The organism is Pseudoalteromonas sp. J2K-J599 (assembly GCF_059295115.2).
Genome location: NZ_CM200271.1, coordinates 3,633,306 through 3,731,384, shown reverse-complemented (window position 1 = coordinate 3,731,384; position 98,079 = coordinate 3,633,306). Strand labels below are relative to the sequence as shown.

Sequence of the window (98,079 nt, the reverse complement as noted above, 5' to 3'; positions counted from 1 at the left end):
TGGCAGGATTAAGTATAATTTCGCCAGTTTTCACACCCTAACAATTAGAACGCAATAAAGGTTAACTAAACGTGACTGATAAGTTAGCGAGTCCATATCGACTTGCCGTATTAAAGTTAATTTGCCTTCAGGGTGTTGTAGCATTAGTTGCTGCTGTAATTATTTGTTTTAGTTCGGGAGTCAATGCCGCGCTTTCATCACTCGCTGGTGGAGTTGTCGCAGTACTTCCGCACTTTGTATTTGGTCTTTATGCATTCCGATATATGGGTGCAAGTCGAGCAAATCAAGCGTATGCCTCGTTGAAACGCGGCAACGGATTAAAATTTATGCTAACAATTGTATTGTTTGCGCTAGTACTGAAGCATTTTCCGGTAATTTTATTACCCTTTTTTAGTACTTATATACTGGCGCTCTTTACTGGATTGTTCGCACCCGTTTTTTTTAAACATTAACTTTGGGATATAACATGGCAGCAGAAGAAGTTACTCTATCTGGCCATATCCAGCACCATTTGACCAATGCTAAGATGTGTTCGACCGATACAGGTCTCGCCTTCAATAAAGCATGTACGGATAGTGGTTTCTGGACATGGCATATAGATACCCTCGCATGGTCTATCGGTTTAGGTCTTATATTTTTATGGATCTTTCGTAGTGCCGCTAAAAAATCAACACTAGGTGTACCTGGAAAATTTCAATGTTTCATTGAAATGGTAGTAGAGTTTGTTGGTGACAACGTACGTGATACTTTCCACGGTAAAAGTAAGCTTATTGCACCATTAGCATTAACAATATTCGTTTGGATATTTTTAATGAACTTAATGGATTTAATACCGGTTGACTTTTTACCTGCATTGGCTGGTTTTGTTGGTGAAACTGCGTTTGGTATGGATTCACACGATGTGTACATGAAAATTGTACCAACGACTGACATTAATATGACTGCAGCGCTAGCGCTGGGTGTATTTATTTTAATGATAGGCTACTCAATTAAAATAAAAGGAATCGGTGGTTTTATTAAAGAACTAACACTTCACCCGTTTAGTTCAAATAATACTGCACTACAAATCCTTTTAATCCCGTTTAACTTATTACTTGAACTGATTGCGCTGGTTTCTAAACCGTTTTCATTAGCGCTACGTCTGTTTGGTAACTTATATGCAGGTGAATTGATTTTCATCTTGATCGGCGCTATCGGATTTATGCAATTACCATTGCATTTTGTTTGGGCTGTATTCCACATCTTAGTAATTGTATTGCAAGCATTCGTATTTATGATGCTAACAATCGTATACCTAAGCATGGCTAGCTCAGATAATCACTAATTTTATATTTACAATTTTACTTTTACTTTTAACTTTACAATTGAAACTTTGGAGAAATAAATGGAAGCTTTAGAATTATTAAACGGCTTAAAATACATCGCAGTAGCTTTACTAATCGGTTTTGGTGCAATCGGCACTGCAATCGGTTTTGGTAACATGGGCGGTAAATTCCTTGAAGCATGTGCGCGTCAACCTGAGCTTGCACCTTCGCTACAAGTTAAGATGTTTATTCTTGCTGGTCTAATCGATGCTGTAGCAATGATTGGTGTTGGTATCGCTATGGTATTGTTGTTCGTACTTTAATTTTATTTTTTGAACAGCTTACTATTTAAGGAGGAGCGGTTGTGAATTTAAACGCCACTCTTATCGGTGAATTGATTGCGTTTACGGTGTTCGTATTATTTTGTATGAAATACGTATGGCCACCACTAAACGGTGCAATTGAAGCTCGCCAGAAAAAAATCGAAGATGGTTTAGCTGCCTCTGATAGAGCCGAAAAAGACTTAGAACTTGCGCAAAAGAAAGCTGCTGAACAGCTTAAAGATGCAAAAGCTCAAGCGGCTGATATCATTGATCAAGCTAAAAAGCGTGCAGTGCTAATTGTTGACGAAGAAACACTTCGTGGTCAGCAAGAGCGTGAAAGTATCATTGCTCAAGGGCACTCTGAAGTTGAGTCTGAACGTAATCGCATAACAGAAGAGCTACGTAAGCAAGTAGCAACTCTGGCAGTGATTGGTGCAGAACGTATTTTAGAGCGTGAAATTAATCAAGCCGCACATAGTGACATCGTTGAAAAACTTGTCGCTGAGCTGTAATTAGGAGGGTATGAGCATGTCTAATTTGACTACTATCGCTCGCCCATACGCTAAAGCGGCTTTTGAACTTGCCGTTGAGAAAGGCACTCTAGAAAGCTGGAATGATATGTTGTTCTTTGCAGGCCACGTAGCCAGCAATGAACAAGCATCATCTGCTTTAGCAGGTATGCCTACAGCTACTGCACAAGCTGAATTATTTATTCAACTTTGTGCTGAGCAGCTCAACGAACAAGGTCAGAACCTAGTTAAGGTGATGGCTGAAAATGGACGTTTGACAGCTCTACCTGACGTTGCTGAGTTATTTGCTGAATTTAAAGCAGAATACGATAAAGAAATCGAAGTAGATGTGATTTCTGCAACTCCTCTTGTTGCTGCGCAACAAGAGTCATTGGTAGCGGCACTTGAAAAACGTTTCGCACGCAAAGTTAAGCTGAATTGTAGTGAAGACGCGTCAGTGGTTGGTGGACTTATTATTAGGTCTGGCGACACTGTAATCGACGGTACTATTCGCGGTAAATTAAGCCGCTTAGCTACAACACTACAATCGTAATTGGGAAAAAGAGCATGCAACTTAATTCCACTGAAATTTCAGATCTGATCAAACAACGTATTGAGAAGTTCGAAGTTGTAAGTGAAGCTCGTAACGAAGGTACTATTGTATCTGTTACTGACGGTATCATCCGCATCCACGGTCTTGCTGACTGTATGCAAGGTGAAATGATTGAGCTTCCTGGCAGCCGTTATGCTATCGCACTAAACCTTGAGCGCGACTCAATTGGTGCAGTAGTAATGGGTCCGTACGCTGACCTTACTGAAGGCGTAAAAGTATATACAACTGGTCGTATTTTAGAAGTTCCTGTTGGTCCTGGTCTACTTGGTCGTGTTGTAAACACACTAGGTGCTCCAATCGATGGTAAAGGCGCTTTAGATAACGACGGGTTTGAACCTGTAGAAAAAATTGCACCAGGTGTAATCGAGCGTAAATCAGTAGATGAGCCAGTTCAAACTGGTTATAAATCTATCGATGCGATGATTCCAGTTGGTCGTGGTCAACGTGAACTTATCATCGGTGACCGTCAAACAGGTAAAACTGCACTAGCAATCGATGCAATCATCAATCAAAAAGACACAGGCGTTAAGTGTGTGTACGTTGCGATTGGTCAAAAAGCATCTACTATTGCAAACGTAGTTCGTAAATTAGAAGAGCATGGTGCACTAGCAAATACTATCGTAGTTGTTGCATCTGCTTCTGAATCTGCGGCACTTCAGTACTTAGCACCGTTCGCGGGCTGTACTATGGGTGAATACTTCCGTGACCGTGGTGAAAACGCATTAATCGTATATGATGATTTGTCTAAGCAAGCAGTTGCTTACCGTCAAATTTCATTACTACTTAAGCGTCCACCAGGCCGTGAAGCATACCCAGGTGACGTATTCTACCTTCACTCTCGTCTTTTAGAGCGTGCATCGCGTGTAAACGCAGATTACGTTGAAAAGTTCACTAATGGTGAAGTGAAAGGTAAAACTGGTTCATTGACGGCATTGCCAATCATTGAAACTCAAGGCGGCGACGTTTCTGCGTTCGTACCGACTAACGTTATCTCTATCACCGATGGTCAGATCTTCTTAGAAACTGACTTATTCAACTCAGGTATCCGTCCGGCAGTAAATGCTGGTATCTCGGTATCGCGTGTTGGTGGTGCTGCACAAACTAAAATCGTTAAGAAACTAGGTGGCGGTATTCGTCTAGCCCTAGCTCAGTACCGTGAATTAGCTGCGTTCTCGCAGTTCGCGTCTGACCTTGATGATGCTACTCGTGCTCAACTTGAGCATGGTGAGCGTGTAACAGAGCTAATGAAGCAGAAACAGTACGCGCCAATGTCTGTTGCTGAAATGTCTTTGTCGTTATTTGCTGCTGAAAAAGGCTTCCTTCAAGACATCGAAATTTCTAAAATCGGTGACTTTGAAGCAGCTTTACTTTCTTATGCAACTAGCACATACGCAGAGCTTGTGGCTCAAATCAATGAAACTGGTAACTTGAATGCCGAGATCGAAGCGCAGCTTAAAGAACTTCTTACGAAGTTCAAGTCTACGCAAACTTGGTAATTTAGTTATTAATGGTGCGCTTTAGGAAACTAAAGCACACCTTGATTCGGAGAGAGAGTCATGGCCAGCGGAAAAGAGATTAAAAGCAAGATCGGGAGTATTAAAAATACTCAAAAGATCACTAGCGCAATGGAAATGGTTGCTGCGTCTAAAATGAAAAGGGCGCAAGAACGCGTTGCTTCAAGCCGTCCATACGCTAATAAATTACGTGAAGTAATTGGTCGTGTTGCTCAAGCAAATCTTGATTTTACTCACCCGTTCTTAAAAGAACGTGAAGTGAAACGAGTTGGTTATATTGTTATCTCTACAGACCGTGGTCTGTGTGGCGGTCTAAACTCAAACGAGTTTAAGAAAGTTGCACTTGATGTTAAAGCGTGGAAAGAGAAAGGTGTTGATGCTGAATTTGCTACTTTAGGTAGTAAGGCAGCAGGCTTCTTTCAACGTTTTGGTGGTCAACTACTCGCTAAAAAAGCGGGCCTAGGAGATAAACCTTCAGTACAAGACGTTATTGGTCCTGTAAAAATTATGCTTGATGCATTTTCTGAAGGCAAAATAGACCGTTTATTCTTGGTATATAACAAATTCGTTAATACCATGAAGCAAGAGCCAATTATAGATCAGTTACTCCCTTTGCCAAAAGCTGAAGAAGAAGTATCTGCTCACACATGGGATTACTTATACGAGCCAAACCCAGAGGCTATTTTAGAGTCTTTGTTAGTACGCTTTATTGAGTCTCAAGCATACCAAGGTGTGGTAGAAAATGCTGCCTCAGAACAGGCTGCTCGTATGGTTGCAATGAAAGCTGCAACTGATAACGCAGGTGACCTTATGGACGAGCTACAGCTTGTTTATAACAAGGCTCGCCAAGCAGCAATCACACAAGAAATTAGTGAGATTTGTTCTGGCTCAGCAGCAGTTTAATGCTTCGGGTAAAGATTAACGAGAGGAATAGACATGAGTTTAGGTAAGGTCGTCCAAATTATCGGCGCCGTTGTGGATATTGAATTTCCACAAGATAGCGTGCCAGCGGTATACCACGCACTAAGAGTAACAGATGGCGATTTAGCTGGTTTGACTTTAGAAGTTCAACAACAGCTAGGTGGCGGTGTAGTGCGTACTATCGCTATGGGTACTACTGATGGTTTACGTCGTAGTGCTTTAGTTATGAATACAGGTGAATCGATTCAAGTTCCAGTTGGTAAAGCAACACTTGGTCGTATCATGAACGTACTTGGTGAGCCAATCGATGAAGCGGGTCCAATCGGCGAAGAAGACCGTATGTCTATTCACCGTGCAGCGCCTTCATACGAAGAGCAATCAAGTTCAGTTGAGCTTTTAGAAACTGGTATCAAGGTTATCGACCTTGTATGTCCATTTGCTAAAGGTGGTAAAGTTGGTTTATTCGGTGGTGCCGGTGTTGGTAAAACTGTAAACATGATGGAACTTATCCGTAACATCGCAATCGAGCACAGCGGCTACTCAGTATTCGCAGGTGTTGGTGAGCGTACACGTGAGGGTAACGATTTCTACCATGAGATGAACGATTCAAACGTACTTGATAAAGTATCGCTTGTATACGGTCAGATGAACGAGCCTCCAGGTAACCGTTTACGCGTAGCGTTAACAGGCCTTACTATGGCTGAAAAGTTCCGTGATGAAGGTCGCGATGTACTTTTCTTTGTAGATAACATCTACCGTTATACACTTGCTGGTACAGAAGTATCTGCACTTCTTGGTCGTATGCCATCAGCGGTAGGTTACCAGCCTACACTTGCTGAAGAAATGGGTGTGCTTCAAGAGCGTATCGCTTCAACTAAGACTGGTTCAATTACATCAATCCAAGCGGTATACGTACCTGCGGATGATTTAACAGATCCATCTCCAGCAACTACCTTTGCTCACTTAGACGCAACAGTAGTACTTTCACGTGATATCGCATCACTTGGTATCTACCCAGCGGTAGATCCACTTGATTCATCTTCACGTCAACTTGACCCACAAGTAATTGGTCAAGAGCACTACGATACAGCACGTGGCGTTCAAACAGTTCTTCAGCGTTACAAAGAACTTAAAGACATCATTGCAATCCTAGGTATGGACGAGCTTTCTGACGAAGATAAGCAACTTGTATCTCGTGCACGTAAAATCCAACGTTTCCTATCTCAGCCATTCTTCGTGGCAGAGGTGTTTACAGGCGCGTCAGGTAAATACGTATCACTGAAAGATACAATTGCTGGCTTCAAAGGCATTTTAAACGGCGAGTTTGATGAGCTTCCAGAGCAAGCGTTTTACATGGTTGGCTCTATCGAAGAAGCTCAAGAAAAAGCCAAAGGCATGTAACTAGGAGGGTAGTATGACAGCTATGACTGTACATCTTGACGTAGTAAGCGCAGAGCAGAGCTTGTTCTCTGGTCTTGTTGAATCGATTCAAGTATCTGGTAGTGAAGGCGAGCTGGGTGTAAACCTAGGTCATGCTCCACTACTAACTGCCCTTAAACCTGGTATGGTACGTTTAGTTAAGCAATATGGTCACGAAGATGTGTTATATGTTGCTGGCGGTACATTAGAAGTTCAACCAAATCACATCACGATTCTTGCAGATACTGCGGTTCGTGGTGAAGATTTAGATGAAGATTCTGTACAAAAAGCTAAACGTGAAGCTGAAGAACATATGGCGAATTCGTCAGCTGTTGAGTTTGATTATCAACAAGCGGCTACGCGACTAGCAGAAGCAGTTGCTCAGTTACGCGTAATTCAGCAATTACGTCACAAGTAAGCCTATCCGGTTTTGAAAAGCCCACTTTATGTGGGCTTTTTTGTGTCTGTAATTTAAACATGGTGTATCGCTTATTTATAATTGTTAAATAACAGGTCTATCAGACTATTATCTGTGCTTTATCACTTATATCCTTCACCAATCCTCGCTACAATAACGTCATCCAATTAAGTGTGTTTTTCAGTCAAGATTCAGTACGAATAAACTAACCTACTGAGTATCTGCACAAGAAGTGATTTACGTAATCTTCTGATCATACATAATACTTATTTAGCTAAAACAACGGAAAAAGGAAATTGTTTTAATGGCTCTAACAACTGTTATTCTTGCTGCGGGTAAAGGTACTCGTATGCGCTCTGCTCTACCTAAAGTTTTGCACAATGTTGCAGGTAAACCAATGGTACAGCACGTTATTGATAATGCGATGGCATTAGGTGCAACGACTACAAACTTAGTTTACGGACACGGCGGCGAACTATTACAACAGCAACTTGCCGATAACGATGTAAATTGGGTACTTCAAGCAGAGCAACTTGGTACTGGCCACGCAGTCGCGCAAGCCAACTCTCATATTAACGATGAAGACACAGTATTGATTTTATACGGCGATGTACCGCTAACAAAACAATCAACTCTAGAGCGTTTATTAGCTGCAACACCTAAAAATGGTTTAGCGGTATTAACGGTAAATTTGGTAAACCCAAATGGCTATGGTCGCATGCTTCGTGTCGGTGGTAAGTTAGTCGGTATTGTTGAGCAAAAAGATGCAAGCTCAGAGCAGTTACTTATTAACGAAGTAAATACAGGCATTATGGCTGTTAACGGTAAGCTATTAAAAACATGGTTAGGTAACTTATCTAACAATAATGCACAAGGCGAGTACTACTTAACAGATATCGTTGCAATGGCTCACAGTGAAGGCGTAGAGATCACTTCAGCGCAACCAGATCATGCAATGGAAGTTGAAGGCGCAAATAACCGCGTACAACTTGCAGGCTTAGAGCGTGCTTACCAAGCATGGCAAGCAGAAGAGTTAATGTTAAATGGCGCAACACTTGCCGACCCTGCCCGTATAGATGTGCGTGGAAATGTTAAAACAGGCGAAGACGTATTAGTTGATATAAACGTTATCTTTGAAGGTGATGTAACCCTTGGGAACAATGTACAAATTGGCCCTAACTGTGTACTTAAAAACTGTACCATAGGCGATAACGTGGTAATAAAGGCTAATACCTTAATTGAAGATGCAAGCGTAGCTGCTAAATGTACGCTAGGCCCTTATGCTCGCCTTCGCCCTGGCGCTGTTATGGAAGAAGACTCACACATTGGTAACTTTGTTGAGATGAAAAAAACCCGTTTAGGCAAAGGCTCAAAAGCCAACCACTTAAGTTATTTAGGTGATGCTGAAATTGGCGAAAAAGTGAATATTGGCGCTGGTACTATTACCTGCAACTACGATGGTGTTAATAAATCAAAAACTATTATTGGCGATAATGCTTTTATTGGCTCTAATTCATCACTCGTTGCCCCAGTAAATATAGGCGCAACTGCAACAATTGGTGCAGGCTCTGTGATCACCAGTACCGTTGAAGATGACCAATTAGCAATAGCACGCTCTAAACAGCGTAATTTAACGGGTTGGAAACGCCCAGTAAAAAAATAATAAGCAAACACCTTTTTAAAGCGAGTTATATACTCGCTTTTTTATTGTTTATATTTTGGCTGTTATTTAAACTAATGGTTAACGGATTAAAAAATACACTCAAGGAACTCTTATATCAGCATATGCTCGCTGTGCTATTGCCGAAAGGCAACGTCAAAATCAAATTAAAAGTCTTCTATCAGGTAAATGGAAACGAATTAACGATCTATTAAAGACAGGAGGTGGGTTATACCCTTTATTTGATGATATGAAGGCATTAGCCATTATAGCGGCTGCAATGCAGCGCCAAGGTAATGTTTTCGGTAAGTTTAAAATTAAAGTTTATAATGGTTCCCCCGCTATTATAATGTCTTCTTACCCTGGTATCAGAGCTCATTTAACGGGTACTCGTTATTTAGCAAGTAACCCCAAACTTTTTACTATCGGTGTCGGTAAATTAGAAGCTGTAAAAGCCATAAAGGGTGAGTTTGTACTCACTCTAGTAATTTCAGTGACATTTCATGCTACAGACTATCTTTTAAACGATCAAAAAACATGGCATGACTTAGTGGCAGGTGTAGCCGTAGATATGGCTGTAGTTGGAGCTGCTATTGTGACTACTAGTACAATATTAGGTGTCGCATCGGCAGCTGGTTTAGCAACAATAATTGCTGCTACAGTATTAATGCCCTTGTTGGTTGTTGTAATCGTTGGGGTGGCTTTTTCAATTGCATTTTCGGATACCAGTGATTATGTAAAAGTACTTTCTGATGAGTTAAGAAATATTGAAAATAAGATACAGAGTGGTGTAATTAAAATTAAGGCTGGAGCGCAAAAAATTAATAGCGAATATAAAGAAAATCCAAATGAATTTTTACATGAAATCTTTGGAGTTCCTATGTTTAAAAAAACTAGGTCTTATAACTTGTGAAGTTTTTAGAATGGAAAAAAGCAGATAAAAAGTTATCTCCTGTAAATATTAAAGAATTAGCATCTGTTTTTTTCTTGTTAATTGTTAGTGGAGGGCTGTGCTACAAAATAGCCTTAAACTTTTTTTCCGAAGTGGAAACTATATTTTTAGTTAGTCAGCCTCAATTTTTTATCAAAGAGCAAGCCAGCATACTATTATCTTTTTTATTATTACCTTGCCTATTTCTAACGTTTTTATCGACTTTACAGCGTTTTTTGGGGTTTGATATAAAGTTAACTTTAATTAATGCATTTAAAAGTGCAGTTGTAGGTTTAATTGTTTTATTAATTCTATCAATCCCGACGAATCTTGTCATAGAGTCTAATTTAAAAAGCAAAGGTTACACTTTTTGTAGTTGGTATACAGGATCCTCACTTCGAGCGCCTGATGTTTGGCTAAAAAACGATGAGTTATGCTTACAAGATGGCTCTGTCATAATCAATGATATAGCCGATTGGTTCGAGCAAAAAAACCAACAAGGTATTGAGCCTTCTGTTGATGAGCTAAAAGAGTTTATAAAAGAAGCTCGAAAAAAGCGTAATTAGTATATTAATAGGTTTTAGCTACAAGCCTGCTTTCATGGGCAATAAGTACTCCTTAGCTGCAAGCAAGTTTAACACTCGCTTTTTTATTGCCGAAAGCTAATCAAAATAAAATTGCCATAATCTTGTCATGCCTGTGTGTTGATATTTAGCAAATACAATACTAAGGAAAATCACATGTTTAAAAAATCAATTATTACGCTGTTACTTATATCTGTTCTTACTGGTTGCTCACTTGATGGTGACGATGGCCAAAACGGCTCTCAAGGATTACAGGGAGAACAAGGCGCAAATAGCATTAATGGGATAAATGGTGTAAATGCTAATTCAGTATTAAATATCAGCCTCGTAGGAAGAGGAGTATTAAATGCACAAAGTCCAGAAGGTGCCGCTGAAATAGTTGCTTACCAAGCATCTAAAAAATGGATTTACGCTATTAACAGTTCAGGCGATGACGCTGTTATTAATATTTTACCCGCCGACACCTTTGATACTGCCGCACTCGTTAAAGATAACGAAGGGGTTATCAGCGCCACAAATTTAACGTCCGTTATTACGTTGTCTTTAAACGAGCATACCCAAGGCGATGCAAACAGCATTGCTATTGATGAAAATAATAATTTACTAGCGGTCGCAATGGCTGCTAAAAGCACGGGTGATGCAGGTCAAATTGCTTTTTACGATATAAGCGCCGACTCACCTGTATTTATTAAAAACGTAACGGTCGGATTTTTACCAGACATGGTGACGTTCACCCATGATGGCGCAAAGGCAGTGGTTGCTAACGAAGGTGAACCAAGTGGCGACTACAGCGTAGATCCTGAAGGTTCTATTAGTATTATCGATATAACAAATAATGTAATAGCCGATACGGCAATAAATATTGATTTTAAAGCCTATAACAACAAACAAACCGAACTAGAAGCGCAAGGGGTAGTTTTTGCAAACCCAAATGGTCGTACTATTAACGGTAATCTGATAAATACCACAGTAGCTATGGATTTAGAGCCCGAGTACGTGAGCATTTCTAAAGATAACAAATATGCTTATGTATCTATTCAAGAAAACAATGCACTTGCAATAGTTAACCTACAAAATAACAATCTTGAGCTAAAGGGCTTAGGCTTTAAAGATTGGTCAAGCTTACAACTTGATGCCTCAGATAAAGACGGCGGCGTGAATTTTAAATCATACCCAGGGCTCTATGGTATGTACCAGCCCGATACTATCTCAAGCTTTAGTTGGAAAGGCGCTAACTTTATAGTCACTGCCAACGAAGGTGACGCAAGAGAATACTTTTTTGATACAGCGGATGAAGCAGACTGTATAGCAAAGGGCGGACTTGATTACGATAAAGACGATGGCTGCTTAGCTTATATAGATGAAAGCCGCGTTGAAGACTTAACGCTCGCTGCTAATTTTGATTACTTAAATAATGACGATGATGATATTGGTCGCTTAAAAGTAACAACAATAAAAGGCGATACCAATAATGACGGACAATACGAATCGCTTTATGGTTATGGCGCACGTTCTTTTACTATTTGGGATAGCAATGGGCTGGTGGTTTTTGATTCAGGCGATGATGTAGGTCGTATTACTGCATCGGTTCATGGTGAAGCATTTAACAACAATGAAGATGAAAATAAAGGAGACTCGCGCTCAGATGATAAAGGCGCAGAGCCAGAAGCGCTGACTATTGGTAAAATTGACGATCGTACATTTGCTTTTATAGGGCTTGAGCGTATGGGTGGGATTATGGTTTATGATATTACCAATCCATATAATGTGCAGTTTGAAGACTACTTCTATAATAGAGGCTTAATTAAAGACGCTAATATTACAGGCGATTTAGCACCTGAAGGAATGGTATTCGTTCCAGCAGAGCAAAGTGCTACAGGAAACCCACTCTTAATCGTTGGAAATGAAATATCAGGTTCCATTGCCGTATGGGAAATAGCATCTAAATAAACCTTTAATTTAAAATAAAGCTGTGTGTTGTTTGTTTAACATACAGCTTAGTTTAAACCTTACTAATACCTCATCAATAGATACATATGTTGTGCGTGTTTTTTAAACTAAAAGTATCCTGTAGCCCTTTATTTGTATAGCTTTCATACTAAATTCATTTAATTGTCAAAAAGCTGAAATAAAACATTGACCCCCGCTCGAATCTCCCTATAATGCGACCCCACTGAGACGGGAAACGGCAACGCATAGCGAGGCACGAACTACTCAGAGAGTTAAATAAAACTTCGGTTTTAAATCTTCTAAAAGAAAGTTTAAAACAAAGTGTTGACTCGAAAAATAAAGGGTGTATTATTCGCATCCCTTGAGACGCTAAAGCGAATCAAAACGTTCTTTAACAATATAAAGCAATCATCTGTGTGGGCACTCGTACAGATTGAGTTCTAACAGCCAAACTACTTAGGTAGCGAGGCAAACAAATTAGAGTCTCAATTGAAACTGAGTGACCATATGTTATTAAAAGATTCAGCCTTGAGTTGTTTTGATTTCACTTTTTTAAAAGTGAAAATAATAACGCACAGTCAATTCGTTTTTGGCAACAAAAACAAAAATTCAGAATTCATTGAGCTGTCGAAAGACATAAAACTTTTTAATTGAAGAGTTTGATCATGGCTCAGATTGAACGCTGGCGGCAGGCCTAACACATGCAAGTCGAGCGGTAACAGAAAGTAGCTTGCTACTTTGCTGACGAGCGGCGGACGGGTGAGTAATGCTTGGGAACATGCCTTGAGGTGGGGGACAACAGTTGGAAACGACTGCTAATACCGCATAATGTCTACGGACCAAAGGGGGCTTCGGCTCTCGCCTTTAGATTGGCCCAAGTGGGATTAGCTAGTTGGTGAGGTAATGGCTCACCAAGGCGACGATCCCTAGCTGGTTTGAGAGGATGATCAGCCACACTGGGACTGAGACACGGCCCAGACTCCTACGGGAGGCAGCAGTGGGGAATATTGCACAATGGGCGCAAGCCTGATGCAGCCATGCCGCGTGTGTGAAGAAGGCCTTCGGGTTGTAAAGCACTTTCAGTCAGGAGGAAAGGTTAGTAGTTAATACCTGCTAGCTGTGACGTTACTGACAGAAGAAGCACCGGCTAACTCCGTGCCAGCAGCCGCGGTAATACGGAGGGTGCGAGCGTTAATCGGAATTACTGGGCGTAAAGCGTACGCAGGCGGTTTGTTAAGCGAGATGTGAAAGCCCCGGGCTCAACCTGGGAACTGCATTTCGAACTGGCAAACTAGAGTGTGATAGAGGGTGGTAGAATTTCAGGTGTAGCGGTGAAATGCGTAGAGATCTGAAGGAATACCGATGGCGAAGGCAGCCACCTGGGTCAACACTGACGCTCATGTACGAAAGCGTGGGGAGCAAACGGGATTAGATACCCCGGTAGTCCACGCCGTAAACGATGTCTACTAGAAGCTCGGAGCCTCGGTTCTGTTTTTCAAAGCTAACGCATTAAGTAGACCGCCTGGGGAGTACGGCCGCAAGGTTAAAACTCAAATGAATTGACGGGGGCCCGCACAAGCGGTGGAGCATGTGGTTTAATTCGATGCAACGCGAAGAACCTTACCTACACTTGACATACAGAGAACTTACCAGAGATGGTTTGGTGCCTTCGGGAACTCTGATACAGGTGCTGCATGGCTGTCGTCAGCTCGTGTTGTGAGATGTTGGGTTAAGTCCCGCAACGAGCGCAACCCCTATCCTTAGTTGCTAGCAGGTAATGCTGAGAACTCTAAGGAGACTGCCGGTGATAAACCGGAGGAAGGTGGGGACGACGTCAAGTCATCATGGCCCTTACGTGTAGGGCTACACACGTGCTACAATGGCGCATACAGAGTGCTGCGAACTCGCGAGAGTAAGCGAATCACTTAAAGTGCGTCGTAGTCCGGATTGGAGTCTGCAACTCGACTCCATGAAGTCGGAATCGCTAGTAATCGCGTATCAGAATGACGCGGTGAATACGTTCCCGGGCCTTGTACACACCGCCCGTCACACCATGGGAGTGGGTTGCTCCAGAAGTAGATAGTCTAACCCTCGGGAGGACGTTTACCACGGAGTGATTCATGACTGGGGTGAAGTCGTAACAAGGTAGCCCTAGGGGAACCTGGGGCTGGATCACCTCCTTATACGATTTAGAACTTATTTGTTCGTAGTGTCCACACAGATGATTGTTAATTAGTGCTTGTCCCTTTGGGATAACTAATTAATATGCTCTTTAAAAATTTGGAAAAGCTGATAATAAAATTCTGATAGATACATTGTATTTATCAAGAGTTTTCAAAAGTAAAAAAGAATGGTAGCAGTACCATTCAGTGCCATTTGATTAACGTTTTACGTTGATTGATTGGTATCTACTTTAGTATTCAATATTAACTTCTGGCGAAGTTAAACTGTCACAAAACAAAGACCCGTTTGGGTTGTATGGTTAAGTGACTAAGCGTACACGGTGGATGCCTTGGCAGTTGGAGGCGATGAAGGACGTATTAACTTGCGATAAGCCTAGTCAAGCTAGTAAAAAGCGCTTGAGACTAGGATTTCCGAATGGGGAAACCCACCTGCTTGCAGGTATCGTTAACTGAATACATAGGTTAACGAGGCGAACGCGGAGAACTGAAACATCTAAGTACCCGTAGGAAAAGAAATCAACCGAGATTCCGAAAGTAGCGGCGAGCGAAATCGGAACAGCCCTTAAGCTTATTATGTGTTAATGGAAGGCTCTGGAAAGTGCCACGATACAGGGTGATAGTCCCGTACATGAAAAGACATTTTAAGTGAAATCGAGTAGGTCGGAGCACGTGAAACTTTGACTGAATATAGGTGGACCATCATCTAAGGCTAAATACTCCCAACTGACCGATAGTGAACCAGTACCGTGAGGGAAAGGCGAAAAGAACCCCTGTGAGGGGAGTGAAATAGAACCTGAAACCGTGTACGTACAAGCAGTAGGAGCCCACTTGTTGGGTGACTGCGTACCTTTTGTATAATGGGTCAGCGACTTATATTTTGTAGCGAGGTTAACCGAATAGGGTAGCCGTAGGGAAACCGAGTCTTAACTGGGCGAATAGTTGCAAGGTATAGACCCGAAACCCGGTGATCTAGCCATGGGCAGGTTGAAGGTTGAGTAACATCAACTGGAGGACCGAACCCACTAACGTTGAAAAGTTAGGGGATGACCTGTGGCTAGGAGTGAAAGGCTAATCAAACCGGGAGATAGCTGGTTCTCCCCGAAATCTATTTAGGTAGAGCCTCGGACGAATACTTACGGGGGTAGAGCACTGTTAAGGCTAGGGGGTCATCCCGACTTACCAACCCTTTGCAAACTCCGAATACCGTAAAGTAATATCCGGGAGACACACGGCGGGTGCTAACGTCCGTCGTGAAGAGGGAAACAACCCAGACCGCCAGCTAAGGTCCCAAAGTCATAGTTAAGTGGGAAACGATGTGGAAAGGCCCAGACAGCCAGGAGGTTGGCTTAGAAGCAGCCATCCTTTAAAGAAAGCGTAATAGCTCACTGGTCGAGTCGGTCTGCGCGGAAGATGTAACGGGGCTAAACTATGCACCGAAGCTGCGGATTCAGAATTTATTCTGAGTGGTAGGGGAGCGTTCTGTAAGCGGTTGAAGGTGTACCGGGAGGTATGCTGGACGTATCAGAAGTGCGAATGCTGACATGAGTAACGATAATGGGAGTGAAAAACTCCCACGCCGGAAGACCAAGGGTTCCTATCCCATGTTAATCAGGGTAGGGTAAGTCGACCCCTAAGGCGAGGCCGAAAGGCGTAGTCGATGGGAAACAGATTAATATTTCTGTACTCGATATAATTGCGATGGGGGGACGGAGCAGGCTAAACAAGCATGGCGTTGGTAGTCCATGTGAAAGTGAGTAGGTTGGCGACTTAGGTAAATCCGGGTTGCTATTAAGACTGAGACACGAGACGAGTCACTACGGTGATGAAGTTGTTGATGCCATACTTCCAGGAAAAGCCTCTAAGCTTCAGATTATATGGAATCGTACCCCAAACCGACACAGGTGGTCAGGTAGAGAATACTAAGGCGCTTGAGAGAACTCGGGTGAAGGAACTAGGCAAAATCGTACCGTAACTTCGGGAGAAGGTACGCTCCTATCTGTGATGAGACTTGCTCTCTAAGCGGACGGGAGCCGCAGTGACCAGGTGGCTGGGACTGTTTATTAAAAACACAGCACTGTGCAAAATCGCAAGATGACGTATACGGTGTGACACCTGCCCGGTGCCGGAAGGTTAATTGATGGGGTTATCCTTAGGGAGAAGCTCTTGATCGAAGCCCCGGTAAACGGCGGCCGTAACTATAACGGTCCTAAGGTAGCGAAATTCCTTGTCGGGTAAGTTCCGACCTGCACGAATGGTGTAACCATGGCCACGCTGTCTCCACCCGAGACTCAGTGAAATTGAAATCGCAGTGAAGATGCTGTGTACCCGCGGCTAGACGGAAAGACCCCGTGAACCTTTACTACAGCTTGGCACTGAACATTGAACCTACATGTGTAGGATAGGTGGGAGACTTTGAAGCAGCGACGCTAGTTGTTGTGGAGTCGTCCTTGAAATACCACCCTTGTAGTTTTGATGTTCTAACGTTGGCCCCTGAATCGGGGTTACGGACAGTGCCTGGTGGGTAGTTTGACTGGGGCGGTCTCCTCCTAAAGAGTAACGGAGGAGCACGAAGGTTGGCTAAGTACGGTCGGACATCGTACGGTTAGTGTAATGGTAGAAGCCAGCTTAACTGCGAGACAGACACGTCGAGCAGGTACGAAAGTAGGTCATAGTGATCCGGTGGTTCTGAATGGAAGGGCCATCGCTCAACGGATAAAAGGTACTCCGGGGATAACAGGCTGATACCGCCCAAGAGTTCATATCGACGGCGGTGTTTGGCACCTCGATGTCGGCTCATCACATCCTGGGGCTGAAGTCGGTCCCAAGGGTATGGCTGTTCGCCATTTAAAGTGGTACGCGAGCTGGGTTTAGAACGTCGTGAGACAGTTCGGTCCCTATCTGCCGTGGGCGTTTGAGAATTGAGAGGGGTTGCTCCTAGTACGAGAGGACCGGAGTGAACGAACCGCTGGTGTTCGGGTTGTCATGCCAATGGCATTGCCCGGTAGCTACGTTCGGAACTGATAAGCGCTGAAAGCATCTAAGCGCGAAGCAGGCCTCGAGATGAGTTCTCACTAGACTTTTAAAGTCTCTGAAGGGCCGTTGAAGACTACAACGTTGATAGGCAAGATGTGGAAGTGGTGTGAGCCATTAAGCTAACTTGTACTAATTACCCGTGAGGCTTAACCATACAACGCCAAACGCGTTTTATGCGACAGTTTAGACAGAAGTTAATATAACTAAAGTAGATATTACTTAAGAAAGACTTAAAAAATATTATCAGATATTTTCCAAATTCAGTTAGTGCGTAGCGATACGAATTAACGCCCTAATTTGCTTGGTGACAATAGCGTTTTGGACCCACCTGACTCCATGCCGAACTCAGTAGTGAAACGAAACAGCGCCGATGATAGTGTAGCATTTGCTATGTGAAAGTAGGACATTACCAGGCTTCAAATTGTAGAGAGCCCGACTAGAAATAGTCGGGCTTTTTTACGTCTGCAGAAAAGTAAAATACACGTAATTAAAATCCACTCACAGCAACATCCATCACGTAGGTCGGGCGAGCGCAGCGACTCCCGACGTTAAAATCACATCGGTAATAACTATAGTGTTCTTATTTCACGAGCTGGATTACCCGCTACTGCGGTATTAGACATTACATTTTTAGTTACTACAGATCCTGCACCCACAATACTATTTTCACCAATACTCACACCCGCTAAAATAATAGCGCCTGCGCCAATCCATACGTTATTGCCTAACGCGATAGGGGCTGCAAAGTTTTCTTTATTAAGCCTTTCTGCTGGATTAGTAGCATGTGACACAGATAAAAGCTGAACGTTCGGGCCTATTAAACAGTCATCACCTATGGTGATTGAGTAATTGGCTAATGGCGAATCTAGGAGTGTGCAATTAATATTTATAAAAGTACGATCACCAATAACTATTTGATTGCCATAATCGCAATGAAACCCTGACTCTATAATTACCCCTTCACCGCATTGCAAAAACAATTCTTTAATGCGCTTTAAATTACCTTTACTCGGGCTTTTATTAAATAGGCGACATATCTCACCAGTTTTTTTGCGTAGAGCTAAAAGCGTTTTATCTAAGCTGTTAAATACTTGCATTAAGGGTTCTTTGTTTAGTTAAGTGATACTACGACTATTTTACCTTTATTATTACTTGAAGAAAGCTGCTTTATTTTTGCTCGTTCACTTGCCATTTAGGTTGTTTCGTTTAAAATCGGATAACTTTCGAAATGAAACTTAATTCACGAGCTTTATGACTAAACGAAACACACAGCAGCGTCGTCACAATATACTGGTTCAAGTTAATGAATTAGGTGAAGTAGCCGTTGAAAAGTTAGCACAGCAGTTTCAAACATCTGAAGTAACCATTCGAAAAGATTTAACCTCGCTTGAAAAAAGTGGTTTATTACTTCGCCGCTATGGGGGGGCTATTGCACTGCCTAAAGAAATTGTTAGCGATGAAATAGATTCAAAGCGCAAAGTCGCAATAGCAAAGGCTGCAGCAAAACTTATAAAAGATCATAACCGCATTATTATTGATAGCGGGCGTACTACTGCTGCGATGATCCCCGAGCTTGCTGATAAGCGTGGGCTAGTTGTAATGACAAACGCAATTAAAGTAGCGAGTCGTTTATTAGCACTTGAGAACGAGCCAACACTTTTGATGACCGGTGGGACGTGGGATCCGCATTCTGAGTCGTTTCAGGGGCAAGTTGCCGAAAATGTATTATGCTCTTACGACTTCGATCAGCTCTTTATTGGTGCGGATGGTATAGATGTAAAACGTGGCACAACAACCTTTAATGAGTTAGTTGGTTTGAGCCAAGTAATGGCAAAAGCGGCTCGTGAAGTAATTGTAATGGTAGAATCAGATAAGATTGGCCGAAAAATACCAAATTTAGAATTACCGTGGAAAATAGTAACCACATTAATAACCGACGATGGCTTGGCAGACGAAAAGCGCAAAGCAATTGAGGCGTGTGGTGTAAAACTAATTTGCGCAGAGATTATTGAATAGTAACTACAAAGTGAGTTACTAGAATTAAAAAATTAATGGAGACACTATGTGTGGAATAGTTGGGGCAGTTGCAGAACGTCCAGTAAACAAAATTTTAGTTGAAGGCCTTAAACGTCTTGAATACCGTGGTTATGACTCAGCAGGCGTAGCATTGCTTGATGGCAACACACTTAATACTGTTAAAGCAGTAGGTAAAGTAGTAAACGTAGAAGCTGCACTTGAGAAAGCAGGCGTTAGCGGTCATACAGGTATTGCACACACTCGCTGGGCAACACATGGTAGCGTTACAGAAGAAAACGCACACCCGCATGTATCAAACAACCAGTTAGCACTTGTGCACAACGGTATTATTGAAAACCACGCGAGTCTACGTACAGCACTTAAAGCAGATGGTTACGAATTCTTATCAGACACTGATACAGAAGTAATGGTGCATTTAATTCACCAACTTCGTAAACAACACACAACGTTACTTGCATCAGTACAAGCAGCTGTTAAACAGTTTGAAGGCGCTTTTGGTACTGTTGTATTTGATAAAGACAGCGATAACGAAATCATTGTAGCGCGCTCAGGTAGTCCTCTTGTTATTGGTTTAGGCCTTGGCGAAAACTTTATTGCGTCTGATCAGTTAGCACTATTAGCTGTTACTCGTAGCTTCATCTTTTTAGAAGAAGGCGATGTAGCGCGTATTACACGTGATACAGTAGAAATTTTTGACGAAAACGGCGACGCTGTAGAGCGTGAAGTGATTGAATCAAACATTACACAAGATGCATCAGGCAAAGGCGATTACCGTCACTACATGCTAAAAGAAATTTACGAGCAGCCACTTGCCGTACGTAATACGCTTGAAGGGCGTTTAAACGACGACCGCGTAGCAATTGATGCCTTTGGCGACAGCGCTCAGCAAATATTTAAAGATGTAAAACATGTACAGATTATTGCCTGTGGTACGTCATACCATTCAGGTATGGTTGCCCGTTACTGGCTTGAGCAATTTGCAGGCGTTAGCTGTAATGTTGAGATTGCCTCTGAGTTTCGTTACCGCCAATCGTATGTACACGAAAATAGCTTACTTGTTACTATTTCTCAATCGGGTGAAACTGCCGATACGCTAGCTGCATTACGCCTAGCTAAAGAGCAAGGTTACATGGCCTCAATGACCATTTGTAACGTACCTGGTTCATCGCTTGTACGCGAATCAGACCTTGCCTTTATGACCAAAGCTGGCGCTGAAATAGGCGTGGCTTCTACTAAAGCATTTACAACGCAATTAGTTGGTTTGTTAATGCTTACTGCGTCTATAGCTCAAGAAAAACAGCTTGATCAAAGTGCTATTGTAAATGCTATAAAAGTACTACCTGCTAAGCTTGAAGAAACATTACTGCTTGCAGATGGCATTGCAGACCTTGCAGAAGAGTTTGCCGACAAGCACCACTCATTGTTTTTAGGTCGTGGCTCACAATACCCAATCGCGATGGAAGGTGCGCTTAAACTTAAAGAGATTTCTTACATTCACGCAGAAGCCTACGCAGCGGGCGAGCTAAAACATGGCCCACTCGCACTTATTGATGCTGACATGCCAATTATTGTTGTAGCACCAAACAATGAGTTATTAGAAAAGCTTAAATCAAACGTAGAAGAAGTACGCGCACGTGGCGGCATTATTTACGTATTCGCAGATAAAGATTCACACTTTGAGTCAGACGACACAATGCGTGTTATCAACGTAAACCACACTGACGACATTATTGCGCCAATTGTTTACACACTGCCATTACAGTTACTGTCGTACTACGTAGCGGTAATTAAAGGTACTGACGTTGACCAACCTCGTAACTTAGCTAAATCTGTTACGGTTGAGTAAAATCAATAGGTTATTATTTATTAGTTAAAACTAAAAAGGCGCTCGATGCGCCTTTTTTTGTACCTCAAAGCCTGTTAGATTAAATAACACACTATTTTCTAAAGGATTAGCTATGCGTTTATTCACTGCTATTTTTATATGTAGCTTATTTATAGTTTCTAATAACACACTTGCAGAGCCTGATTTAAAACAGCAAACCATTAGCTATACGCAACAAACGCATACTATCAATTCATTAATTTTAAATGAGCTACGTACCGTTGTAGTTCAACTTCCAAAGAGTTACCAAGCTAATCCAAACAAAGTTTATCCAGTTATTTATCGCCTAGATGGCGCGGGTAACATACCGCTTATAAGTGCTGTAATGGATCGACTGCAAAATAATAATCGTGCGCCTGAGGTTATTATTGTCGCTATTGAAAACACCAATCGCTTAAGAGATTTATACCCCACAGTTAATAAAGAGCCACAAGGCCCGGTAGGTGAAGGCGGTGGTGCAGCAAGGTTTTTAGCATTTATTGAGCAAGAGCTTATGCCCTTAATTAATAAAAACTATCGTACGCATAACTTTAATGTGATTGCTGGGGGCTCAGCAGCAGGCGTGTTTGCACTTTATACTATGCAAGCTAACCCTGAGCTTTTCCAAGCGCATATTGCTTACAGCCCTGCCGTTTGGTGGAACTATGGCGCATCGGTAAAAAGTACAAAATCGTTTATAGCTAAAACAAAAGACCTGAATAACTACGTTTATATCAATATTGGCGAAGAAGCCGGCATAATGCGTGAAAGATACGATGAATTACAGCAATCACTGCAATCGCATAAAGTGCGAGAGCTACGCTTCTTTAGTAATGCGTTTGACGGTGTCTCGCATAACCTGACTTCCGTTGCTGGTGCATTTAATGCCTATCACAACTTATTTTTGCCTAAACAAATGCCCATAAGTGATTTAACTGACGATGTAGCCTCTATTGATGCTTATTATCAAAACTTATCTCAACAATGGGGCGAGCAGGTTGCGCCACCAGACCGCGCTGTTAGATCACTCGGTTATAACTTAACGGGCAGCAAGCAGTTTACCCGCGCTATAGAGGTGTTTAAGTACAATATAAAAAACTACCCAAAATCAGTCGATGCGCTTTCAGCCTTATCTTATGGCTATGAAATGCAGGGGGATACTCGTCAAGCGCTTGAAAATATGGAATCTGCTCTAGCAATTGCAGATGACTCATACCCTTATATAAATTACTTAAAAGAAACAAAAGCTAGACTACAAATAGCTTTAGGCAAAGACGAAACATAACCACTTTTTAATCCAACTCGATTGTTATATATTTAAAGAGAAAAGGGAGTAACAGCTTTTCTCTTTTTCTAAAACCACATTAAAATCACTAACCCCTACTTAACGGGTAATAAATACGCTAAAATTGCAGGCTATTTTAGTAATGAGCCCGCAAATTTTATGACCTCAGCCGCAAATCCTAGTAATTTCAACGAACTTGGCCTAATTCCAGAGCTAATTGCTCGATTGTCTGATCTTGAATACACACAACCTACACCTATTCAGGCACAAGCAATTCCGAGTATTTTGACGGGAAGTGACTTAATTGCGGGGGCAAATACTGGCTCAGGTAAAACAGCGACGTTTGCTTTACCTATGCTACAAACCCTATTTTTAGAGCAGGGCGCTAAAAATACTGCCAACAAAGGTAATTTTGTAACGGGGCTTATTTTAGTACCGACGCGTGAGCTTGCTACGCAAGTGGCCGATAGCGTTAAATCGTATTCTGCTAACTTTAATGGCGCAATTAAAACGGTGGCCGTGTTTGGTGGTGTGTCGGTTAATACACAAATGCAGGCACTGCGCGGCGGCGCCGATATTATTGTTGCAACGCCAGGTCGTTTGCTTGATTTAATCTCAAGCAATGCTATTAAGCTCGATAAAGTGACGACCTTAGTGCTTGATGAAGCCGACCGTATGCTAAGCCTTGGCTTTACCGAAGAGCTGGCTGATCTTTTAGCGTTAATGCCTGCTAAAAAACAAACCATGTTGTTTTCAGCGACCTTCCCAGAGCAAGTCACTCAATTAACGCAAGAACTGTTAACTAATCCTGTTGAAATACAAGTACAAAATAAAGATGAAAGCACACTTGTTCAACGCGTGTTTACGGTAAATAAAGGCGAAAAAACTACGGTTTTAGCGCATTTAATTAAAGCGCATAAATGGCGCCAAGCACTTATTTTTGTAAACGCTAAAAAAGACTGTGAGCACTTAGCGGGTAAGCTTGAAAAGCGTGGTATTAACGCACAGGTATTTCATGGTGATAAAGGCCAAAGTGAACGTACTCGCGTAATAGAAAAATTTAAAGCCGGTGAAATCGAAGTACTTATAGCCACCGATATAGCAGCCCGTGGTTTAGATATTGCCAAACTGCCTGTTGTTATTAACTTTAACTTACCGCGTAGCCCTTCTGATTACATGCACCGTATTGGTCGAAGCGGCCGTGCTGGTGAAGTAGGCTTAGCGCTTTCATTGGTTGATTATGAAGATTTGCATCACTTTAAAATAATCGAGAAGAAAAACAAACTACGTTTAGAGCGTGAAGAAGTAACCGGTTTTGCTGTAAACCAAGCTAATCTTGATGCTGCCGAGGCGCTTAAAAATGAAAAGCCAATGGCAAAACCAGAAGGCACAGGCAAGAAAAAGAAAAAAAATAAAGCCGATGATATAGATGATGTATGGAGTGGCTGGCGCCGTAAGTAACAATAGAGCTAAATAAATAGCTGTAAAAACCCGTAATTAGTTAACCTAATTACGGGTTTTTTGTTTTGTGGCTTTAACTTAAAGCGTTAGTTTTAAATTAATGGTCGTGATCTTCATCTTCTATTTCTTGTGCAATCCCTAACCAGGTAATGCTTGTAGGTGGAAAAGTTAACTCTAGCTCACTTTCAATTTCTAAGTCTTCAAGGTGTACTTGCACAACGTGCTGAGCAATAGGGTCGGCTACATAAGCAAATTGACCATTTTGCGCTACTGTCATGCTAAAGCTCATGCCCTCTGGCATGGTTGATACATCTTGCTCGGTAATATCTACTTGGCCTTCAAGCTCCCAATGCATTTCGCCATCATGGTCGTGTGCGCTAAATACATTTAAAAAGCCTAAGCTGTCTAATATTAAAAAGTGCTCGCCATGGGCAGAAAAAGAGTACGATACAGCACTTGCGCCATCGGCTAGTTGCCATTCTAGTTCTTCCATTTGTGCTGTTGCTGGGTTAATAGTTACAATTACGGCTTCGCCGCCACCGTGGCCAGATGCTACGCCAATAAAGGTCTCGCTATCTTCGTGGCCATAAATACTACCAATGCGTAAATCGCCAACGGCTGCAATGTTCGCTATTTTTTCAGCTTCGTATTCATCATCGTGCTGGTGGGCTAATAACACGCCATCGCTACAGCCAAATACTACGTAGTCGTGGTTTTGTGCAGCGCCGTGTAAATCAGGGCACGTAAGGTCTAAGGTTTGTTCAAGCTCGTATTCACCATCATGAAAATGATAAACACCTACTTGGTCTGGCAGTACTTTAGCAACCGATGTGCTTTCGCTGTCATCACGGCGAATGGTTGATAATAAATGCTCACCGCGAGGCTCTGCTACACCGTGCATATTAATATCGAAGCTAATACTAGGTAGTGTTGCTGTTGCGCTTGTTATGTTGTTATCTGTTAATACTTCAACAGAGGCAACCGTGCCTGAATCTGCATCACCATCATAAAAAACAGCTAATTGCCCGTCGTGAGTTATTAAGTGAGTAGGGCGACTGCCGCTTGTTAACTCATAGCTGCTAGCCGCTGGTCTTTGCTCGTAATCGTGCAGGTGCTCGCCATGGTCTTCACGCCATAAACCACCATCAATAAAGCCTAAGTAATCTTGTGCTCTGCTTACAATAACGGCATAACGAAAATCAGGGGATGACGATAGCGTGTTTGAATCATTCGTAAGAGTAAATGTTTCAAGTAAAGCATTGTCATCTAGGTCATAAAAGCTGGCTTCGTTGCTGTTGCCTGCAAGCACAGCTAACCTGCCAAGTGAGTCTATGGTGTAGCCATCATCATGGTCGTGATTATCACCTTCATGATCGTGTTCATCTTCTACAACAATAGGATCTTGTTCCACAATGTTGGTTTCTGCATCGCCACAAGCTGTAATAAATGTAGTGCTAATAGCCAGTGCAATAAGCTTTAATTTGTATAGTTTTTTCATGTTTATTTCCCTTAATTATAATTTTTTAATGCTTAAAAATAACCGCGAATACCTAGCGCAAAGCTACGCCCTGGACGTGGTGCTATATCTTTTACAAACGAGCTGTGCACGCGTGCTTCTGTATCTGTTAAGTTAGTGCCACGCAGGTAAACAGACATATCTTGGTTTAATACTGAAAGGTCATAAGAGATGCTTGCATCCACCAATGTGTAGCCGTCTGTTGCTGTTTCTTGTGGGGCTGTGCGGTCTTGCTTTTGATAGCGAGTAACGTGAATATGCGCACTTAATTTATCTGTTTGATAGCTTAACTCGCTGCCAAAACGAAGTGGCGGTGTGCGTGGTAAATCGCCGCCGTCTTTAAGGCGTGCACGAACGTAATCAGAGAATAAATCTACTTTAAATTCATCGGTTAATTGCCACGCAATTTGCGCTTCAAAACCATGTAAAATTACATCGTCTGTTTTAAATAAATAAACAGGTAGCTCTGATGAATGGTCGTGTTCGTCAGCCCCTTCTTCTTCATCGCCATGGTCGTGGCCACTTTCGGCGAATAAACCGGTGTCTATTTGGTAATAGTAATTATCTACTTGGTTGTAAAAGGCATTTAAAATAAAGCCAACATCACCTTGGGTTTTACGCAGGGTTAAATCGATATTATTGGCTGTTTCCAAATCAATTGCTTGATCAGATAAACCCAAATGACCGTCTTCATCTAAATCAAATAGTGCACCTACTTCGTAAGTGCCAGTACCAATGTGTGGCCCAAACGATAACAATTCAGAGGCAGAGGGCGCACGTTCAGAGCGCGATACCGAAAGGCCTAAGTTATAGTTAGGTGTAAAATCCCATACTACGCCTGCCGATAAACTGATAGGGGTAAATTCATGCTCTACGTCAAATACGCGCGTAATTTCTGCACTTTCTTCGTGGTTGTGTTCGTCGGCTTCTTCTGTTTCATCGTGTGCGTGAGCGTCAATATTTGGCAGTAATACGTCGCCTGCTTCAATGGTTACACGCTCTATACGCCCACCTACTTGCACTAAAAAATCACCAAAGTGTCTTTCTTCCATTAGTGCTACAGCAAAGCTTTCGGTTTCTGATGGAGGTGTAAAGGCCTCTTCACCTTGTGCTTCAACATCGCTTTGTTTGTAATGAAAGCTAATACCGCCATTCCACTCGCTAAACTGGTTATGTAGTAGGTCTATACGTAATTCATTTGTTTCGTTTTTAAAAGTAGTGCCTACAGCGCCACCCTCAATTTCAGCGTGTTCGTAGTCGGTATGGCCAACGCGCAGGTTTACTTTATTTAGCCATTTATTATCTAGGTTGTACTCACCTAATAATTGCACCTTAGTTTGCTCTAAATCAGCAAATACGCTTTCTTCGTCGTCGCTGTGCTCTTCCTCTTCTTCCTCGCCGTGCGTATGGCCTGGAATGCCGTATTGACGATTAAATTGCTCTACTGCTAAGCCAATAAAGCCGTTATCCATTAAATAGCTAGCGCCAACAGTAAAACCGTCAGACTCTTCATTACTGTTTTCAACAGTGTAATCGCCGCGATGCTCTTCACCATCGCTATCTATATCGGCAGCTACAGGCACCTCGTAGTCGTCGGCCTCACGCCAAAATGCATCGGCGTAAAAAGCCACCGAGTCTGTGCCTGTGGTGGCATTAAACGAGGCTACTTTTTGGTTATCTACCGAGTTATGTTCTACGTTCCACTCGCCGCGTGTTGTGCTATCGGTTGGTACACGACTATCTACCACATTAACTACACCACCAATGGCGCCACTGCCATAAAACAGTGTTGCTGGGCCGCGTAATACTTCAATTTGTTGTGCGGTAGATGCTTCTGATGCAACAGAGTGATCGGGGCCAACGCGCGACACATCGCTTACATCAAGGCCATTTTGAGTTATGAGTACACGCGGGCCGCTTAAACCACGAATAATAGGTGTGCTGGCTACTTTTCCGTGAAAATTTGTATTAACGCCTGGGAGCTTTTCAAGGTTGTCGCCAAGGGTTGCAGCTTGTTGGCGCCTTAATTGTTCGCCAGATAAAACGCTAACAGGTGAGGCAGATTCCATTGCCGACATATGAATAGGGGTTGCTTCAATATCAATAACTTCAATAGGCGAGCGCTTTAAATTAAACGTAACCGATTGGTTTTCATCATTCGTTATTGTTATATCGCGATGAAGATGCGCATAGCCAGGGGTTACAACGTGAAGTTCTTTTAAGCCATTGTTTAGCTCTGCTATGACAAATTTACCGTTTTCGTCGGTGGTGACTTTAAGGTCTGAACCTTCAACTTCTATGGTTGCATTGGTAACTATTTTACCTTGATTGTTTAAAACAACGCCTTCAATTGTGGATGCCAGCACACTTGCTGGTAATAAAGCTGCGATGAGAACAGCTAATTGTGATCTAGGTTTCATTTGACTACCTTGTTAGATGTTATATTATATCAATTATGCGAGAAATGTTATAATGTATCAATAGTAATTAACTGTTGTTACTAAAATGTCTCCTTAAAGGTAACGCTTTTGAGTAGAGACACTAATTTAGTAGAGGAAATAATGAAGTCGAGTCAAAGTGTTATGGATCGTATGGCGATTGGGTTATCGTTAATGTGTACAGTACATTGTTTTGCAACCCCGGTTATTTTAGCGCTATTGCCAAGCTTTGCTGTACTGCAAATAGATAGTGAACAATTTCATTTATGGATTCTTGCAGCGGTATTACCCACCAGTTTATTAGCACTGAGCTTAGGCTGTAAAAAGCATAAACGTTTACGTTATATGGCCTGCGGCGTTATTGGGCTAGCCTTTATGATATGCGCAGTATTACTAGGGCATGAAATAGCCGAAAAAGCACTAACCTTAATAGGCTCGGCTTTTATTGCTGTGGCCCATTGGTTTAATTATCAGCAATGCCTTAAGCAAAATGACGAAAAATGCCCGTGTTCAGGTAGCAAATTGGATCAAATGGTTTAACGCTTAGTTGTTGCTGGTGGTATGGCTCTCGTCGGCTAAATTAATACTGATTTATTTTAAATACTAAGGCTTCTTTGTTTTAAAAGGCGACCTCTTTCATGCTGTAGTAACATGCTCAGTAATAGTAAATAAGGCCTCATAATATGAGGCCTTAAAATGTTACTAATTCACTTTAACTGTTCCGGAATTTATACTCTAATATTGCTCAAGTGTTTTTATTTGATTCACACCCTTTAGCTGCATCATTAATTGCTTTACTAAGATCATGTAAATAAACATCATTGGTAGGCCTGCTACAACGCAGAGTGACTTAATAGTATCTATTCCGCCACCGCATAAAAATACGCTAAAACTAATGAGTGCAATTGCACCAGCCCATAGAAGCTTAACTTTATGATCGGGATCGCCATTTAGTTCTAGTTTATTAGTTGTCAACATAGCGGTGGCAACGCTTGCGCTTGACATAGTCGTTAGCATTAAAAAAAATTGAATAATCAAAAATAATACTAAGCCAATATTACCCGATGGTAGAGTTTGAATTAGTGAAACTACTGCAAACGTTAAACCGCCTTCGCTCATCCATTGTTGAACAGGTAAGCCACCAATTAATTGTGCCCATACTGCATAACCACCAAAGATTGATATAAAGAATGCACAACCGAGTGAACCCATCGAGATAGTGTATAAAATAACTTCTTTAATAGTACGTCCACGCGAAATGCGGGTAATAAAAAGCCCCATCATAATTAAATAAGCGTAGTACCAAAACCAATAGTATTGAGTCCACAATTGCGAAAAACCACTTTTTTGAACTGGGTCGGTCCAAAGTGACATTCTAAAAAAGTTATCAAGCATGACACCTATTGAGTCGGTAAAGTTATTTAAAATAAACTGAGAGTCAGCCACAAGTAATACAAATAAGGCAAAACATATTGCTGCTACAACCGTATAGTCGGACACTTTACTAATGCCTTTTTTAAAGCCAAGAAGCATTACCGCAACAAGCATTAAAACAAATAATAAAATAATACTGCCTTGGAGTAATAAGCTGTTTTTAATTCCTAATAATGCAGAAACGCCAGTACTAAGCAACGATACAGTAAGTGCTAGTGAGCTTGCAAAAGCTGCGAGGGTGCCAAAAATTGCAAGTAAATCGATTGCTTTAGCAATAATAGGATTGCTGCCTACTACAGGTTCGCAAAGGGTAGAGAGCTTTAAAGTACGCTTTTTTTGTACGTAAAACGCGTACGCAAACGGGATTGCCGGAAAGCAGTAAATGGCCCAGCCAGTCACGCCCCAATGAAAAATAGAATAAGTAACAGACCAAGCTGCTGCTGCGTAGCTATTTGGTTCGGCAAAAAGTGGTGGCGATTGCAAATAATACATCGGCTCACCAATTCCCCAATATATAAGAGAAGCACCTACACCTGCGGTAAAAATCATACCGCCGTACGAAAAGTTAGAGTGCTCTTTTTTTCTTCACCTAACCTAATAGATCCGTACTTTGAAAAAGCTAACCAAAATAAAAAACCAACTAAAGCCAAGCTCACAAGTTCTACTAACCAACCAAACCAGCCTGTTACAAAATGCATAGCGTTGCTTGCTAATAATTGTGATTGCTCAGGATACAAAGTTGAGATAACTAATAAGGTAATTACTAATGTAATTGCAGGAATAGCCAGCTCAAAGTTAATGTTTTTCAATGGCGTTTCTCCATTGCACGAGTGCTTTGATATGGCTTGGGTTAATTCCGCAGCAACCACCAATAATATTAGCGCCAAGGCTATGCCATTGTTTTGCAAACTCAAGATACTCGTTAGGAGATAAATCACGGTAGTCTTGCACTGCTTCATTTGCTTTGTGAGCATTTGAAATAGGAGTAAAGCTGTTAGCAAATGCGCCTAACGATACTTTTTTATTTTGCTTAATTAATACGTTGTTAGTATCACGCAGTGCTTGCTCAATAACCTCCGGGATAGAGCAATTAAAGAAAACACCTGCAATGTTTTGCAGCTCAAGTAGCGCGGTTATGGCATCGGTTACCAGCTCACCTGAACGAAGTGTTGCCTGATAAGTTACTTCGTCACTTAGGGTAAACGCGTAATAACATGGCTTAGTTGAGCCTTTAAGTACGCTTGCCATTACTTGCGCTTCTTCAATGCTTGATATTGTTTCGCCAAGCCAAAGGTCTACATGGGGATTTTGTGCATTGTATAAGGTATTTAAAATAGTAAAAGCACGTTCACTTTCAAATAAATCGGGGCGATATGAACCAAATGCAGGGGGTAATGACCCTGCAACTAATACACTTTGTTTAGCATTTTGAGCTACTTCTTTAGCAATAAGCGCCGCTTGCTCTGCGAGTAATGCACCTTGGTTTTCGTAGCGTTCTTCACCTAAATGAAAGGGCACACAGGCATAACTGTTAACCGTAATTATTTCAGCGCCTGCATCTATAAAGCCTTGATGGGCTTGTGCTACAAAGTGTGGGGCTTCTATAAGTGCTTGTGCACTCCAAAGTGGCTGTGAGAACGGTGCGCCAATGCGCTTAAGTTCACGTCCCATGCCGCCATCTAAAATTGTTACCTTTTTCACTTATGGACTTCTATATGTCTAAATAGTATGGCGCTATTCAAACATATTTTTTAAAAAATCATAATGAAACTTCATCAGGTTGGGCATGAAAAAAGCTCAACCTATTAAAAAGGCACAAAAAAAGCGACTACCCAATATGGTGTCGCTTTTTAGTAAGTAGTATTAGCTTACTTATAAAAGGCTTCAACAGTGCCTTTTCTTGTAAGTAAAAGTGGTTGTCCGCGACGATCAAGGCCTTTTGGAGATGCAAACTTTATCCAACCTTCGCTGATGCAGTATTCTTCAACATCAAAACGCTCTTTGCCGTTGAACGTGATACCAATATCGTGTTCAAAAACTTCTTCCACATGATGTGGGCTACGTGGATTAATAGAAAGGCGATCTGGTAAAGCAGGTTTTGCGGTAGTGTCGTTCATGGTCATATTCTATATTGAATGAAGTATGCGCTATTGTAGGCAATACAAAGCTTTCGCTCAAGAGAGATAGTAGTAAATGTGTTTAAAAATGCACTAATTAATGAGTTGCGGATACAAATGAGATGGCGCTTGGAAAATATGTATAGAAGGGGATTTTGACGATATTTGACTAAAAATTATATAGATAAGTATATTAATGGGCTATTGCTAACCCATTAAATTGTGTAGCAGTTAGATGCTAACAATGTTCTCGGCTTGTGGGCCTTTTTGACCTTGAGTAACAGTAAACTGTACACGTTGGCCTTCAGCTAAAGTTTTAAAACCGTCGCCAGAGATTGCGCTAAAATGTGCAAAAACGTCTGCGCCAGATTCTTGCTCGATAAAACCAAAACCTTTTGCTTCGTTAAACCATTTTACTGAACCAGTAGTTGTATTAGACATAATATGTATCCTAAAAAATTAATATAAGTGTGCCTGAAAAGAGGCGATTGAGCCGGAAAAAATAGTTAACTTGAGGATATCGCGTAGGATTATTACTAAAACAACTCGGTACTAACAAATAAAACAAAACTTCTTTCAAACTAGTATTCAAAATGGGTTATTGCTAACCCATTAAATTGTGTAGCAATTAGATGCTAACAATGTTCTCGGCTTGTGGGCCTTTTTGACCTTGAGTAACAGTAAACTGTACACGTTGGCCTTCAGCTAAAGTTTTGAAACCGTCGCCAGAGATTGCGCTGAAATGTGCGAAAACATCAGGACCAGATTCTTGCTCGATAAAACCAAAACCTTTTGCTTCGTTAAACCATTTTACTGAACCAGTAGTTGTATTAGACATAATATGTATCCTAAAAAATTAATATAAGTGTGCCTGAAAAGAGGCGATTGAGCCGGAAAAAATAGTTAACTTGAGGATATCGTGCAGGATTATTACTAAAACAACTCGGTACTAACAAATAAAACAAAACTTCTTTCAAACTAGTATTCAAAATGGGTTATTGCTAACCCATTTAACGAAAGCAATTAGATGCTAACGATGTTTTCAGCTTGTGGGCCTTTTTGACCTTGAGTAACAGTAAACTGTACACGTTGGCCTTCAGCTAAAGTTTTGAAACCGTCGCCAGAGATTGCGCTGAAATGTGCGAAAACATCAGGACCAGATTCTTGCTCGATGAAACCAAAACCTTTTGCTTCGTTGAAAAATTTAACTGTACCAGTTGTAGTTGTAGACATAATAGTATCCTAAGGATTAATAAAAGTGCGCCTTAAATTAGGCAATTTAACAGGAAGAAAACATACATTTAACTGAGGATAACGCGAAGGATTATTACTAAAACAACGTGGTACTTACAAATAAATAGGGTTTTCTGTCAACCCGATGCGAGGCAGGATAACAGTAAATTAAAGTATATACCAAGCCCTATTGTAAATTTATTTTAGAGTAAGTACTTTATTTGTTTGTTGTTTTTTTAACTAACTAGTTATGATTAAGATGATATTTTATACTTTTAAAATAAAGGTAAGCTTTGTTTAATCAATGCGTTAAGCTTGTTTTTGTGCGTAGTTTTAGAGTAGGCAAAATACAACTTTTAATTGGTTGAAACATGACCTAATTACCTACTAAATTTTTTTGAGATATACCCTAAATAATGTAATTCTTTAGCTCCAAATTACAAATCCAAGTATTAATAACGCAATCCAAAGTGTTTCAGCCACAATTAAAATAATGGGTTTCATACCTACTTCGGTTAGTTTTCCTAAATTAGTTTTCATACCTATGGCTGAAATAGCAGCAATTAAAAAGAACTGCGAAAGTTCGTTAGCGGTTTCAAGTACTATTATAGGAAGAGAAAAGCAGCTATTTATTACCATAAGTATTACAAAGCCAATTAAAAACCCAGGTACTTTAGGTAACTCTCCGTGTTTTCCTTTGTTTGAGCGATTAATAACGACCATCATAATAAGTACAACGGGTAGTAGCATTGCAACACGTACTAGCTTAGTTAGAGTTGCTATATCGCCTGTCTCGGGTGATACCGAATAACCTGCACCCACTACCTGGGCTACATCATGTATTGTGCCACCTAAAAATACGCCTGCATTATGGGCGTCAAACTCAAGATAATTAACCACAATAGGGTAGAGGATCATAGCGAGAGTCGACATAGCTGTTACGCCAATAACGGTTAATAGGGTATCGCGTTCTTTATGTTCGCTGTTTGGCATAATAGACGAGATAGCCAGCGCAGCAGACGCTCCACAAATAGCAACCGAGCCACCTGTTAGTGCACCAAAGCGTTTTTGTAAGCAAAATACGCGCGCTAGCACTACACCTAAAATAATAGTGGTAAATATGGCGCCCGCTAACATAAGTGCTGTTTGCCAACCCAGTGTTACTAAATCTCCTAGTGCTATGCGTGTGCCTAGCAGTACTATACCGACGCGCAAAACCTTGGTACCAGTAAAGTCGATACCTTTGGCGCAAGGGCTATCGCTTTGATACAAAAATGAGACTGCCATACCCAGTAACAAAGCAAACAGCATGGCTGGCGCGCCGTAATGCTCACTCAAGAATAAAGCGGCAAGGCCAGTCATTGCAGCAATGCTGGCGCCTTGCCATAAAGGTGATATTTTACTGCTTAATTTACCACTTAAGCGCTGCATTACGCTTTAGCTGCGGTAAGTGCTACTAACACTTGGCGTTTACGTTCACCTGTAAAAGGGCGACGACCATGCATAGCCATTTCGTTATCAACTAAAGCAACGTCACCGTCTTGCCATGCAAGATCAAAGGTAAATACTTTAGAAAGCTCAACAATTTTATCAAGTCCTGCTTTAGGTATTGCACTACCATCGCCAAAAGTAATGGCGATTGATGGATTTTCGCGTACACCTTTCCAGCCCATGTAAGCGGCAATCAGTTGGTTATAAAAAACCTGTACGTTATTTTCAAGAGTTACTACAGCAGGCAGTACCGGTGTAACGGCTTTTAGTGAGCCGTCTTCAAGCCATTCCCACTCGTAACCAAGTTCGATTAATTTATTATGTGCTTCGTCTTTGGTTTCTACACTTAGCGTACTTTTCCAGCTTCGGCCTTGGCCTGATGTTGCGTCGTCAGCGGATGGCATATAGGTGGTATATTTTAGGCCTTTGTGTTCAAAGTCATGGGCAAGCTTGCTGTCGTATTCTTTTAACGCACTAAATAATTTATCTGATCGGCAAAGAGGTGTAGCACCGCCTTCTTCAGCGGCCGATTTACAAAAAAAGAACAACTTACTTGGCGAAATAGGCGTTTGCGCCATTTCGTGATGCAAGTATATTTCTACATCTTTTGGCGCTTCGTTAGCTGTAAATACACGTTCGGTAAAATTAATTCGTACCGCGTTAGACAGTGACTCTTTATAGGTAAAGTTTGTGTAGTCAAACCCGGCTGAAAAAGTATCAAAGGTTTCGGCACTATTTATAGGAAAGCCGCGAAACAACACAGCACCTGAGCTGCGAAGTTTTTTAGCCAATTCACTTTTATTTGCGCGAATGAAAGCTACCGCTTCTTCAACGGTGCTGGCGTTATTGTTATTAACCACAATGCACGGAAAAACCGAGTCATCAAACGTTAATTGAGTTGGCACTGAGGCGTAGTTAATTTCGGTAGCTGACATTTTATTATCCTAATCGTAAATTGGGTGAAAACGGTTAAAGGCAGCTTCACAAAAGTGCCCAGGGTCGTTAAACCGGCGATTACTGTTAAGCGCAGAAATTTGCGCCATTTCTTGCTCTGTTAATTCAAAATCAAACAGTGCGAGATTTTCTTTCATGCGTTCAAGTTTTGAGGTTTTAGGAATAATGGCAGTGCCGCGTTGCACGCCCCAGCGAAGAACTACTTGTGCTGGCGTTTTGCCATGATTGCGTGCAGCCGCTTTAACAACACTTTGCTCAAGAACTGATTCAGCTTTATCAGCCATTTCTAGCTCAAGGTATGAAAGCGCACCCAGTGGTGAAAACGCAGTAACCGGAATATCGTACTGCTTTGCGAGTCTTACTAATCGCTCTTGCGTTAAATAAGGGTGCGACTCAATTTGCAACATAGCGGGTTTGATATTTGCGTAGGTCATTAAATCGTGAAGCAGTGCGCTTGAGTAATTACATACCCCAATGCGTTTTGCTTTGTTGTTGTGTACTTGTTCTTCCATTGCTTGCCACGTTAAATACAATGGTACTTTTGAAAGCTCCATTTGCGGGTTTTGCGCCGTAGGGTCAACAAACCACTCTGGTGGATAGCGGGTTTCTATTGGCACAAATGTTTGCGCAATCGGAAAATGAATTAGGTATAAGTCTAGGTAATCTAGCTTTAAATCACTCAGTGTTTTATCAATCGCGAGGCCAACATGCTCTGGTGCATGAAAGGTATTCCACAGTTTTGATGTTACCCATAATTCTTCACGGGTACATAAGCCATCGTTTATTGCTTGGGCGATGCCATCGCCTACTTGCTCTTCGTTATCGTAGTCTGATGCGCAATCAAGATGGCGGTAACCCGCCTTAATGGCTTGGTATACCGTTTGTGCACAATCTTCTTGCGCGACTTTCCATAAACCGAACCCTACTGGAGGGATATTATTTAATGAACTCATTGGGAATTCCTGTTAAAAATGCATAATGACTTAGGTCTTGTATAAGACATAAGTTATTATACGAATCAAACAGTGTCAATACTGTGTTAACAGCAAAGCAGTAAATGGTTCAGTTAAAAAACCTACAGGCAGCAAAAAGGCAGCGTTTGCTGCCTTTAAAAAATATTTAATTATTATGCGCTAAAGTGGGTTTTTAGCACTAAACACGCTTTTAATTAATCAAGTTCAATTTGATAGTGGTAATGATCGCTACGGCATTTGCTTTGGCGGTATTCAATACGTTTACCTTCGATTGATTCGGTAATGCGTGATACCAACAGCAGTGGATCGCCAGCTTTTATAGCAAGCATTTTGGCATCATCCATTGTAGCAAGTACGGCCTTAATACTGTCTTGGGTTTTGTGTACAGTTTGGTTAAATTTGGTCTGATAGTAATGGTACAATGTATGCGGAATATCACTGCTTTGATGTATATCAGGAAAGTAGCTTTGCGGTAGGTATATAGTTTCGCTCATGCAAAATTCGTTATTAAGAATGCGCCTACGAACAAGCTTGGTAACTTTGTCTTTTTTATTGAGTTGTAACGCTTCTATTACTTCAACTGGCGCTGCACAAAGCTCAACCGATAGCAGTTCAGCCTTTGGTAAATCGGCACCTTTACCGTCTGCTTGTAACGGAAAAAACCTAAATAAGGCATCTTGCGCAGTATGCTCTGATACAAACGTACCAACGCCTTGGCGACGAGTTACTATTTTATTGTCGGTTAATAAGTTTAGTGCTTTACGAACTGTACCTTGGCTTACGTTAAATTCTTCAGCAAGGCGAAATTCGCTTGGTAGTGCTTCGCCAGGTAGCCAACGTCTTTCAACAATGAGCTGTTTAATATAATCAGCCACTTGTAAGTAAAGTGGTTGAAAAGCCAAGCTTGGTCCACTTAATTTGTGATCAAACATAGAGTTACTCATTATTATTTACCATTAAATTTAATCCACCTGTAGTTATAGCATAGGTGAAACCTTTTACGCATATTTGCGCTAGCTCAATTAAACGTGAACTACTGCTGTAGTGTTTAATAGGCGCAAAATATACATTATGCCTAAAAACAAATCGTTACACTACAATAGCTCACCCTTAGGGAATTAAAAGTGCTCAGTATATCTTTTGAACTCATTTTGCTTATGGCGCTGTGCCTAAGCCTTGCCACTGTAATGCAAACTCTTAGCGGGTTTGGCTTTGGGTTGCTGGTGGTTGCAAGCTTTACGTTGCTTGATGTATTACCACTTACGGCAACTACATTTTTAGTGAGTTTGCTGGGGTTAGTTAATTCAACAACCGTGGTCGTTAAAAACCGCAGTTCGGTAAAAGTACCCGAGCTAAAACTTATGTTGTATACCGGTATTCCACTAATGCTGTTAGGTTTTGTGCTACTTGAGTATATGTCGTCGCATTTAACACACTATTTAAATTTTGCTTTAGGTGTAAGCATTTTGCTTTGCTGCGCTTTAATGCTGATTGGCCGCGAGCGTGCAAATAAACAAAGTCGTCCTCGTTCATTTTTAATAGCCGGTGGAGTAAGTGGGTTACTTGGTGGGTTGTTTTCAACCTCAGGGCCGCCGCTTGTGTTTCAGTGTTATAAGCAAAGTTGGTCTATTGAAGCTATTCGCAGTACGTTATTAGCGGTATTTACTATTGGTGGACTAGTACGTGTAGGTATCGCTTTATTTGGTACTTTGCCTGGGCTCGACATTATGTTTTTAATTGCAGCGGCTATTCCTTTAGTGTTGCTAGTTACGCATTTTGCTCGTAAATTAACGCCCTACGTTGACGCTAAATGGGTACGTATTATAGCAATTGTATTGCTTGGCCTAAGTGGTATATCGCTGGTGGCAACATCGGCGCCGGGTATATTTTAAAAATCGCGACGTAAATAATTCATCTTGAGTTTATTTACGTTGACATGGGGATTACAATTATTTAACTTGTGTCTTATACAAGACTAATAATTGGTTAAGGAACTCCCATGAATGCATTTGAATTACGTGAGCCAGACTGGAACGCAATAGAGCCAGCACGCTTAACCGCACAGCCAAAGTTACAAGGTAATGTGCTGGTTTTGCCCACTCAGTTTGGTGATATTAGCGTAACGATTAGCCAGTTTGGCTTACGTTTAAATGCAGGCACCACGCATGACGAGCAGTTTAAAATATTAACCACAACCCCATCAGAATGCCCCCTTACACTTAGCAAAAACAATAATGATTACAGTGTAAGTGGTGGCGAATACCGCCTAGAATTTTACAGTGACCCTTTTCATTTCAAACTTTATAAAAACGATGAGCTAGTACAGCAATCAGCAACTGATGGTCACTTTGTACGCCAGCATCGTTTACCGCCACTGGCTAAAACCGATAACGGCTGGATTTTAAGTCTTGAGCTTAACTACGACGAAGCCGTGTATGGTCTTGGCGAAAAATGGGGCAAGCTTGATAAACGCGGCCAACTTATTCGTTCATACAACCACGATGCGCTAGGTGTTAACGCCGAAAAGTCTTATAAAAATACCCCGTATGCATGGAGCCCAGAAGGCTGGAATTTATTTGTACATACAGCCGCGCCTGTTACCCATGGTGTAGGTTATGCGTTATGGTCGCAACGCGCATATGTATGTTTAGTTGAAGATGAGGCGCTAGATGTATTTTTATATCAAGAACAAACACCTGCCCAAAGCATCAACCGTTACTGCGAGCTAACAGGTTTTGCACCGGTACCACCGCAGTGGAGCTTTGGTGTTATTTTATCAAAAGCGTATTACAAAGATGCTGACGAATTACTTAGTGTTGCCCGCGAAGTACGCGCTAAAAATATGCCGTGCGACGTAATTACTCTTGATGGCCGTGCATGGCAAGACACCGACACCCGCTTTGCATTTGAATGGGACCCAACACGCTACGCAGACCCAAAACCGGTGCTTGATGAACTAAAAGCGATGGATTTTAAAATTTGTGTGTGGGAATACCCGATGATCTCGGTAAATAACCCATTATTTGCTAAAGCGGCCGAAAATGGCTGGCTTATAAAAGACAAACGCACAGGTAAAGCGTATCAATACGAGTGGGATTTAAGCCCGTTTGGCGAAGTACTTACGCCACTGCCTGAGTCGGGTATTTTAGATTTTACGCACCCTGATGCTTACGAATATTGGCTCGAATCGCATAAGCCTTTGTTTGAGCTTGGCGTAGATATGATAAAAGCGGATTTTGGCGAGCAGCTAGAAGACGACAATATGATATCTCACAGTGGTGACAGCGGTATTAGGCTACACAACGTTTACAGCATGTTGTACAACCGCTGCGTTTTTGAGGCCGCCGAAAAATACTGTAAAACTGGGCCATTTTTGTTTAGCCGTTCAGCATGGACGGGCAGCCAACGTTTTCCTGCTCAGTGGGGCGGCGACCCGCAAGCCGATTGGCAGGGTTTAGCGGCAAGCATTCGTGGCAGTTTAGCGTGGGGTATGTCGGGTGGGCCATTTTTTGCAACCGACATTGGTGGTTTTTACAAAGACACCCGCGACGCAGAACTTTACGTGCGCTGGGCACAAGCTTCAGTATTTAGCGCACATATGCGCTTACACGGTATTGGTCCTCGCGAACCGTGGTCTTACACCGAGCAAGCAAGTGATGCGGTATTTGCAGCACTTAAATTACGCTACCAGTTAATTCCGTACTTACAAACATGTGCAGAGCAAGCGCAGCAAACAGGCTTGCCGGTTCAGCGTGCCATGGCATTGGCATTTCCTGATGATGTACTGGCGCATAGTTTTGATCAGCAATTTATGTGCGGTGAAAAATTACTGGTTGTGCCGTGTGTAGTACCAAACGGTAAAGTTAGGTTTTACTTACCGCAAGGTAATTGGATTCGCTTCCCCGATAAACAAGTTTACGAAGGGAGTAAGTACTACGAGCACACACTCGCACTTGAAGAGATGGCAGTATTTGTACGCGAAGGCGACAGCCTAATGCTTGGCCCAGAGGTTCAACACACAGAGCAAGACATGAGCCAATTAACAGCATGGCCTAAATAAAACTCGGCTTAATAAAACACACACAATAATAAAGATATTAGCTTACTTTTTACCGAGTAAAGTAAGCTAAAAGGGGCGCAAGATGGAAGGTATGAACATTACCATAACACTGCTATCGTGCTTGGCGTTTATGGCGCTGGTGGGATATATCTCGTACCAAAAAACCAAAGGGGAAGTTAACACCCAAGATGGCTACTTTTTAGCGGGTCGTGGGTTAACAGGTACATTTATAGCAGGGTCAATGATCCTCACTAACTTATCGGCCGAGCAACTAATTGGCCTTAATGGCTCAGCCTATGGTTACAACCTAAGCTCAATGGCGTGGGAAGTAACCGCAGGAGTATCAACCATTATTATGGCGTTGATCTTTTTGCCTCGTTATCTAGCGGGCGCGTTTTCTACCTTACCTGAATTTTTACGGGATCGTTTTGACGATACCGTACGACGCATGACGGTGATCTTATTTATGGTAGGGTATTGTTTTATAACGATCCCTTCTGTTTTGTACTCAGGATCAATTGCCGTACTTAGACTTTTTGATGTACCCACCTTATTAAATATGAGCTACCAAGCAAGCCTAATTGTGACCATTATTACAGTGGGCTCAGTTGGGGCTATTTATGCTGTATTTGGTGGTTTAAAGGCGGTTGCGGTCTCAGATACCATTAATGGTGTTGGGTTACTTATCATTGGTATTTTAGTGCCAACACTGGGCTTAATTGCATTGGGTGATGGTAGTTTTTCAGAAGGGTTAAGCACCCTAGTAAACACCGACACAGAAAAGCTCAATGCTATTGGTAGTAGCGATGATCCCGTGCCATTTGGCACTATTTTTACAGGGATGATCTTAGCTAATTTGTTTTATTGGGGCACTAATCAGTATGTGATCCAGCGCACATTGGGCGCTAAAAACTTAGTTGAAGGTCAAAAAGGGGTGTTGTTTTCAGGGTACTTTAAAGTGCTAGTACCGTTTATGATGATGATCCCTGGCGTTATTGCTTACCATCTTTATAAACACGAAAGCCTGCCAACTATCGATTTAGCTTACCCACATTTGGTAAAAGAAGTGCTTCCACAGTATTTATCTGGCTTCTTTTTGGCCGTATTGCTAGGTGCTGTATTTAGCTCATTTAATTCATTGCTCAACAGCGCGGCGACCTTATTTTGCTTAGATGTTTATAAGCCAATGAAAAAAAATAAGGTAACAGACAGCCAACTTATAAAAGTAGCCAAAATTACCAGTATTGTTATTGCCATATTGTCGTTTATAACTGCGCCATTATTGATGTTTGCACCTGAAGGTTTATGGCACATTATTCGTGTATTTACAGGCTTTTATAACATTCCGGTCATCACAATTGTATTAGTGGGTTTGTTTACCCGCAAAGTGCCTGCACTGGGCGCTAAAGTCGCGATTATATTTCATATTATTGCCTATACCTTGCTTAAATTTGTATGGGATGTAGACATTAACTTTATTCATATTTACGCCATTTTATTCTTAATTGAATTGGCAATAATGTTGGGTATTGGTTACTACAAACCCCTTAAAACACCATGGCAATTTACACGCAAAGCCGAGGTAGACCTTAATCCTTGGAAATACGCATTACCTTGCGCAATTGTATTAGTAGGCTTGATTGTTAGCTTGTATATATTGTTTTCGCCGCTCGGATTAGTTGGTGGAACCAGTGTGTACTTTGTACCAAGTTTAGTTGCTGTTTGGTCTACTGTTTTAGTGCTTAGCTGGTGGAGTGTACGTCGTTGGCAGGTTCGTTACGAAAATAGCTTAGCGCATATTGGGATTCCAAAGGCCGTATAACATGCGGCTGACTCCTCATTACTTAATTTAAAATTACATTTTATTCACATAATGATTGCATTAGTAAGATAGTTTGTTTAAATTTAAAGCTCTTATATAAGATATAAGAGCTTTAAGGAAAGTATCACACACTGACACCGCTTTTTAGCAACCCACACAATTGCTAGCGCGGTACCACACAGCACACACGCACAATATGGAGAATGACATGAGAGCTAAAAAGTCCGTCTTAAGCTTGGCAGTCACGTTAGCAATGACAACCGGTTTAGCATTAAGCACGCAGGTACATGCGCAGCAAGAGCAAACCGAACAAGAACAACAAAAAACAGAAACAGCTAAAAACGATACATTTGAAAAAATAGTCGTTACTTCACAAAAAAGAACGCAAAGCTTAAACGAAGTACCTGTTGCGGTATCGGTACTTAATAGCGATCAAATTAATTCAGCTTTTGCTAATAACATGGAAGGCTTACAGTCGCTTGTTCCTTCGGTTAGCTTTAGAAAAGGCACCACAACACGCAACTCAGCGCTAACAGTGCGCGGTATTGGTACTATTTCATTTAGTATTGCTGCTGAACCAAGTGTGGCAACTGTTGTTGATGGCGTGGTACTTGGCCGCTCGGGTCAAGCATTTGCCGATTTATACGACGTAGACCGCATTGAAGTATTACGCGGGCCACAAGGTACATTGTTTGGTAAAAACGCCTCAGCAGGTGTGGTAAACATAACAACAAAAGATCCCTCGTACGACACAACAGGCAGCGTAGAAACTTCGTTTTATCAAGATAACGAATACCGTTTTAAAGGCGTTATAAGCGGCGGTTTAACCGACGACCTAGCAGCTAGCCTAACGGTATTTAAAGGCAAGTTTGACGGTTACATTGATAACGTTTACAACAACGAAAAAGTAAACGGTTACGACCGTGAAGGTGCACGTGCTGTATTTAAATACGAGCCAGAGGATGACTTAAGCGTAAAATTTATTGCTGAATTTTATAACGCTGACGATGATTGTTGTGCCGACTTAGAAGCACTACCAAGTGGCCGTAATCCAGATTCAAAATCAGTACCAAATAGTAACGGTATTGTTGATGGCGTAGCCGATATTGATTTAGACCAACGCAGCGTTGATCACGATTACGAGTCGCGCACAATTGACGAACATAGCGCGTTTTCGGTACAGGTTGATAAAACAATTGGCGACTATACATATACTTCAATTACAGCGCAGCGTTCGTGGGATAACACAGAATACCGCGAAGGCGACTTTACCTCTATTGCTGGCGACAGCAGCGAGCCGGTATTTGACGCGCCGTTTCAATTACACGATTTAGGTGCACAGCAATGGGATCAGTTTTCGCAAGAATTTAGAGTTACATCAAACCTAGCTGGGCCATTTAACTATGTTGCTGGCTTATTTTATTGGAACATGGATTCACAACGTAACTTTACTCGCGATGCTAGTTGTCAAAATAATGGTGGCCAGCTTGATAGCGCAATGGCTTTTTACGCGCAAAATAACTTATCGGGCGCTGAACTTGATGCAGCACTTAACGACCTAGATGGTTATACACAAGGTCTAGGTGTTAGCTGCAATGCAAACGATATTGTATCGGCCACTGCTTTTATGAGCACAGAATTTAACAACTGGGCCGCTTTTGCCGACGGTACTTACGATTTATCTGAAGATTTACGCGTATTATTTGGTATTCGTTACACCGACGATGAAGTGTCGTACACGCATCGCCGTGTAAGTAATGATGTATATGGCCGCACCGGTGTAGGCGTGCGCCCAGCAACACTAAATACAGATGATGAAGGCAAAGCCGAAGAAACCAACGTATCGGGTCGTTTAGGTATGCAATACGATTTAGGCGATGGTCAAATGGTATACGGTACTTACTCGCAAGGTTACAAAGGCCCTGGTTTTAATATTTATTATAACTTTAATCCAGATAACGACAGCCGTGAAATAGCACCTGAAGAGTCAGACGCTTATGAAATAGGCTACAAATACGCAAGCCGCGAATTTGTATTTAACATGGCTCTTTTCAGAACCGAAATTGAAGGCTTTCAAGCTAACAACTTTGACTGTTCAGACGGCACCTGTATTACGCGCTTAACCAATGCGGGCGACGTAAGTACACAAGGTGTTGAAGTTGACTTTATGTGGGCTGCAACAGAGTCGCTAACGCTTACCGGTGGTGTTGCTTACATTAAAGCCGAAATTGACGAGTTTAATTGTCCGGCAGAGGTAGCCGCTGGCTCGTGTACTGACCGCTCAGGTTTAGATGTACCATTTTCGCCAGATCTTAAATACTCACTAACGGCTGATTACTTTATTGAAACCGACCATGGTTTTAACGTACACATAAACAGCTCATACATTTACACCGATGAGCAATACTCAGACCTACCAGACAACGTAGGCGAATTTAATCCAGCTGCTTTATTACCAGATTACGGTATATTAAACGCAAGTGTGGGTTTATCGTTTAAAGATGACGCGTTTAGAGTATCGCTTATTGCTAAAAACTTAACCGACGAAAGCTACGTAACTACCTACAGTGGCGATAACTTCCGTTATCAAATACCGCGCGATGCAGAGCGCTACTTTGGGGTATCGTTTAAAGCACGTTTTTAATATTTAAATAACTCCCTCAATAATTTCCCTTAAAAGCGCAACGTTTAACGCGTTGCGCTTTTTTTGTGACTTATTTTTGTAATAGTTTAGTCATCTTACTTTCATCAAAATTACCTTTATCAGTCACATCTGTTTTCTATAGTGCAGCGGTTGATCTTTTTTGTGTTTACACATTTCAAAAAATAACCACTAAACAATGGGAATTACGGATGAAAATTAAAAAAGTAGCTGCGGCAATCGCGCTAACATTTGCGTTTAGCGCAGTTAGCCATGCTGATGTACTACCGCAAAGCCAAAAAGACAGCAGCTGGTATAGCGCTGCGCAAACTAAACTAACAACAAAAACAGCACAAGCGCAGGCTACACAAGCCACTAAAGCTAAAAACGTTATTTTATTTGTGGGCGATGGCATGGGTATATCTACTCTTACCGCCGCGCGTATTTTGCAAGGGCAGCGTAATAACCAATCTGGCGAAGAAGGTTATTTAAGCTTTGAAGAGTTCCCATACTCTGCACAAGTTAAAACGTATAACGTAGATGCGCAAACTCCCGATTCAGCAGGCACGATGACGGCTATTATTTCGGGTGTAAAAACCGATGTGGGCGTTATTGGTGTAGATGAAGATATTGAACGCGGCGTGTGTTCAACAGTGGCAGGTAACGAGCTAATTACCGCGACTGAATTGGCTGAAATTAAAGGGCTATCTACCGGTATTATTTCTACAGCACGTATTACGCATGCAACTCCTGCTGCCACGTATGCTAAATCGGCTGACCGTAACTGGGAAGACGTATCAGATATGCCAGAAGATGCCGTAACGGGTGGCTGTGAAGACATTGCATCGCAACTGGTTAACTTTGAAAAAAACCTAGAAGCACGATTTGTAGGGACCGACGTAGACGGTCTTGATTTTGTAATGGGGGGCGGTCGTCGTCACTTTTTACCAAAAGACGAAACAGCTAACTCAACAGATGCAGTAAGCGCTATAGAAGGCGACCGTACAGACGAGCGCAACCTAGTGACTGAGTGGCAAACACAATACCCTGATGCTACGTACGTGATGGATCAAACGGGCTTTGATGCAATAGCAGACGACGCCACTAAAGTATTTGGTTTATTTAACGAATCCCACATGCAGTACGAAGCTGACCGCGCAAACGATGTAGCGGGCGAGCCTTCACTTACCGATATGACCACTAAAGCAATTGAAGTGCTTGGTAAAAACGATAATGGATTTTTCTTAACGGTTGAGTCGGGTCGAATTGACCACGCGCACCACGCGGGTAATGCATACAACGCGCTGAACGACACCATTGAGTTTGCTAAAGCCGTGCAAGCAGCGGTAGATAACACCAACCCAGAAGAAACCCTTATTTTAGTAACCGCCGATCACAGCCATGTATTTACTATTGCAGGCTACCCTAAGCGTGGTAATCCAATTTTAGGTCAAGTAGTTGCAGTAGGCGAAACAACACCAAGCTTAGCCGCCGACGATATGCCGTACACCACAGTCGGTTACGCAAATGGTTTAGGCTTTAGAAACTTAGGCGACGAGACTGATGCTGATGCAAGCTACACAAGTGCTGCTGTAGCAGGGCGTGTTGAGTTAAATGGCGTTGATACAACAACCCCAGGTTTTCACCAAGAAGCAACCGTACCAATGGGCTCAGAAACACACGCAGGTGAAGACATATCTTTACATGCTAAAGGTCCTGGTGCTCAGCTAGCACAGGGCGTAATTGAACAAAATGTTGTATTTCATTTAATTAATCAAGCTCTTGAACTAACTCAGCAATAATGGCGGCTAACATGAACAAATTAACGGTACTTTCTTTGGCAGTAATGGTCGCGCTAGCAGGTTGCTCGAGTGACGATAACAAAAATGAAAACAATATTATCGCAGTAGATAACGCTATTGCAGTGGGCTCTGAGCAGTGTATTAATGGTGGTGTAGAGACGCAAGTAGGCGCAGATACCAATAATAACGACGTGCTAGATAGCGACGAAGTTAACTCAACTAATTTAGTGTGTAATGCACCTGCAACGTCGTTAACTACCGAGCAGTTAGCCTCGCTCACTAGCAATACGTGGTTTAGTGAAGCACAAACAAAATTAGGTGCAGCACAAGCAGCCAGTAACAATATTGTTACTGAATCAGGCAAAGCTAAAAACGTTATTTTATTTGTGGGCGATGGTATGGGTATTTCTACCATAACTGCAGCACGTATTTTAGCGGGTCAGTTAGAGGGCGAAATGGGTGAAGATCACCAGTTAAGCTTTGAAACTATGCCTTTTTCGGGCTTTGTAAAAACATACAACGTAGATGCGCAAACGCCAGATTCGGCAGGCACTATGACCGCAATGGCATCGGGCGTTAAAACCGATGCGGGCGTTATTGGTATTGATGAAGCGGTTGAGCGTGGTAATTGTGCATCAGGCAAAGGGCACGAACTTGTTACCTCGTTAGAGCTTGCTGAAATTGCAGGCAAAGCAACAGGGATTATTTCTACAGCGCGTATTACTCACGCAACACCAGCTGCAACGTATGCTAAATCGGCAGAGCGTAACTGGGAAGATATCTCCGATATGCCAGAAAGTGCCGCAACGTGTGAAGACATTGCATCGCAACTGGTTAACTTTGAAGCCAACCTAGAAGCACGCTTTAGTGGTGTTGATGTAGACGGTATTGACGTAGTAATGGGCGGCGGTCGTCGTCACTTTTTACCAAAAGATGCCGCGTTTAATTCAGCCGATGCAGTAAGTGCTGTTGAAGGGGATCGAACAGATAACCGCGACTTAACCGCAGAGTGGAAAACGCAATATCCAAATGGCACGTACGTAATGGATCAAACCGGTTTTGATGCAATAAGTAACGACGCCACTAAAGTGTTTGGCTTATTTAACGAATCCCACATGCAGTACGAAGCTGACCGCGCAAACGATGTAGCAGGCGAACCTTCGCTTTCACAAATGACCGAAAAAGCAATAAACGTACTTGATAACAACGAGCAAGGTTTTTTCTTAACGGTTGAGTCGGGTCGAATTGACCACGCGCATCATGCGGGTAATGCTTATAACGCGTTAAACGACACTATTGAGCTTGCTAAAGCCGTTAAAGTGGCGATGGAAAACACCAACCCAGAAGAAACATTAATAGTTGTAACTGCCGATCACAGCCATGTATTTACCATTGCCGGTTACCCTAAACGCGGTAACCCAATTTTAGGTAAAGTGGTTGCAGTAGGCGCTACTGAGCCAAGCTTAGCTGCCGACGATATGCCTTATACAACGGTTGGTTACACCAATGGTGGTGGCTTTAGAAACCTAGGTAGCGAGACCGATGCCGATGCAGGTTATGCCTTTGCACCGGTTACAGGGCGTGTTGATTTAACAGATGTTGATACAACAACACCTGGTTTTCATCAAGAAGCACTTGTACCAATGGGCTCTGAAACACATGCCGGTGAAGACGTAGGCGTTTATGCAATGGGACCAGGTGCACACTTGGTAACAGGCACAAACGAGCAAAGCTTTTTGTTCCATGTAATGGACTTTGCCGCTGACTTTGTAAAAGCAGCAGACGAAAAACTAGCGCAATAAATACCGCCTAGTTATAAATTTAGTTAAATATATCTAAATAAAAAACCCCGCATACTGTGCGGGGTTTTTGTCATTAAACTGACATTTATAATCGTTATGTTATTGCCATAAACTTGAAATATAAATAAGAGATAGCTAAATGAAAAAAGCGTTATTAATAATTGCCACGCTTGTAAGTACAAGTAGCTTTGCCTCGCAATGTGATATTGATGCCAAGCATTTAAAAGCCGATTATAAAATTACCAACAGCCATAAGGCGCAGCAAAGTAGCGAGTCACTTACCCTTTGGCGCAACGATCAGCAAGTAGCACATCAAAGTGAAGTAATAACCGAGCTTTGGCAGCACTTAGCCAATAACCAAATACGACCAATACGTTACTTTAATGCCCAGCAACGCGGCATTGAATACCAACCATCTGAGGTACGCGGCGTACAAAATTGGAGTGCTAAAAGTCAGCTGGTGGATAACCACTTAATCGAAAAAATGACCTTAGTAAGCACACAAGGCAAAGGCTGCGATGAAGTGAAAAACTATACACTGAGCGAAAATGGCAATGACTTTAACCTTGCCTTTATTACGCATTCAAAATTAGTTAAAACATTTAGTATTAGTAATAAAAAAAGCCAAACAAGTACCTTGCTAAGCCTTAACAATGTAAGCACTGATGTGCCATTAATTACTGCTCAATTTGCACAGTGGGACCGCTTTCAAACCACCGATTACGCCGACATTGGCGATAACGAAGGCGACCCATTTTTAGCTAAAATGATAAACCTTGGTTTTATTGAACATGGCGCAACTGGCTTTTATAACCAGCAGGGCGAGGCTATTCAAGGCGGACACCACCACTAGGTTTTAATTGAGTTTTAATGTGGCGTAGGACGAGCTTGCTGTGTTGGGGATAAATTTATACTTCAGTCAGCAAGCTGTGGTGAGCTACCAACCGCCCTCTAAAATAAAGTGAATTTAAAATACTTCCGCCTAAATAATACTTCGAATAATCGCCTCATCTTATAAATAAGCACCGCCTGCTGCTAATTATTTATAGTTCGCAATAACTTACGCTATTTGATACTAATAGAAGTCCACGCAATAGGGACGCTTGAAAAAGTACTTATTAGCAAAGCTGTTATATTGGAACTTAAATGCGAGTACTTTTAGTTATATGTTTTTTATGGACTAGCTTATTATTTGCCTGCGGCAATGATGAACTAGGCCAATCAGCCTCTTTTGCAAAAATAAATGAAGACTATAGCGTAGGTAACTTTGCTGGCTATGATGTCTACGTACCTGAGATATTTAAAGACTATTATTTAACGTCATTTACAGTAGTGATAAAAGATACTTTATTAGCAGACTTGGATTTTACTGAAGCTAATAGTTATGAAGGTTATTACAAGGTATTTTTTCAAGTTAATCCTGAGAGATTAGATTCATTAAATATAGTACTTGGTTATTCAACAACAAAAGACGAAAAAGGAATTGTAATGTGTGGTGAAAGAATACAGTTAAATTTAAAAGAGTTACTCAGAGCAAATCAACCAGAAATGATCATCGCGCCCCCACCACCACTAAAATAGATCGAATTATTAAATTATTTTTAAACGTCGATCAAAGCGCTTGAAATAGTTTGTTCGGGTTTTGTTTGGTCTTATATTTATATAGCTTAAGTAGTTCGCTATGTTTAAACAAAGTTAGGATTCATTTTTTATGATCAAATCTATCACTGTTACTAAAAAAAATTATACCGACTATGCTGATTTTATAATAAAAAAGTTGTGTGCGCCTAAAGATAATAAAGGTTTAGGGTTTATAAAAAACATGATTGTATGGTTTGTGCTAGCCGTTGTTATTATGACTTTTTTTCAGGTTGAGTCTATTCGCCTTTCTGACTTTCATTGGCCAAGTGGGTTAATTGTAGCAGTGCCGTTTTTAATATTAATTATTGTATTTTTATACAATAATCATAAGTTAAAAGAGCAATCAATCCCCAATGAAAATGGCGTAATGATTGGCGATAAAACAATTGAATTTCAAGCTGATGGCATTCGCGAGACTAATCATCTTGGAAGTTACTTTTATAAATGGCAAGCCGTTGAAGCAATGGAAGAAAATAAAGGCGATTTATATATATTTGTAGACAAGTTATTGGCTTTAATAATCCCAGCTAGCACATTTACAAACGAAGCCGAAAAAGAAGAACTAAAAGCATTTATTAAAGCTCATATTTAGTCATGAGTCATTTTATAAATATTTACACCGTCTTAGTGTTTATTTTAATGCTTATACCTATTTCATCAATGGGAAGTGAAAAACCAGCTAACACTACCGATGAAAAATGGGGCAAGTATCTAGAGCATAGAGCTGCTTGGAATAAAATGCTTAAAGAGCGTTATGAAAATAAGTTAAAGCATACTCCGCCAAAACCGCCTTGGATTAAATTTCCAAATTATCATCCGAGCGATATATTTTGGAGAATGGGTGACGGCGAAAGCTACATAAGTGACTATTTCTCTATCTATTTTCAGTACGCTTCTAAGGCTGAAATAAATGCTTATAAGATTAAATATCCTGAACACTCAGATTGGCGTGGAACATATAAGCGCTTTGAACACTAACTAAAAAGTACAGCTATGCTTTCAGATAACTTATTTGATTGTGGCGCTTATTCACAGTGCTATTAACTCACGCTAATAGCACATATCAGTTTTTAGACGCTACTCAAGATGAGCATCATCAGGCTTTTTAGGTTTACTCGCTACTTCTGTTAAGCCGTCTTCGCAATCACCGCTATCGCAGGTATTTAAATCGCTTTGTGCTTGTTTATCTTGTTGCAGCACTTGTTTTAAATCTTCCATGCGTTGGCGCACTGCTACGCCGTAGCTGGCGTCGTCTCCCCATAATGCAGCAAGTTGCAGTACTGCAGCGCGGTCGTGGTCTCTAAATAGCTTACCAGCACGTTCTGCATCTTGTTTAGTGTTACCTAGTAACTCGAGTGCTTCTACGGCAAGGTTAATAGCTGAGTCGACGGTTTCGCGGTTAAACGCATCTACTTTTAAATTAAGTAACTGATACGCATGGCGGCGGTCGATTGCGCGAGCAACTATTTTAAGTTGCGGGTAGTTTTTATGCGCGAGCTTAATTATCTCAATGGTTTTATCGGGGTTATCAATTGCAATTACTAGCATTTGCGCAGTGTGCGCGCCTGCGGCTTCAAGGAGTTCTTGGCGTGCGGCATCGCCATAAAATACGGTGTTACCAAAACGGCGTAGTAATTCTATTTGGCTAGGGCTGTGATCAAGTACGGTAATTTCGTAGCCTTGCGCGTGCAGTAAACGCCCCATAATTTGGCCAAAACGTCCGTAGCCCGCAATAATTACGTGTTTAGCGGTGCTAATTTGCTCTGGCTTATCAAACTCAGGCAGAGCACTGCTGCTGCGTTTTTGTATTTGCTCATAAACCATAAGTAATAACGGCGCTATTAGCATTGATACCGCCACAACTAAGGTAACAAGGCTGGTTTGCTCGGGCGTTAAAATACTTAAGGTGGTGGTTACGCTTAAAAGTACAAATGCAAACTCACCCCCTTGGGCAAGGGCTAGGGCAAATAATAACTGCTGTTTACTGTTAATTTTAAAGGTAACGGCAAGGGCAAATAAAATGCAGGCTTTAACCACAATGAGTAAAACCACTAAGCCTATAACGGTACTAAACTCGTTAAATAGCAGTTCAAAGTTAATTGATGCGCCAACAGTTATAAAAAATAATCCTAAAAGTAAGCCTTTAAAGGGTTCTATATCGGCTTCTAGCTCGTGTCTAAATTCACTCTCGGCAAGTACAACGCCTGCTAAAAAAGTCCCCAAAGCAGGCGATAAACCAATACTTTGCATAACCAGTGCGATAGCGACCACTAAAAAGAGTGCAAAAATAGTAAATATTTCACGCATGTGCGTTTGGGCAATATATCTAAATAACGGGGCCGATACATATTTACCGCCGGCAATAATAGCGGCAATAACCGCAACCGATACACATACTTGTTGCCATACAGGCCAGCTTGCAATAATCGAATCGCTGATTTCTTTTGAGCTAGTTTGCGGGGCAAATGCGAGCAGTGGTAATAAGGCTAAAATAGGGATAATTGCGATGTCTTGAAACAGCAATACCGAAAACGCGTTTTGTCCGGCTTCTTGCTTTAGCCAGCCTTTTTCTTCAAGGCTTTGCAGCACAATAGCGGTAGAGGAGAGTGCGAGCATTAAACCAATGGCGAGTGCGGTTTGCCAATGCATGGCAAAAAACCAATAACAAAATGCAAATATAGCCGCTGCCGATAACACAACCTGTAAGCCGCCAAGCCCTAAAATAGAGTGGCGTAATGTCCATAAACGCGAAGGTTGTAGTTCAAGACCAACTAAAAACAGCATCATTACTACGCCAAATTCAGCGAAGTGCATTACATCTGTTTGATCGCCCACAACACCCAGCGCATAAGGGCCAATGAGTATACCGGCAATTAAATAACCTAATACTGAGCCAAGTCCGACTCGTTTAGCAATAGGCACAGCTACAATGGCTGCTGCTAAGTAAATTAAAGCAATTTCTAACACGCGTTTATCCTAATAACATCAAGGCTTTTAGAATGGCTTAGCTGCTTATAAAATACAATGGATTATATGGCTCAAAGTTGTTTATTTATCAGTAGTTATAACACTAATGGTTATAACTACTGGGCTAAAAATAGCACTTTATGTTGAAGGGCTTGTTGGGGACTAAATATTACAAATACTTATAATTGCTGAGCTTGGTTGGCCTGAATCAGAATGGTAAATAGTAATGTTTGAGCTGATTGTATTTTCAACGCTTGTTTCAATTACTGTTACTTCAAATTCGGCTGATGCAGGTAGGTCGATATCCAATTCGCTATCGAGGTAACTACTTCCGCTTTTTTGTAAAGTAAGTGGTTTTGTTTGAGCAAAGCTAAATTGAAAGCTATCTGACGCTAAAAGTGTATCTACCATGTTAAAGCGTAGGTTAACGGTGTCGGGGCCTGAAAACTCAGCACACACAAATACCGAAACCTCAACAGCTTGTAAAACGGGCATGCTATTTTGGCCTATATCCACAGTAAAGTTGCTTTGCGTAATTGCTACAGAGTTATATTCCCCAGCTGCTAGCCTTTGATCTGCTGTTGTTATCGTTATTTTTTCACCTTGCGCTAAATTAACCTCTTCATCAAAAAAGCCATTTGTGTTGGTGCTGTACTGCTGTCCATTAATTGTTAGCTGTGCATTGCTTATAGCGGCTTTTTGCACATTAGTGAGTTGCCCTTTAATACGACCGGTAAGTTGTGCAGAGCTGGTTACTGTAATTGAAAATTGCACACTTTTTGAAAAGCCATCAGCATCAGTTGCTATAACGGTTAGCGTGTAACTACCTGTCATATCGGCGATAAATTCGGTAATACTTTGGTTTGTATTGCTTAAACCGGTGCTCGAGCCTGAAGGGGCTGATAGCGTCCAAGCGTAATCGAGAGAGGTTCCCTCTGGGTCGTAACTTTGGCTTACATCAAATTTAACTGCATTGCCCACTACATCGTAGCGTGATTGCTCCCCCGTGAAGCTAATTACTGGCAATGCGTTTTGTATTACATCAATTGTTAGGGTTTTTGTGTCAGAGAACTGCACGCCATCGTTAGTGCGTAACGAAATAACAACTTGCCCCTCTACTGATGCGCTAAACGTTGGTTTTGATATTGTATTACTGCTAAGCGTTGCTTGGCCTTGCGACGAAATGATTTCCCATTGGTAACTTAGTGGCTGGCCTTCTGGATCGTAACTAGTTGAGGCATCAAGTAAAACTTGTTCATCAACCGTTATAGAGGTTTCATAAGTTACCAAAGTAACAGGCTTTTTATTGCTACTGGCATGCAGTGCTGAAGTTGCTTGGTTTGAGCTTAATTGCCCATCAGACACTGTAAGCACTACAACGTAGTCGCCTTCTTTATCGGCAATAATAGAGGGCGTTGCTGATGTGCTGTTAGTGAGCTGTGATGCGCTATTTACAGGCTTAGCTTGTAACTGCCAGTTATAGCTCAGCGCATCTCCGTCTGGGTCGCTACATTGTTGGCACTGCAAAGTGGTTGATTCGTTTAACGTAATATCACGTTCGGATTCAAGTGTTGCAACTGGGGCTTTATTACTTGTGGTAACAGTTAAAGTAACTGATGCGGTATCGCTTTTGTTTTGTTGGTCGGTAACAGTGAGTGAAAGCGCGTAATCTCCAGCTGTTGACGCTGAAAATCCAGCGGTATGATTTTGCATGTTTGAAAGAGCTGGCGTGCTGCCCTGGGGTTTTGATGTAATTGCCCAAGCATAACTAAGTGTATCGTTTTTATCGGGATCAGTACTTTGGTTACCGTAAAGTGTAACAACTTCATTTGGAGCAATTGTTTGATTTTCTACGTTTATAACCGCTTGTGGTGATGAGTTAGAATTAAGCGATTCACTCTTTATGAGTACGACAGTGCTTGCTGTATCGCCTTGTGAATCAGTAACGGTAAGCTCAACTTTAAATTCGCCTATTTCGTCGGCAACAAACTGGCTTTTTACTTGAGTCGCATTTTCAAGCGTTGCATTACTTGCTACGGGCTTGGTAATAAATTGCCATTTGTATTGATTAATGGCGCCGCTGGTTGTGCTACTTTGCGCGCCATTTAAAAGCACAACATCCCATTGCTTAACGGTTTGTGTGCTACCTGCGTTAGCAATTAGTTGGGTATTTGCAGTAACGGTGAGTTGTTTTTGTGCAGGTGTGCTTGAAAGCTTGCCGTCACTCACGGTTAATACTAATTGGTACTCTTGTGCTTCAGATACTGAAAACTCAACGGTACTTTCATTATTAACCGTAATCGGTATTTCTACTTGTTCGTTTTTGCTGACTAATTGCCATTGATAGGTGAGTGCATCGCCATCGGGGTCGCTACTTTGTGCTGCGCTAAACACGAGGGCGGTATTTACTTTAAACTCCGATTGCTCGGTGGTAATAACCGCAATAGGCTTTGTATTAGTGCTGAGCGGTTTAGTTACTGTTTTGGAGTCTGAACCTCCAGAGCCACATGCAACAAGCGTGAATAGAGTCGTGATTAGAATTAAGAGTTTCCATTTCATAGTATTAATATCCTTTTAATAAAGTCGAATACTAATATGTACCTAAATTAGCTATAAAGCAAAAAAATAAATCAAATAAGTAAATTTTCATTATTTTAGGAAATAGTTAATGTGAAACAGTGCTGCTTTTAAATAATTTATACTTTGAGGGAAGTGCCTTATGCCCAGATTGATAGGGCATAAAGTATATTAAATGGCAGTTGAATAACGCTTAAATAAAGTTAGTCAGCTACCCTTACTGAGCCGCTAATATTATCGATACTTACATCGCCCGAGCCCGACTCAGTAATAGTCAGCCCCTTTGCATGATTAACGCGAATATCACCCGAACCGTCTTCAATTGTTACGCTTGAGCCAATATGCTCAATGATCATGTCGCCAGAGTTATCATCAACATTAACTGCACCGCTTATATGGCTTATCACTAAATCACCCGATCCATCTTCAACGTTTAGCGAACCGGTTATGTTGCTCACGTGCATTTCGCCAGAACCATCGTCAATAGTTGCATTACCGCTTACGTTGTTAATGTGAATACTGCCAGAGCCGTCGGTTAATTCTAAATTACCTGCGATGTTTTCAAGGTTTACTTCACCTGAGCCATCGTCAACAGTTAGGTTTTTAGCACCGCTTATAGTTAAGTCCCCCGAGCCGTCTTTTACATCAATATTGCTTTGCATAGCATTTATTAAAATGTCGCCAGAGCCATCATCAATATCTAAATTTAGATTACTTGGCACAGTAACCACTAAATTAATACTTGGAGATTGGCCACTGTAAAAGCTAATGCCATTACGGCTTTTATTTTGGGCAACAAGCTTTGCCTGTTTACCGTCTTGCTCGAGCGTTAGCTCGTATTCGTCTTCAATGTCGGCTGTGTAAATAGTGGCATCAACACTAATGCTGGTGGCCGTTTTTGAGCCTTTTATTTCAAGGCTACCTGCGCCGCTTAACACATTTAAATATTCAAGATTATTGCTTGGCAGTGATAGTTGTTTAGTTTGTTTTACCGAGGCAACGCTTGGCGATATATGAAATACACAGCCACTTAATAATAAAATGCCGCCAATAAGTGAAAGTGGTTTTGCAATGCTTAATTGTGTTGATGAGCTCATGTTTAGTCCTTTGGTATTTATTGTTTGTATTTATATAAACAATATAGAGCAAAAATGAGGCCGAAATGTAAGTTATTGTTTTATATAGGGTGGTGTTTTTTTATGAAAGTTGAAATACTAATAAGTGGTTAAAATAACTAACTATTAATAAAAAAGGATGCGCGATGCATCCTTTGTTTAATTTAGAAACTTTAACTGTGGTATTAATGTGCTCTGAAGTAGCTTATTTGTTGCTTAATTTTTTCAGCTAATGTCATTAGTTCACTTGCCGAATTTACAGTACTTTGCGTGCGAGACTCACCCTCTTTAGCGAGTTGGCTTATAGAGTGTAAATTTTGAGTAATCTCTGCTGCAACGGTGCTTTGTTGATCTGTTGCCTCAGCTATATTATTTGATGAGCGAGTTAGATCACCAATACTTTGAGTGATTAAGTTAAGTTGCTCTCCTGTTTTTTCGCCCTCTTCAGCTGATTTAATACCCAACTGACGGCTTTGTTCCATTTGTTTAGTTGCGGCGGTAACTTGTATTTGTAGCTGTTCAATTGTTTGGCTAATTTCTAAAATTGATTTTTGAGTGCGCTGCGCTAATGTTCTAACTTCATCGGCTACAACTGCAAACCCTCTACCTTGTTCGCCAGCTCTTGCCGCTTCTATTGCTGCATTAAGTGCTAGTAAGTTTGTTTGCTCAGCAATCCCATTAATTACTTCGGTTACTTTACTTATTTCGTTACTCGCGGTGTTTACTTTTTCTACAGAGTTATGGCTATCATTTAACTGTTGGCTTAGTTGCATTAAATCATTAACAACTTGGGTTAATTGTGTTCGACCTAATTGAGCTTCTGCATCAACTTGTTGGGTTCGTTGAGCGCCTTCATTTGCGTTATTGGCTACATCTTTAATGGATACTGACATTTCTTCGATGGCGGTGGCTATTAGATCTGTTTGCCCCATCATTGCATGTGCTTCTTTGCCGTTAGTGAGTGCAATTTTTTTGGAGATGCCCGCTTGCTTTTCCAGCTCAACTACAGAGTTTTGTAAGGCGAGTATTAGTTTTTTGAGTTCAACCGACATGCTGCTTACACTCGCGGTAATTTGGTCTATTTCATTTTCACTATTTGTGTTGGTATTTAAAAAATGTTGTGACAAATCACCTTTACCTAATGCATCAACGCTACGTGTTAACTGTCTTAATGGTTTAAGTGTTTTTACTAGCACCCAAAAAAGTAAAATTGAGATAGCAAGGATCCCCCCAACAGACGTTATGCTGTTAACTACCATTAGTTTTATGCTTTCTTCAGTGAGTTCGCTTTCTTTTACACGACCAAGTAAGGTCCAATCCCACCCAGGTACCGTTTTACTGTAAGCAAACATCGGGGTGTTATTTTTACTATTGTATTTTAATGACAGACCCTTTTTAATTGCCTCTAGATTAAGCCCATCAAGTGCTTTGGAGTTCACTTTTGAGTCAACTGCGGCCTCTTTACCCGCTATAACTACATCATTTGTATTTCTGAAAACAAATAAGTTACCGCTTTCTTCAATTACTATTTTATTAACAGACTCTCTCAGCGATGCCAGTGCATCGTTTATATTAAAACCTATGTATAAAATACCAATTACTTGGTTTTGTTTATTTTTAATTGGTTGGTAAACAGTCATATACTCGTTGCCGAATAATTTAGCGTAACCTTCATAGCTTTGACCGTTCATAAGAGGCTGATAGCCTGGGTGTTTTTTTCCTAAGTATGTGCCAATAGCCCGTTGCCCATCACTCTTTTTTAAAGAGGTAGTAATACGAAAAAAATCATCCCCATCTCGCATAAATACCGTGGCGTTACCTCCGGTTAATTTAGCGTAATTTTCAACAATATCGATATTGTTATTAACCTGTTCACCATCATGTAAAAGAATAGGAACCATAGTATCTACGACCATTACTTTTTGATCGCTTTTTTTAAATTCACCAGGGTACATACCTTTAAATACGGTCGCATTGCGTTTTGCTATTGCAAGTAGGCTGTCGTATTGGAGTTCTAAAAGATCTGAAATAGCGGTTATTTCAGACTTAATCGCAGTTTCACTTTTTTCAGAAAGTGTATTAGCCGAGATTAAATAGGTAGATAGTCCCACTAAACTAAAAATACATAACGTTAAAGTGAATGCTAGGGCACCAATTTGTTTTGATATTGACCAGTTTTTATAGCTCATACTTCACTCCAAAGAAAGACGGTATTTATGCGTACTTAGTTTAATTATAGGCGTTTTAAGTTGTTTTTTGATGACTTACTAGCAACTAACTTAACCTAATAATCAATTTATCATATAAAAAAAATTTAATAATAATAAAAAGTTAGCAATTTATGTTGAAGGTGTTATTGCTGAATTTATTTGATTATAGCTAGGATGGTTATTTTTATTACTATTTTTTAAATATAAAAAATCCGATATGGCATGCCATATCGGATTTTAATTTAACTCATTAAATTTAAATTTAAATTAAAAGCTGTAAGTAATATTACCGTATAAGAAACGTCCGTCTAATCCGTAAGGCGCATACGGTGTGTACGGGAATATTTGGCCAAAGTCAGAGTAACCAATGTTATCCACGGTTGCTTGTGGGTATTGATCGAATAAGTTGTTTGCACCAACGGCAAATTTCCAATATTCGTCAGGACGGTATGCCACTTCTAGGTCGGTGATCCATTTAGGGTCTAGGTATTCATCGCGATCAGCTGTAGTTGATATATCAGCGACTTCACCATAACGTGTGGCACGAAGCGTTGTTTGCCATTCGTTAAAGTTCCACACTGCTGATAGGTTCCATTTGCTATCTGGCGTGCCTTCTTCAAAGCGACCTACTTCACGACGGGCAAACACTACGTAGTCGTCACCTAGTGAGTTAAGTTCGCTTGGGTTGTCGTTTACGTGTGTTACTTCGGTATCGTTAAAGTTAGCGGCTACGTTTAAACGTAAATCACCTAAGTTGTCTAAATCTAAGTTATAAGTGGCAACTATATCTACACCTTGCGTACGTGAGTCGATAGCGTTGGTAAAGTAACGTACGCTTTCGGTGTTTAGCTCACCGGCATTTTGTAGTATTTCAACAACTGCATCGCCCTCTAGGTTTTCAGACAATACAATACGGTCATCAATATCAATACGGTATGCATCAACGGTTAAGCTAAAGCTGCCTTGCGTGTACATAAAGCCCGCAGTAACGTTTACTGACTCTTCAGCATCTAACGGCTGAGCACCGAGTGCTTGCGCTGCGGCTGAATCGGTTGGGAATAAACCAACTTCAAATGGTTGGTTGTTCTCAAGTACAGTTGATATTTGGCGGTACGAGCTTTGCGCTAAAGATGGCGCACGGAAACCGGTGCTAATTGCACCACGCAGCGATAGATTGTCAGTAATGCTGTAACGCGAAGCAAGTTTAGAGGTAAATGTGTCGCCAAAGTCGCTGTAATCTTCATAACGACCCGCTAAAACGACGTTCCATTTTTCTGTTAAGTAGGTATCAAACTCAACAAATAAAGCGATGTTATGACGGCTTTCGTCAGTCGCACTTTCTGGTCCAAAACCAGCAAGTACTTGCGCGCCACCGGCTGCAATTGGGTTACCGTCGCTATCAAGTGCGGTGATGTAAGACGCTTCTTCGCCTTCTTCTATTTTGTAGCTTTCGTGGCGGTATTCAGTACCTACGGTAAAAAATACGTCATCAGGTAAGCCTAAATCGAGTGTGGTGTTGGCCGTTGCGTTTACTAAAAACTGATCGTAAACCAGTGCACCGTTGTCAAATTCGGTTGGGCTGTCGGCACCTAGTGATGTGTTAATACTATTTACAACACCGAAACCAAAGTCGTTGCGGCCGTAGTTGGTACTTACATCCCATGTCCAGTCGTTAGTATCGCCTTTTAAGCCCAGTGCAAATGAGTAGTCTTGTACGTCCGTTTCAATTTGCGGCAAAAAGCCATCTGGGTACACTTCTAAAACGTTACGGCTGTCTTTTGCTCGGCGGTAAAAACCACCTGAATTACCTTCACGCTTTGAGTAGCTACCAAATGAATAAAGGTTTAAGCCGTTATCTAAATCGTAACCCATGTTGTAAAACAACGCGTAATCTTCAAGGTCTGCTTTACCAAAACGGTGATTGTAACGATCGATAGTAAATTCGCGTGGGTCTAGGCTGCCATCATCAAGGCGGCTGTATTGTTCGCGTGGGTCAAAGCCTGAGCGCTGCGTTGAGTCGTTATCGCGGTATTCAATTGATACGTTTACAAAGCCGTTATCAGATAACGCAAAACCAGAGTTTGCGCTAACAGTGCGTGTTGCACCGTCGTTTACTTCTCTGTCGCCACCGGTATTAAACGCTAAGTCGCCGTTAGCATCTGCATAGGTGCTTTCTAGCTGAGGTACGCCAGCCATTTGAGTATCGTATTTACCGTACGTTACGCTTACGCTGCCGCCTTCTGAGGCATCTTTAAGTACAATGTTAATTACCCCTGCAATTGCATCAGAACCGTACTGTGCGGCTGCGCCATCACGTAGTACTTCAACACGTTTAATTGCAGAGGTTGGGATCATGTTCAAATCAACAGCTGTAGAGCCTCGACCAACAACACCCGCTAAGTTTAATAGCGCACCGGCATGGCGGCGCTTACCGTTTATAAGTACTAATGTGTGATCGGGTGCTAATCCACGTAAAACAGCTGGTTTTGCATGGTCAGTACCATCACCCATAGTGGCACTTGGGTAGTTAAAGCTAGGTACTTGGTTTGCTAGTATTTGGCTTATTTCTAGCTGACCCGTACTTTGCATATCACCGCTGGTAATAATATCTACAGGTACTGAGCTTTCGGCAATACTGCGTAAGCTTCTGCGAGTACCTGTTACTGAAATCACTTCAATGCTTTTTTCGGCTTGAACATCTTGTTCTGCAGCAAATACAGAAGAATAGGGTGCACTAAGTGCAGAAGAAACGGCCAGGCTAAGTGCTACTTTTTTGGCTGATAATGACTTTAACATGATGTTGAATCCCTTGAGGGCTGCTGACTATTGATTTTAAAAAGGAGCGCATCATATAGAAGCGACTACTCTAGTGCAAAGATAAAAACTATCTAAGATATTCTAAGTTGTTAACAAGTAAGGTCACTGTTTACGCGCGATATAGGCGTTTGGATCGTTGTAGTTGCAATCTTGTGTCGAATGGTTGCGAATTCAAGGGGATTTTAGATAAAAGTTAGTAAGGCGTAAAAAGGCCAAGCAAATGCTTGGCCTTTCAATTTTTTAAATTTAGTGATTTAAATTATTCAGGGGCAACTTCAAGCGTTGTAAATAATGCATAACGTCCTGCATCTACGCCTTCTTCATTTACGGTAACCTTGTTAGAGGTTTCGATTAGGTATAGGCCTGGCTCTTTCCACGTAATTGTAAACATACCGTCTTTATCGGTCGTTACTTTTACTTCGCCACGCTCGTTACGGTAGCGTGTGTCGCCTTTTAAAATACTTACTTCAACGCCTTCACCAGCAGATTTACCATCTTGTAGTAACTGAAAACGTGCTTGTTCACCTACAAATAAATCGTTTGGATGCGTTGGACCGCTAAGCTCTAAGCCTAAACCTAGCTGTGCAGGTTTTGAGGTGCCATTTCGGCTTACAAATGTATCTACTGTTGAAACAACCTTCGTTGTTGTTACATCTTTTGCATTGCTAGGTAACTCGGCTTCTGTTTTTTTACCAAATACGCGCTTGCGCTTACCTTCTTCGTTTTTATAGAAGGTCATGTACATTGGCTTTTGGGTCATTGCAATGTGGTAAGTGCCTTGCTCTGTTAAGCTTACCGCAGCTGAGCTTTTACGCTTTAAGTAATAAGCACGAATGGTGTCGCTTACTGGCTCACCATTAGGTGCAAGTGCCATTAATAATGTGTCGTCGTACTCGGCGCCTTTTTCTTTAGGTTTAAAGGCTTTGTCTGGTGCAAACATTTCGTTAGAGATACTAGCGTCAATCATTACGTAATGCGCTTTATCGCCTGATAAAGATGTATGTGAAGGTAGTAACCAACGTCCGTGTGCACTTGCTGAAGTTGACACTAAAGCAGATAAGCTCAATGCGCCGATTAATGCCGTTTTTAATAAATTAATTTTCATTGTATTTCCTTAAATTCAAATGATTAAGTAGCAGCTACTTAGTGCTTACAGTGACGAAGCTTTTAGAAAACTCGTTTTTACCATCAATTGTTAGTTTGCCTGATTTAGTTAAATCGAGCTCAACGCGGGTGTAGTCTCTGCCGCCTTCTTCGCGTACAACTTCAATATTTAGTAAGTATTTACCTGGTTTTACTGGGTTACCGTCTAAATCATTACCTTGCCAATTTATGGTGTAAGTACCTGCGCGTTTTGTTGCGCCGCTAATGCCGTCAAAGTTGGCATCGCTTTTACCAGCTTTACGCCACCATTGGCGTAAGTCTTTAAACCATTCTGCTTTTTGCACCCAAAGTGCAAGCGTTGTAACGTGTTTGCGCTCTGGTGTTTCAAGCCAAACTGCAACGTATGGGCGGTGATACGGTTGTACTTCTAAGTCAGGAAGCGTTAATTCAACCTCTAGCTGTGGTGTTTGCGCATGCGCCGTTGTTTGAAAAAACGCAGCTACGAGCAGTAATGCGGCGCTTATAAATAATTTAAATTTAACCATTAAGACACTCCTTTTATTTGTGGAACCCAACATAAATAAATAACCAGTGGAGTTGCCACTCCTAGTGCGGTTATCCATATTCCTGCTAAGCGTTTTTTTCTATTTTGAAACAAAATAATCATGCCGGTGATGGCAAATAAAATCATTAGCACGGCAGATATATCAATTACCCAACTCCATACTTCACCGCTGTGGCGGCCTTTATGTAAGTCGCCAATAAGGCTTAAAAAGCCACCTGTTTGGTAATCAAGATTTAGCTCGCCAGTTGTAAAATCAAGCTCTGCGTAGGCAAACCCAGCAGGCAGTGGGTAGTCGAGCATGACAAGCGCGTCTTCTTTTTCCCACTCAATGCTTTTTACTTTTGTAAGAGCATATTGCTCGGCTAGGTAAGCTTCTATTTCAGGGTAAAGCGTTGGCAGCGTATTTAGCTGCTCATTCGCTTTGGTAACTAGCTCTGCTGGAATTACCGCCGTTACTTGGCCATTATTTTTATCGTTTTTAAGCCAATCAATATGGTTGAGCACAATGCCGCTAACGCAAAATAAGATAAGCAAAAAAAACAAAGCTGTAGAAATATAAATATGTAGAGCACGGCTTGTGCTATACAAAGCCCGCTTGTTAATAAACGACATAAAAACAGTAAATAAATTAAATTTACAACATGATAATGATTTGCATTAGCTATTACAAATTTACTTACTTATCTTTACATAAAAACTTTAAAACAAAGGCGGTAAGTAGGTAAAAAATGAATATTTAACGCTTAGGAGGGCTGGAAGGTCTTAAAATAAGGTAAATCATTACCAATACTTCTATTACTGCAACGAGATAAATAACCCAAATAGGGGCGGCTGAATACAGTAAAAATGTAAATCCAATTAACATGCCAATGGCGGCGTAGCATTTGGCTTTTACAGGCACTACTTTATGGGCTTGCCATTGCTGCAAAGTTACACCGTAACGAGGGTGGTTTAACAGCCATTGTTCAAGCGCGGGTGATGAGCGAGTAAAGCAGGTGAGCGCTAAAATAAAAAATATAGTGGTAGGCATGACCGGCAGCACAATGCCAATAATGCCCAAGGCTACAAGTATTAAGCCAAGTGCTTTAAACCATAAGTTTTTATAACAAATAAACACTGCTTTTATATTCACTTAGGCTCTTTTTAGTAATGGCTGATACTTTCGATTGTAGGCCAAATAGTTATAAAATCGAAGTGTAAAAACATAAAAAAGGGCAAACTAAGTTTGCCCTTTTAAATTTATAAAATAGGTTTTACTTATCTAGAAGTAGTAACCTACGTTGATGTTAAAGCGACGCTCTGTATCGCCATCACCAATAATTGTTCCGCCAATAAATGGCTGGTTACGTGCTTGAATAAAGTCAAAGTACGTAAATAACGGGCCTGCTGATACGCTCATACCTGTTACGTTCATCCATGTATCTGCACTGTCGTCAGATTTGTCGTAAATGATGCCGTAATCGTTGTAGAACTGCACGCCTGTTATAGGGCCTAAATCAACCGATAGGTCGTAAGCTACGTTAAAGTTAGTCATGGTAGCTTCGCTTGATACGGTATCGTAGTAGTCAAACGCACCTACAACAAAGCGGTTGCTGTTGTCGTCTAGGTCGTAGTCGTACTCACCGTGCTGAAATTGAATATTCCAGTTATTAATTTGGCTGTTTACGTGGAACGCCCATGCGCCGTAGTTACCTGCACGGTCGTTACCATCATGTAAGCCACCGCTTAATAGTGATACACCCACATCGGTTTTAGCGTTTTCGCCATGCTCAATTTGGTACACCGTACGAGCTGCAAATGTGTTGTATTCACCAAGGCGAGAGCCAGGTGCATCGTATGTGCCTTCGGTTGTTGCACGGCTACCAACTATATCAAAAGAGTAACGCTCGTTAACTTCAGAGCTGCCATCAACGCCGCCTACTTCATCATTTTTGAAAAAGCCTAGGTCTAGTTTCCAGTTATCTTTTAGTTTACGGTTTACTGTTACACCCAAATCAAAGTCGTCTTCTAGGCCAACATAGTAGTTAGTGCTAAAAAAATAGCTGTGTGAGTTGTATGGGCCATTACCAAAAGGGACAGGTGCAATACCTGCTTGTGCTTCCCAGCCATCAGTAAATTCGTAACCTAAGTATGCATACTTAACAATGGTCATGTAATCGTAAAAGCGAAAATCACCATTAACAGAAATATCGTTTATTTCGCCAGATAAGTTAATGCGAAATACTTCAAAGTCTAAGTCGCCGCTACGATCTTGAGTGTCTTCATCGTATGAATTAGTGCTGTAATTAAAACGCACTGCGCCACCAATTTTAACGCCTTCGTCTTTTTTCTCAGATTCGGCGGCAGCAACAACAACTTCTTTGTTATCAGCTTTTTTACTAATTTTTGCAACTTCTTGCTTGTGTTGCTCATTAATTTTTTGCTGTTTTGTTTTTTCATCAGCTAACTTATTTTCAAGCAGTTGCATTTGTTGCTTTAACTGCTTAAGTTGGCTTTGTAACGTGTCTAGATCATCAGACGCATAAGAAGTACTTGTAACACCACCTAGAACTAGTGCTAGTGTTAATTTTGAGAGTTTAGTCATAATTGCCGCTCAGATTTTGATTAAAAAATAAAAAATTCAAGACGTAAAAAAACGCCTTACGTTTAGGGTAAGTACAAAAACTATGTATTTTTTTTATTATTTATTCTTTAGGAGCTTGAGTAAGCGCACCAACTTCTAGAAGGGGCGATGCATCTAATTTATCTGCATCCATCATTGCGGCTACACGCTGCATTGATGAGAGTAAAAGGCTCTGTTCCCATTCAGCAAGTGCAGAAAACTTTTCAATAAAGTGTTCTTGCAATGGCTGAGGTGCTTTATCAAGTAACTCTTTTCCTTTATCGGTGAGGTATAAGCTCACTCTGCGTTTATCCATTTGACTGCGTACGCGTGTTACTAAGTTTCTGCTTTCTATTCTGTCGAGAATATTGGTGACCGTTGCTGGGCTTAAATTTACATTTTGAGCAATACGGCTCGCCGTTATTCCATCGGTTTTTTGCACTTCTTGCATTATAAGCAATTGTGGGCCAGTTAAACCCGAAGTTTTATTTAGCTGCTTAGAATGTAAGTCAATCGCGCGGATAACTTTACGTAAAGAAACCAATAACTCGTCATATTTTTGCATTTGCTTATCTCGTCGATGGGGCGGTAGTTTGCCGTAATCGCGAAATGTTACACATCAAATAAATTGAATTCAAATAATATATTGTACTTTAGCCCGCTTTTATTGGTTTTTAATAGTTAGAGCAGTAACTAATGTAAAATTATATTGTTTAAATATTGGTAAATTTTCTTAGCACCTTGTGTGCATTAAGTTGCGCACAGTACGTATGTTGTGAATAATTGGCAAGTCTTATTGTATAGACTTTAGTATTATTCATTTACAGCTGTTAGTACAAAGTAATTGTTTGTGAGTTTACTGTATATGTATTAATCGGCAATGAACAAATTCAGCAATCAATATTTAATATCAATAGCGTATACTTTAAGCATGCATTATTGTTTAGATGTAAACATTAAAAATCTTTAGTATCAGTATTATAGGGGAAGGTATGAAATTATCGCCATCAGTTAGCATTGAGCAAAGCGAATCCGGACTTGAGTTTATTAAAGTAGCTAGTGAAAAGTGCGACGCAAAAATATTTTTGCAAGGTGGGCAAATTACCGAGTTTATCCCTAAAAATAACAAGCCACTTATTTGGGTTTCACAAGAGGAAACCTATCAAGAAGGGGCGAGTATTCGAGGTGGTATTCCTATTTGTTGGCCGTGGTTTGGTACACACGCTAATGATGGGTGGCCTGCCCACGGTTTTGCGCGCACAAGCGTATGGCAAGCCGATGAAGTACACGAATCTGATGAGCAAATTACAGTTAGTTTAAAGCTCCCCATGAAACTTGTTAATACAACGTATTGGCCGCATCAGTGTGCATTAAAAGTTGAGTTTATATTAAGCGATAAATTACAGGTTCGCTTAACGACCACTAACTTAGGAAGTGTGCCATTTAGCTTTACTCAAGCACTGCATACCTATTTTCCAACCTCAGATATTACAAATACCCATGTTGATGGTTTGCAAGGCGCGCAATATATTGAGTTTAGTGAAGGGCCATTTGTACAAAATGATGTTGTAAGCTTTAATCGCGAAACCGACATGGTTTATACACAAGCAAGTACAATGCAAACCATTAACACGCCAGAAGGTGTTATTAATGTGAGCCGTGAAAATTCAAACTCGTGTGTACTGTGGAACCCATGGATAGAAAAATCAAAACGCTTATCTAACTTTGCTGACGATGAATATAAAACAATGCTCTGTCTAGAGGCCGCTAATGTACTGACAGATGAAGTAACGCTTGAGCCAAAACAAAGCCACACCTTAATAACTACCATTAGTTGGTAAGCTAGTCATAATTAAAAGCAGAAATAGGGACAAATAGTGTTTAACAATCAACAAATAATGGATTTACCAAAGCATAGTGATATTAGCTTTAAGCCATTGGCTGATAAAGCCTTATTACATACACAACTTAGCTCGCTTCTGTTTTATGTACCGCTAATTGGAGCGCTTATTGCTGTTTGTTATTTTAATGAAGCCTTTGCTAATAACGCACAAACATATTTACTAATTGGCATGCCAATTTTGGTGGCCGTATCTATGGCGTACAACATGATAAGTGTGAGGTTGCGAGGTTTTGCAGTGCGAGATCATGACATTGCTTTTAAAAAAGGCGTTATTTGGCAACAAGTGACGGTATTACCTTTAGCGCGTGTACAGCATATGGAAATACACCAAGGGCCAATAGAGCGAAAACTTAGCCTTGCAAGCATTAAATTATTTAGCGCTGGCGGTGTAAGTGCCGATTTACAAATTAGCGGGCTAACCCATGATGATTGTAAAAATATGCGCCAATTTGTACAAAACTACCGCCAAGACGACGCAACTACTCAGGCAGCTTTAGTCGATGAGTAATACAACTATCGAAGATAAAGCCAGCCCTATTTACTGGCAGAAAGTATCGCCCTGGGCACTTTTATACTTTGTTGTGCACTTTAGTGTGCGCTTTGTAAAAGATGGCCTTTTAAACTTACTGCCCATGCTTGTCGTGTTTGTTACTCAAGTAGAAAATAAGTTGTTTTGGGCGCAGGTTGCAGGCGGTATTGCACTAATTTTGCTACTTGTTTACTCATTTTTATATTATTTAAATTTTAAGTTTAGTATTAGTAGCGACAACGAAATATTGCTTAACAAAGGTGTATTTAAAAAAGAGCGACTTACGCTTAAATTTGGCCGCGTGCAAAACGTTAATATTGCCGAGCCGTTTTATTTTACCCCCGTAAACTTAGTTAATTGTATTTTTGATGCCGCAGGCAGTGTGTCGCAAGAAGTTGTTTTACCTGGTGTCACTAAAGATTATGCACAGCAAATGCGTAAACAAATATTTGATTTTAAAGCGCAGCAACAGCAAGAAGCACCAAATACTGAACAAAGCGAAACAGACACTATCGAAAACAGCCTAAGCATTAGCAATAAAGAAATAGCCAAATTTGGTTTGATGTCGAATATGGCCATTTTTGCAATGGCTGCTTTGGCCCCTTTTATAAACCTAATTGTTGATTTTTTAGAGAAGCAAATTATTGCGAAAGTAGAAGGCTTTTATCAACAAGAGCTTGGTATGCTGGCAAGTGCTGCTACCTTTGCGATGATCACCTTAATTGTTTTGCTAGTTTTGGTGGCTGTAATGCTATCGGTGACTATGTCGCTTATTCGCTTTTATAACTTTGAGCTTTATTTTAAAGGTCAAAAGTTTAAACGTATTGCTGGCTTGTTAGAGCGTCATCAGCTTTCAATGAGCATGGACAAGGTGCAATCTATTGTTATTAAACAAAACCTAATGGGGCGATTACTAAAGCGATTTACCGTTGAGTGTTTACAAGCAAGTAGCGGCGGAATAGCAGCCGGTGTGGCGGCTAAAAAAAATAAACAAACGTTAGTACTACCTGTATTAAATAGCGAACAAGTTGATAGTGTATGCCAATGGATTTACCCGTGGTTTAATAGTAAAAAACTCGCTTTTAAGCGCGCAGAGCGAGCGCTTTTGTATAAAAATTTAGGCTTTTATTCACTGTTACCCAGTGCACTCGTGTTTGGCTTTTGTTTTATTGCTGATATTAATACTTTGATAAGCCTTGGTGTTTTGGTGGTGTTTTCTGGCTTGGTGACTTTGTCGTATCAGCGTTATGGTTATTACATGCATGAGGATAATGGCCGATTTTACATGGTTGTACGCAAAGGTATGATTGGCGTTCATTACCGTGTTTTTGAGCTTTATAAAGCGCAAAGTGCGCGCAGTATAAGTACGTACCTAATGAGAAAATCTGGCTTAAAAAGCCTGTATATACAACTTGCTTCAGGCTTCGCATTTATGCCCTACATAAAGCAGCAAGATGCTGACTTTATTATTGATTTTACAATCAAACAGATTGAGTCAGATACTCGCAGCTGGATGTAAATTACCCTAATAAAACATGTGCAAATACCCATTTTCACATGTTTTATTACACTTTCTTACTGCCCATGAAAGACATTTAATAATACCCTAGATGGTATTAAGGAATTCTTTTAGGGACGCTCATGAAAAAAACACTTATCGCATCAGCTTTATTACTAGCAGCACCGAGCTTTGCAGCCGATTGGCAAACTATTCATACCGAACATTTCAACATTCACTACAGTGTTGAGCATGCTGATTTTGCTAAATCAACTGCAGCAGAGCTTGAAATAGTACGCACCAAAGTGCTTGAGCAGCAAAACCGAGCACTTGATCAAACAGTTGATGTAGTGGTGTTTGATCCCCTAAATGCAGCAAATGGCTTTGCGCTACCTACCTCAAATAATCCTGTAATGGCACTTTTTACAACCCCACCACAATCCGACACAGTTATATCAAACAGCGCTGGCTGGCAGCAGTTACTTGTACTGCATGAATATATTCACTTAGTACACTTAGCACAGCCTACACGCAATCACTGGCAGCAAAAAGTACGTGGTATATGGGATTTATACGACTTAACTTACAGTGATACACCGCGCTGGGTAGCCGAAGGTTATGCCACATTGATTGAGTCTAAAATGACGGGCCGTGGGCGTTTATTTGATAACTACTCAGAGTCAATACTGCGAGAATTTGCTCAGCAAGGTGCTTTGCCAACCTATGGGCAATTAAATGGCGAGCAGGGCTTTATGGGCGGCTCAATGGCGTATTTAATGGGTAGTCGCTTTTTAAATTGGTTAGAGAAAAACTATTCAGAGCAAACACTCGATAGTGTTTGGACGCGAATGCAAGGCGTAAAAACGCGTGATTTTGATGAGGCATTTAGAGGTGTGTTTGGGCAAAGTGCAGCCAAGCTATATCGCCGATTTATAGCTGAATATACCTATAAAGCAATGCAAATAGAACAAGGAGAGCCGTTACTTAATAGTGAACTTTGGCTTGAACTTAACTTATATGCAAGTAACCCAGCACTTTCAAAAGATGGTAGTAAGATTGCGATTGTTGAGCGAGATAAAGAGAGTAATACCAAGCTTGTAATTTATAGCACGGACGACAACATAAAGGCGCAAGAGGAGTTTACTAAAGCGCAAAAAGAGCTACTCAAAAACGATGCACAAGACGTCCCCGATACAGCGCCAAGTGTGTTTAAGCGCGAACAAAAACAAGTGCTTAATCAAATTAATCGAGCCGGTATTGCAAACCCGCAATGGGTAAATAACACAACGTTGTATTTTAATGCGTACAGCAATGAAGAGTCGGGTATTTATAACAAAGTGTCTGACATATTTAGCTATAACACTGACACTGGAAATATTACACAGCTTACCGAACTTGCTGGTATACGACGATTTAGCGTAACCAGTAACGGTGAAACCTTGTATGGCGAGCAAATAAGAGATGGCTACTCTGAATTAGTAAAGGTTGATCTCAATACTCAAACCATCACACCATTATTTACAAAAAGCCTTGAGACAACTTACGATTACCCAATACTCAGTCCTGAGGAAACTAAATTAGCTTATTTATCAACGTCATTAAATGAAAATTGGCAGTTGTATATACAAGGTGTGGACGGCAATCAACAGCTATCAGTACCTATGCCAAAAGGGTATCAATATTTAAGTCAGCCTAGCTTTAGCCATAATGGTGAGTCACTTTACTTTGTTGCAGGCTTAAATAGCGCTACTGATATTTATAACTACAACATAGAGAGTAAAACACTCACCAAGTTAACCCAAGGGCAAGAGGCAGTTGCCCACCCGATTGAAATGGCCGATGGCTCGTTACTCTATTTTTCGATAACCGCAGATGGGCCAAATGTAAAAACATTGCCAAAAGCTATAAACAGCACTGTAGTTACTGAATTTTCGGCTAACAAAAAAGCACCGCTGCTAATTGTAAACGAACATACGCTTCCAAAAGCTAAAATATATACGCACCAAACAACGCAGCAAACAAATTACAACGTACTCGATCAGCACGCTACTTTTGCACTAGGGACGCAGTATTATTCGGCTTCTACCAATTTGTTAGATTTAAGCATTAAAAGTAGCGACTTATTAAAGCAGCTCGACTTGCAAGCGGGATATAGCACTGATTTACACGATGGAGCACTGCACGGTGGTTATGTGCAGGCAAAATATAATGCGCTTGATGTAAAACTGAAACTTGCACTGTTTGACTATGATTTAAATACATCGCGCCAGTACCAAGCAAGTTTAAATACCGACATAGATGCCCGTGGTGGTTTTGCTGCAGTAAGTTACCCAGTTAAATTTGGGCAGCTAAGTTTAACGCCAGAGATTGCCTACAATTACACTGATTATAAGATAAGCCATAAAAGTTGGACGCGTTTAGGCGTTGCTCAAAATTGGCAATATGATCGTCAAGATTTTGCGATAGGCCAAAGTGTTTATGCGAGTTGGTACGATGGCAGTAGTAAAAGTAGTAATTGGCAAGGTTACGATTTAGCCGCCAAAATTTTTGGTAAGGCGTTTGGTATTCCTCTTTATGCAAACTTTGATCAAAAACAGCGTGATGACAATAGCCTTGCATTAGGTGGTTTTAGCTCAAATCTTATTAATCAGCAACAAAGTAGTGAACATGTACTTTCATCTGATCTGCCCTTTTACAGTGCAACCGCAGAGCGTTATCAAGGTTATGGTGGTGGGTTTAGCTTAAAAGAAGGTATGCCGTGGCTTTATTATAAGCAACATCAACTCGACGACACCGTATACGCACAAAGCTACGGCTTAAAGTACCAAGGTGACTTTAGTTTTGGAATGGGGCCTGCTGGTGTAAACGATTTAACGTTTAATATGGGATTGTCGCGAGTAGAAGGCGACAGTTTTGAGGATGAAATGCGAGCGTGGCTGAGCTTTTATTATTCGCTATAAATATCAATTGTCTAAGTTACTTATCCATCTGCAAGGATAGTAACTTAGCTTGATATACATCGATTTTTTGGTTATCACGTTCTAGTTCGATAGCTTTCTCAAGTAAGGTTTGTGTTTGTTTAATATTACCTTGTTGATAGCGAACTTTTGCGAGTTCCAAGTATAACTCAGCAATGTAAGGCGCTTTAGTAATAGCTTGCTCAAGGTGTGCTTTAGCCTGATGAGCGTGGCCAGCTTGTAAGTCGTTTTTAGCGATTACTAGTAATTCGTATGGGTCTTTTTCTTTATTAACTAATTGTGAAGAGAGCTCTTTAACCAGCTCTTTGTCGCCTAATTTTTTAGCTAAAAGCTGATAGTTTCTGATTAAATTAATGCTTATTTCATTATTACTAAGTGCTGTTTGATAGATGTTTTTAGCGCTTTGTAAATCACCAGCCCGACGATGCAAAATGCCCGCTATATTAAATAATTCAGGATCATTGGGAGTGTATTTGTTTGCTTGTAGAATAAGTGAGTAAGCAATATCCAGCTGTTTGTCTGCTAGCGCTGTTGCAGCTAAATTACTGTAAAACTTAGAAACTAAATCGTTATAATCTGCACTGCTTGAATAAAAGCTGCGACGGGTAGGAAAGTAGTCGATTAAGGTGCCCGCTCTGAAAAATTCAACAATATTATCATTCTTTTTATCTACTTTTGGGGCGTATACTCTTGTTCTAAAGTGGCTTGCTACATAAACAACATTATTTTCTTTTGCGTATACAGGCTGACTTGTTACTTCTTGAAAGCTTGTTTCTAACCCAAGAGCTTGTGCATAGCTTTGTGTTAAAACAGCTAAGCTAATGCAGTTGCCTTGCGAAAGTTTTAAGGCTTGGGCTGAAGTAAGTGTATCGCCGTGGTATTTAAAGTTAGCTAAGTTGCTTTCGAGGTAGTTGTAAATAATGCGGTCATGACGGATTTCAGACTGTTTTTGTTTTTCGGCATAGGCTAAAAATTTTTCTTTTTCAGCATTTGGCAGCTCGAAAATACTGTACTCAGAAGGAGTGTCGAGTTTATTAAACAAAGAATGGTTTAATAGTTGTTCAAGCTCTATTTGTTGTTCTACTTGCTGAACCTTGGTTGTGTTACATCCAACTAAATATAAAAAAGTAATACAGACTGCTATTTTATAAAACATCATAAACCCACTCCATTGTTAAATTTTACATTACAATGTGGTGGGTTTTTAATCAAGCACTTGCTGTGCTGCGTTTACTTGAGCGATTTTTTTGTGATTGTTTTTTACGTTTACGGCGGGTAAACCACAAGTAAAAACCAGTACCTGCTAGCCACACTGGGCTTAAACCAATAACACACCACAGTATTTTACTTATTAGCCCTGCAAAGTAGCCAAAATGAAGTTTTCTAAAACTATCAATTACCTGCCAGCCAACGCCTACTTCGCGAATATCCCAGTTAGCTATGTGCTCGCCTGTTAGCTTGTTATAGCTAACCGTATTGGCATATTCGCTCGCAAGTGGGTTATTTGTATCGACTTCGCCGAATAAGGTGATATTTTCGTCAGGCTCGAGTGGCATAACTAAAAACGTACCATTAAAAGTGGGTATTTGCTTTTTACTGTCATCAAGTATGTGTTGAAACGAAATATCGCTACTGTGCAAGTTTTTGGTTAGTACAAAGTGCTCTTCCTCAGCGTGTTCAATAACTTCGTGATACCACACCGCCCAGTTAAAGTAGCCACCTGTAATAGCTAAAATAATAATGATGGGCGACCCTATCACCCCCGTCATCTTATGAATGTCGCTAAGTACAATTTGCAGTGTTGCACGCCAGCGCACACTAAATAGGCGCTGCCAAAATTTACGATAAATAATAAGTCCTGTAATACCTAATACCAATAAAAACAGAGCAAAAAAGAAGCCTAGTACTGTGCCTGTTTGCCCTGGCAGGTTTTTAAAGTCGTTAAGTAAAAAGGTGTAATGCAGTTCTAAAAACCAATCAGTAAAATAATGGCTGGTACCAACAGGCTCTGACAAAATGTCACCCGTATACTGGTTTAAATGAAACTTATACCATTGCTCTGTCCCGCGTTTAACTAAGTAAACCCGATCAGCAGTATCATCGTTAAATATTTCCCAACTACCTACTACATACTCAGGGTAAGCAAGCTCTGTTTTTGCGATTAATTTGTCGATTGGCATGCGCTCTGGCAGTGCTTTTATAACATAGTGACTGCTTGGCATAAGTAAGCCATCTATTTCACTTTTAAAAACTAATACGCTCCCTGTAATACTAATAACAATCAAGGGAATGAGAGCTATAAGAGCGATCCAACTGTGAATTTTAAAAAGAGTTTTTCTCATAGATAGTTTTATATATTGCAGTTAATGACTTGCGCATGATAACAACTATCATTTTCATTTGATAGCTTGTGAGTAGGTTTCCTATTAAATAAGTAAACCGTGAACTTAATTCTACGGTTTTTGTATACCTAGCTTGCCAGTACCTAAAACAAGAATGTCTTATTTAGTTGAGTTAAATTTACGCGGCTCTACAATGCCGCGCTCATAGTAAAAGCCTTTTAAAACAAATGTTTATTAAATGTTTTTATTTCTGTGTTTAATTAACATTTATGTAACGAGCGAGGTTGCTTTGGCGCATTATTTGCCTATATTGTCTTCATTTATTTTGGTTTTTAGTTTTTTACCATTACTAAACAAAATTCGAAAAAATCGTAGTGTCTCAGGTTTATCACTATTGATGATGACGTTTGGGTTAGCACAAAGCCTTTATTTTATAACCTACAATATTTATTTTGAGCGTTTTTATATTGCGTTACCATTTATTGTAACCGGTGCGTTAAGTGGGCTTATTTTATATTTTTTTGCACGTTTCAACGCAGCTAAACGAGAACGGGTACAGTTGTTTACTATGCTAGGTTTTTCGTTACTGCCTTTTTCACTGCTTTTAAATTCAAGCCTTGATACTGCAACGGTATTAAGCGCTTTAACGTATGTTGGTCTTGTGATGAGTTCGGTACGTGTTATGCCGCAAACTTATAAAACATTGCGTACGGGTAATGTGAATAATTTAAGCGCGCGCTACTTTAGCTTGCAGTTTATTGCTGGTATTTGCGGCTTAGTTGTTGAGCTTACGACAGTTGCTCCAAGCACGGCGCACTTACTTATGTTTATTATGCTATTGCTTACCAATGCTGTGCAATTTGGTTGTATGCAATACTATAGAATGCGACCTGTAATGGCTTAAAGCAAAAATAAAAGTGCTAATTTAGTTTAGGTATGGCAGTTTTAAGCTATTAATCATTACAAAGTTTAAACAATGCAATTAGCTATTCATCAAATTGATGCGTTTACGAATGAGTTATTTAAAGGTAACTATGCGGCAGTGATCCCACTAGAATCGTGGTTAAGTGACGATTTAATGCTAAAGATTGGCGCTGAGAATAACGTATCTGAAACTGCTTTTACCTGCCTGCAAGACGATGGAAGTTTTGTTATTCGCTGGTTTTCACCTTTGATGGAAATCGACTTTTGTGGTCACGCCACACTTGCGGCTGCCTATGTTTTATGTGAAGAGCATAATATATCGAAAATTTGCTTTGTTGCTGATGCGGTGGGCGAGCTAATCGTTAATAAAAACGCTGATGGCAGCTTTGCAATGACCTTTCCTAAACAAGCACCGATTGAGGTACAAGATGTACCGCAGCAATTGCTTGATGGCTTGTCTATACAACCGAGCAAAGTACTTAAAAATCGCCAAGCTTACTTTGCTATTTATGAAAATGCCGATCAAATACTTGAATTAAAAACTAACTCAGAGCTTTTAAAAACGCTTTATCCACTTGATGTAGTGGCTACAGCACCTAGTGATGAGTACGATTTTATATCTCGTTATTTTTGGCCTGCAAGCGGTGGCGACGAAGATTATGTAACGGGCTCAATTCATACTGGCTTGGCACCTTACTGGGCGCAGCAATTGGGTAAAACTACGTTAAGTGCTTATCAGGCTTCAAGCAGAGGCGGGCATTTAATTTGCAAAGTGGATGATACAACCGTCACTTTGACCGGACATGCTGTAAGGTATTTAAAAGGCACTATTTATATTTAAACTGTGAATTAAGTTATAAAAAAGGCCACGTAAATCGTGGCCTTGGTTTACTCAATTAGTAGAGGTATTTTATGCTTCTAGCGCTTTTGCAATTAAACGATCAATATATTTTTTATGCGCTTTAGTTGCTGTATCTGCACCCCAAGCAACACTGATATCGGCTATTTGAGTTAGCTGATATAACGCTGCTGTTTTAGCTAAGTTATCGTATTTACTTGCTTTGCCAAGACCAGCAATTGCAATTAACTGGTTAACATACTCAATTTGTAAGTTGTGACTAATAGAGTTGGCGTCTTTGCTTTTCACGAAAATGCTGGCGGTTAAATCTTCCATAAACTGAGTTAGGCTATACTCGTTACCGTACAGAGCTGTGTCAGAAATACGCAGTAATACCGCTGGGTGTAATAGCTGTGCAAGTACAGACTTTTGCATCCCTAAAATCATTTGGTGTGCTTTAGGGTCTTCATTTTTGCCATAGTGATTAAAGCCACGACGTTGCAGCTGTAAGTAGCTATAAAGAGGTTGCATGTTTTGTAGTACGTCTGGTGCAAATACAAACTTTGCGAGTATATCCATCGCTTGTGTTTGCCGCTCAAGCGATACCGGTGTAAATGGTTTATCTGCGTTTGCATCACCCACTACAGCACGCTCAACGTACACACCACCTATTTGGCGAGAAACCACACCTGCTTGAGCTCGGTACTGACCAAATAAGCTATTAGCAGAGGTAACAAGCTGTTGGTAAGACTCACCTTTAACCGTTGCTTTATCTTTTAGCTCAGTAAATAGTTTATTAATTAGTGCCATACGATCTGCGCCATAGGCAGCAGGGTTTGACGACAAATCACCAATCATTACACGTGGATCGATATGGCGACCTGGTGCGCGCATATCGTCTGCATCGTTACCAAAGGCAAGGGCATGTTCACTTGAACGAGCAAGTATTTTTTCAAGTCGAGCTTGCTCAGCAGTTTCATCTGCAAGCGCTACGCTGTAGCCATAGTTAATTGCCCAATCATCGTAAGGACCAGGTTTTGTTTGGAAAATATCACCTTGCTGCACACCAATTGGGGCAATGTTAGCAGGTGCATAATCCATAACAGAACCGGTTACTATGCCTTGGGTTTTGTTTTTATCGTGTACTTCTTTTTCATCCCACAAAATTGATGATTTCATATTATGGTTAAGACCTAAAGTATGGCCAACTTCGTGAAGTACCAATTGCGTTAAACCTTGGCGAAGCATTTCTTTATCTTCAATTTTGTCGCCGCTAGCAAGGCCTTTGGCAAGCATTAGATTTTGTTGAATCTCATGCCCAAGAGAGCAATTTAGCTCGCCGGTATTTGTTGTTTCACCGTGGCTCATTGTTCCTTGTGTGAAAAGTGTGTCGTAAATCCAGCGGTTTTTCATAAATACAAACTCAAGCATAATATCTGAGCCCAGTATTTCGCCTGTTAATGGGTTAGCAAGTGCTGGCCCGTATCCGCCAAATGGAGGCTTAGGTGACGAAGTCCAACGCAGTACGTTGTAATTGATATCGCCCGCATCCCAGTCTGCATCGTCTGGTTGTACTTTTACCTCTAAGGCATTTTTAAAGCCGGCTTTTTCAAAAGAGCTATTCCACGTTAAAACAGCGTCACGAATAGTATCGCGCCATTCAATGGGTGTGGTGTTTTCTATCCACCAAGTAATTGGTTTTACTGGCTCTGAAAGCGCTGCACTAGGGTCTTTCTTTTGTAAGTCCCAGCGTTTTATAACATCTTGATAAGGTGCCCAATCGGTAGATGTCATTTGATCGAATTGATTTGTAAAATAACCAATGCGCGCATCATCCATACGTGGTGCGTAGTTATTGCTAGGTAGAGCGACAAACGAGTGCTGAACTTTTACCGATACGCTACGCGGGTCGCTTACTGCATTTGAGCCACGCACCGTTGGGCTTGGGTTAGTAAATACGTAATCAACAACCACGTCTAAGTTATTAGGATATGGACGTTGTTTAATAATGCGTGATTTTTTATCGTCTAGTTTACCTACTTTAAAGCGTTTTTTAGCGTTTTTATCTGCTGGATTTGGCGTAGGTGATACTTTATGAAGTGCTTCGCTTAAAAATAACTTATTTACATTAAATGCTATTTTACCGTCTTCTTCTTTTTCTATTTTAATGCTCGCAAGTACCGCTTCACTAATATTGGCATCACTTGCTTTTGAAATTGCACTACTTTCGTCAAATTTGTAGCGAGGTGTTTTGCTAATAATATCGATACGGTCAAAGTATTTTCTAAATTCAATTAATTTAGTTTCGCGGTACGAACCACGATAATGGCCTGCATCTGTAACGCCATCGACAGTGTGCGCAAAATACACAAACGGCGTATTGAGTTGGGATTCGTTAATCACCATAAGGTGCTTACCGGTTTTTTCGTCTTGATAAAGGCTAAATATACCGGCAAATTCGGTTTGTCCTTTGATCATTTCGCTAAGTGTTTTTGACTCTTTTTCGTCTTTTTTATCGGCTGCAAATGCATGGCTGCCAAACGCTAAGCTAAGCGCAAGGGTGATGGTCGTTAATTTCATTTTGAGACTTTTAATATTTGTTAATTTAATTGGACTGTACGTAAATTAATTTAATTTCGCACATCTTCGCGATGAAATTTAAGTGTTTAACGCTAATAAACTGATATTAATGAATAAAAGTTTGTAACAAAATATAACGAATGAGGTGAGCTGCATGTGAAGTTATATTCTATAGCCCTAAATAGCAGCGGTTTATATGTATTTGCAACAGTTGCTTACAAATGTCATCTTAATGTTTCATATGGCTCTGGTATTATGGCGTTAATAGAATTTTGGGGATAATAGGATATGCAAACAAATTCACTTAGATGGGTTTTTCCATTTGTAGCGCTCATTGTTGGTGTTGTTGGCTTTATGGGAATCAATGCCATTGCAAAAGATCCAGAAAAAAAAGAAGTAATTGATACTCGTCCAACAGTGCAAGTTGAGCCAGTGATTGCAAACGATCATCAAGTTATTATTAATAGCTACGGTGAAGTAAAGCCTCTTGAAAATACACTGCTCTCGGCGCAGGTGTCGGGCGAGGTGTTAAGTTGGCATCCTAATTTTGTAGCCGGTGGCATAGTTGCTCGCGGTGAAACCTTATTCACTATCGAAAAAGACAACTATGAAGCAGCAGTACTTGTTGCAGAGGCCGAGCTTGCTCGCGCACAAGCGGGTTTAATAGAGGAACAAGCTCAAGCTCAAGTAGCCGAAGACGAAGCCAAGCGCTTTCCAAGTAAAGCGCGCACAGATTTATTTTTACGTAAACCTCAAGTGCTCAGTGCACAAGCATCTGTTAAGTCGGCGCAAGCTGCATTAAAGCGCGCGCAACGTGATTTGGATAATTGTGATGTTACAGCCCCTTACGACGCATTGGTTATTAGTCGAAATATAGGTGTTGGACAATTTGTCACTATGGGTTCGCAAGTTGCTGAACTCAATAATATTGAGACCGCTGAAGTGATTATTCCTATAGCAGGGTTCGATAGCGTTTTTTTGCCAGAGCGTATTAAAGGTATTACCGCAACGATTATTCAAAAAGGCCTAAACAGCTTCACCCGTGAAGGTGTAATTGACCGCGACCTAGGGATTGTTGATAACGCTACGCGTATGAGCAGTTTAGTAGTGCGTATAGAAGACCCATACGGTCTTAAGAATATACAACCAGCCATTAAGTTTGGTAGCTACGTACAGGTAAATTTTGCAGGTGCAATGCTTAATAATATTTACCGCTTACCGCAAGAGTTAGTTAATAACAAAACCGTATGGATCGTTAATGAAGAGCAGCAACTTGAGCCGCGCAAAGTCACAGTTATTCGTGAAGAGGGTGAGTACTTTTACATCAGTGATGGTTTGCAAGCAGATGATAAGTTGGTGATTACTTTGCCAGAATATCCGCAAAAAGGCATGGCTGTAAAAATTGCGGGCCTTCAAAATACTAAAAATACAGAGGCACTTGAAAATGCTTCCACTGAAAAATTATAAAGGTAGGCTGAGTTATGAGTAACACTGAACTACCAAATACAGCGCCTAACGCTGAAAAACAAACCGGTATTATTGCTTACTTCGCTAATAACTCCGTTGCTGCCAACCTAATGATGATTTTTATTGTGGTGATGGGAATTATTAGCTTTCTAAATATCCAACGCCAAATGTTTCCTAATGTAGAGATTAACTACATTAATATTGAGGCTAATTACCCCGGTGCCTCTCCTCAGGAAATAGAAGAAAGCATACTTATAAAAATTGAAGAGTCGCTAAAAGATGTGACCGAAATTAAAAAAGGTGTGTACAGGGCATTTAGAAATGGCGGTAGAGCAAGTCTTGAAATTAATACTGATGTAGAGCTGACCGATATACTCGATAAAGTTAAGTTACGGGTTGATGGTATAGCAACGTTTCCTGCCGGTATGGAACCGGTCACCATAAGTCAGGTTGAGTTTAGGCAAGATGTTATAGGTATGACGCTCGTTGCTGACTTGCCGCTTACTGAGCTTAAGCCTATAGCAAACCAAATAGAGGATGAGTTACTACAGCTATCTAACGTGTCGTTAGTGGTAAACGATGTTCCTCTTGATGAAATAGCAATTGAAATCGAACCCGATACGTTGCGTCAATATAACCTAACCCTTAGTGATGTAATGAATGCAGTGCGTCGTTACTCAGCTAACTTTTCGGCGGGGCAGCTAAAAACAGACGCAGGTGTTATTTCTGTTCGCGTCGAAAATCAGTTTTACTCAGGTGAAGAATTTAGACAAATACCGGTAAAAATAGGGGCTAATGGCGCTAAAGTGTTACTGCAAGATATTGCCGTGATTAAAGATCAGTTCACTGAAGGTGAGCGTTACTTTAAATTCAATGGTGAAAATGCGGTTTATATATCGGTGAAAGCGACCGAAGAGCAAAGTATTATCCCAGTTGCTGATTCAGTAAAAGCATTTATAGAATTAAAAAATAAAGAGCTACCACTGGGGGTTCGCTTAGAGCCATTAATGGATATGACGTACTACTTAAATGCTCGCTTAGACATGATGGTTACAAACCTTATTCAGGGTGCTGTTTTGGTTGCAATTATGCTATCAATCTTTTTACGCTTTAAGTTGGCATTATGGGTAATGATTGGTTTACCAGTGTGCTTTTTGGGCGCAATGATGATGATGCCACTGTTTGGTGTAACCATTAATATTTTATCACTTTTTGCTTTTATTATGGTGCTAGGGATTGTGGTGGACGATGCCATTGTCATAGGCGAAAGTGCCTACACCGAAATAGAGAAAAAAGGCGGCGGTGTTGTTAATGTGATTAATGGCGCAAAACGCGTAGCAACCCCTGCAACTTTTGGTGTACTAACTACCATTGCAGTATTTGCTCCATTTACGTTATCTACAGGCCCAGAAAGTGCCTTCTTTTATGGTATAGCTGTGGTGGTAATGCTGTGCTTGGTATTTAGTTTGATTGAATCAAAGTTGATACTGCCTGCCCATATTGCTCACACTCATTTTTCACCAATAAAAGAGGGGGGCTGGCGAGATCGGTTTAATACGCGATTTTTTGGTTTTGTAAATGGCCCATATAAACGCTTTGTTATACGTTGTGTTGAATGGCGTTGGTCAGTGCTATTTTCATTTATTGCTCTATTAATCGTAACCTTTGCTTTAATCTCATCAAATCAAGTTCGTACCGGGTTTATGCCAAAAATCCCGCATGACTACCCGCAAATAAATCTAGAAATGAACGACAATGTATCAGACATACAAACAATAAATGCTATTCGTGAAATAGAAGCGATGGTGATTGCGATTGATGAAGATACCGAACGCAAATATGGTCAAAAACTCATAAGAGATATTTTAGTATTTAACCAAGGTCGAACTGAAGCACAAGTGCTTGTTCCCCTTGTTGATGAAAGTATAAGGCCTTATAACGCGTTTGAATTATCACGACGTTGGCGCGAGGCGATGCCCGATATTGCCGGTGTTAAATCATTAACCATTTATGATGATGTAAATGGAGGGAGCAGTGACGGCGAATTTGGTTATTTATTATATGGCTCTGATATTGATACATTAAATAATGCAGGACGTCGTTTTATAGAGTTGCTGCAGCAGCAAGAAGGTTTGTTTGATATTAGCTCAACAATAGATCCTGCAAGTAAAGAAGTGCAAATGAGCCTAAAACCGGTCGCTTACGACTTAGGTTTAGACTTAGCTTCTATTGCAAATCAAGTTGGGGCAAGCTTTTACGGTGGTGAGGCTCAACGTGTTATTCGCCGAGGCGAGGAAGTACGTGTAATGGTGCGTTACCCTAAACTGACTCGAGAGGCATTTTCGTCACTTAAGCATGCGGTTGTTACTACCCCGCAGGGCCGTGAAGTACTGCTTGGTGATGTAGTTGAACTTACAGAAACACCAGGCATTAGTTATATCCGCCGTGAAGGGGGCTATCGTACTGTGTATGTTTATGGAAACATAGATGAAGAAGTGATTGAGCCAAACGAAGTTGTAGATCAAATTAAAGAAAAGCTACTACCACAACTTAAAGAAGAATATCCAAGTGTTAAGTCAGAACTAGGTGGCGCCATTGAAGAGCAACAAGATCAGGCTAATCAGCAGAAGATGTTTTTCTTCGGCGGTATGATTTTGGTGTATATTTTATTAGCCGTACCCCTTAAGAGTTATGCGCAACCACTTATTGTTATGTCGGTGATTCCATTTAGCTTAACGGGAGCAATATGGGGGCATTACTGGTTTGGTTTGAATATAACTTTAATGTCTGGCTTTGGTATTATTGCAGCAGCAGGGGTGGTTATAAACGACTCACTCGTTATGACCGATTATGTGAATCAAGCCCGTAAAACAGGTGTTAGTATTAAAAATGCTGTAATAGATGCCGGTTGTGCTCGATTCAGACCTATATTACTTACTTCAATTACTACATTTGCAGGTGTATTGCCCATTATGTTTGAAACAAGCCTGCAGGCTAAGTTTGTAATACCTATGGCGGTAGCGCTTGGTTTTGCAGTGATGTTTGCAACATTAATAACACTTATATTAGTGCCATGCTTGTACATTATATTAAGTGATATTGGTAAGGTGTTTACACGCATTTTGGGTGGGATTAGGACTGTATTTAAACGTCGCCCGCAGAAGGTTTAGCTCAATAAATAACATACGGGCTTAAATGCCGGGTACAAAAAAGCACTGAATGATTAACCATTCAGTGCTTTTTTATCATTTGTTGTTACTACATTAAGTATTAAAACAACAATAATTAATCTTTAAATTGCTTATGGCAATCTTTACAGCCTTTAGCCCATGCGCCAAAAGCTTTACCAATTACGGCCTTATCGCCTGATTGAGCCGCTACTGCTAGCTCATCTGCGTATTGTTGGAATGCAGTTGCTTTTTTCATAAAAGTATCGTTTTCAGACCAAACAGCAGCAAGTGCAGCTGTGTCGCCTTTATCTGTTCCTTCGTAAAACGCTTCCCATGGCATTTTTGAAAGTGCAGCTGCGTTGTTAGCACGCTTTTTAAATTGCTCTGCGTCAAAAGGTACTTTACCTTTTAGCATTGCGCCCATGTCACCAATTTGTACTGAGATCATTGAAAACGCTGCTTGGCGGTATTCAATCGCGTCACTTGGCTCTTTAAATGCAGAATTTGCCGATACGCTAAATGCACACGTTGCCAGTGCTATTGTTGCTAATACTTTTTTTAATTTCATGTTTGCCCCTGTTGAAGATTGTAATTCTTAATTCGGTATCTTGTATCTAACATCGTATTTATTCAAGTGAATACGATAGATTTAACTAAAACTTAATCGTTTATATCAATATCTGCAAATATCATCCCGCGACGCATGCTTCTAGTTGCTAAGAATACCTCACCAAGTAACGACATAAATGCACATATGAGTAATGCCATTGCTGCTACAAAACAACAAGCAATAGTCACGCCTAAGTTTATAGATTGAATGTGCGATAAAAATAACAACATAACCACAGCGCATACAAGCAATGCGCTTAATACACTTAAACTAAAAGCAATATGTATACATCGAGAACGCTTTAAAAGGGCGCGCAGCTCTGTAGCGAGTGATTTATTAAAGTCCTCGTCAGTACTTACTTTTAATCTGCGTTCTAGCTGACGTGCTCTATCGGTAATACGTGCCAAACGATTAGATAAAACACCCAAAGTAGCGGCAATACCCGTGATCAAGAATACTGGGGCAACAGCTGTTTGAATTACTTTAGCCATAGTTAAAATATTTATTACTTCGTTATTCATTCCTACCCTTAATCAGTTGAGCTTGAAAATGACTTATATATCTACAGAGTACCTGATGTAGGCTTATTAAGAAAAGAGGAATTACGTTGATTTACTTTACATAGCTTCACAAAGTAAATCACAACACAGGTTATTTTTAGGTATATTTAATTACTTAATAAAAAATAAAATACAACAAGGACTTTGACTGATGAAACGTACTCCATTCGCACTTGCTGCATTATCGCTAGCTATTTTAAGTGGCTGTAATCAAGCCCCTGAAGAAACCAAAAAAACTAATACACAAGTTAAAACGGTTCAAGTAGCCCAAGCTATTGCCCCTGTTGCAAAAAAAGTGCCTCATGAGATGACTATTCATGGTGACACACGTGTAGATAATTACTATTGGTTACGTGATGACGAACGTAAAGCACCAGAGGTTATTAACTATTTAGAAGCTGAAAATACATACACAGATGCAATGCTTGCACATACTAAAACGCTGCAAAGTGAATTGTTTGAAGAGCTAAAAGGGCGTATTCAAAAAGACGATGATTCAGTCCCAGTTAAAAACGGTGATTATTTTTACTCAACGCAAACACGTGGCGATAACGAGTACACTACTTACTTACGCAGCAGCGATTTTGCAGGTACTGATCAGCAAGTTATTTTAGATGTAAATGAGCTTGCGAAAGGCCATGATTATTATGCAGTAAGTGGCTTAAATGTAAGTCCGAATGGCAATTTAATGGCTTATGGCGAAGATACTGTTAGCCGTCGTATTTATAGTATAAAAATAAAAGATTTAACTACCGGTAAATTACTCGAAGATACACTTGAGGGCACCAACGGCGGTATAGTTTGGGCAAACGATAATAAAACTGTTTATTACATTAAAAAAGATTTACAAACTTTATTAGGTTATCAAGTTTATCGTCATACATTAGGTACACCACAAGCTGATGATGAGCTAATTTACGAAGAAACTGATACCAGTTACTACATGGGTATGAGTAAAAGCAAAGATGAGTCAGAAATTTATATTTGGCACAGCAGCACGGCTGCATCAGGCGTATCTGTATTAAGTGCTGATGATGCTAAGGCAATGCCTAAACGCTTAATTGAGCGCGAAGCAGGGCTTGAATATGAAATATCTAAACTAGGGAATACTTACTACATTGTCACTAATTTAAATGCTGTAAATTTTCAGCTGATGAAAGTTGATATTGATAAAGCTGGTGACAAATCAAATTGGCAAAGTGTGATCCCAGCGCGCGATGATATTAAGCTCGAAGGCATTGATTTATTTAATGACTACTTAGTTTACCAAGAGCGTGAAATGGGCCAATCAAAGTTGATTGCGCGTGATTTAAAAACAGGTAAAGAGTTACCACTGAGCTTTAACGATAGCGCTTATACAATTGGTACTTATGGTAATAACGATATAGATAGCAGCACATTACGTGTTTACTACACAAGCATGACTACACCTGGTTCATCGTACGATGTAGATTTAGCAACTGGCGATAAAAAACTACTTAAACAGCAAGCTGTATTAGGTGATTTTGATGCTGATAATTACGCCTCAGAGCGTATTTTTGTAACAGCACGTGATGGCATAAAAGTACCGGTAAGCTTAGTTTACCGAAAAGATGCGTTTAAAAAAGATGGTACTAACCCGCTACTGCAATATGGTTACGGCTCTTATGGCGCAACCATGGACCCTACTTTTTCAAGCACGCGTTTGAGTTTACTTGACCGTGGCTTTGTATTTGCAATTGCCCATGTACGTGGCTCGCAAATGCTAGGTCGTCCTTGGTACGAAGACGGCAAGCTACTAACTAAAAAGAATACATTTAATGACTTTGTTGATGTAACTAAAGCATTGGTTTCTCAAAAGTATGGCGCAAAAGATGAAATATTTGCGTTAGGTGGCAGTGCTGGTGGCTTATTAATGGGCGCAGTAGCAAACCAAGCGCCTGAACTTTATAAAGGCATGGTTGCAGCGGTACCGTTTGTAGATGTAGTAACCACGATGCTTGATGCGAGTATTCCGCTTACAACAAATGAATACGGCGAGTGGGGTAATCCGAACGAAAAAGCGTATTACGATTACATGCTGTCTTACTCGCCATACGACCAAGTATCTAAGCAAGCATATCCTAATATGCTAGTAACGACTGGCTTGCACGATTCGCAAGTTCAATACTTTGAGCCTGCAAAATGGGTTGCTAAGTTGCGTGACTATAAAACTGATGACAATAAGTTACTGTTTAAAATAGATATGGAAGCAGGGCACGGTGGTGCATCGGGTCGCTTTAAGCGCTTAGAAGATACCGCGCTAAACTATGCATTTATGCTTGATTTAGCGGGTATTAAAAAGTAGTTGATATTTATATTTAAATAGATTTAACTCAATAAGGTGCTTTTTAAAAAAGCACCTTTTTTTGTGGCAAATTAAAGCTAAACATAGTGCCTTTACCAATTTCACTTTGTACGTAAATTTCGCTATCCATTAGTTTTAATAACCCTTTGCAAATAGCCAATCCTAAACCACCTTGCTGGCGCCCTTCTTTATTAGAATTACTTGCTTGGTAGTGTGGGTCAAAAATAGCATTCAGCTCATCTTCTTTTATGCCTACGCCCGTGTCTGATACATGCACAAATAATTGATTATCTTCACTGCGTTTTACATGTACTGCAATGCTGCCGCCGCGAGGGGTGTGCCTAATTGCATTATCAATTAAATTGCTCAGTACTCGCTCTAGCTTAGCGATATCGGCAACTACAGGGAAATCACAAATCTCAGGTTCTACCGACAAACTAATGCCTCTTTTATCAACGGCTAAACTAAATTTTGCCATGCAATCGTAAATAAGCTCACCTAAATTAAAGGTTTCTTTATTTATACTTATTTCGCCATTTTCTAAGTGAGCAAGCTCAAATATTTGCTCTATGAGTAGCTTTAATTGCCCACAATTATTAAGCGATACCTGCAAGTATTCTTGCTGCTCTTTTTTACTTAGTTGTTCACCCGACTGATTTAATACTTCTAAAAACCCCTGCAGTGAAGCAAGTGGTGTACGTAGGTCGTGCGATAAGTGAGTTAGTAACTCTTTGCGTTGCTTATCGCCTTGTTCAAGCGCTTTAAACTGCTCATTAATACGCGTTAGCATGGCTTGAATACTTCGCCCTAAACTATGCACTTCGTTACTTTTTTGCGTTGAATAGTTACTTAGCTTGGTGTCGGTAAGGCTGTAGTTAGCGGCTTCAATATTACTAACATCGCGTGCTAAGCGCTGAATTGGGTTGGTAAAAAAACGTAGTAAAATTAGCATCGCAATAAATAAAAATGCAAGTGCAGAGCCAAGCCATAAAGCGGCCAGCCATAACTTATCATTATTTTTTACAGTGCTTAGTGAGGTATCGTAAGCCTCACCACCAATAATTACATATAAATAACCTTGTAGCTTATCTTGATTAAATACTGGCGCGGCTGAAAATATTTTTTGTTGCTCTTTATTACGAGGGTTATCACCATAAATAGGTGCAGCGCTTGGGTCGTTAATCAGCCTTTTTAAAGGGGTTAAACTAATATGCGTACGTTTTACTTTACCCGGCTTTGCGGAGTAAGTAAGAATTTTTCCGGTTTCGTCTACAAAATAAAATTCAAACGCAGGACCTAATAACATCAAGGTATGAAAGAGGTTTTCAAGCGCTTTATAGTCGTAAACACCTTCTTTTATTAATGGGTTATCTTGTACTAAATGCTCGGCAAGCGCCAAATGTAAATTTTGCTCAGCATGATGTTTTGAGGTGAGCTCCAGTTGCTTACTCCAGCCGTAAACAAGGGCGCAAATAAAACAAAAAATCACGACTAGCGATATAGCTAATTTTTGGTACAAAGATAATTTCATAATAGGTGTCTTAATTGAGTTGGCTAGGGTTTAGTTTGTAACCAACACCCCAAACGGTTTCGATGATAGGCGCTTGTTGGTGTTCTTCTAGCTTGGCACGTAAGCGGTTTATGTGTGAATTAACCGTGTGCTCGTAACCACTGTGTTGGTAACCCCACACTTTATCGAGTAACTGCTGGCGACTAAAAACATGATTAGGATGACGTGCAAAGTAAACGAGTAAATCAAATTCGGTGGCGGTAAGGTTAAGGGCTTGTTTACCTAAATACACTTGGTGCGAACTAAATTCTATATTGAGTGAGCCTACATTTAGTGTTTGTTCGCTATCAACGGGAGATTTGTCGTTGTTTTGGCTCGCGAGTAGTTGTGCTCTGTGGCGTAATTGGGTTTTTACTCTGGCTTGTAATTCGCGTGCAAAAAAGGGTTTACAAATATAATCATCGGCGCCCATTTCAAGGCCAATAACTCTGTCCATATCGCTACTCAGCGCGGTGAGTAAAATAACGGAGGTAGTAGGGTAATACTCTTTTATTTTTCGGCATAAGCTTAAGCCATCCATTTGGGGTAAGTTTATATCGAGTAAAATAAGTCCGTAGGGATGCTTGGCTATTTTTTTTAAGGCTAGTTCTGCGCTCACAACATGATCAACATGTAAGTTAAGCGACGTTAGCTGCGTGGTAATTAACTTACCTATTTCTCTGTCATCTTCAACTACTAATATTTTTTCGTGACGCATGTATTACCTCGTAAAAAGGGGGGCATCCGTGCTCCCTTACTTCCCCATTACAAGCTGGAACGTTACTGCGTGCGCGTAATTACTATTTTCGATACTGGGTTATCAAACTTATGTTCAACACCAAGTGCTGATGTAGATAATCCATCTTGATTTGAAACAATGCCTGGATGCATCGTTATTATATCGGCTGTATCGTCACGTATTTCGTTAAACCCTTCACCGCTAGCGGCAGGACCTGGCACAGTTTCAGCTGTTTCTGTATTTGCTTCCGTACCCGCATCATAAGCTGTCGTAGTGCGTGATAACGAGCCGCCAACTTCTAATGTTGATACATCTAAAGAACTAAGACCGGTAAAAGCATCATTTGTATTCCCAAGCATGGCAGCAAATGACAAATTAAGCGTTTCTTGCTCTTCAACAGTAATGATTACTGTGGTGGTTTCACCAGGGCCAATAGCGCCTTCAGCTGAAACTGCAGCAAGTGCACTTTCGTAGCTGAGGTATTCTTCATTTGCACCGCTTTCTGCAAGCATTTCTAAACCAACAGAAGCTGTTGTGCCGAATGTCCAAGGTGCTTCATCTTCAAAAGCAATGACAGAGAGTGGTGATAAAGGCTGTCCTGCAGTTAAGTTACTAAAAGTAATAGTAAACTCACTGATCACAGGTTCTACAACAATTGGCTCAACAACGACCGGCTCTTCAACAATTGGGTCGTTATCATTATCGCTACACGCTGCAAGTGTGGTTGCAAGTGCAAGCACTAGTAGACTTTTTTTAAGGTTGTTAGCAGATGACATAATCATGCTCCTACTTAACTGTAACGGTTAATTGCGCTACTGGGTTTAACCATCTGTGTACTGTATTACTTAAATCGCTATTACCCGCTTCTAAATCGTCATCACCTAAGCTACCTGGGTGAATATGGATGCTTGTATTTGTATCACCACTTAATACACCTGTACCGCCAGTGCCAGCGTCGCCACCTGGAGCAGCAGGAATACCTGGAGTACCTGGTGCGCCAGAGCCTTCAACTACAAGCTCATTGTTTTGTTCTGTGCCTGCATCGTAAGCATTTAAATTAATTGTGTAAGTACCCGCTTCTGTTGGGATTTTCCAGCTGTTTAAGCCTACAAAGCCATCATTAGTTGGTAGCATCATTGCAGTTAAAGATAGGTACTCATTACCGTCAGTCGTGCTCAGTGTTGCCGTTGTAGATGCGGCTGGTGCAAGTAAACCTTCAGCTGGATTTGCAGCCATATCACTGCCCGCTGCAGTTGCTTGTGCAACTAGCTCTGCAATATTGCCGCCTTCAGCCATTGTTTGTAGTGCTGTAGATGCCTCTGTTGCGACTTCAAATAGTGTGTCTTCGCTGTTGTGTGCTGTAATTAACAGTGGAGTAAAGTGAATACCTTTGGTTAGGTTAGTAACTTTTAGGTCTAATTCTGCGGCCATAGTCGATTGGCTAGCTGCCGCTAAAAGAATTGCGATTGTTAATGTAGAAGTTTTCATTATTATTTCCTGTAAGTGATGATTCGAGTTAAGTATTGAATAATCGTCTCCAGAAACTCTCACAAACTTATCACTTTTTTATCACAAGATTTCACGCTGTGATTTTTAAACATAAATACGTTGGTTGATTTGTAGACATTTGTTCAGTTAAGAGGCAACATACATAAAACAAAAAGGAGAGTGTTATGGAAGAAAATCAACAGGTTGAACCAGTTAATAAAGATGACCGTACGTGGGCTATGTTATGCCATTTAAGTGCGCTTGCTGGGTTTGTTGTGCCGTTTGGCTCAATAATTGGGCCATTAATTGTGTGGTTAATTAAAAGAGATGAAATGCCAATTGTTGACGTGCACGGTAAAAAGGCGCTTAACTTTCAAATAACGATGGCAATTGCATATGTAGTTTGTTTTGTACTGATGTTTGTAGCAGTAGGCTTAATATTACTACCTATAGTGGCAATTTTTGGGTTTGTAATGGTTGTAATGGCAAGTATTAAAGCTAACGAAGGTAAAGAGTTTAATTACCCGTTTAGTTTAAATTTGATAAAATAAACACACAGTTTATTTTTATACCAATTGCATTAAATTAGTGATCTATTATAGCGATGAGAAAATAGCTCAATAACAAGGCTAAAATTATGATGCATAGTTGTTCTATATAAATAATTTTTAACGTAGTTAGTGAGTTATTTAATACGCTAGAATGATCATGTTTTTAATAAAATTGGTATTATAAACCCAGCTATAGGCTGGGTTTTTACGTTTAGCCATAAGGGCATTATGCTTTATCTCACGTTATTTATTAGCGCATTTATATCTGCCACATTACTGCCTAGCTCTTCTGAGGTGATAATGGTGGGAATGATTACTCAAGATAAAGTTAATTTATGGCTTATGTGGTGCGTAGCAACACTTGGAAATGTGTTAGGGAGCTGTGTTAATTACTGGTTAGGCACGCAGGTACTGCGTTTTAAAGATAAAAAATGGTTTCCTGTATCGCAAAAAGGGCTTGATAGCGCACAAAAGCAATTTAATAAATATGGAGTGTATAGTTTGTTATTTGCTTGGTTGCCGGTTGTGGGGGACCCATTAACGGTGATTGGAGGCATATTTAAAGTACGATTTAGTACCTTTTTATTGTTAGTAACACTAGGCAAAGGCGCTCGCTATTTAGCGGTTATCGCCCTTGCCGTAGGATTCGAAAAGCTTTTTTAAATAAGTTTTTAAGTGCTTATTTAGCCCAATCAAGCGTTAACGACACTGAGTCGGCAAAACGCAGTGCATGTGGTTTATCAACACGTGCTTTAGCGTAATGAACGCTTGGGTGCGCGTGACAAACGGCAAGAATTTCAGCCACTAATTTTTCGAGCAGTAAAAAGTGCCCTTGCTCTACTAAGCTAATAACTTCTTTGGTGATCACTTTATAATTAAGTGCTTGGTCAACTTCATCCGTTTTACACGCATCATCAGCAGGGTAGTGAATCTCTAGATTGATCACTACATCTTGCTTTTTTTCACGCTCATCGGGGTTAAAGCCAATAAACGTACGCAGGCGTAAATTAGTAACGTTAATAATTGCATTAGCCATAGGGTTAACCTTTTATAAGCTGCAAAAATTCGTTACGTGTTTTAGGATCGCTTCTAAAGTTACCTAACATTACTGATGTACGCATGCTTGAATTTTGCTTTTCTACACCACGCATCATCATACACATGTGTTTTGCCTCAACAATAACGCCTACGCCCTTAGCGCCAGTCACTTCTTCAACTGCTTTAGCGATTTGATGCGTTAACTGTTCTTGAATTTGAAAACGGCGTGAAAACATATCAACAATACGGGCAAATTTAGACAAGCCTAATACTTTACCGTTTGGTATATAAGCAATATGGCAACGGCCAATAAAAGGCAGTAAATGATGCTCACACATAGAGTAGAGCTCTATGTCTTGTACTAACACCATGTCGTCAGCGTCAGATGTAAATATTGCTTTATTAGTTATTTCATCAAGTGTTTGACGATACCCTTGCGTTAAATATTCCATTGCTTTTGCAGCGCGTTTTGGCGTATCAAGTAAGCCTTCGCGGTTAGCATCCTCGCCTACAGCGGTGATGATTTTTTCATAACTTTCTTTTAATTCATTGTGCATAAATATCTCAGTTTATTTATATTTACTTTAAATGACGACCGCCATCAATAGGCAAAGAGCGCCCTGTGATGTAGTGGCTTTGTAATAGTAAATCAATGCTATTGATAATTTCTTGGCATCCGGGCTCAATGCCCATTAATGATTTTTTAAGGGTCTTAGCTCGATATTGCTCATCGTCATGTTCATTAAAAATAATGAGCGATGGAGCAACCGAATTCACTTTTATATTTGGCGCATATTTAGCGCTAAACGATTTGGTTAGGTTGTCGAGTGCTGCTTTACTTGCTGCATAAGCTAAGTGTTTAGGGCTGCCTGTTTCAACTACATAATCAGTAAGATGTATTATATCGGCAGGTACTTTTTCATTTTGCTGATAGTTTAAAAGCAGCTCTGCGCACATTAAATTAATTAAATACGGTGTTTTGGCATGTACTCGCATCATATTATCAAACAGTGCTGCAAAGTCAGGGTTGTTAGCTTCGCAGTCCCAGCTTGATGCGTTATGAACAATAGCGCGCAGCGATGTTGTATGCTTTTTAAGCGTATTTATAAATGCACTAATACCTTCATCGGTACTAAAATCGGCATAAATACATACAGCGCCTTGTTGCTCTAATTTATCAACAGCGGCGTGACGAGTACGATACGTGATAATAATACTCTGCCCTTGGGCTATATAATGCTGAGCGAGTGCTAAACCAATACGTTGGCCTGCGCCGGTAATTAAAATGGGCGATGTCATATAAGGCAGTGTTCTCTTTGGCGGGTAGTTATACCAATATCATTAAAAATATCATCGTTCTATCGCTATTTCATAGGGCTATAATAGCTCACTAATTTAATGCAATTGGTATTATAAAATTCAAAGCGTTAATTTATTAAAATATACGCAGCTTCTTAATCTGTCGATCAAAAAAGCAATTAATCCTCAAAGGCATTAATTGCTTTATTTTAGCCACTAAACCTTAATCGTAAATTGTCGGAATTGGTTGACGCTTATGTTGTGTACGCGTGTAAATGCTTACAAGCTTTTGTTCAACATCATTAGACACAGGTTTACTTTCTAAAAAGTCATCAATTTGCTCATAGCTCAAACCAAGTGCTTCTTCGTCTGTTAAACCTGGGCGGTCACTTTCTAAATCAGCTGTAGGTGCTTTATCTACCAATAAAGCTGGCGCACCTAGCGCAGTAGCAAGTGCACGAACTTGGCGTTTTGATAAACCAAACAGAGGGGCTAAATCGCACGCGCCGTCACCAAATTTAGTATAAAAACCAGTAATGTTTTCAGCACTATGATCGGTACCCACTACTAAGCCTTGGCAAAAACCTGCAATTTCGTACTGAGCAACCATACGTTGACGCGCTTTAACATTACCTTTAATAAAATCTATTTGAGCTTGCTCAGGCAGTGCTTCACCACAGCCAACTACAGCAGCTATCGCTTGCTCATGCAATGCATCAGCCGCAGGTTGCACGTTTACGGTCATACGTTTACTTGGCTGAATAAAATCAACCGCCATTTGTGCTTCATCTTCGTCAGCTTGTACACCATAAGGTAGGCGCACTGCAATAAACTGATACTTGTCAGTATCGTGTTCTTTATTTAGCTCGTTTATAGCAAGTTGACATAAGCGGCCGCAGGTTGATGAGTCAACACCACCGCTAATACCCAGTACTAACGAACGTGAATGAGCTGCTACCAAACGTGTTTTAATAAAATTAACTCGGCGAGTTATCTCAGCATTTACATCAATCGTTGGCTGAACCTTCATTTCAGCCATAATTTCGGCGCGCATTGCCAGCTCCTTATAAAATTTAATATGTGATACGCAATAAACTTATTATGTGATTTAGTTTTAGTTAATTAAAGTTTTAAATGAGCTTTTATTTGGCGAAGCTCTGCTTTTAATTTTTCTACTTCTTCAAGTAAATCGCTTAATTCTTTGTCTTTAATTACTTCGCTTGGTAGAGCAATAAAGGCATCGGCGGGATTATTTTGTTGTTCGCCAAATAAATGAATATATCGGCTGTCACGTTTACCTGCTTCTCGTTCTAGCTTTGTGACGTACTCGCTTTCAATCAGTTTATTGAGCGCTGCCTCTACTTCATCTACGTTATTAAAATCAGCAAGCCTAGCACTGCGGGTTCTTAATTCACCAGGGGTTTGAGCACCACGCAAAAGTAATAAACAAACAATGGCACGCTGCTGAGCAGAAAACTGCAGATTACTAAATTCAGTGTTGCAAAAGCGGTGATCGTATTTATTTACACGACCCGAAAGACCTTCATCTATAGTTACCAAACGCATGTCTATTAGTTCATCAAGTGCGTTTTGCACGTCTTCATCTGTAAGACTTAACACAGGATCGCGATTAGACTTTTGGTTACATGCGTTCACGAGAGCGTTTAACGATAGCGGATAATGCTCTGGCGTCGTGCTTTGTTTTTCTAATAGGCAACCAAGAATACGTTGTTGATTTGTTGATAACTGCATAAATAATCTCAAATTAGTAAGCGTATTTTATTAGCTTACACCTTTATTGAATGCCAAGCCATTGTTGAAGCTTTGGTTGTAATGCAGCTAAATCGAGAGGCTTACTTAAATAGTCGTTCATGCCTGCGGCTAGGCATTTTTCTTTATCGCCCTGCATGGCATTGGCTGTTAGCGCAATAATAGTAATATTTTCATTATCTTTACCTGCATCACCTTCTCTAATGGCTTTAGTGGCTTGGTAGCCATCCATTTCGGGCATTTGGCAATCCATTAAAACTAGCTTATATGGTTTACCTTGTTTTGCATTGAGCTTTACAATTGCCTCAAGTCCATTTTCGGCAATATCAAAAGTAACACCCGCCTGCTTTAATAGCGCAGAGGCAACCACTTGGTTTATTTTATTGTCTTCAACAAGCAATAGTTGTGGTTCTGATGAATCCAGTACTGGCGCTTTAGTTAGCTTGTTTTGAAGCTGTGCTTGTTGCTGCTGTTGTTCAATGTATTTATCGTTTGTAAGTGAGTCAAACAAATCAGACGGTGTGAGAGGTTTGAAAATCATACAGTCGACTTCCATACCTACTTTAGACTCCTCAGACGAATAACTCATTGGCGCCATAATAACTAACTTGCAACTATGCATATTTATAAAGTTTTTGAGCGCGTTGATATGCGTTTGTGGGGCTTTTTCAAAAAAGTAGTAATCAACTAAAATAGCACCAGGGTGGGTGGTTACATTACTTAAGTAATCATCAACCTCAAGATAGTTATGTATACAATTAACTTTTGCACCCCAAACAGTGAGCTGCTTATTAGCGGTGTTAGCATTTAACGAGCACTCATCAATAATTAAAATATGTTTGTTTTTAATTAAATGACTCGGTAAATCTTGTTCTTTACTTAAGCGCGGTTGTATTTGTACTGTAAAAGAAAATGTACTTCCTTCACCTTGCATACTGTTTACACTCACTTCACCGTTCATCAGTTCGCACAATTGTTTTACTATGGCCAGGCCAAGCCCTGTGCCCCCAAATTGGCGTGTTGTTGAAGCATCGGCTTGTGTGAATGAGTCAAATAACGACGCTTGTTTTTTAGGGTCAATACCAATACCAGTATCAATAATCGAACACTGTAGGAACGAGCCATCCGTTGTTTCATCTATTCTGGCAGTAATGACTACTTCGCCATCAATAGTAAATTTAACCGCGTTGCCAATTAAGTTATTTAAAATTTGGCGCAAGCGGTTAGGGTCACTAATTATCTCGCTAACAGTTATTTGAGTAGCATCTAGAATAAGTTTTGTATTGTTTTGTTCTACCTTTAAAGCAAAGGATTCCACCACTTCGCCTAATAACCGAGGTAAATTAAATTGCACGTTTTCAATATCGAGCTTACCGGCTTCAATTTTAGAAAAGTCTAATATGTCATTAATTATATTAAGCAAAGATTGAGCTGATGATTGAGCAAGTTCAATATGATGTTTTTGCTGTAGGTCCAATTGAGTTTGCTTAATTATGTTAAGCATACCTAAAACACCGTTCATTGGGGTGCGAATTTCGTGGCTCATACTCGCTAAAAATTCACTTTTAGCTTCAACAGCTTGTTCGGCGGTTTCTTTGGCAGAAACTAGTTTTTGTTCGGTTTCAATTCGCTGTTGGCTTGAGTGCAAGCTGCCTATTAACGCTGCAACGGCAATTAAAAAGCTTTCTTCGTTTTTAGACCAGTAGCGTTTTGATTGGCATTGCTCTGCGCAGACGACTCCTATAGCGCCACTTCCTGCAGGGATTATTACGCACAGCATTGATTTAATCTCGAGAGTCATTAAATACTGTTCTTTAATTGGCTCGAGTATTGGGTGTTCTTGGGCGTCAGGCACATTAAATACAGGCTGGTGATCTATTGCATTAAAAAAGCCGGGAAGATTTTTTCTTAGCCAAATAGAGTCAATTTTATCACTAGACGAATGTTTACTATGTATGGCAAAAGGGCTTAGTTGGGATTTGTCTTCATTAAAAAACCAAATACTGGCACGTTTAATATCAAATGCTTG

At 40.6% G+C, this 98,079-nt stretch carries 78 protein-coding genes, 3 rRNA genes and 1 pseudogene (1 of these 82 cut by a window edge); 43 read left to right on the top strand and 39 right to left on the bottom strand.

What is annotated here, in order from left to right; translation table 11 throughout:
* Positions 1 to 71 precede the first annotated feature (71 nt).
* From AC5NT5_RS16860 to rrf, 16 genes are all read left to right on the top strand, one after another.
* The gene (locus AC5NT5_RS16860) at positions 72 to 452 is read left to right on the top strand and encodes an ATP synthase subunit I (RefSeq protein WP_149594800.1); all 381 of its coding nucleotides are present in this window, start codon (positions 72 to 74) and stop codon (positions 450 to 452) included.
* A gap of 14 nt (positions 453 to 466) precedes the next feature.
* Entirely contained in the window at positions 467 to 1,324 is an 858-nt protein-coding gene (gene atpB, locus AC5NT5_RS16855) for a F0F1 ATP synthase subunit A (protein ID WP_024597178.1), read from the top strand.
* Positions 1,325 to 1,384: 60 nt separating this feature from the next.
* Entirely contained in the window at positions 1,385 to 1,627 is a 243-nt protein-coding gene (gene atpE / locus AC5NT5_RS16850; RefSeq protein ID WP_008112128.1) for a F0F1 ATP synthase subunit C, read from the top strand.
* Between the two features lie 41 nt (positions 1,628 to 1,668).
* Entirely contained in the window at positions 1,669 to 2,139 is a 471-nt protein-coding gene (atpF, locus tag AC5NT5_RS16845; protein ID WP_004335264.1) for a F0F1 ATP synthase subunit B, read from the top strand.
* Positions 2,140 to 2,155: 16 nt separating this feature from the next.
* Positions 2,156 to 2,689: a F0F1 ATP synthase subunit delta gene (atpH, locus tag AC5NT5_RS16840; RefSeq protein WP_004335267.1), complete on the top strand. Its 534-nt coding sequence runs from the start codon at positions 2,156 to 2,158 to the stop codon at positions 2,687 to 2,689.
* Positions 2,690 to 2,703: 14 nt separating this feature from the next.
* Complete coding sequence (gene atpA, locus AC5NT5_RS16835; protein WP_024597177.1) at positions 2,704 to 4,245, top strand: F0F1 ATP synthase subunit alpha; 1,542 nt, start codon at positions 2,704 to 2,706, stop codon at positions 4,243 to 4,245.
* Between the two features lie 60 nt (positions 4,246 to 4,305).
* The gene (gene atpG, locus AC5NT5_RS16830; RefSeq protein WP_024597176.1) at positions 4,306 to 5,166 is read left to right on the top strand and encodes a F0F1 ATP synthase subunit gamma; all 861 of its coding nucleotides are present in this window, start codon (positions 4,306 to 4,308) and stop codon (positions 5,164 to 5,166) included.
* 33 nt (positions 5,167 to 5,199) lie between these two features.
* The gene (gene atpD, locus AC5NT5_RS16825; protein ID WP_004335274.1) at positions 5,200 to 6,585 is read left to right on the top strand and encodes a F0F1 ATP synthase subunit beta; all 1,386 of its coding nucleotides are present in this window, start codon (positions 5,200 to 5,202) and stop codon (positions 6,583 to 6,585) included.
* A gap of 13 nt (positions 6,586 to 6,598) precedes the next feature.
* Positions 6,599 to 7,021, top strand: coding sequence for a F0F1 ATP synthase subunit epsilon (locus AC5NT5_RS16820; RefSeq protein ID WP_004335277.1), 423 nt, complete (start codon positions 6,599 to 6,601; stop codon positions 7,019 to 7,021).
* A 304-nt stretch (positions 7,022 to 7,325) separates the two neighbouring features.
* Positions 7,326 to 8,684 (top strand): bifunctional UDP-N-acetylglucosamine diphosphorylase/glucosamine-1-phosphate N-acetyltransferase GlmU, encoded by a 1,359-nt coding sequence (gene glmU / locus AC5NT5_RS16815; RefSeq protein ID WP_182675789.1) that lies wholly within the window; start codon positions 7,326 to 7,328, stop codon positions 8,682 to 8,684.
* Positions 8,685 to 8,931: 247 nt separating this feature from the next.
* Positions 8,932 to 9,594, top strand: coding sequence for a hypothetical protein (locus tag AC5NT5_RS16810; RefSeq protein WP_223231712.1), 663 nt, complete (start codon positions 8,932 to 8,934; stop codon positions 9,592 to 9,594).
* On the top strand, positions 9,591 to 10,178 hold the full coding sequence (locus AC5NT5_RS16805; RefSeq protein ID WP_494514200.1) for a DUF1240 domain-containing protein: 588 nt from the start codon (positions 9,591 to 9,593) through the stop codon (positions 10,176 to 10,178). Before AC5NT5_RS16810 ends, AC5NT5_RS16805 begins: the two co-directional genes overlap by 4 nt.
* A 174-nt stretch (positions 10,179 to 10,352) precedes the next feature.
* Positions 10,353 to 12,146 (top strand): choice-of-anchor I family protein, encoded by a 1,794-nt coding sequence (locus AC5NT5_RS16800; protein ID WP_494514201.1) that lies wholly within the window; start codon positions 10,353 to 10,355, stop codon positions 12,144 to 12,146.
* Between the two features lie 647 nt (positions 12,147 to 12,793).
* A 16S ribosomal RNA gene (locus AC5NT5_RS16795) occupies positions 12,794 to 14,329 on the top strand.
* A gap of 297 nt (positions 14,330 to 14,626) precedes the next feature.
* Positions 14,627 to 17,516: ribosomal RNA gene (locus AC5NT5_RS16790) — 23S ribosomal RNA — on the top strand.
* Positions 17,517 to 17,662: 146 nt separating this feature from the next.
* Positions 17,663 to 17,777: ribosomal RNA gene (gene rrf / locus AC5NT5_RS16785) — 5S ribosomal RNA — on the top strand.
* Together the 16S, 23S and 5S rRNA genes form the textbook arrangement of a ribosomal RNA operon.
* A 154-nt stretch (positions 17,778 to 17,931) precedes the next feature.
* Here rrf and AC5NT5_RS16780 read toward each other — a convergent pair.
* A complete protein-coding gene (locus AC5NT5_RS16780; protein WP_188162486.1) occupies positions 17,932 to 18,459 on the bottom strand; it encodes a sugar O-acetyltransferase in 528 nt (175 codons plus the stop codon).
* A gap of 154 nt (positions 18,460 to 18,613) precedes the next feature.
* On the opposite strand from AC5NT5_RS16780, the gene AC5NT5_RS16775 reads away from it, so the two are divergent.
* The 4 genes from AC5NT5_RS16775 (at position 18,614) to AC5NT5_RS16760 (ending at position 24,009) form a co-directional block, all read left to right on the top strand.
* Positions 18,614 to 19,378, top strand: coding sequence for a DeoR/GlpR family DNA-binding transcription regulator (locus AC5NT5_RS16775; RefSeq protein WP_182754780.1), 765 nt, complete (start codon positions 18,614 to 18,616; stop codon positions 19,376 to 19,378).
* Positions 19,379 to 19,424: 46 nt separating this feature from the next.
* On the top strand, positions 19,425 to 21,245 hold the full coding sequence (glmS, locus tag AC5NT5_RS16770) for a glutamine--fructose-6-phosphate transaminase (isomerizing) (protein WP_188162488.1): 1,821 nt from the start codon (positions 19,425 to 19,427) through the stop codon (positions 21,243 to 21,245).
* Between the two features lie 112 nt (positions 21,246 to 21,357).
* Positions 21,358 to 22,548 (top strand): alpha/beta hydrolase-fold protein, encoded by a 1,191-nt coding sequence (locus AC5NT5_RS16765; protein ID WP_188162489.1) that lies wholly within the window; start codon positions 21,358 to 21,360, stop codon positions 22,546 to 22,548.
* A 159-nt stretch (positions 22,549 to 22,707) separates the two neighbouring features.
* Complete coding sequence (locus tag AC5NT5_RS16760) at positions 22,708 to 24,009, top strand: DEAD/DEAH box helicase (protein ID WP_188162490.1); 1,302 nt, start codon at positions 22,708 to 22,710, stop codon at positions 24,007 to 24,009.
* A 97-nt stretch (positions 24,010 to 24,106) separates the two neighbouring features.
* Here AC5NT5_RS16760 and AC5NT5_RS16755 read toward each other — a convergent pair whose 3' ends face one another.
* Together AC5NT5_RS16755 and AC5NT5_RS16750 are read right to left on the bottom strand one after the other, a co-directional pair.
* Positions 24,107 to 25,507, bottom strand: coding sequence for a 5-methyltetrahydrofolate--homocysteine methyltransferase (locus AC5NT5_RS16755; protein ID WP_494514202.1), 1,401 nt, complete (start codon positions 25,505 to 25,507; stop codon positions 24,107 to 24,109).
* Between the two features lie 32 nt (positions 25,508 to 25,539).
* On the bottom strand, positions 25,540 to 27,945 hold the full coding sequence (locus AC5NT5_RS16750; protein WP_188162492.1) for a TonB-dependent receptor: 2,406 nt from the start codon (positions 27,943 to 27,945) through the stop codon (positions 25,540 to 25,542).
* A gap of 141 nt (positions 27,946 to 28,086) precedes the next feature.
* Between AC5NT5_RS16750 and AC5NT5_RS16745 the strand changes: the two genes are divergently transcribed.
* Positions 28,087 to 28,503: a MerC domain-containing protein gene (locus AC5NT5_RS16745; RefSeq protein WP_188162494.1), complete on the top strand. Its 417-nt coding sequence runs from the start codon at positions 28,087 to 28,089 to the stop codon at positions 28,501 to 28,503.
* Between the two features lie 195 nt (positions 28,504 to 28,698).
* Here the strand turns inward: AC5NT5_RS16745 and AC5NT5_RS16740 are convergent.
* The 10 genes and pseudogenes from AC5NT5_RS16740 to AC5NT5_RS16695 all read right to left on the bottom strand — a co-directional run bounded on the left by AC5NT5_RS16740 (position 28,699) and on the right by AC5NT5_RS16695 (position 37,110).
* Positions 28,699 to 30,266, bottom strand: a pseudogene (locus AC5NT5_RS16740) (BCCT family transporter).
* Positions 30,193 to 31,098, bottom strand: a complete 906-nt coding sequence (locus AC5NT5_RS16735) for a homocysteine S-methyltransferase family protein (RefSeq protein ID WP_494514203.1) — start codon at positions 31,096 to 31,098, stop codon at positions 30,193 to 30,195. Before AC5NT5_RS16735 ends, AC5NT5_RS16740 begins: the two are co-directional and overlap by 74 nt.
* A 167-nt stretch (positions 31,099 to 31,265) precedes the next feature.
* Entirely contained in the window at positions 31,266 to 31,514 is a 249-nt protein-coding gene (locus AC5NT5_RS16730) for a DUF3297 family protein (protein ID WP_002963088.1), read from the bottom strand.
* 231 nt (positions 31,515 to 31,745) lie between these two features.
* Positions 31,746 to 31,955, bottom strand: coding sequence for a cold-shock protein (locus AC5NT5_RS16725; protein ID WP_007580429.1), 210 nt, complete (start codon positions 31,953 to 31,955; stop codon positions 31,746 to 31,748).
* A gap of 187 nt (positions 31,956 to 32,142) precedes the next feature.
* Positions 32,143 to 32,352, bottom strand: a complete 210-nt coding sequence (locus AC5NT5_RS16720) for a cold-shock protein (protein ID WP_182672130.1) — start codon at positions 32,350 to 32,352, stop codon at positions 32,143 to 32,145.
* 185 nt (positions 32,353 to 32,537) lie between these two features.
* The gene (locus tag AC5NT5_RS16715) at positions 32,538 to 32,747 is read right to left on the bottom strand and encodes a cold-shock protein (RefSeq protein ID WP_024595869.1); all 210 of its coding nucleotides are present in this window, start codon (positions 32,745 to 32,747) and stop codon (positions 32,538 to 32,540) included.
* A gap of 426 nt (positions 32,748 to 33,173) precedes the next feature.
* Positions 33,174 to 34,178, bottom strand: coding sequence for a YeiH family protein (locus AC5NT5_RS16710; RefSeq protein WP_494514204.1), 1,005 nt, complete (start codon positions 34,176 to 34,178; stop codon positions 33,174 to 33,176).
* Positions 34,178 to 35,173 carry a TauD/TfdA family dioxygenase gene (locus AC5NT5_RS16705; protein ID WP_494514205.1) on the bottom strand — a complete coding sequence of 332 codons (996 nt, stop codon included), beginning with the start codon at positions 35,171 to 35,173 and terminating at the stop codon, positions 34,178 to 34,180. The genes AC5NT5_RS16710 and AC5NT5_RS16705 overlap by 1 nt, the downstream gene beginning before the upstream one ends.
* A 9-nt stretch (positions 35,174 to 35,182) precedes the next feature.
* A complete protein-coding gene (locus AC5NT5_RS16700; protein WP_494514206.1) occupies positions 35,183 to 36,145 on the bottom strand; it encodes an aldo/keto reductase in 963 nt (320 codons plus the stop codon).
* A 215-nt stretch (positions 36,146 to 36,360) separates the two neighbouring features.
* The gene (locus AC5NT5_RS16695) at positions 36,361 to 37,110 is read right to left on the bottom strand and encodes a GntR family transcriptional regulator (protein WP_182682591.1); all 750 of its coding nucleotides are present in this window, start codon (positions 37,108 to 37,110) and stop codon (positions 36,361 to 36,363) included.
* Positions 37,111 to 37,290: 180 nt separating this feature from the next.
* Between AC5NT5_RS16695 and AC5NT5_RS16690 the strand changes: the two genes are divergently transcribed.
* The 10 genes from AC5NT5_RS16690 to AC5NT5_RS16645 all read left to right on the top strand — a co-directional run bounded on the left by AC5NT5_RS16690 (position 37,291) and on the right by AC5NT5_RS16645 (position 50,912).
* Entirely contained in the window at positions 37,291 to 38,058 is a 768-nt protein-coding gene (locus tag AC5NT5_RS16690; protein WP_310735974.1) for a sulfite exporter TauE/SafE family protein, read from the top strand.
* 107 nt (positions 38,059 to 38,165) lie between these two features.
* A complete protein-coding gene (locus AC5NT5_RS16685) occupies positions 38,166 to 40,226 on the top strand; it encodes a glycoside hydrolase family 31 protein (protein WP_494514207.1) in 2,061 nt (686 codons plus the stop codon).
* Positions 40,227 to 40,308: 82 nt separating this feature from the next.
* Positions 40,309 to 42,048: a solute:sodium symporter family transporter gene (locus AC5NT5_RS16680; RefSeq protein ID WP_494514208.1), complete on the top strand. Its 1,740-nt coding sequence runs from the start codon at positions 40,309 to 40,311 to the stop codon at positions 42,046 to 42,048.
* Positions 42,049 to 42,256: 208 nt separating this feature from the next.
* Complete coding sequence (locus tag AC5NT5_RS16675) at positions 42,257 to 44,692, top strand: TonB-dependent receptor (protein WP_494514209.1); 2,436 nt, start codon at positions 42,257 to 42,259, stop codon at positions 44,690 to 44,692.
* A 209-nt stretch (positions 44,693 to 44,901) separates the two neighbouring features.
* A complete protein-coding gene (locus tag AC5NT5_RS16670) occupies positions 44,902 to 46,491 on the top strand; it encodes an alkaline phosphatase (protein WP_039486975.1) in 1,590 nt (529 codons plus the stop codon).
* An 11-nt stretch (positions 46,492 to 46,502) separates the two neighbouring features.
* Entirely contained in the window at positions 46,503 to 48,293 is a 1,791-nt protein-coding gene (locus AC5NT5_RS16665; protein ID WP_494514210.1) for an alkaline phosphatase, read from the top strand.
* Between the two features lie 139 nt (positions 48,294 to 48,432).
* Positions 48,433 to 49,146, top strand: coding sequence for a hypothetical protein (locus AC5NT5_RS16660; protein WP_494514211.1), 714 nt, complete (start codon positions 48,433 to 48,435; stop codon positions 49,144 to 49,146).
* Positions 49,147 to 49,439: 293 nt separating this feature from the next.
* Positions 49,440 to 49,874, top strand: coding sequence for a hypothetical protein (locus tag AC5NT5_RS16655; protein WP_494514212.1), 435 nt, complete (start codon positions 49,440 to 49,442; stop codon positions 49,872 to 49,874).
* A 130-nt stretch (positions 49,875 to 50,004) separates the two neighbouring features.
* Complete coding sequence (locus AC5NT5_RS16650; protein ID WP_188161992.1) at positions 50,005 to 50,526, top strand: YcxB family protein; 522 nt, start codon at positions 50,005 to 50,007, stop codon at positions 50,524 to 50,526.
* A 2-nt stretch (positions 50,527 to 50,528) separates the two neighbouring features.
* Positions 50,529 to 50,912 carry a hypothetical protein gene (locus tag AC5NT5_RS16645; RefSeq protein WP_182672117.1) on the top strand — a complete coding sequence of 128 codons (384 nt, stop codon included), beginning with the start codon at positions 50,529 to 50,531 and terminating at the stop codon, positions 50,910 to 50,912.
* 99 nt (positions 50,913 to 51,011) lie between these two features.
* On the opposite strand, the gene AC5NT5_RS16640 is transcribed toward AC5NT5_RS16645, so the two are convergent.
* The 11 genes from AC5NT5_RS16640 to AC5NT5_RS16590 all read right to left on the bottom strand — a co-directional run bounded on the left by AC5NT5_RS16640 (position 51,012) and on the right by AC5NT5_RS16590 (position 66,456).
* On the bottom strand, positions 51,012 to 52,901 hold the full coding sequence (locus AC5NT5_RS16640; RefSeq protein ID WP_182672116.1) for a monovalent cation:proton antiporter-2 (CPA2) family protein: 1,890 nt from the start codon (positions 52,899 to 52,901) through the stop codon (positions 51,012 to 51,014).
* A gap of 162 nt (positions 52,902 to 53,063) precedes the next feature.
* Positions 53,064 to 55,460 (bottom strand): PKD domain-containing protein, encoded by a 2,397-nt coding sequence (locus tag AC5NT5_RS16635; protein WP_494514213.1) that lies wholly within the window; start codon positions 55,458 to 55,460, stop codon positions 53,064 to 53,066.
* A 221-nt stretch (positions 55,461 to 55,681) separates the two neighbouring features.
* The gene (locus AC5NT5_RS16630) at positions 55,682 to 56,575 is read right to left on the bottom strand and encodes a DUF4097 family beta strand repeat-containing protein (protein ID WP_494514214.1); all 894 of its coding nucleotides are present in this window, start codon (positions 56,573 to 56,575) and stop codon (positions 55,682 to 55,684) included.
* Between the two features lie 203 nt (positions 56,576 to 56,778).
* Positions 56,779 to 58,782 (bottom strand): methyl-accepting chemotaxis protein, encoded by a 2,004-nt coding sequence (locus AC5NT5_RS16625; protein WP_494514215.1) that lies wholly within the window; start codon positions 58,780 to 58,782, stop codon positions 56,779 to 56,781.
* Positions 58,783 to 59,070: 288 nt separating this feature from the next.
* Positions 59,071 to 61,599: a TonB-dependent receptor plug domain-containing protein gene (locus AC5NT5_RS16620; protein ID WP_494514216.1), complete on the bottom strand. Its 2,529-nt coding sequence runs from the start codon at positions 61,597 to 61,599 to the stop codon at positions 59,071 to 59,073.
* Between the two features lie 280 nt (positions 61,600 to 61,879).
* On the bottom strand, positions 61,880 to 62,725 hold the full coding sequence (locus AC5NT5_RS16615) for a DUF4198 domain-containing protein (RefSeq protein WP_002960196.1): 846 nt from the start codon (positions 62,723 to 62,725) through the stop codon (positions 61,880 to 61,882).
* A 34-nt stretch (positions 62,726 to 62,759) separates the two neighbouring features.
* Entirely contained in the window at positions 62,760 to 63,269 is a 510-nt protein-coding gene (locus tag AC5NT5_RS16610) for a DUF2271 domain-containing protein (RefSeq protein WP_024589611.1), read from the bottom strand.
* Positions 63,269 to 63,901: a PepSY-associated TM helix domain-containing protein gene (locus AC5NT5_RS16605; RefSeq protein ID WP_182674515.1), complete on the bottom strand. Its 633-nt coding sequence runs from the start codon at positions 63,899 to 63,901 to the stop codon at positions 63,269 to 63,271. The genes AC5NT5_RS16610 and AC5NT5_RS16605 overlap by 1 nt, the downstream gene beginning before the upstream one ends.
* A gap of 124 nt (positions 63,902 to 64,025) precedes the next feature.
* Positions 64,026 to 64,421 (bottom strand): YbaN family protein, encoded by a 396-nt coding sequence (locus AC5NT5_RS16600; RefSeq protein ID WP_024596096.1) that lies wholly within the window; start codon positions 64,419 to 64,421, stop codon positions 64,026 to 64,028.
* A 129-nt stretch (positions 64,422 to 64,550) separates the two neighbouring features.
* A complete protein-coding gene (locus AC5NT5_RS16595) occupies positions 64,551 to 65,873 on the bottom strand; it encodes a porin family protein (RefSeq protein WP_002960190.1) in 1,323 nt (440 codons plus the stop codon).
* A gap of 100 nt (positions 65,874 to 65,973) precedes the next feature.
* Positions 65,974 to 66,456, bottom strand: coding sequence for a MarR family winged helix-turn-helix transcriptional regulator (locus AC5NT5_RS16590; protein WP_002960189.1), 483 nt, complete (start codon positions 66,454 to 66,456; stop codon positions 65,974 to 65,976).
* Positions 66,457 to 66,883: 427 nt separating this feature from the next.
* Between AC5NT5_RS16590 and AC5NT5_RS16585 the strand changes: the two genes are divergently transcribed.
* The 4 genes from AC5NT5_RS16585 (at position 66,884) to AC5NT5_RS16570 (ending at position 72,781) form a co-directional block, all read left to right on the top strand.
* On the top strand, positions 66,884 to 67,732 hold the full coding sequence (locus tag AC5NT5_RS16585) for a D-hexose-6-phosphate mutarotase (RefSeq protein WP_494514217.1): 849 nt from the start codon (positions 66,884 to 66,886) through the stop codon (positions 67,730 to 67,732).
* A gap of 36 nt (positions 67,733 to 67,768) precedes the next feature.
* Positions 67,769 to 68,302 carry a PH domain-containing protein gene (locus AC5NT5_RS16580; RefSeq protein ID WP_182197757.1) on the top strand — a complete coding sequence of 178 codons (534 nt, stop codon included), beginning with the start codon at positions 67,769 to 67,771 and terminating at the stop codon, positions 68,300 to 68,302.
* Positions 68,295 to 69,842, top strand: a complete 1,548-nt coding sequence (locus AC5NT5_RS16575) for a PH domain-containing protein (protein WP_182754732.1) — start codon at positions 68,295 to 68,297, stop codon at positions 69,840 to 69,842. Before AC5NT5_RS16580 ends, AC5NT5_RS16575 begins: the two co-directional genes overlap by 8 nt.
* 122 nt (positions 69,843 to 69,964) lie before the next feature.
* Positions 69,965 to 72,781 (top strand): TolB family protein, encoded by a 2,817-nt coding sequence (locus AC5NT5_RS16570; RefSeq protein ID WP_494514218.1) that lies wholly within the window; start codon positions 69,965 to 69,967, stop codon positions 72,779 to 72,781.
* Positions 72,782 to 72,797: 16 nt separating this feature from the next.
* Here the strand turns inward: AC5NT5_RS16570 and AC5NT5_RS16565 are convergent, their stop codons facing one another.
* Together AC5NT5_RS16565 and AC5NT5_RS16560 are read right to left on the bottom strand one after the other, a co-directional pair.
* Positions 72,798 to 73,958: a tetratricopeptide repeat protein gene (locus tag AC5NT5_RS16565; RefSeq protein ID WP_494514219.1), complete on the bottom strand. Its 1,161-nt coding sequence runs from the start codon at positions 73,956 to 73,958 to the stop codon at positions 72,798 to 72,800.
* Positions 73,959 to 74,007: 49 nt separating this feature from the next.
* Positions 74,008 to 75,141 carry a PepSY-associated TM helix domain-containing protein gene (locus AC5NT5_RS16560; RefSeq protein ID WP_494514220.1) on the bottom strand — a complete coding sequence of 378 codons (1,134 nt, stop codon included), beginning with the start codon at positions 75,139 to 75,141 and terminating at the stop codon, positions 74,008 to 74,010.
* A gap of 289 nt (positions 75,142 to 75,430) precedes the next feature.
* Here AC5NT5_RS16560 and AC5NT5_RS16555 point away from each other — a divergent pair, with 289 nt between their 5' ends.
* Entirely contained in the window at positions 75,431 to 76,045 is a 615-nt protein-coding gene (locus AC5NT5_RS16555; RefSeq protein WP_494514250.1) for a SemiSWEET family transporter, read from the top strand.
* A gap of 72 nt (positions 76,046 to 76,117) precedes the next feature.
* A complete protein-coding gene (locus AC5NT5_RS16550) occupies positions 76,118 to 76,906 on the top strand; it encodes a PhzF family protein (RefSeq protein WP_494514221.1) in 789 nt (262 codons plus the stop codon).
* Between the two features lie 69 nt (positions 76,907 to 76,975).
* Here AC5NT5_RS16550 and AC5NT5_RS16545 read toward each other — a convergent pair whose 3' ends face one another.
* Complete coding sequence (locus AC5NT5_RS16545) at positions 76,976 to 79,483, bottom strand: zinc-dependent metalloprotease (RefSeq protein WP_494514222.1); 2,508 nt, start codon at positions 79,481 to 79,483, stop codon at positions 76,976 to 76,978.
* 156 nt (positions 79,484 to 79,639) lie between these two features.
* On the opposite strand from AC5NT5_RS16545, the gene AC5NT5_RS16540 reads away from it, so the two are divergent.
* From AC5NT5_RS16540 to AC5NT5_RS16530, 3 genes are read left to right on the top strand one after another with little or no spacing between them, the layout of a single operon-like run.
* Positions 79,640 to 79,765, top strand: a complete 126-nt coding sequence (locus AC5NT5_RS16540) for a hypothetical protein (RefSeq protein WP_259395782.1) — start codon at positions 79,640 to 79,642, stop codon at positions 79,763 to 79,765.
* 6 nt (positions 79,766 to 79,771) lie between these two features.
* On the top strand, positions 79,772 to 80,950 hold the full coding sequence (locus AC5NT5_RS16535; RefSeq protein ID WP_024595582.1) for an efflux RND transporter periplasmic adaptor subunit: 1,179 nt from the start codon (positions 79,772 to 79,774) through the stop codon (positions 80,948 to 80,950).
* 14 nt (positions 80,951 to 80,964) lie between these two features.
* Positions 80,965 to 84,120, top strand: coding sequence for an efflux RND transporter permease subunit (locus AC5NT5_RS16530; RefSeq protein WP_494514223.1), 3,156 nt, complete (start codon positions 80,965 to 80,967; stop codon positions 84,118 to 84,120).
* Positions 84,121 to 84,235: 115 nt separating this feature from the next.
* Here the strand turns inward: AC5NT5_RS16530 and AC5NT5_RS16525 are convergent, their stop codons facing one another.
* A complete protein-coding gene (locus AC5NT5_RS16525; RefSeq protein WP_024595584.1) occupies positions 84,236 to 84,688 on the bottom strand; it encodes a c-type cytochrome in 453 nt (150 codons plus the stop codon).
* Between the two features lie 92 nt (positions 84,689 to 84,780).
* Complete coding sequence (locus AC5NT5_RS16520; protein ID WP_007377300.1) at positions 84,781 to 85,251, bottom strand: DUF2721 domain-containing protein; 471 nt, start codon at positions 85,249 to 85,251, stop codon at positions 84,781 to 84,783.
* A gap of 190 nt (positions 85,252 to 85,441) precedes the next feature.
* Here AC5NT5_RS16520 and AC5NT5_RS16515 point away from each other — a divergent pair, with 190 nt between their 5' ends.
* Positions 85,442 to 87,616: a S9 family peptidase gene (locus AC5NT5_RS16515; RefSeq protein WP_494514224.1), complete on the top strand. Its 2,175-nt coding sequence runs from the start codon at positions 85,442 to 85,444 to the stop codon at positions 87,614 to 87,616.
* A 43-nt stretch (positions 87,617 to 87,659) separates the two neighbouring features.
* Here AC5NT5_RS16515 and AC5NT5_RS16510 read toward each other — a convergent pair whose 3' ends face one another.
* The 4 genes from AC5NT5_RS16510 to AC5NT5_RS16495 form a co-directional block, all read right to left on the bottom strand.
* Positions 87,660 to 89,147, bottom strand: a complete 1,488-nt coding sequence (locus AC5NT5_RS16510) for a sensor histidine kinase (RefSeq protein ID WP_494514225.1) — start codon at positions 89,145 to 89,147, stop codon at positions 87,660 to 87,662.
* A gap of 10 nt (positions 89,148 to 89,157) precedes the next feature.
* Positions 89,158 to 89,883, bottom strand: a complete 726-nt coding sequence (locus AC5NT5_RS16505) for a response regulator transcription factor (RefSeq protein ID WP_494514226.1) — start codon at positions 89,881 to 89,883, stop codon at positions 89,158 to 89,160.
* A gap of 62 nt (positions 89,884 to 89,945) precedes the next feature.
* Positions 89,946 to 90,680 (bottom strand): spondin domain-containing protein, encoded by a 735-nt coding sequence (locus AC5NT5_RS16500; RefSeq protein ID WP_494514227.1) that lies wholly within the window; start codon positions 90,678 to 90,680, stop codon positions 89,946 to 89,948.
* A 10-nt stretch (positions 90,681 to 90,690) separates the two neighbouring features.
* Positions 90,691 to 91,392 (bottom strand): spondin domain-containing protein, encoded by a 702-nt coding sequence (locus AC5NT5_RS16495; RefSeq protein ID WP_149594636.1) that lies wholly within the window; start codon positions 91,390 to 91,392, stop codon positions 90,691 to 90,693.
* A 185-nt stretch (positions 91,393 to 91,577) separates the two neighbouring features.
* On the opposite strand from AC5NT5_RS16495, the gene AC5NT5_RS16490 reads away from it, so the two are divergent.
* Both AC5NT5_RS16490 and AC5NT5_RS16485 read left to right on the top strand, forming a co-directional pair.
* A complete protein-coding gene (locus tag AC5NT5_RS16490; protein ID WP_024595771.1) occupies positions 91,578 to 91,943 on the top strand; it encodes a DUF4870 domain-containing protein in 366 nt (121 codons plus the stop codon).
* 228 nt (positions 91,944 to 92,171) lie between these two features.
* Positions 92,172 to 92,606, top strand: coding sequence for a YqaA family protein (locus AC5NT5_RS16485; RefSeq protein ID WP_182195417.1), 435 nt, complete (start codon positions 92,172 to 92,174; stop codon positions 92,604 to 92,606).
* A gap of 16 nt (positions 92,607 to 92,622) precedes the next feature.
* Here the strand turns inward: AC5NT5_RS16485 and folX are convergent, their stop codons facing one another.
* The 6 genes from folX to AC5NT5_RS16455 form a co-directional block, all read right to left on the bottom strand.
* Positions 92,623 to 92,979: a dihydroneopterin triphosphate 2'-epimerase gene (gene folX / locus AC5NT5_RS16480; protein WP_002962340.1), complete on the bottom strand. Its 357-nt coding sequence runs from the start codon at positions 92,977 to 92,979 to the stop codon at positions 92,623 to 92,625.
* Between the two features lie 4 nt (positions 92,980 to 92,983).
* Positions 92,984 to 93,538, bottom strand: a complete 555-nt coding sequence (folE, locus tag AC5NT5_RS16475; protein ID WP_188162010.1) for a GTP cyclohydrolase I FolE — start codon at positions 93,536 to 93,538, stop codon at positions 92,984 to 92,986.
* A 22-nt stretch (positions 93,539 to 93,560) separates the two neighbouring features.
* The gene (gene folM / locus AC5NT5_RS16470) at positions 93,561 to 94,280 is read right to left on the bottom strand and encodes a dihydromonapterin reductase (protein ID WP_494514228.1); all 720 of its coding nucleotides are present in this window, start codon (positions 94,278 to 94,280) and stop codon (positions 93,561 to 93,563) included.
* A gap of 223 nt (positions 94,281 to 94,503) precedes the next feature.
* Positions 94,504 to 95,334 carry an NAD(+) synthase gene (gene nadE, locus AC5NT5_RS16465; protein ID WP_494514229.1) on the bottom strand — a complete coding sequence of 277 codons (831 nt, stop codon included), beginning with the start codon at positions 95,332 to 95,334 and terminating at the stop codon, positions 94,504 to 94,506.
* 68 nt (positions 95,335 to 95,402) lie between these two features.
* On the bottom strand, positions 95,403 to 96,032 hold the full coding sequence (locus AC5NT5_RS16460) for a YceH family protein (protein ID WP_182682615.1): 630 nt from the start codon (positions 96,030 to 96,032) through the stop codon (positions 95,403 to 95,405).
* Positions 96,033 to 96,075: 43 nt separating this feature from the next.
* Positions 96,076 to 98,079 carry the 3' portion of an ATP-binding protein gene (locus AC5NT5_RS16455; protein ID WP_494514230.1) on the bottom strand. It continues 1,359 nt past the right edge of the window, so 2,004 of the gene's 3,363 nt are visible here — the last part of the coding sequence; the start codon falls outside the window, past its right edge — the gene reads right to left on this strand; it ends in the stop codon at positions 96,076 to 96,078.

Bases quoted from the DNA above. Each gene is read 5' to 3' on its own strand.
- atpB (WP_024597178.1), top strand. From the start codon at position 467: ATGGCAGCAGAAGAAGTTACTCTATCTGGCCATATCCAGCACCATTTG.
- atpE (WP_008112128.1), top strand. From the start codon at position 1,385: ATGGAAGCTTTAGAATTATTAAACGGCTTAAAATACATCGCAGTAGCT.
- atpH (WP_004335267.1), top strand. From the start codon at position 2,156: ATGTCTAATTTGACTACTATCGCTCGCCCATACGCTAAAGCGGCTTTT.
- atpA (WP_024597177.1), top strand. From the start codon at position 2,704: ATGCAACTTAATTCCACTGAAATTTCAGATCTGATCAAACAACGTATT.
- atpG (WP_024597176.1), top strand. From the start codon at position 4,306: ATGGCCAGCGGAAAAGAGATTAAAAGCAAGATCGGGAGTATTAAAAAT.
- atpD (WP_004335274.1), top strand. From the start codon at position 5,200: ATGAGTTTAGGTAAGGTCGTCCAAATTATCGGCGCCGTTGTGGATATT.
- AC5NT5_RS16820 (WP_004335277.1), top strand. From the start codon at position 6,599: ATGACAGCTATGACTGTACATCTTGACGTAGTAAGCGCAGAGCAGAGC.
- glmU (WP_182675789.1), top strand. From the start codon at position 7,326: ATGGCTCTAACAACTGTTATTCTTGCTGCGGGTAAAGGTACTCGTATG.
- AC5NT5_RS16810 (WP_223231712.1), top strand. From the start codon at position 8,932: ATGAAGGCATTAGCCATTATAGCGGCTGCAATGCAGCGCCAAGGTAAT.
- AC5NT5_RS16800 (WP_494514201.1), top strand. From the start codon at position 10,353: ATGTTTAAAAAATCAATTATTACGCTGTTACTTATATCTGTTCTTACT.
- AC5NT5_RS16780 (WP_188162486.1), bottom strand. From the start codon at position 18,459: ATGCAAGTATTTAACAGCTTAGATAAAACGCTTTTAGCTCTACGCAAA.
- AC5NT5_RS16775 (WP_182754780.1), top strand. From the start codon at position 18,614: ATGACTAAACGAAACACACAGCAGCGTCGTCACAATATACTGGTTCAA.
- glmS (WP_188162488.1), top strand. From the start codon at position 19,425: ATGTGTGGAATAGTTGGGGCAGTTGCAGAACGTCCAGTAAACAAAATT.
- AC5NT5_RS16765 (WP_188162489.1), top strand. From the start codon at position 21,358: ATGCGTTTATTCACTGCTATTTTTATATGTAGCTTATTTATAGTTTCT.
- AC5NT5_RS16760 (WP_188162490.1), top strand. From the start codon at position 22,708: ATGACCTCAGCCGCAAATCCTAGTAATTTCAACGAACTTGGCCTAATT.
- AC5NT5_RS16755 (WP_494514202.1), bottom strand. From the start codon at position 25,507: ATGAAAAAACTATACAAATTAAAGCTTATTGCACTGGCTATTAGCACT.
- AC5NT5_RS16750 (WP_188162492.1), bottom strand. From the start codon at position 27,945: ATGAAACCTAGATCACAATTAGCTGTTCTCATCGCAGCTTTATTACCA.
- AC5NT5_RS16745 (WP_188162494.1), top strand. From the start codon at position 28,087: ATGAAGTCGAGTCAAAGTGTTATGGATCGTATGGCGATTGGGTTATCG.
- AC5NT5_RS16730 (WP_002963088.1), bottom strand. From the start codon at position 31,514: ATGAACGACACTACCGCAAAACCTGCTTTACCAGATCGCCTTTCTATT.
- AC5NT5_RS16725 (WP_007580429.1), bottom strand. From the start codon at position 31,955: ATGTCTAATACAACTACTGGTTCAGTAAAATGGTTTAACGAAGCAAAA.
- AC5NT5_RS16720 (WP_182672130.1), bottom strand. From the start codon at position 32,352: ATGTCTAATACAACTACTGGTTCAGTAAAATGGTTTAACGAAGCAAAA.
- AC5NT5_RS16715 (WP_024595869.1), bottom strand. From the start codon at position 32,747: ATGTCTACAACTACAACTGGTACAGTTAAATTTTTCAACGAAGCAAAA.
- AC5NT5_RS16710 (WP_494514204.1), bottom strand. From the start codon at position 34,178: ATGCAGCGCTTAAGTGGTAAATTAAGCAGTAAAATATCACCTTTATGG.
- AC5NT5_RS16705 (WP_494514205.1), bottom strand. From the start codon at position 35,173: ATGTCAGCTACCGAAATTAACTACGCCTCAGTGCCAACTCAATTAACG.
- AC5NT5_RS16700 (WP_494514206.1), bottom strand. From the start codon at position 36,145: ATGAGTTCATTAAATAATATCCCTCCAGTAGGGTTCGGTTTATGGAAA.
- AC5NT5_RS16695 (WP_182682591.1), bottom strand. From the start codon at position 37,110: ATGAGTAACTCTATGTTTGATCACAAATTAAGTGGACCAAGCTTGGCT.
- AC5NT5_RS16685 (WP_494514207.1), top strand. From the start codon at position 38,166: ATGAATGCATTTGAATTACGTGAGCCAGACTGGAACGCAATAGAGCCA.
- AC5NT5_RS16680 (WP_494514208.1), top strand. From the start codon at position 40,309: ATGGAAGGTATGAACATTACCATAACACTGCTATCGTGCTTGGCGTTT.
- AC5NT5_RS16675 (WP_494514209.1), top strand. From the start codon at position 42,257: ATGAGAGCTAAAAAGTCCGTCTTAAGCTTGGCAGTCACGTTAGCAATG.
- AC5NT5_RS16670 (WP_039486975.1), top strand. From the start codon at position 44,902: ATGAAAATTAAAAAAGTAGCTGCGGCAATCGCGCTAACATTTGCGTTT.
- AC5NT5_RS16665 (WP_494514210.1), top strand. From the start codon at position 46,503: ATGAACAAATTAACGGTACTTTCTTTGGCAGTAATGGTCGCGCTAGCA.
- AC5NT5_RS16660 (WP_494514211.1), top strand. From the start codon at position 48,433: ATGAAAAAAGCGTTATTAATAATTGCCACGCTTGTAAGTACAAGTAGC.
- AC5NT5_RS16655 (WP_494514212.1), top strand. From the start codon at position 49,440: ATGCGAGTACTTTTAGTTATATGTTTTTTATGGACTAGCTTATTATTT.
- AC5NT5_RS16650 (WP_188161992.1), top strand. From the start codon at position 50,005: ATGATCAAATCTATCACTGTTACTAAAAAAAATTATACCGACTATGCT.
- AC5NT5_RS16645 (WP_182672117.1), top strand. From the start codon at position 50,529: ATGAGTCATTTTATAAATATTTACACCGTCTTAGTGTTTATTTTAATG.
- AC5NT5_RS16635 (WP_494514213.1), bottom strand. From the start codon at position 55,460: ATGAAATGGAAACTCTTAATTCTAATCACGACTCTATTCACGCTTGTT.
- AC5NT5_RS16630 (WP_494514214.1), bottom strand. From the start codon at position 56,575: ATGAGCTCATCAACACAATTAAGCATTGCAAAACCACTTTCACTTATT.
- AC5NT5_RS16625 (WP_494514215.1), bottom strand. From the start codon at position 58,782: ATGAGCTATAAAAACTGGTCAATATCAAAACAAATTGGTGCCCTAGCA.
- AC5NT5_RS16620 (WP_494514216.1), bottom strand. From the start codon at position 61,599: ATGTTAAAGTCATTATCAGCCAAAAAAGTAGCACTTAGCCTGGCCGTT.
- AC5NT5_RS16615 (WP_002960196.1), bottom strand. From the start codon at position 62,725: ATGAAAATTAATTTATTAAAAACGGCATTAATCGGCGCATTGAGCTTA.
- AC5NT5_RS16610 (WP_024589611.1), bottom strand. From the start codon at position 63,269: ATGGTTAAATTTAAATTATTTATAAGCGCCGCATTACTGCTCGTAGCT.
- AC5NT5_RS16605 (WP_182674515.1), bottom strand. From the start codon at position 63,901: ATGTCGTTTATTAACAAGCGGGCTTTGTATAGCACAAGCCGTGCTCTA.
- AC5NT5_RS16595 (WP_002960190.1), bottom strand. From the start codon at position 65,873: ATGACTAAACTCTCAAAATTAACACTAGCACTAGTTCTAGGTGGTGTT.
- AC5NT5_RS16590 (WP_002960189.1), bottom strand. From the start codon at position 66,456: ATGCAAAAATATGACGAGTTATTGGTTTCTTTACGTAAAGTTATCCGC.
- AC5NT5_RS16585 (WP_494514217.1), top strand. From the start codon at position 66,884: ATGAAATTATCGCCATCAGTTAGCATTGAGCAAAGCGAATCCGGACTT.
- AC5NT5_RS16575 (WP_182754732.1), top strand. From the start codon at position 68,295: ATGAGTAATACAACTATCGAAGATAAAGCCAGCCCTATTTACTGGCAG.
- AC5NT5_RS16570 (WP_494514218.1), top strand. From the start codon at position 69,965: ATGAAAAAAACACTTATCGCATCAGCTTTATTACTAGCAGCACCGAGC.
- AC5NT5_RS16565 (WP_494514219.1), bottom strand. From the start codon at position 73,958: ATGATGTTTTATAAAATAGCAGTCTGTATTACTTTTTTATATTTAGTT.
- AC5NT5_RS16560 (WP_494514220.1), bottom strand. From the start codon at position 75,141: ATGAGAAAAACTCTTTTTAAAATTCACAGTTGGATCGCTCTTATAGCT.
- AC5NT5_RS16550 (WP_494514221.1), top strand. From the start codon at position 76,118: ATGCAATTAGCTATTCATCAAATTGATGCGTTTACGAATGAGTTATTT.
- AC5NT5_RS16545 (WP_494514222.1), bottom strand. From the start codon at position 79,483: ATGAAATTAACGACCATCACCCTTGCGCTTAGCTTAGCGTTTGGCAGC.
- AC5NT5_RS16535 (WP_024595582.1), top strand. From the start codon at position 79,772: ATGCAAACAAATTCACTTAGATGGGTTTTTCCATTTGTAGCGCTCATT.
- AC5NT5_RS16530 (WP_494514223.1), top strand. From the start codon at position 80,965: ATGAGTAACACTGAACTACCAAATACAGCGCCTAACGCTGAAAAACAA.
- AC5NT5_RS16525 (WP_024595584.1), bottom strand. From the start codon at position 84,688: ATGAAATTAAAAAAAGTATTAGCAACAATAGCACTGGCAACGTGTGCA.
- AC5NT5_RS16520 (WP_007377300.1), bottom strand. From the start codon at position 85,251: ATGAATAACGAAGTAATAAATATTTTAACTATGGCTAAAGTAATTCAA.
- AC5NT5_RS16515 (WP_494514224.1), top strand. From the start codon at position 85,442: ATGAAACGTACTCCATTCGCACTTGCTGCATTATCGCTAGCTATTTTA.
- AC5NT5_RS16510 (WP_494514225.1), bottom strand. From the start codon at position 89,147: ATGAAATTATCTTTGTACCAAAAATTAGCTATATCGCTAGTCGTGATT.
- AC5NT5_RS16505 (WP_494514226.1), bottom strand. From the start codon at position 89,883: ATGCGTCACGAAAAAATATTAGTAGTTGAAGATGACAGAGAAATAGGT.
- AC5NT5_RS16500 (WP_494514227.1), bottom strand. From the start codon at position 90,680: ATGTCATCTGCTAACAACCTTAAAAAAAGTCTACTAGTGCTTGCACTT.
- AC5NT5_RS16495 (WP_149594636.1), bottom strand. From the start codon at position 91,392: ATGAAAACTTCTACATTAACAATCGCAATTCTTTTAGCGGCAGCTAGC.
- AC5NT5_RS16490 (WP_024595771.1), top strand. From the start codon at position 91,578: ATGGAAGAAAATCAACAGGTTGAACCAGTTAATAAAGATGACCGTACG.
- AC5NT5_RS16485 (WP_182195417.1), top strand. From the start codon at position 92,172: ATGCTTTATCTCACGTTATTTATTAGCGCATTTATATCTGCCACATTA.
- folX (WP_002962340.1), bottom strand. From the start codon at position 92,979: ATGGCTAATGCAATTATTAACGTTACTAATTTACGCCTGCGTACGTTT.
- folE (WP_188162010.1), bottom strand. From the start codon at position 93,538: ATGCACAATGAATTAAAAGAAAGTTATGAAAAAATCATCACCGCTGTA.
- folM (WP_494514228.1), bottom strand. From the start codon at position 94,280: ATGACATCGCCCATTTTAATTACCGGCGCAGGCCAACGTATTGGTTTA.
- nadE (WP_494514229.1), bottom strand. From the start codon at position 95,334: ATGCGCGCCGAAATTATGGCTGAAATGAAGGTTCAGCCAACGATTGAT.
- AC5NT5_RS16460 (WP_182682615.1), bottom strand. From the start codon at position 96,032: ATGCAGTTATCAACAAATCAACAACGTATTCTTGGTTGCCTATTAGAA.